109 protein-coding genes, 2 tRNA genes and 3 rRNA genes (1 of these 114 cut by a window edge) are annotated in these 115,343 nt (G+C 33.8%); 51 read left to right on the top strand and 63 right to left on the bottom strand.

All coding sequences use genetic code 11. The annotated features are described in order from the left end of the window. On the top strand, positions 1 to 61 hold the end of the coding sequence (locus ACJ6WR_RS15995) for a prolyl oligopeptidase family serine peptidase (RefSeq protein ID WP_409415783.1). It extends 2,600 nt beyond the left edge of the window; only the last 61 of its 2,661 coding nucleotides appear in the window; its start codon lies beyond the left edge, outside the window; it ends in the stop codon at positions 59 to 61. A 66-nt stretch (positions 62 to 127) separates the two neighbouring features. Here ACJ6WR_RS15995 and ACJ6WR_RS15990 read toward each other — a convergent pair whose 3' ends face one another. The 3 genes from ACJ6WR_RS15990 to ACJ6WR_RS15980 form a co-directional block, all read right to left on the bottom strand. Next, the gene (locus tag ACJ6WR_RS15990; protein ID WP_039114986.1) at positions 128 to 412 is read right to left on the bottom strand and encodes a DUF6520 family protein; all 285 of its coding nucleotides are present in this window, start codon (positions 410 to 412) and stop codon (positions 128 to 130) included. A gap of 93 nt (positions 413 to 505) precedes the next feature. After that, positions 506 to 2,035: a MauE/DoxX family redox-associated membrane protein gene (locus ACJ6WR_RS15985; protein WP_409415782.1), complete on the bottom strand. Its 1,530-nt coding sequence runs from the start codon at positions 2,033 to 2,035 to the stop codon at positions 506 to 508. A 184-nt stretch (positions 2,036 to 2,219) separates the two neighbouring features. After that, positions 2,220 to 2,513 carry a hypothetical protein gene (locus tag ACJ6WR_RS15980; protein ID WP_409415781.1) on the bottom strand — a complete coding sequence of 98 codons (294 nt, stop codon included), beginning with the start codon at positions 2,511 to 2,513 and terminating at the stop codon, positions 2,220 to 2,222. Positions 2,514 to 3,261: 748 nt separating this feature from the next. Between ACJ6WR_RS15980 and ACJ6WR_RS15975 the strand changes: the two genes are divergently transcribed. From ACJ6WR_RS15975 to ACJ6WR_RS15960, 4 genes are all read left to right on the top strand, one after another. Further along, on the top strand, positions 3,262 to 3,657 hold the full coding sequence (locus ACJ6WR_RS15975; RefSeq protein ID WP_409415780.1) for a plasmid mobilization protein: 396 nt from the start codon (positions 3,262 to 3,264) through the stop codon (positions 3,655 to 3,657). Beyond that, entirely contained in the window at positions 3,642 to 4,907 is a 1,266-nt protein-coding gene (locus ACJ6WR_RS15970; RefSeq protein WP_409415779.1) for a relaxase/mobilization nuclease domain-containing protein, read from the top strand. Before ACJ6WR_RS15975 ends, ACJ6WR_RS15970 begins: the two co-directional genes overlap by 16 nt. 304 nt (positions 4,908 to 5,211) lie before the next feature. Beyond that, positions 5,212 to 5,454: a hypothetical protein gene (locus tag ACJ6WR_RS15965; protein WP_409415778.1), complete on the top strand. Its 243-nt coding sequence runs from the start codon at positions 5,212 to 5,214 to the stop codon at positions 5,452 to 5,454. 90 nt (positions 5,455 to 5,544) lie between these two features. Beyond that, complete coding sequence (locus tag ACJ6WR_RS15960) at positions 5,545 to 6,693, top strand: hypothetical protein (protein ID WP_409415777.1); 1,149 nt, start codon at positions 5,545 to 5,547, stop codon at positions 6,691 to 6,693. Positions 6,694 to 7,187: 494 nt separating this feature from the next. Here the strand turns inward: ACJ6WR_RS15960 and ACJ6WR_RS15955 are convergent, their stop codons facing one another. From ACJ6WR_RS15955 to ACJ6WR_RS15920, 8 genes are all read right to left on the bottom strand, one after another. Beyond that, a complete protein-coding gene (locus ACJ6WR_RS15955) occupies positions 7,188 to 7,730 on the bottom strand; it encodes a hypothetical protein (protein ID WP_409415776.1) in 543 nt (180 codons plus the stop codon). Between the two features lie 351 nt (positions 7,731 to 8,081). Continuing rightward, the gene (locus ACJ6WR_RS15950; RefSeq protein WP_409415775.1) at positions 8,082 to 8,648 is read right to left on the bottom strand and encodes a hypothetical protein; all 567 of its coding nucleotides are present in this window, start codon (positions 8,646 to 8,648) and stop codon (positions 8,082 to 8,084) included. Positions 8,649 to 8,773: 125 nt separating this feature from the next. After that, a complete protein-coding gene (locus ACJ6WR_RS15945; RefSeq protein WP_409415774.1) occupies positions 8,774 to 9,445 on the bottom strand; it encodes a hypothetical protein in 672 nt (223 codons plus the stop codon). 403 nt (positions 9,446 to 9,848) lie between these two features. Further along, positions 9,849 to 10,502, bottom strand: a complete 654-nt coding sequence (locus ACJ6WR_RS15940; RefSeq protein ID WP_409415773.1) for a hypothetical protein — start codon at positions 10,500 to 10,502, stop codon at positions 9,849 to 9,851. Positions 10,503 to 10,558: 56 nt separating this feature from the next. Next, positions 10,559 to 11,269, bottom strand: a complete 711-nt coding sequence (locus tag ACJ6WR_RS15935; protein ID WP_409415772.1) for a hypothetical protein — start codon at positions 11,267 to 11,269, stop codon at positions 10,559 to 10,561. A 63-nt stretch (positions 11,270 to 11,332) separates the two neighbouring features. Beyond that, complete coding sequence (locus tag ACJ6WR_RS15930; RefSeq protein ID WP_409415771.1) at positions 11,333 to 11,902, bottom strand: hypothetical protein; 570 nt, start codon at positions 11,900 to 11,902, stop codon at positions 11,333 to 11,335. A gap of 160 nt (positions 11,903 to 12,062) precedes the next feature. Next, entirely contained in the window at positions 12,063 to 12,203 is a 141-nt protein-coding gene (locus ACJ6WR_RS15925) for a hypothetical protein (RefSeq protein WP_409415770.1), read from the bottom strand. A 110-nt stretch (positions 12,204 to 12,313) separates the two neighbouring features. After that, on the bottom strand, positions 12,314 to 12,886 hold the full coding sequence (locus ACJ6WR_RS15920; RefSeq protein WP_409415769.1) for a hypothetical protein: 573 nt from the start codon (positions 12,884 to 12,886) through the stop codon (positions 12,314 to 12,316). Positions 12,887 to 13,171: 285 nt separating this feature from the next. On the opposite strand from ACJ6WR_RS15920, the gene ACJ6WR_RS15915 reads away from it, so the two are divergent. Together ACJ6WR_RS15915 and ACJ6WR_RS15910 are read left to right on the top strand one after the other, a co-directional pair. Continuing rightward, entirely contained in the window at positions 13,172 to 13,519 is a 348-nt protein-coding gene (locus ACJ6WR_RS15915) for a hypothetical protein (RefSeq protein WP_409415768.1), read from the top strand. A gap of 491 nt (positions 13,520 to 14,010) precedes the next feature. Next, positions 14,011 to 14,970, top strand: coding sequence for a hypothetical protein (locus tag ACJ6WR_RS15910; protein WP_409415767.1), 960 nt, complete (start codon positions 14,011 to 14,013; stop codon positions 14,968 to 14,970). A gap of 923 nt (positions 14,971 to 15,893) precedes the next feature. On the opposite strand, the gene ACJ6WR_RS15905 is transcribed toward ACJ6WR_RS15910, so the two are convergent. The 4 genes from ACJ6WR_RS15905 to ACJ6WR_RS15890 all read right to left on the bottom strand — a co-directional run bounded on the left by ACJ6WR_RS15905 (position 15,894) and on the right by ACJ6WR_RS15890 (position 19,837). Next, complete coding sequence (locus ACJ6WR_RS15905) at positions 15,894 to 16,739, bottom strand: RteC domain-containing protein (RefSeq protein WP_409415766.1); 846 nt, start codon at positions 16,737 to 16,739, stop codon at positions 15,894 to 15,896. Between the two features lie 751 nt (positions 16,740 to 17,490). Further along, entirely contained in the window at positions 17,491 to 17,880 is a 390-nt protein-coding gene (locus ACJ6WR_RS15900) for a RidA family protein (protein ID WP_409415765.1), read from the bottom strand. A gap of 80 nt (positions 17,881 to 17,960) precedes the next feature. Beyond that, positions 17,961 to 18,539 (bottom strand): Crp/Fnr family transcriptional regulator, encoded by a 579-nt coding sequence (locus ACJ6WR_RS15895; protein WP_409415764.1) that lies wholly within the window; start codon positions 18,537 to 18,539, stop codon positions 17,961 to 17,963. Positions 18,540 to 18,967: 428 nt separating this feature from the next. Beyond that, positions 18,968 to 19,837 (bottom strand): LysR family transcriptional regulator, encoded by an 870-nt coding sequence (locus tag ACJ6WR_RS15890; RefSeq protein WP_409415763.1) that lies wholly within the window; start codon positions 19,835 to 19,837, stop codon positions 18,968 to 18,970. 198 nt (positions 19,838 to 20,035) lie between these two features. On the opposite strand from ACJ6WR_RS15890, the gene ACJ6WR_RS15885 reads away from it, so the two are divergent. Next, on the top strand, positions 20,036 to 20,905 hold the full coding sequence (locus tag ACJ6WR_RS15885) for an alpha/beta fold hydrolase (protein WP_409415762.1): 870 nt from the start codon (positions 20,036 to 20,038) through the stop codon (positions 20,903 to 20,905). A 24-nt stretch (positions 20,906 to 20,929) separates the two neighbouring features. Further along, the gene (locus ACJ6WR_RS15880) at positions 20,930 to 21,901 is read left to right on the top strand and encodes a zinc-dependent alcohol dehydrogenase family protein (protein WP_409415761.1); all 972 of its coding nucleotides are present in this window, start codon (positions 20,930 to 20,932) and stop codon (positions 21,899 to 21,901) included. A 245-nt stretch (positions 21,902 to 22,146) separates the two neighbouring features. On the opposite strand, the gene ACJ6WR_RS15875 is transcribed toward ACJ6WR_RS15880, so the two are convergent. From ACJ6WR_RS15875 to mobA, 5 genes are all read right to left on the bottom strand, one after another. Further along, positions 22,147 to 22,719: a YdeI/OmpD-associated family protein gene (locus tag ACJ6WR_RS15875; RefSeq protein ID WP_409415760.1), complete on the bottom strand. Its 573-nt coding sequence runs from the start codon at positions 22,717 to 22,719 to the stop codon at positions 22,147 to 22,149. Positions 22,720 to 22,721: 2 nt separating this feature from the next. Continuing rightward, a complete protein-coding gene (locus ACJ6WR_RS15870; protein ID WP_409415759.1) occupies positions 22,722 to 23,114 on the bottom strand; it encodes a RidA family protein in 393 nt (130 codons plus the stop codon). Positions 23,115 to 23,194: 80 nt separating this feature from the next. Further along, positions 23,195 to 23,884 (bottom strand): helix-turn-helix transcriptional regulator, encoded by a 690-nt coding sequence (locus ACJ6WR_RS15865; RefSeq protein WP_409415758.1) that lies wholly within the window; start codon positions 23,882 to 23,884, stop codon positions 23,195 to 23,197. A 109-nt stretch (positions 23,885 to 23,993) separates the two neighbouring features. Then, complete coding sequence (gene mobB, locus ACJ6WR_RS15860) at positions 23,994 to 25,256, bottom strand: conjugal transfer protein MobB (RefSeq protein ID WP_409415757.1); 1,263 nt, start codon at positions 25,254 to 25,256, stop codon at positions 23,994 to 23,996. A 4-nt stretch (positions 25,257 to 25,260) separates the two neighbouring features. Continuing rightward, positions 25,261 to 25,695, bottom strand: coding sequence for a conjugal transfer protein MobA (mobA, locus tag ACJ6WR_RS15855; protein ID WP_409415756.1), 435 nt, complete (start codon positions 25,693 to 25,695; stop codon positions 25,261 to 25,263). A gap of 548 nt (positions 25,696 to 26,243) precedes the next feature. On the opposite strand from mobA, the gene ACJ6WR_RS15850 reads away from it, so the two are divergent. The 4 genes from ACJ6WR_RS15850 (at position 26,244) to ACJ6WR_RS15835 (ending at position 28,306) form a co-directional block, all read left to right on the top strand. After that, entirely contained in the window at positions 26,244 to 26,744 is a 501-nt protein-coding gene (locus ACJ6WR_RS15850) for a DUF3408 domain-containing protein (protein ID WP_409415755.1), read from the top strand. A 506-nt stretch (positions 26,745 to 27,250) separates the two neighbouring features. Beyond that, the gene (locus ACJ6WR_RS15845; RefSeq protein WP_409415754.1) at positions 27,251 to 27,631 is read left to right on the top strand and encodes a hypothetical protein; all 381 of its coding nucleotides are present in this window, start codon (positions 27,251 to 27,253) and stop codon (positions 27,629 to 27,631) included. A 100-nt stretch (positions 27,632 to 27,731) separates the two neighbouring features. Next, a complete protein-coding gene (locus ACJ6WR_RS15840) occupies positions 27,732 to 28,028 on the top strand; it encodes a helix-turn-helix domain-containing protein (RefSeq protein WP_034737355.1) in 297 nt (98 codons plus the stop codon). After that, entirely contained in the window at positions 28,025 to 28,306 is a 282-nt protein-coding gene (locus ACJ6WR_RS15835) for a helix-turn-helix domain-containing protein (RefSeq protein WP_409415753.1), read from the top strand. Before ACJ6WR_RS15840 ends, ACJ6WR_RS15835 begins: the two co-directional genes overlap by 4 nt. Positions 28,307 to 28,383: 77 nt before the next feature. Here ACJ6WR_RS15835 and ACJ6WR_RS15830 read toward each other — a convergent pair whose 3' ends face one another. Together ACJ6WR_RS15830 and ACJ6WR_RS15825 are read right to left on the bottom strand one after the other, a co-directional pair. Further along, a complete protein-coding gene (locus ACJ6WR_RS15830; RefSeq protein ID WP_409415752.1) occupies positions 28,384 to 28,953 on the bottom strand; it encodes a hypothetical protein in 570 nt (189 codons plus the stop codon). Positions 28,954 to 29,038: 85 nt separating this feature from the next. Further along, positions 29,039 to 30,289: a site-specific integrase gene (locus ACJ6WR_RS15825; RefSeq protein ID WP_409415751.1), complete on the bottom strand. Its 1,251-nt coding sequence runs from the start codon at positions 30,287 to 30,289 to the stop codon at positions 29,039 to 29,041. Positions 30,290 to 30,576: 287 nt separating this feature from the next. Here ACJ6WR_RS15825 and ACJ6WR_RS15820 point away from each other — a divergent pair, with 287 nt between their 5' ends. The 3 genes from ACJ6WR_RS15820 (at position 30,577) to ACJ6WR_RS15810 (ending at position 33,005) form a co-directional block, all read left to right on the top strand. Next, a complete protein-coding gene (locus tag ACJ6WR_RS15820; protein WP_409415750.1) occupies positions 30,577 to 30,852 on the top strand; it encodes a transposase in 276 nt (91 codons plus the stop codon). Positions 30,853 to 30,978: 126 nt separating this feature from the next. Further along, positions 30,979 to 32,079, top strand: a complete 1,101-nt coding sequence (locus ACJ6WR_RS15815) for a LacI family DNA-binding transcriptional regulator (protein ID WP_409415749.1) — start codon at positions 30,979 to 30,981, stop codon at positions 32,077 to 32,079. A 461-nt stretch (positions 32,080 to 32,540) separates the two neighbouring features. Then, positions 32,541 to 33,005, top strand: a complete 465-nt coding sequence (locus ACJ6WR_RS15810) for a JAB domain-containing protein (protein WP_409415748.1) — start codon at positions 32,541 to 32,543, stop codon at positions 33,003 to 33,005. Positions 33,006 to 33,162: 157 nt separating this feature from the next. On the opposite strand, the gene ACJ6WR_RS15805 is transcribed toward ACJ6WR_RS15810, so the two are convergent. Next, positions 33,163 to 34,020 (bottom strand): hypothetical protein, encoded by an 858-nt coding sequence (locus ACJ6WR_RS15805; protein WP_409415747.1) that lies wholly within the window; start codon positions 34,018 to 34,020, stop codon positions 33,163 to 33,165. A gap of 545 nt (positions 34,021 to 34,565) precedes the next feature. After that, positions 34,566 to 34,871, bottom strand: coding sequence for a hypothetical protein (locus ACJ6WR_RS15800; protein WP_393047525.1), 306 nt, complete (start codon positions 34,869 to 34,871; stop codon positions 34,566 to 34,568). Between the two features lie 646 nt (positions 34,872 to 35,517). On the opposite strand from ACJ6WR_RS15800, the gene mobC reads away from it, so the two are divergent. Together mobC and ACJ6WR_RS15790 are read left to right on the top strand one after the other, a co-directional pair. After that, complete coding sequence (mobC, locus tag ACJ6WR_RS15795) at positions 35,518 to 37,509, top strand: conjugal transfer protein MobC (RefSeq protein WP_409415746.1); 1,992 nt, start codon at positions 35,518 to 35,520, stop codon at positions 37,507 to 37,509. 124 nt (positions 37,510 to 37,633) lie between these two features. Further along, on the top strand, positions 37,634 to 38,659 hold the full coding sequence (locus ACJ6WR_RS15790) for a YhcG family protein (RefSeq protein ID WP_409415745.1): 1,026 nt from the start codon (positions 37,634 to 37,636) through the stop codon (positions 38,657 to 38,659). Here the strand turns inward: ACJ6WR_RS15790 and ACJ6WR_RS15785 are convergent. After that, the gene (locus ACJ6WR_RS15785; protein ID WP_409415744.1) at positions 38,648 to 39,421 is read right to left on the bottom strand and encodes an XRE family transcriptional regulator; all 774 of its coding nucleotides are present in this window, start codon (positions 39,419 to 39,421) and stop codon (positions 38,648 to 38,650) included. The two genes, ACJ6WR_RS15790 and ACJ6WR_RS15785, sit on opposite strands and share 12 nt — an antisense overlap. 88 nt (positions 39,422 to 39,509) lie before the next feature. Between ACJ6WR_RS15785 and dinB the strand changes: the two genes are divergently transcribed. The 3 genes from dinB to ACJ6WR_RS15770 all read left to right on the top strand — a co-directional run bounded on the left by dinB (position 39,510) and on the right by ACJ6WR_RS15770 (position 45,300). Further along, entirely contained in the window at positions 39,510 to 40,691 is a 1,182-nt protein-coding gene (gene dinB, locus ACJ6WR_RS15780; RefSeq protein ID WP_409415743.1) for a DNA polymerase IV, read from the top strand. A gap of 49 nt (positions 40,692 to 40,740) precedes the next feature. Next, positions 40,741 to 43,797 (top strand): DNA polymerase III subunit alpha, encoded by a 3,057-nt coding sequence (locus tag ACJ6WR_RS15775; protein WP_409415742.1) that lies wholly within the window; start codon positions 40,741 to 40,743, stop codon positions 43,795 to 43,797. A 138-nt stretch (positions 43,798 to 43,935) separates the two neighbouring features. Beyond that, entirely contained in the window at positions 43,936 to 45,300 is a 1,365-nt protein-coding gene (locus ACJ6WR_RS15770; protein ID WP_409415741.1) for an exonuclease domain-containing protein, read from the top strand. A gap of 101 nt (positions 45,301 to 45,401) precedes the next feature. Here ACJ6WR_RS15770 and xseB read toward each other — a convergent pair whose 3' ends face one another. The 3 genes from xseB to ACJ6WR_RS15755 form a co-directional block, all read right to left on the bottom strand. Further along, complete coding sequence (xseB, locus tag ACJ6WR_RS15765) at positions 45,402 to 45,608, bottom strand: exodeoxyribonuclease VII small subunit (protein WP_409415740.1); 207 nt, start codon at positions 45,606 to 45,608, stop codon at positions 45,402 to 45,404. Next, on the bottom strand, positions 45,586 to 47,022 hold the full coding sequence (gene xseA, locus ACJ6WR_RS15760) for an exodeoxyribonuclease VII large subunit (protein WP_409415739.1): 1,437 nt from the start codon (positions 47,020 to 47,022) through the stop codon (positions 45,586 to 45,588). Before xseA ends, xseB begins: the two co-directional genes overlap by 23 nt. A 113-nt stretch (positions 47,023 to 47,135) precedes the next feature. Continuing rightward, positions 47,136 to 47,393: a hypothetical protein gene (locus ACJ6WR_RS15755; RefSeq protein WP_409415738.1), complete on the bottom strand. Its 258-nt coding sequence runs from the start codon at positions 47,391 to 47,393 to the stop codon at positions 47,136 to 47,138. A 473-nt stretch (positions 47,394 to 47,866) separates the two neighbouring features. Between ACJ6WR_RS15755 and ACJ6WR_RS15750 the strand changes: the two genes are divergently transcribed. From ACJ6WR_RS15750 to ACJ6WR_RS15735, 4 genes are read left to right on the top strand one after another with little or no spacing between them, the layout of a single operon-like run. Further along, entirely contained in the window at positions 47,867 to 48,256 is a 390-nt protein-coding gene (locus ACJ6WR_RS15750) for a single-stranded DNA-binding protein (protein ID WP_409415737.1), read from the top strand. 39 nt (positions 48,257 to 48,295) lie between these two features. Continuing rightward, positions 48,296 to 48,655, top strand: coding sequence for a hypothetical protein (locus ACJ6WR_RS15745; RefSeq protein ID WP_409415736.1), 360 nt, complete (start codon positions 48,296 to 48,298; stop codon positions 48,653 to 48,655). A 33-nt stretch (positions 48,656 to 48,688) separates the two neighbouring features. After that, entirely contained in the window at positions 48,689 to 49,069 is a 381-nt protein-coding gene (locus ACJ6WR_RS15740; RefSeq protein ID WP_409415735.1) for a PcfK-like family protein, read from the top strand. Next, positions 49,066 to 50,376, top strand: a complete 1,311-nt coding sequence (locus ACJ6WR_RS15735; protein ID WP_409415734.1) for a PcfJ domain-containing protein — start codon at positions 49,066 to 49,068, stop codon at positions 50,374 to 50,376. Before ACJ6WR_RS15740 ends, ACJ6WR_RS15735 begins: the two co-directional genes overlap by 4 nt. 167 nt (positions 50,377 to 50,543) lie before the next feature. On the opposite strand, the gene ACJ6WR_RS15730 is transcribed toward ACJ6WR_RS15735, so the two are convergent. The 11 genes from ACJ6WR_RS15730 to ACJ6WR_RS15680 form a co-directional block, all read right to left on the bottom strand. Continuing rightward, a complete protein-coding gene (locus ACJ6WR_RS15730; protein WP_409415733.1) occupies positions 50,544 to 51,143 on the bottom strand; it encodes a hypothetical protein in 600 nt (199 codons plus the stop codon). Between the two features lie 6 nt (positions 51,144 to 51,149). Then, positions 51,150 to 51,341, bottom strand: a complete 192-nt coding sequence (locus tag ACJ6WR_RS15725) for a hypothetical protein (RefSeq protein WP_409415732.1) — start codon at positions 51,339 to 51,341, stop codon at positions 51,150 to 51,152. Positions 51,342 to 51,491: 150 nt separating this feature from the next. Continuing rightward, on the bottom strand, positions 51,492 to 51,884 hold the full coding sequence (locus tag ACJ6WR_RS15720) for a hypothetical protein (RefSeq protein WP_409415731.1): 393 nt from the start codon (positions 51,882 to 51,884) through the stop codon (positions 51,492 to 51,494). A gap of 15 nt (positions 51,885 to 51,899) precedes the next feature. After that, positions 51,900 to 52,139: a hypothetical protein gene (locus ACJ6WR_RS15715; protein ID WP_409415730.1), complete on the bottom strand. Its 240-nt coding sequence runs from the start codon at positions 52,137 to 52,139 to the stop codon at positions 51,900 to 51,902. 65 nt (positions 52,140 to 52,204) lie between these two features. Then, on the bottom strand, positions 52,205 to 53,686 hold the full coding sequence (locus tag ACJ6WR_RS15710; RefSeq protein ID WP_409415729.1) for a caspase domain-containing protein: 1,482 nt from the start codon (positions 53,684 to 53,686) through the stop codon (positions 52,205 to 52,207). A gap of 180 nt (positions 53,687 to 53,866) precedes the next feature. After that, positions 53,867 to 54,421, bottom strand: coding sequence for a hypothetical protein (locus ACJ6WR_RS15705; RefSeq protein ID WP_409415728.1), 555 nt, complete (start codon positions 54,419 to 54,421; stop codon positions 53,867 to 53,869). Positions 54,422 to 54,556: 135 nt separating this feature from the next. Continuing rightward, positions 54,557 to 55,720 carry a hypothetical protein gene (locus tag ACJ6WR_RS15700; protein WP_409415727.1) on the bottom strand — a complete coding sequence of 388 codons (1,164 nt, stop codon included), beginning with the start codon at positions 55,718 to 55,720 and terminating at the stop codon, positions 54,557 to 54,559. A 671-nt stretch (positions 55,721 to 56,391) separates the two neighbouring features. Continuing rightward, positions 56,392 to 60,288, bottom strand: coding sequence for a hypothetical protein (locus ACJ6WR_RS15695; RefSeq protein WP_409415726.1), 3,897 nt, complete (start codon positions 60,286 to 60,288; stop codon positions 56,392 to 56,394). 701 nt (positions 60,289 to 60,989) lie between these two features. Then, positions 60,990 to 61,199, bottom strand: coding sequence for a hypothetical protein (locus ACJ6WR_RS15690; protein ID WP_409415725.1), 210 nt, complete (start codon positions 61,197 to 61,199; stop codon positions 60,990 to 60,992). A gap of 583 nt (positions 61,200 to 61,782) precedes the next feature. Next, complete coding sequence (locus ACJ6WR_RS15685; RefSeq protein WP_409415724.1) at positions 61,783 to 62,052, bottom strand: hypothetical protein; 270 nt, start codon at positions 62,050 to 62,052, stop codon at positions 61,783 to 61,785. A 105-nt stretch (positions 62,053 to 62,157) separates the two neighbouring features. Beyond that, the gene (locus tag ACJ6WR_RS15680) at positions 62,158 to 63,822 is read right to left on the bottom strand and encodes an arylsulfatase (protein ID WP_409415723.1); all 1,665 of its coding nucleotides are present in this window, start codon (positions 63,820 to 63,822) and stop codon (positions 62,158 to 62,160) included. Between the two features lie 938 nt (positions 63,823 to 64,760). On the opposite strand from ACJ6WR_RS15680, the gene ACJ6WR_RS15675 reads away from it, so the two are divergent. Continuing rightward, positions 64,761 to 64,967 carry a helix-turn-helix domain-containing protein gene (locus ACJ6WR_RS15675; RefSeq protein ID WP_409415722.1) on the top strand — a complete coding sequence of 69 codons (207 nt, stop codon included), beginning with the start codon at positions 64,761 to 64,763 and terminating at the stop codon, positions 64,965 to 64,967. A gap of 404 nt (positions 64,968 to 65,371) precedes the next feature. Here ACJ6WR_RS15675 and ACJ6WR_RS15670 read toward each other — a convergent pair whose 3' ends face one another. The 8 genes from ACJ6WR_RS15670 to ACJ6WR_RS15635 form a co-directional block, all read right to left on the bottom strand. Then, the gene (locus tag ACJ6WR_RS15670) at positions 65,372 to 66,031 is read right to left on the bottom strand and encodes a hypothetical protein (protein ID WP_409415721.1); all 660 of its coding nucleotides are present in this window, start codon (positions 66,029 to 66,031) and stop codon (positions 65,372 to 65,374) included. Positions 66,032 to 66,357: 326 nt separating this feature from the next. Next, a complete protein-coding gene (locus ACJ6WR_RS15665; RefSeq protein ID WP_409415720.1) occupies positions 66,358 to 66,951 on the bottom strand; it encodes a short chain dehydrogenase in 594 nt (197 codons plus the stop codon). Positions 66,952 to 66,977: 26 nt separating this feature from the next. Further along, entirely contained in the window at positions 66,978 to 68,027 is a 1,050-nt protein-coding gene (locus tag ACJ6WR_RS15660) for an FAD-dependent oxidoreductase (RefSeq protein WP_409415719.1), read from the bottom strand. A 316-nt stretch (positions 68,028 to 68,343) separates the two neighbouring features. Continuing rightward, the gene (locus tag ACJ6WR_RS15655; protein WP_409415718.1) at positions 68,344 to 69,192 is read right to left on the bottom strand and encodes an AraC family transcriptional regulator; all 849 of its coding nucleotides are present in this window, start codon (positions 69,190 to 69,192) and stop codon (positions 68,344 to 68,346) included. Between the two features lie 338 nt (positions 69,193 to 69,530). After that, positions 69,531 to 70,016, bottom strand: coding sequence for a hemerythrin domain-containing protein (locus tag ACJ6WR_RS15650; protein WP_409415717.1), 486 nt, complete (start codon positions 70,014 to 70,016; stop codon positions 69,531 to 69,533). A 127-nt stretch (positions 70,017 to 70,143) separates the two neighbouring features. After that, positions 70,144 to 71,328, bottom strand: a complete 1,185-nt coding sequence (locus tag ACJ6WR_RS15645; protein ID WP_082017809.1) for a porin — start codon at positions 71,326 to 71,328, stop codon at positions 70,144 to 70,146. 7 nt (positions 71,329 to 71,335) lie between these two features. Next, positions 71,336 to 72,676 carry an anaerobic C4-dicarboxylate transporter family protein gene (locus ACJ6WR_RS15640; RefSeq protein WP_409415716.1) on the bottom strand — a complete coding sequence of 447 codons (1,341 nt, stop codon included), beginning with the start codon at positions 72,674 to 72,676 and terminating at the stop codon, positions 71,336 to 71,338. 412 nt (positions 72,677 to 73,088) lie between these two features. After that, entirely contained in the window at positions 73,089 to 74,498 is a 1,410-nt protein-coding gene (locus tag ACJ6WR_RS15635) for an aspartate ammonia-lyase (RefSeq protein ID WP_409415715.1), read from the bottom strand. Between the two features lie 887 nt (positions 74,499 to 75,385). Here ACJ6WR_RS15635 and ACJ6WR_RS15630 point away from each other — a divergent pair. The 3 genes from ACJ6WR_RS15630 (at position 75,386) to ACJ6WR_RS15620 (ending at position 79,053) form a co-directional block, all read left to right on the top strand. After that, positions 75,386 to 76,861, top strand: coding sequence for a hypothetical protein (locus tag ACJ6WR_RS15630; RefSeq protein ID WP_409415714.1), 1,476 nt, complete (start codon positions 75,386 to 75,388; stop codon positions 76,859 to 76,861). 120 nt (positions 76,862 to 76,981) lie between these two features. Then, positions 76,982 to 77,269, top strand: a complete 288-nt coding sequence (locus tag ACJ6WR_RS15625; protein ID WP_409415713.1) for a hypothetical protein — start codon at positions 76,982 to 76,984, stop codon at positions 77,267 to 77,269. Next, the gene (locus ACJ6WR_RS15620; protein WP_409415712.1) at positions 77,266 to 79,053 is read left to right on the top strand and encodes a T9SS type A sorting domain-containing protein; all 1,788 of its coding nucleotides are present in this window, start codon (positions 77,266 to 77,268) and stop codon (positions 79,051 to 79,053) included. Before ACJ6WR_RS15625 ends, ACJ6WR_RS15620 begins: the two co-directional genes overlap by 4 nt. A gap of 339 nt (positions 79,054 to 79,392) precedes the next feature. On the opposite strand, the gene ACJ6WR_RS15615 is transcribed toward ACJ6WR_RS15620, so the two are convergent. Continuing rightward, positions 79,393 to 80,142 (bottom strand): YoaK family protein, encoded by a 750-nt coding sequence (locus ACJ6WR_RS15615; protein WP_409415711.1) that lies wholly within the window; start codon positions 80,140 to 80,142, stop codon positions 79,393 to 79,395. Positions 80,143 to 80,511: 369 nt separating this feature from the next. Between ACJ6WR_RS15615 and pckA the strand changes: the two genes are divergently transcribed. The 3 genes from pckA to ACJ6WR_RS15600 all read left to right on the top strand — a co-directional run bounded on the left by pckA (position 80,512) and on the right by ACJ6WR_RS15600 (position 83,780). Next, complete coding sequence (gene pckA / locus ACJ6WR_RS15610; RefSeq protein WP_409415710.1) at positions 80,512 to 82,098, top strand: phosphoenolpyruvate carboxykinase (ATP); 1,587 nt, start codon at positions 80,512 to 80,514, stop codon at positions 82,096 to 82,098. A 178-nt stretch (positions 82,099 to 82,276) separates the two neighbouring features. Beyond that, positions 82,277 to 82,492, top strand: coding sequence for a hypothetical protein (locus ACJ6WR_RS15605; RefSeq protein ID WP_409415709.1), 216 nt, complete (start codon positions 82,277 to 82,279; stop codon positions 82,490 to 82,492). 46 nt (positions 82,493 to 82,538) lie between these two features. Further along, positions 82,539 to 83,780 (top strand): aminotransferase class I/II-fold pyridoxal phosphate-dependent enzyme, encoded by a 1,242-nt coding sequence (locus ACJ6WR_RS15600; RefSeq protein ID WP_409417933.1) that lies wholly within the window; start codon positions 82,539 to 82,541, stop codon positions 83,778 to 83,780. A 263-nt stretch (positions 83,781 to 84,043) separates the two neighbouring features. Here ACJ6WR_RS15600 and ACJ6WR_RS15595 read toward each other — a convergent pair whose 3' ends face one another. Then, positions 84,044 to 84,442, bottom strand: coding sequence for a DUF983 domain-containing protein (locus ACJ6WR_RS15595; RefSeq protein ID WP_409415708.1), 399 nt, complete (start codon positions 84,440 to 84,442; stop codon positions 84,044 to 84,046). Between the two features lie 4 nt (positions 84,443 to 84,446). Next, positions 84,447 to 85,673 (bottom strand): NADP-dependent isocitrate dehydrogenase, encoded by a 1,227-nt coding sequence (icd, locus tag ACJ6WR_RS15590; RefSeq protein ID WP_039119060.1) that lies wholly within the window; start codon positions 85,671 to 85,673, stop codon positions 84,447 to 84,449. A gap of 165 nt (positions 85,674 to 85,838) precedes the next feature. Between icd and ACJ6WR_RS15585 the strand changes: the two genes are divergently transcribed. Further along, the gene (locus ACJ6WR_RS15585) at positions 85,839 to 86,534 is read left to right on the top strand and encodes a Crp/Fnr family transcriptional regulator (protein WP_409415707.1); all 696 of its coding nucleotides are present in this window, start codon (positions 85,839 to 85,841) and stop codon (positions 86,532 to 86,534) included. A 539-nt stretch (positions 86,535 to 87,073) separates the two neighbouring features. On the opposite strand, the gene rrf is transcribed toward ACJ6WR_RS15585, so the two are convergent. The 5 genes from rrf to ACJ6WR_RS15560 all read right to left on the bottom strand — a co-directional run bounded on the left by rrf (position 87,074) and on the right by ACJ6WR_RS15560 (position 92,368). Continuing rightward, positions 87,074 to 87,183: ribosomal RNA gene (rrf, locus tag ACJ6WR_RS15580) — 5S ribosomal RNA — on the bottom strand. Between the two features lie 186 nt (positions 87,184 to 87,369). Further along, positions 87,370 to 90,254, bottom strand: a 23S ribosomal RNA gene (locus tag ACJ6WR_RS15575). 174 nt (positions 90,255 to 90,428) lie between these two features. Next, positions 90,429 to 90,502, bottom strand: a tRNA-Ala gene (locus ACJ6WR_RS15570). Positions 90,503 to 90,660: 158 nt separating this feature from the next. Further along, positions 90,661 to 90,734: transfer RNA gene (locus ACJ6WR_RS15565), tRNA-Ile, on the bottom strand. A 120-nt stretch (positions 90,735 to 90,854) separates the two neighbouring features. After that, positions 90,855 to 92,368, bottom strand: a 16S ribosomal RNA gene (locus tag ACJ6WR_RS15560). Together the 16S, 23S and 5S rRNA genes with 2 tRNA genes alongside form the textbook arrangement of a ribosomal RNA operon. Before the next feature lie 982 nt (positions 92,369 to 93,350). On the opposite strand from ACJ6WR_RS15560, the gene thrS reads away from it, so the two are divergent. From thrS to rplT, 4 genes are all read left to right on the top strand, one after another. Further along, entirely contained in the window at positions 93,351 to 95,297 is a 1,947-nt protein-coding gene (thrS, locus tag ACJ6WR_RS15555; RefSeq protein WP_039116434.1) for a threonine--tRNA ligase, read from the top strand. Between the two features lie 16 nt (positions 95,298 to 95,313). Next, on the top strand, positions 95,314 to 95,868 hold the full coding sequence (infC, locus tag ACJ6WR_RS15550) for a translation initiation factor IF-3 (protein ID WP_369827407.1): 555 nt from the start codon (positions 95,314 to 95,316) through the stop codon (positions 95,866 to 95,868). A 133-nt stretch (positions 95,869 to 96,001) separates the two neighbouring features. Then, entirely contained in the window at positions 96,002 to 96,199 is a 198-nt protein-coding gene (gene rpmI / locus ACJ6WR_RS15545) for a 50S ribosomal protein L35 (protein WP_022827375.1), read from the top strand. Between the two features lie 100 nt (positions 96,200 to 96,299). Further along, entirely contained in the window at positions 96,300 to 96,644 is a 345-nt protein-coding gene (gene rplT, locus ACJ6WR_RS15540) for a 50S ribosomal protein L20 (RefSeq protein ID WP_035633036.1), read from the top strand. Between the two features lie 121 nt (positions 96,645 to 96,765). Here rplT and ACJ6WR_RS15535 read toward each other — a convergent pair whose 3' ends face one another. The 3 genes from ACJ6WR_RS15535 to ACJ6WR_RS15525 form a co-directional block, all read right to left on the bottom strand. Further along, entirely contained in the window at positions 96,766 to 97,791 is a 1,026-nt protein-coding gene (locus tag ACJ6WR_RS15535; protein ID WP_086895570.1) for a hypothetical protein, read from the bottom strand. Positions 97,792 to 97,854: 63 nt separating this feature from the next. Next, positions 97,855 to 99,387, bottom strand: coding sequence for a sulfatase-like hydrolase/transferase (locus ACJ6WR_RS15530; RefSeq protein WP_409415706.1), 1,533 nt, complete (start codon positions 99,385 to 99,387; stop codon positions 97,855 to 97,857). 337 nt (positions 99,388 to 99,724) lie between these two features. Further along, positions 99,725 to 100,630, bottom strand: coding sequence for a hypothetical protein (locus ACJ6WR_RS15525; RefSeq protein ID WP_409415705.1), 906 nt, complete (start codon positions 100,628 to 100,630; stop codon positions 99,725 to 99,727). Positions 100,631 to 100,983: 353 nt separating this feature from the next. Between ACJ6WR_RS15525 and ACJ6WR_RS15520 the strand changes: the two genes are divergently transcribed. The 3 genes from ACJ6WR_RS15520 (at position 100,984) to ACJ6WR_RS15510 (ending at position 103,599) form a co-directional block, all read left to right on the top strand. After that, complete coding sequence (locus ACJ6WR_RS15520) at positions 100,984 to 101,151, top strand: hypothetical protein (RefSeq protein WP_165572324.1); 168 nt, start codon at positions 100,984 to 100,986, stop codon at positions 101,149 to 101,151. Positions 101,152 to 101,307: 156 nt separating this feature from the next. After that, positions 101,308 to 102,921 carry a hypothetical protein gene (locus ACJ6WR_RS15515; protein ID WP_409415704.1) on the top strand — a complete coding sequence of 538 codons (1,614 nt, stop codon included), beginning with the start codon at positions 101,308 to 101,310 and terminating at the stop codon, positions 102,919 to 102,921. 9 nt (positions 102,922 to 102,930) lie between these two features. Continuing rightward, complete coding sequence (locus tag ACJ6WR_RS15510; protein ID WP_409415703.1) at positions 102,931 to 103,599, top strand: response regulator; 669 nt, start codon at positions 102,931 to 102,933, stop codon at positions 103,597 to 103,599. Positions 103,600 to 103,701: 102 nt separating this feature from the next. Here ACJ6WR_RS15510 and ACJ6WR_RS15505 read toward each other — a convergent pair whose 3' ends face one another. Beyond that, positions 103,702 to 103,899 (bottom strand): hypothetical protein, encoded by a 198-nt coding sequence (locus ACJ6WR_RS15505; protein ID WP_039120490.1) that lies wholly within the window; start codon positions 103,897 to 103,899, stop codon positions 103,702 to 103,704. 213 nt (positions 103,900 to 104,112) lie between these two features. On the opposite strand from ACJ6WR_RS15505, the gene ACJ6WR_RS15500 reads away from it, so the two are divergent. Genes ACJ6WR_RS15500 through ACJ6WR_RS15470 form a run of 7 tightly spaced genes read left to right on the top strand, consistent with a single transcriptional unit; the run spans position 104,113 to position 107,905 of the window. Next, positions 104,113 to 104,715: a PH domain-containing protein gene (locus ACJ6WR_RS15500; protein ID WP_086895575.1), complete on the top strand. Its 603-nt coding sequence runs from the start codon at positions 104,113 to 104,115 to the stop codon at positions 104,713 to 104,715. 3 nt (positions 104,716 to 104,718) lie between these two features. Then, complete coding sequence (locus ACJ6WR_RS15495) at positions 104,719 to 104,928, top strand: TM2 domain-containing protein (protein ID WP_086895576.1); 210 nt, start codon at positions 104,719 to 104,721, stop codon at positions 104,926 to 104,928. 13 nt (positions 104,929 to 104,941) lie between these two features. Further along, positions 104,942 to 106,000 carry a type I restriction endonuclease gene (locus ACJ6WR_RS15490; RefSeq protein ID WP_409415702.1) on the top strand — a complete coding sequence of 353 codons (1,059 nt, stop codon included), beginning with the start codon at positions 104,942 to 104,944 and terminating at the stop codon, positions 105,998 to 106,000. 12 nt (positions 106,001 to 106,012) lie between these two features. Beyond that, positions 106,013 to 106,405: a DUF4359 domain-containing protein gene (locus tag ACJ6WR_RS15485; protein WP_409415701.1), complete on the top strand. Its 393-nt coding sequence runs from the start codon at positions 106,013 to 106,015 to the stop codon at positions 106,403 to 106,405. After that, positions 106,392 to 106,820 carry a hypothetical protein gene (locus tag ACJ6WR_RS15480; RefSeq protein ID WP_409415700.1) on the top strand — a complete coding sequence of 143 codons (429 nt, stop codon included), beginning with the start codon at positions 106,392 to 106,394 and terminating at the stop codon, positions 106,818 to 106,820. The genes ACJ6WR_RS15485 and ACJ6WR_RS15480 overlap by 14 nt, the downstream gene beginning before the upstream one ends. A 27-nt stretch (positions 106,821 to 106,847) precedes the next feature. Further along, positions 106,848 to 107,057, top strand: a complete 210-nt coding sequence (locus tag ACJ6WR_RS15475) for a hypothetical protein (RefSeq protein ID WP_039116453.1) — start codon at positions 106,848 to 106,850, stop codon at positions 107,055 to 107,057. A gap of 44 nt (positions 107,058 to 107,101) precedes the next feature. Continuing rightward, entirely contained in the window at positions 107,102 to 107,905 is an 804-nt protein-coding gene (locus tag ACJ6WR_RS15470) for an endonuclease/exonuclease/phosphatase family protein (protein ID WP_409415699.1), read from the top strand. Between the two features lie 2 nt (positions 107,906 to 107,907). Here the strand turns inward: ACJ6WR_RS15470 and ACJ6WR_RS15465 are convergent, their stop codons facing one another. Beyond that, positions 107,908 to 109,167: an asparagine synthetase B gene (locus ACJ6WR_RS15465; RefSeq protein WP_409415698.1), complete on the bottom strand. Its 1,260-nt coding sequence runs from the start codon at positions 109,165 to 109,167 to the stop codon at positions 107,908 to 107,910. Positions 109,168 to 109,307: 140 nt separating this feature from the next. Here ACJ6WR_RS15465 and ACJ6WR_RS15460 point away from each other — a divergent pair, with 140 nt between their 5' ends. Beyond that, a complete protein-coding gene (locus ACJ6WR_RS15460; protein WP_165572134.1) occupies positions 109,308 to 109,460 on the top strand; it encodes a hypothetical protein in 153 nt (50 codons plus the stop codon). 5 nt (positions 109,461 to 109,465) lie between these two features. Here ACJ6WR_RS15460 and ACJ6WR_RS15455 read toward each other — a convergent pair whose 3' ends face one another. The 3 genes from ACJ6WR_RS15455 to ACJ6WR_RS15445 form a co-directional block, all read right to left on the bottom strand. Further along, positions 109,466 to 110,131: a response regulator transcription factor gene (locus ACJ6WR_RS15455; protein WP_039120432.1), complete on the bottom strand. Its 666-nt coding sequence runs from the start codon at positions 110,129 to 110,131 to the stop codon at positions 109,466 to 109,468. Between the two features lie 126 nt (positions 110,132 to 110,257). Continuing rightward, positions 110,258 to 111,049, bottom strand: coding sequence for a sensor histidine kinase (locus tag ACJ6WR_RS15450; protein WP_409415697.1), 792 nt, complete (start codon positions 111,047 to 111,049; stop codon positions 110,258 to 110,260). A gap of 870 nt (positions 111,050 to 111,919) precedes the next feature. After that, positions 111,920 to 112,312, bottom strand: a complete 393-nt coding sequence (locus ACJ6WR_RS15445) for a hypothetical protein (RefSeq protein WP_052259580.1) — start codon at positions 112,310 to 112,312, stop codon at positions 111,920 to 111,922. Between the two features lie 332 nt (positions 112,313 to 112,644). Here ACJ6WR_RS15445 and ACJ6WR_RS15440 point away from each other — a divergent pair, with 332 nt between their 5' ends. The 3 genes from ACJ6WR_RS15440 to ACJ6WR_RS15430 are packed head-to-tail and all read left to right on the top strand — an operon-like array spanning position 112,645 to position 115,343. Then, on the top strand, positions 112,645 to 113,202 hold the full coding sequence (locus ACJ6WR_RS15440; RefSeq protein ID WP_039116463.1) for a phage tail protein: 558 nt from the start codon (positions 112,645 to 112,647) through the stop codon (positions 113,200 to 113,202). Between the two features lie 56 nt (positions 113,203 to 113,258). Further along, on the top strand, positions 113,259 to 114,410 hold the full coding sequence (locus ACJ6WR_RS15435; RefSeq protein ID WP_409415696.1) for an ABC transporter substrate-binding protein: 1,152 nt from the start codon (positions 113,259 to 113,261) through the stop codon (positions 114,408 to 114,410). Positions 114,411 to 114,413: 3 nt separating this feature from the next. Then, positions 114,414 to 115,343 carry a methionyl-tRNA formyltransferase gene (locus ACJ6WR_RS15430; RefSeq protein ID WP_409415695.1) on the top strand — a complete coding sequence of 310 codons (930 nt, stop codon included), beginning with the start codon at positions 114,414 to 114,416 and terminating at the stop codon, positions 115,341 to 115,343.

Here is a 115,343-nt window from a genome sequence, read left to right as displayed (position 1 = left end):
TGATTATCATTTGAAAGATATTCCACCTGCGTTTTGGATAAAAAGTGGTCTTAAATACTAACTTACAATAAACAGCAATGCAGTTCCAAAAGAACTGCATTGCATTTTTTAATTAGTGTTTTAAAGATTATTCGGGACGGTAAACTTCTACTGGGCAAATTGTTGGACTAGCACCTCGTCCAAACGCCTGAGGTCCAGTCTCATCAAAACGGCGACAAACATCATCTCCTTCGTCACTACATACTACTTGAATACTACAGGCTTGAGGTGCTAATGGGTCAGTAACATATCCGAAAATAAAGTCGTCATCTACTTTAGCATCACTCTGCATTGATGTGGTTAAAAATGCACCTGAAATGGCCAATACAAAAACTGCAGCTGGCATCATTTTTTTTAAAATTATTGCTTTCATAATATTATAATTTAAGATTAATAGTGATCTACTTTTTTCTACAGGTGTTCGATCTAGATCCTGATACTTAGCGCTAGTATATCATTACGTGTATTAGAAACTTTTTCCTGCGACACGCTTCATTTCGTTTTTTAGTTTCTCATTCAATTGATAAACTACCAATTTAGTATCGATAAGCGCATACACATGGGTTGAGGTAACAAGAAAATTGCGAAGCTTTTTACCATCAATCCCATAAATATGAAAACTAAATAGATAAGCATTTTTGTTTAAATCATAAACATCAATCACAGAGGCTTGTTTCCAAACTTCTTCTTGTTCATAGCGTCCCGGAACGTTTGAATTTACAAAAAGTAGATGGCCGCAAACACTGCTGCTTGCATTAACCGTTAACGTTGGTTTTGCCATCGTTTGTTCCGTTTTTTCTTTGAGATAAGCTATTTTTATTTGAGCACGTGAGACTGTATCAATTGTATTGCCTCGATAGTCAAGTACTCCATTCTTATCTGCAACGATGTACTCATTTCGATAACTATAGAGATAGATCATTCTTTTCATTTCTGGGCTGTAATGCAACATCCCATCCGTATCAAAAACACCGTCGATTTGTTTTTCTAATAATTTTGGTGCCATCATTATTTTCGATTGAGTTCCAGCCTTGAAAACTCCAAGGATATTGTTATTATCCGTTTTACTAATTCCTCTAAAAGCAATTGTATTACTATCCATTGGTATTGCAGTACTAAAATAAGGAGGTTTTGGATTTTGTAATTGAGCATTCCAATTACTGATTCGACCACCAAAAACAGCAGGAGATTTTCCATCGATGATATAGAAAAAAGGAGGACGCACAACCATTCGAATTGATTTAAAAGAAAAACTATCAAGATTAAATGTCGCTCGTATCTTTTGTTGCTGTAGTTTACTGTCAATGGATAATAAATACATTGGAACAGTATAATTTCCAAGATATAATTTGCCATCACCAGCTCCCGCAAAATAATATGAATTATACTTCAAATCTAAAGTATGAGTGAGTGTAATCGGATGATGTGGGTAACGACGAATAAAAGGATTTTGATGGTGTATGATTTCTTCCGAAGAAAGAAATAAAATGATGACAACGATACAACTCAACAAGAAAGTTAAAACTAATTTAACTGGATAGGAAAAAAGTCTTTTTACTTTCCTTCCTGAAATATTTTGAGAATGATTCAGCCATAGTGCGAGTCCTGCCAATACGACAAAGACGATATTAAATACTAAATGTTCCTGCCAACTCATTTTCTCCAATATTCCTCCACAAGAACATGGTAGAAACGAACTGTAATTGAGCATGATAAAAATATAAGCCGTAAACATGGTCATCAAACAAAACCCTGCATAAAGTGACTTAATACGAGTGTTAGGAAAAAGAAGTAATATCGCAATCAAAAATTCAACAATAAGTACTGCCCATGAAATCCAACCTGCAAAAGCACTTAACAAAGGCGATTGTCCGAGTTCTACCTTGAAATTTTCAAAATCAAGTCCTTTATTCATAGCTGCATAAACCAATAAAAAAACATATAGTAGACATACTATTTCTAAAAAAACTTTTCTTGCGTTTTTATATAATCTCATAGTGGCACAATTTAGATTGATAAAAGAAATTAATATAACAGTTACAAATGTATATTCATCAAAATCAAAACAGCATATCAAAATCGAGCCAATAGTTTACAAAAACACGCCATTTTCATCAGATGAAAACAACGTGTTGAAATGGAATCACGAACAAAACAGAATTAAGTTACCTAAATCTCTCCTATTGTTTTGATTCACTAGTTAAGATAGAAAGCTTTTCTCTGAGTTCTATAAGCCCCGCTTTTTGCAAACATTCCTCTCCAAAGAATTTTAATTCCTCGAGATTTTCTTGTGCGATACTCGTCATTAAAACTGATTGTTTTAAATCCTCTTTAGGGGATAATCCGCGCTCAATTATATGATTTAAAAATAGTACACTTTTTCGTGAAATTTTCAAATCAAGCTTCACTACCTCATTCATACTAGGGATACTTAGTACAGTATCTACAACCTTAGCCAAATCATTTGTTGTCATAATCTTCACGTTTTAAATTAATAATTTATCTGCGTAAAGGTATAAAGCTACCCTTTAAGTATCATGGCTATAATATGTCCATGATAGGTAGAATCCAACTCACTTACCTAGTTTTGTATCTAAAATAAATAATAACCTCTAAAGGTATGATAGGCTTTTAAACTACACAGAATTCAAATAATAACTATTAGTTTTTCCAATTAGAATTCTTCATATAAAATTTAAGAAGTTTAAAAACGATAATGCAATGACACTTCTATCTTGAAAAGAACAACCAAAAACCTTCCTTTAAACAGTCAGGATTTTGTTGTTTTAAAATTGGTGCAATGCTTTGAAAGAGCACGGCTATTTATGATACATTGGAGAGCAAATTTGGTTTTTTAATTACCTATCTACAATGGTTTTAAATTTTAGGCAGTGTGCACTTTCCTTGATTACTAAAAATAAATGATTCTTAATAAACCTTGAAGATTTTATCGGGCTGTAAGGATTTATTTCATAGCTATCCGATAAGCTAAGATTGACATATCACAGATTATAAAAGAAGGTATAAAATAGAACAGTTTTTTGAAATTCTAAAAAGATTGGAATCTCTCAAAGACATTTAAAATAGCAAAAGATTGCCACGTTCCTGCAATCAGCAAGATGTATGGTTGTCGGACAACCAGATCTTGCTGCCTCACACTCGAAACTCGTGGGCAGATAAACTAAAAGGATAAAAAGAGTTTGATAACAATGAAATGGAAAGATGATGGAAAGAGAAAATTCAAACAGAACACGCAAGATTACTTTGCGACTGACAGCGGAAGAATATGTAAAAATTGAGCAGAAATGGAAGGCTAGTACTTGCCGTAAGCTTAGTGATTATTTACGCAAGCACCTATTTGATAAGAGTATAACAACCACATACAGAAATCAATCTTTGGATGATTTTATAGAAGAAACAACAGTACTTCGTAAGGAGTTAAATGCAATTGGAATTAACTTAAATCAGACAGTGAAAAAACTGCACACGTTACAACAAATTCCCGAATTTAAAGTCTGGATAATCAGTTTCGAAATTGATAAAAAAATAATAAATGATAAGATAGATTTGATTGAAAGACACACCTCTAAAATTACAGAGAAATGGTTGCAATCATAAAATCAACTCATTCAATCCGCGGTGTTTTTTATTACAATGAGAACAAAGTAAAAGCAGGTGTAGCTGAGTGTATCGCTGTTGGAAATTATCCTACTGACATCCATAAAATGACAGATATTATGAAGCTCAATCGTTTTATAAAACGAGCAGAATTAAATGAAAATGTAAAATGCAATACGTTGCATATATCATTAAATTTTGATCCATCAGAAAATCATTCCAAAGAAAAGTTAATAGCTATTGCAGACAGCTATATGAAGAAAATCGGTTTTGGTGAACAGCCTTATTTGGTATATCAACACAACGATACAAAACACCAACATTTACACGTGGTTTCGATAAATATTGAGAAAGATGGTAAGCGAATCGACCTGCACAATATAGGCATGAGAAAATCTGAACCTGCCAGAAAAGAAATTGAAGAATACTTTGGACTGGTTAAAGCAGAAGGACGAAAAAAGAATGAGGAATTTAGTTTAGATCCTATTTCAGTCGGAAGTATTCAATATGGAAAGATTGAATCAAAGAAAGCTATATTTAATGTTCTCAATATGGTTGTGAATAATTATAAATATGATAGTCTTGCAGAACTCAATGCAGTCCTTAAACAATACAATGTAATGGCTGACCGTGGTAGTGAAAATTCAAGAATGTTTTTAGCTGGAGGATTAGTGTATCATATATTAAACTCAGACGGCAAGCCTGTAGGTGTTCCAATCAAAGCGAGTAGTTTTTATACTAAACCAACTTTAAAATTCTTAGAAGAGAAATTTAAGAAGAATAAAGTTAGAAGTTTGTCCGATAAATCAAAGGTAAAAAATGCTATTGATATCGCATTATTAAGAAAACCTACAATGCCGTTGACCGAACTAGCAAAACGATTGGAAAAAGAAGGCATCAGTACCGTTTTTAGAAAAAGTTCAGAGGGTTTCCTTTATGGTATAACCTATATCGACCATACAACAAAAAATGTTTTTAACGGCAGTAGCTTGGGTAAAGAATACAGTGCAAAAGCAATCGAAGAACGATGCGGATTAAAGGTTGCTGGTGAAGAAAAAAGAAATCAGATTTTTGAAAAACTCCCTTCTAAAGAATTATTGGTTGAAGACCTTCAATATCAAAAAGACTCACTTACTATTCCTGATTTGGTTAAAGCATTGGATATTCTTATGAAGGCAGAATATTCTTCAGATTATGTACCAAACCAACTGAAAAAAAAGAAAAAAAGAAAAATTTACAGAGGGATTTAAAAGTTAAGCGTGTAATATAAATCCACCTTTAATTTTGTCTCCATTTTTTATTAGCACATCCAAAAATACCTATACTGGAAAAACCAGTCAATTTGACGACCTAATTCCGGAGTAAATTGACCGATTTTTACACACTAAGAATAACATACAGAAAATCAAAAAGCGATATATAAAGTATCTCTTTTTTTGTTAATTTTCCACATTCAAATTTTAGTTATGTTTAAGAAAAATATGGACTGATCCTGTTTGGTAAAAAGTTATATCTGCACTTATACTTAGTGGTTTAGGTTACATCGCAATTATTATGTATAGTTGGTATCAAAGCATTTCAATTATTGCTGCTTGGGATTATGTTAAACCTTATATTGTTCCAGTACTACTAATATTTGCAATCATCTATATTCCTATTCAAATTTATTTATATTATAAAAACAAAAAGCAAGCTGAAATCAATCGATTGGAAGCACATAAAAAAATTAAGAGAATATTTAAACAAAGTGATTATTGGTCAAGAAATAAAGATCGCGGTTATTGGGATAGATTTTAATTATAAAAAAAAGAACAATGCATATTTATTTACTAACCAATATATTCTTGTAAAGAATAATGATGATTTAAGAACCGTAAAAACTGATTGATGATAAACAAATACCTTATATTTTTATTACTTATAGCGGTGAGTTTTGGACAACCCAAAACAGAAATGAAACTGAATAATGTCCGTAGTAAAAAATATTGCCTCAAAACCAATCATAAGTATAACGCTACAAAATCTGTAAGTAAACCTGATACAGTCAAAGTAAAAAATCTATCTATTACACCTACCACTATTCCGATTGACAGAACAAAGGATACGCGCATAGTACTGGTAAAAGATGTAGCAAAGGAAGATTATTCAAAATATATTATATCAATCATTTCAATCTTAGTCGGGTTCTTCCTGAATAAGGTTTATGAATGGTGGAATGATACAAAGAAAGTTAAAAAATCGGGCAAGCGTTGGATTAATGAAATTAGAAGTTTAGAAGAATCTATTGAATCACAAATTACTGCATTAGAATTGCTTGATGCAAATTTGAAAGCAGATAGTAATGCAGTTCCTAATCTATCGATCTATCCGGTATTAAATGGTAATGTTTTTAAATCCTTAGATAAAAATGATTTGATGAATTACATTGAACAAAAGAACGCTAAGAAATGGTACCAAAAACCATTTATAAGAACTGAAGATGAAAAACTTAACGAATTCAAAGCGATTGTGAAAATTTCAAATAAAGTTCATGGTTACATTTCAAGATTAGAAACTTATTACGAGCAAATTGGTAAACGACATGAAAGTTTTTCGACTGGGAAATCTGCGCTCACTACTGCACTCGCTAGAAATTTGCAAGAGTGGTTAAAAGCATTTACAGTTTATGGTATCGAACTTGAAAAACAAGGTGTTGATTTAAACACTGACCCAAGATATAAACTTATTGCTGATTTATTTATAGCAGAAATAAAACCACATCTTCACAATGCTAATTTTAATCCTGAAAAATTAAAAGATAATTTCTTTATGCCGATTATAGGCATACTTAGCCATTTCCGATTAGATCCACTAATTAAAGATTTGGCAGAAGCAGGTACAGCTTGTTTACATAGCATTAAAGGTATTGAAATGGAAATGTATTATTTAGCGACGAATATTGAAACACTTGTTAGATATTACAAAGAATTACTAGAAGATTTGAATCCTCTTATAGATTCAATTAATAGTAAAAAATCGACTGGCAGATTACCTTAAACGCTTTGTTTGCTGAGTATTACAATTCAACATTGAAGTGATTGGTTTTTAGATTGGTTTTTATACCAAATAAATCTTTTCTCATTGCTAACGCCAAATCATTTATAAATTATAGTTGAACAATATTATTTCCATAGACATTCCCCGTCAATAACCAAATACGGGAAAGAATTTTCACTCCAATTTTTCCCAACACTGGATATTTTAGGCAAAGTGCATCCCTTTTTTCAGAGATATCATCACCATTTTTAAAGTTTGCTATCACGTGAAAAGCAATAGCACATCCGTCAATTAATTTTCTTCCACATTCATTTGAAATGTGCAAATATTTCACAGTTTAAGTAACCTTTTGATTGTTACTTATTAACCACTATTAATTCACTTTTGTTAAGTTTTGTAAATTCTTCTATTGTTCTTGTTTAGTTAAGTTTTGATACCACTATGTTAAATACCAGTTGATAATAGTCTTCAATAAATGAAATTTTTTTAATCTTCTATTTTTTCTTTCGTAGTAAAATAGTTACATTGAATAATGGAACAAACAATATTGAAATAAACAAAAAATTTAAAAGTAATATCCAACTTCTTAAGGGGACTATTAAATCATCTCTAAACCCTATAATAGAAGAACACCAAAAATCAAAATAATTGATCCCTATTTCAGGATTACTAATCTTTCTATATTTAAAATTTAAATTGTCATTAAATGATTTATAACTTTCAAATAGATTATCTTTCTTTTCTAATTGCGCTAAGAGTTTTCCATTATTTTCATCAAAAACCTTGATATATGTGGGAGGAGCATGAAGTCCAGCGCTTGCATGAATCGTACGAGGAGATAGAAATATATAATTTTTAAACAATATGATTGTGTCATCATCAGGCAAGCTTAACTTACTCACTTCTGAATTAATTAAAGTTTTAAATTGAGAATTTAAGTTGACAAAATTAGAATCAACTAGTGAAATATCGAGCTTATTAGAATTTTGTAAGGATTTTAAATACTCTTTTTTATAAGTAAATGAAAAAAGGATCATTTTTGTATGTTTTATAAAATATAATTGGCAATACGCAAAACCACGATACTAATGCAACAAGTAAACCCTTTTTAAGTTTATTACTAATTTTTAATAATATAACAAACTGTCCTATTAGAAAAAGTGAAGAAAGATTTATTATTATAGCAAAAACGAATTGTTTCCGAAAAAACTCATATTTATTATCTAAAATTATTAGCGGAAATACAGTAAATAATATCGCTATTATTATAAATATTTTATTTTTTATTATCAATCTTTATAATTTTACATATGAGTTATTTTACCAAATAGTTTTCACTATCTATGATAGATAGGTATCAGTCGTACCAATTTGAGTCGCTAAAAAAATCAGGCACGTGAGCCAACAATAATTTCAATTTGATGGGGCACTAGATCTGGCTTAACAACAATTCGACTTTTTATTTGATTTTTATTTAGCAATTCATTCAAAATTTTCCCTTTTGAATTTGGCTCTGAAGAACTTTCACGAATAGTAATACCGAAACCTATCCCACCAATTATTATGTCTTCCCACACTCCATCAACGTCCCAGCTAGCATCAATAAGTATTTCCTTGATTAAATTTGCAAATCTTACGGATTCTCTATCTCCTTGTATTCCCATCAAAACTATTTTAATTTTCTCTAGATTACGCAATTCTTTCGATAGGTTTTCTATTTCCTTTGTTGTAAGAACTCTTCCCTTTTGTTCGTCTGCTAAGAACTTTAGATTTCTTGATTGTGTTACATGTTCAATACTAGTAATTAGCAGACCAATAATAAGTATAGTTAAAGCAATAAAGTCTAGATGCTCATCATTAATCGAAGGATAATTCAACTTTATCCATATGCGAAAAAATCCTAGTCCTATTAGACCCCCTAAAAATGATATAAATAGTCCAATCCAAAATCTCATATAACTATTATTAAATTTAGTAGTTTGTCGATAAAACAAAAAATTTGAAACTATACTAGACTTTAATAAAAATCTCAATCTTTTTGACTTCAAACTTTGCTACTTCCAATTTCAAAGTAGATTTTCTAACTTGTTCTTTGTTTATTGATTCTTTCTATAACTTTTGTCATTACTGGATCTATAATCAATTGATCGGCAATTCCTTTTTCAACTAATCTTTTTTGTACTTCATTCGCAATTAAATCGAATTCGCTTTTTTCTGAATTTATTAGTTCTTGTTCTCGCATCCATTCTCCGTACGAGTCAAAATCAGGTTTTACTCTTTTAGAAATATCTTCTAATTCTTCATAATACCTTGCAACAATAAAAGCATTCATTAAATGAAGATGCTTGTAAATATCTTCTATTTCAGCATGAGTTCTTGGTAATTTTAAGTTTTTCATTGCAATCCACCAAGGTAAAAAATTTCTTTTTTTATCTCTATTAAAATGTGCAAGCATATAGTTTCTTGCTCTCTTAATACCTGTATATTGTCTTAAAGCTTTCATAACAGGAGAAATTATATACAATGTATCTCGTAAATATTCGTCATTTTTCGCTATGCCATTCAATATTTCAAATTCATCTAATATTGTACACAATTTTATATAACTATATCTAATTAAATCAGCGTAGATATTACTATTTATTGGGATTTTTAAATCTACCGACTCCTCTTGCGATAAATACATACTTCTACAAAGCATATCAATATTGAGGAGACATTCCTGTATTTTAATATTTCTTGTGGCGATCATTTGCTATACTATTAAGACTTGTTCTTACTATTCGAGAAATTTACTACTGACATTCCTTAAACTAAAGGTAGAATAAAATTAAGTTTTTTTTATTAATCTCTCATCCGTCTTACCTGACTTATCCCCAGTAGCAGGCATAAGGCAGAGCAACTTGTTATTCTGTATATGTCGCTCCACAGACTTCAGAATATGTAGTATTATTGCGTGATCTTTTCCATACAAGATCGCATACTTCCTCCCCTGTACATGTGATTGTATTCGTAAATAACTATCTTAATAATCCCTAAGGATAAAAAAGAAAGAAGAAAAAATAAATTAATGTTTAAAAAGTACCAGATACGCATTAAATTATAAAGACAATCTTTAGTATACAAAGCAACTATTGTATTTACTGTATTAATGCTTATTCAGGCATTTCATTTTCGAAATCTGCTGTTAAAAATTCCATTTCAATCCAATGTACGGTTAAATCAATAAGTTTTTTTAAATCCGACAGATCTTTATTTTCCCATCTTCTAACGTAATGTGTTTCGTCATTCCCCAACCAGACAGCTCTTTTAGACACTGACTCAATGCGCTTATCATCAATATAATCTTTAATACATTTTGCAAGAAGTTTTTGCTCGATTTGCTCAGCTTCATTCGGATTTTTAAACTTTGCATAATCTTTAATTAGATATTCCAATGCTTTTCTATATCCAACTCCACAAATTTCAAGTAATCCTTCTTGTTCTGCATAGAATGCTTGATTGTAAATAGTGACAAATTCTAATGACAATTCTATAATAGGTTGATTAAAATCTTTTTCTATAATTGTCCCCCTCGTTACTCTATTTTGAAATTCAAAACAATTTAAATTATAAGTTTCTTCATATTCACCAATGAAAGTTTTCAAGCATGTATTTTTTGGACAAGAAAAAAATACATCCATTTTATGGCTGTCTGAAATAAAACCATAATGTGTATTTGGAGATATTGAGCTATGACAAAATGGACATTCGTTTGGAAAGTTTACAATTATAGCAGGCTCTTTATTGGTTTGGATTCCTATTGACATCTTATATGTTTATTATTAATATACTTTTTTTATTTTTCTTCATCTTGATCATATTTTTATCGCTGTCCTCTACTGTAATTTTTAACGAGCCATTTTTTTAAATCAATTTTAAATTGATTAAAAGGTTCAATTAGATCCAGATTCTCGCTTTCCTCCCAATTGGAATCAAATTTATCAGCAATATCATAAAGCTCAAGATTTATTTTTCTTAGCTTTTTCAAAAATTTGAAACACTTTGGTTTATCTAAATCAACAACATTATTTTTTAATGCAAAAAAAATACCTAAAAATTGATCAATTCCTAACATATTTAATTTGCGTATTTTCATTAATATGTAAATTTTATAATGCCTTTTCAAACTGTAGTCAATTCTTTGCTGTACAAAGTCATATTCTGAAAATCCTAACTTTCTATAAAATGGAAACATTTTTTTATGACAAGCCAAATTATGAATCCAACCAAATAAGTTAATAAATAAAAAACTTCCAAAAAGAGAATCATCTCTATAACTATTATAAAATGATTCATATGTAGTCATACCTAAATCTTCAATATAGATGTGTAACAGCTCATGTGTAAACGATGAATAATTTACTTCAAGATTAGGGCAAATTATTTCAACATATGCTTCTTTATTTCTCACCAACCAAGAATTTTCTTTTTGATCATAGAAGAGTTTAATAACATGCTTGCTATTTAAATTTTCCCACAAATTACGATTTTTATCGATGATATAATTTTCAATATTCTGTGTAATATCTATCATTCTCAGCGCTCTATATTTTGTTAATTATGACGTTTATTTTTAAACTTAATTATAGCATTAGTTTTATTTGCTTATAAGATTATTGAATACCTCATCCAATTTTTCAAATTTCAAAAAACTAAATTGTTTGCTTGGAACCCATATTCCATTTTGATTTTCGTACAAAATAAAGAAGTTGTCAGTATCTAGATATTTCTTTAAAATTAATAAAGCTTTTTCTCTACTAACTTTTACAGTTTTTCTATAATTATCAAAATACTTTTTAGGATTATCATTTGAGTTAGGAACAGATGTAATCGTTAGTGAAGTAATTTCAGTCTGTGTAAATACTTGAAAAGTCACATATACAATATCTCGTTTAACCTGCTCTTCAATTATATTTTTCAAATCACCTTCAAAAATTGGTTTCGAGACTTGGACATGCAATTTACTTTCATCCAATGAAATGAATTTTAATGTTCCTATTTCTTCACTAAAATCGTACGAAGCTTCAAACATTTCTTTAATAGTTTTATATTTCGGTAGTGAATTGTCATTTTCATTATTCTCTTTTGATGTTTCAAAATTTTCGACAGAAATACTGTCAGTTGCAATATTATTCACTTGATTATCTTTATCGGATTTACAGCTCATAAATGCAAGTATAGACAGAATAAATATTATTGATTGCATTTTATTCATATATGTTTTTTTTTTAAAATATTAATAAAACCTCAATTCTGATTTTAACAGATTGAGGTTTTAAGTTCATCTAAATTGGTGACTAAAACTAAATAGCATTACAAATATTTACTTAATCTTTGGGTTTATGCTTGTGAGGTTTTAAATCAGGATGCTTATCCTTGTTTGGAGGATTGACACGAGGTTTTTTATCTGGTGTCCCATCTTCTTTTTTCGGTTTTGGACTAGGCTTAATTGCTTGAATTTCATTCATAATAATTTTCTTTTAATTAAATAACAGCTTTTTTTTCACTAACAAATAACATTAAAAAAATTATTACTGTATTACGTAAATCCGTAACAAGTAACAAGATAGCATCTTTACTACATAAATATTTTGTTCCAGAATTTTTCATTAAAATTTTCCAAACTCTCTCTTGCATTAATGATTAATTCCTGATCTGATTTAACATCTTCCTTCTCAAATCTCATATAATCATAAAATATTCCATTTCTTTTTGCTTTAGTTTTAACTTGTATGTATTTCTCATTTATTGTTGCACCATAATTTGCATGAGCATAAATATTTCGTATTGTACCAGCGTCTCGAAGTTTTTTCTCTAAAATTTCCATTTCAGCGATAAGTTCTTCAAAACGATAGTCATTGTAAATTAACATTCCATAATGTCTAATAATAAATGAGACTTTAGCACTGAAATTCATTTCACTAATTAACAAATGATTTATTTCACTTCTTCTTTCTTGCGGGTCTAATGCTTTGTCTACTGCAGAATTCACTGCTCCTTCTAACGCATTAAACAGCATAATTATCCAGCCAATATCATACAATCGTTGAATAAAAATATCAGTTGCCTCCTCATCGGAAATTACTGATTCTGTTTCTATTTCAAATATTTCTGTTAGTTGAAAATCTGATTCAAGTTTTCGATTTCTCATTTCATTTTATATTTTTAATAATAATATTTACAATGTAATCATCGTTGCCAATCAATTATACATCAAAGATAACGATCTTAGTACGCAGTGATTTTGCGCAGTTAAAACATATTTATTTGCAGTACGTAAAACCGTAATGATAAAGAATACAGAGTTTATAATTTCAAGAAAAAACAAGAAATGAAAAAGATATTAATATTTGTTTGCGTATTCGCGTTATCAATGAGTCAAGCTTAACAAGTAAAAAAAACAGATTATATTGTTAACTCTTTGACAGGATTGAGAATGGGTGTAACAACTACCAAAGAGAACGGCTCAATTTTGAAAAGAATATATTTTGCGTACGCAAATACATCTAATCAGTTTGATAGTGGAATGACTTTAGCACAATCTAGTAATGAAGACGATTTTCTAAAACAGTTGCAAGATTTGAAAGATTTAATATCAAAACTTGAAAAGGGAGATTTTATTGAAACAACATACAATAGAACTATTAAAAAAGATTCGTCTTTGGGAGTAAAAGTCCTTTGGATATCGGGCGATGGGCAAGCAGGAACAGCACAATTAAATGAAGGACAACTTGATAAACTTTTAGATAAATTTAAAAAGTGGAAAGATAAAGACATTAAGTAATCGGGTTTAAAATTTTCAAATCATCTGGAAAATGGTTCGAGAATTGTCCCGGTAGGGCAAGTAAGTCAAAAAGCTTCAGAGAAATCTGGAGCTTGTTTTATGGAATAAAGTGATGTTTTTACCATTCAAATGAACCCGCTATTCGGGGTGTTATCGCAAGCACTGTGCAAATGTGTCTGACTTTGTGCCATTTCTTAAAACAAATCTATTCTAAAAAACTAAAACGTCATAAAGTCTCTGACTCTACCTCAAATTTATTATAAATCATATTGCTTAAAAGATTTAGCATTCAAAAGATTCACAACTGATATTTTTAGAAAATGTACAATTTATAACAACATAAAAAAACAGGTAAAGTTAGAGATATTTACCTATGTCCATCCGTTTAACGATTTCTTAAACTACTTACAATTAGATAATCAGGTATAAATACGCATGTTTTATCGTTAAAACAATCCTTTATTTGTTATTGTAATTATAAAAACCCCCAAATGGAAGCAAAATCTGAAACCCGCATCGACCCGCATGATTTAGACATGGTCGCGTTTAATTCAAATAAAAAAATAAGAGCTAGAAATGCTGTATTGGCTGTAGATGCAGCCATGCAGGAAAACTATACGATCTTAAAATCAGAATTAATCGAACATTTAAGCCCAGTCATTGTAGTACAAAACGATGGACAGGGAGGAACTTTTACTTTGGTATATCAAGGCACGCAGGAAAGTGTTCAGCCAGTACCTCAGCTATTCCAACTCGTTAAATCAGTAAGCCACACACCTCTTGGTATTTATGTTATTATTGCACCTTATTTAAAGGAGCCTCATGTAAAAGATTGGATCAAACCTCTGGAAAAATTCAAAGAGACCCTTCAGGAAGCCCTGAAAAACTTACCCGATGCCGAATTGCCATTTCACGCACAGGAATCTTGTAAAAAAGTGCTGGAAGGCGGTATTCGTTTCATAGACGATTCTGTAAAAGCGGACCGTTTCAGCATTGATAGTTTCGAGGCATTTACAGCTAGTGTCCAGAGTGATATCCAAACCAATATGAGTTATGCTGCCAAAGCGCAGGTTGATGGTGTGGAAGAATTGCTAATACGTTGGCGCAACAAATTAGGGCCAGAAGAATGGAGAAAAACATATGGTATTGTTTTGGCCATTTGGACTACCGAATACTTAAACCAGAATTGGCTTATCCTAAACCATATGATGGACCCTACAACGGTCGATTCTCATTTGTTTACCATAGGAATTGCCAGTTTTGCCGAAAACACTGTGCCCGTAGCTTTAGACAACCTGGCTCGGATTGTACAAGACAACATCGCAGCCGCTATGGTTTTTTCTGAGGATTCTGAGCTGGCAGATTCTTTAAAAGGACCACAAGATTTGCTTTCTACAGCGATTGAGAAAATTATTGGCTGCCCGCATACTACAACTAAAAAAGCAAAATAAAGACCGAAACAGTTTTTTTAGGAGGTATAAATGATGAGGCATTGGTGGTTTGCTTTGTTTGTTTTTGAAACTAAATATATTCAGTAATTTTTTATTTTTCGAACTAAAAGAAAAGTATAGAAATAAGTAATAAAAGTATTTGTACGTAATCAGAGATTTATACTAATATCGTAGTAAAATTAAAACAACCTTTGGGTTGTTTTTTTATTTTAAAGTTTTCAGGAAAAAGCTGTATTCATTGAATACTAGGTCTCTATGAAGATTATCAAGATTGTAAGGTAACGATTTGGTAACGGTGCTTATTGCTTTACTTTTCAACGTGTTTCCGTTAGCTCATAGCAAATATACAAAAATTATTATTGCCTAATTCTATTTGCTGAAAACACGAAATCAAACGTTTGACTTATTGCCAAAATATTCCCGTGCTATTTTGGATATTCCTGTACTAAAACAGTTCTTGCTGTTACAAACTCCCTGAATTGCGATTTGTAGGTCTTTGGCATCGTACCGATAAGAAGATAACCGTTAACCCCAAAGTTTAAAAGTGAGGTTACAATTTGTTCGCTATCGTTATTACTACGGACAATTAGTTTTAAGGTTGGGTGATTTCAATTCGTGAAGTTGTGCCAATACATTGCTGTCCGAAAAATCAAGGTCGATTATACAGACTTGGGACAGTTCTGTCAATGCGGATAATTGAGATAATCTATTTTCAATATTCTCTGAACGGAACAGAATATTAGTACCTGATGCTTCAAGGTTATTACTGATTATATTTATAACCGGTCTCTTGTCATTGATAAAAGCAAGGTTGATTTGATCTGTGTAGTTTGCCATAACTATTTCTATTACTTCGTTATACAAACTTACACACATACTTCAAAGGCGGTTATTTTTTTATGGTTGGCTTGCGAAGTGATCTTCTATAAATCCTTATCCATATATTCTTCCAAAGAGGATTTCAGTTGGTCTAAAAATGCAGTTCGGGAACCAGAACGGTATTTCATTCGATGGAAAGAATTATGCAAATCTCCCAAGGTAATCTGAAACAGTTTTTCCAATACCAAACTGACTTTTCGTATTCCTATTTTACCGTAGGAAAGAGAACCATTCGTATAAAGAGCATATATCAGTTCTATAAGGGCATTTTTGGTATCAGTCCAAATGACATCATTTACCGAAAGGTCTCTTGAAGAAAGAGAACCTGTTACTTCATCATCGTTAATTTTTTGGAGTATATAATTGTAGAATAGCTCATTTGCTATTATACGTGCCACTTTGTTATCATAATAAGTTGAAAACAGAAGGTCAATTTCAAAAACAAAACTATTCAGACCTTCGTGAAAATTGATGTTGCCTAATCTAAAGTAAGTTTCATCACGATCTGTTCTTCCTGAACGATAGTATCTGTAAAAATCTGAATTGTAGATATGCTCCCTGTATTCCTGTTTTAATTCCCGTAAATGCTCTGAAAAATAATTGGTATACATTTTCCCCCTGTCAACAGGACAAGCTGTGTGTATACGAAATATCTTATTGTGGAAAATGAGTTTGGAGAGAATGTATGGCTTAATATTACGAAAAAAATTGATTTCTTCCCAATGGTTTTTAAAGCCTTGTTTTATAATATCTTCTCTTATCGAGAATAAGTATTCTTGCAGATATATAGTCATTTGATACGCTTCATCAATTACATTGGGAGCAGACAGCGAAATTGCTTTTTCTTTTCGCTGTACCTCTGAGACAATATGATTTAATAAAAATGCCATTTAGTTTATTTGTCTGTTTCAATCTCCAACCAATCGATTGCAGTTTTCTAAATTTTTCAGTATTTCATTGTAAAATTATTCATTTTATCGCCCAACTTAAATCATCAATTTATCTGTGCATATCCTGATCCAATAATGCCTATTGTGAAGAAAAATAATTTTATTCGCTTTTTTATTATTAAAACAATTACAATTCTACCAAAAATGCAACATTAAAAAATAAATTCGTTTACCTTTTAGTAAGATGTACTTCAGTATTTTTTTTATTTTACTCAACGATTGTTGAGTAATTCCCAAAGATGAAGAGATATTGTGATATAGGCATACGATCGGCAAATGTTGGTGATTTTTTGGATGATCTTATCTACTCTATTCCTATGTCAGAACTTCATTTCAATCCTGATTTAAAAACACAAGCAATTTACATATGTAGCAGTTTGAATAAATTCAGTAAAAGGTAAATTCTTGAAATTGAAAAGAATGATTTTCTTTAATGAAAATTCTGATAATTTCCTCGTCTTCGTTGCTGTAATAACAAAAACAAAGAATACCATCGATAATAAAATTCACCTTTTTAAGTACTGTACCTTTCCTATTTTAGCAAAATAGTCACCCTTGTTAAGCTTTACTTCTTTTGCTTTGTTTGCAATAAGATCAATTTCTGGTTTATTCAAATTGCTGAACAATAGAATGTATTCTATAAAATTATTACAATATACAAAGCATTTACCAAATGGGAAATTTCAGATCATTATTTCACTACGGTTGCCTCTAGTTCAATCTTTAAAGTCTCGAATAAACCTTTTACTTCCAGTACTGTAGAAGATTGTTTGATTTCATTTTTTGTTAACCAGTTTTGCAGGATTTCAAAATTTTCAAAAAGTTCAACTGTTGACGTTGTGTAAATATTTAACCGAACAATATTTTTTACTTTATAATCAGCCTCTTTAATGACTTTTTCTAAATTTTGAATAGTATGAATTAATTGTGATCGCATATCTTCAACGCTTGATACGCCTTCATCATTAATAGCGGTCTGACCAGACACATATAAGGTTCCTGTTATGTTTTTTACTTCAACTGCCTGAACATAATTTCTGACTTCTTGCCAATTCCAAGGATTGATAAGTTGTTTTTCCATTTTATAATTATTTAAATCTGTTATCGAATAATTGTTATACAAAATTCTTATTACTTTCTGGAATATTGCTGTGATTCAAATCACTTTTTGTTCCCATTCTTATATAATCTGCTAAGTGTCTCTCGTGAAACTCCAAGATATAAGGATAATATAGATTTTGGGATTCTTTGCACCAATTGTGGATAGGTATGTAAAAACTGTTCATACTTAAGCTTCGGAGATTGTCCAAGCAGGGATAAAATTCTTTTTTGATTGGCAATATGTCCATTTATAGATTTATTGAGAAAATAGTTAGCCAATTGAGGGTAAGTGTCCAACATCCAAAGATAATCGTTATAATGTAAACAATATACTGTAGTATCTTCAATACATTGAAGATTTAATATAGCTTTGGATTGATTGTAAAATGCGTAGAAGTCTGTTTCCCACCAGTTCTCAAAAGCAAATGATAATATAAATTCTTTTGCCAGTCTGTCAGAGTAAAATAATTTAACGAGTCCAGATACAATAAAATAGACATTCGTAACAAGCTCATCTTCTTTGATAATAAAATCCCCTTTCTTATATTTTTTATAATGAAAGAGTTTTTTTATATCCTCAAACTCGCTATTCGTTACATCTTTAAAGATATCAATGCTGTTTTTTGAAAAAATGTCCATAATACTGTGGAGTGTTTTGATTAAAGCAATATATATAATAAGGAATATGGATGCTGTTTTAAGTGAGGTGAAATTAATCTGTATAGGAGGAAATATTCTTCCATTGTTTTATTAGTTGAACGATTTTATCTTGCGCTCTTTCAAGTGCATCAGTTCCTAAAAATAGCAGACAGGGCGGATTCGTATGATTTACCAATGCACTGAATACATCGACGACCTTGTTGGGATCACTCAATTTCGTTTCTGTATTCATTTGGTTCTAAATTCTAAAAACATCAAATTGAACAGTGCTTTTTTGAATGTCACTATTTAGGTGCCCTCCATATTTGTTCTTATAAAACTATTCTATTTTTTCCATGATTCACTTTATACATAATCAACTAACATTTCCTTGAACCGGAATTGCTGTAGTTTAATATCATCAATATTCAATCGATGTCCTGTACGTACATATCGATAAAACATTGCAATGCTTTTGATGGAGCCTTATCTTTTCTATAAACAAGTAACGTAGTCATTGTTCCTAATTGTTTGTTAAGTGGATAAGTGCATATTTTTCTATTTTGATAGTACAGCGATATAATCTCTTCAGGTAGTAAACTAATACCTAAACCTGCCTCTACAAAGTTTATAATTCCCTCTATAGAATTAAGTTCAATACTCTTATAATTATGAACACCTTTGTGGCTGAACCATGACTCTAAACGTTCTCTGAAAATACAACCATTGTCAAATACAATACTCTTTAATGGTTCTTGTGTAACTAATTTATTTAAGCTTGGTTGTTTTGAAGAAGCTAAAATAACAAGCTGTTCCTCTTTAATTTTTATTTCCTTTAATCCATTTGTATTAAGGGGAGCAGAAACAAAAGCTGCATCAAGCTTATAGTTTAAAACATCTGAAATAAGTACATCTCTGTCTTCTGATTTAAACTCTAATTCAATATTGGGGTATTTCTGTCCAAAAGCCAGTAGTATCTCAGGAGCTTTTAACGCCATAGTGGTCTCCATACACCCAATGGCTAAATGCCCTGTTACAATATCACTGCTTTTTATCTCATTTTTAGCCTCTTCAACTAAGTGCTGAATTTGTTTGGCATAACGCATTAATATCTTTCCTTCTTCTGTTAAATCAACCTTTCGAGAAGTTCTTGAAAATAGTTTGGTATCAAACTCCTCTTCCAAGCTTTTAATTCTAGCTGTAACATTAGATTGAACAGTAAACATTAGATCAGCAGCTTTAGTAAAGCTACCACTCTCCGCTACTGCCTCGAATATTTTTAAATCATTTGTATTCATTTTAATATCACTTTTTATGATTTATTAAATCATAATTAATCGTTTTTAGTAATCAAATATCCGATATATTTTTGACAAAAAAATAACAAGATGAAAAAATCAATAACAAAACTACTAGTAGCTACTCTATTAACCTTTAGTCTGACTAGTATTTCAAGTGCTTATGCACAATCAAATTTAATTTCAAAAAATCAAGTCATGGAAAACCATTCAATTCATTATCGCAACATTAAAGTTGAGGGATTAAATATCTTCTATAGAGAAGCAGGAAACCCAAACAAACCTACCCTTCTACTCTTACATGGATACCCTACATCTTCACATATGTTTAGAAATTTAATTCCTATTCTAAGTAAACAGTATCACATTATAGCACCCGACTTACCTGGCTTTGGATTTTCTGATGCTCCAAATCACAAAGCGTTTAACTACACTTTTGATCACTTAGCTCAAATCATGCAATCTTTTATTGAGCAAGTACAACTAAAACAATTTGCTTTATATGTATTTGATTACGGAGCTCCAGTTGGATTTCGATTAGCTGTAAATAATCCAGAGAAAATAACTGCACTTATTTCTCAAAATGGAAATGCTTACGAAGAAGGGCTAAGTACAGAGTGGGATCCGATACAACGTTATTGGCGTGATTCTTCAGATGCAAATCGAAAAGCATTACATGGTTTTGTTGCCAAAGAAGCCATTTGGTTTCAGTATCACCAAGGAGTTAAAGATTCTTCTTTAATTGCACCTGAAGCCTACACTCTTGATCAAAAGTTTTTAGATAGACCTGGGAATATCGAAATTCAATTAGACCTTGTTAGAGACTATAGAGCAAACGTAGCACTGTATCCTAAATTCCAAGAGTACTTTAGAGCTTATCAACCAAAGACCTTACTTGTTTGGGGAAATAAAGATCCTTACTTCTTACCTGAGGGAGCTAAGGCTTATAAAAAAGATTTACCAAAGGCCACATTAAAATTCTATGACACAGGTCACTTTGCTTTAGAAACTCACGTAAATGAAATTGGATTAGAAATTCTTGAATTTTTAAACACCCTATCGAATTAATTTATAAACATATAACAATATATAATGAAAGCAGCCATATTAGAAGAATTTGGACCAGTTACAAACTTTATAATAAAAGAAGTACCTATTGTAAAACCTAAATTTAAAGAAGTACTAGTTAGAGTACTTGCTACATCTATTAATCCTTTAGATTATCAAATACGTCGTGGAGATTATAAAAATGAATTATCTCTACCTGTTATCACCGGGCATGATGTCTCTGGAGTGATCGTAGAGCTTGGGCAGGGAGTTGAAAATTTTAAAGTTGGTGATGAAGTATATTACTCTCCTGAGATTTTCAATGGTCAAGGAAGTTACGCACAATATCACTGTGCTCATGAATCTATTATTGCTTTAAAACCTAAAAGTATTAGTCATTTACAAGCAGCTACTCTTCCCTTAGCTGCAGGTACTGCATGGGAAATACTTGTAACTAGAGCCCAGCTTAAAATCAATCAAACAATCTTAATTCACGGAGGAGCTGGTGGAGTTGGAATACCAACTATTCAAATAGCTAAAGCTATAGGAGCGACAGTCTTTACAACAGCTAGAGAGGTACATCATGACTTTTTACATGAACTAGGGGCTGATTATGTTATAGACTACACTAAAGAAAATTACATTGATCGCATCAATGAGTTAACAAATAATAAAGGAGTAGATGTAATTATTGACACCATAGGGGGCACGACTCTTACGGATAGTGGTAAAATTCTGAGTCAGCTTGGTCAAGTAGTTACACTAGTTGATATTACCCAGCCTCAAAATCTTATTGAAGCTTGGGGGAAAAATGCAACCTATCACTTTGTCTTTACTAGACAAAACAGAAACAAACTGGATGAGTTAACCAAACTAGTAGAACAAGGTAAACTAAAACCAATTGTAACTAAAGTATTTTCTTTAGAAGATATGGGTAAAGCACATGATTTACTTGAAACAAAAGCTTCTGATATAGATTTTTATGGCAAAATAGGAATTGATATTAAAGGGGAATAGACTCGTAATTATTATGGTATGAGATTAATCTAAGAGGGGGCCCGAAAAAGTTGGGCACCCTCTAGTTCTTGGGGATTATTTTCGGGGAATGAAAGCAAAAGACAGAAACAAGTATGCTTTTATTGCTATCGCAAATAAATTGGCTATCATATATTAATATGTAATAAGATGGCGAGAACGGACGGGAGTTTAATCTCACACATTTTTTGCTGCGAAATGTAATACCGATCATAAGCTCCTCTTTATCAAAATTGCTTAGGCTTCATTTTTTGCCCTGCGAGTTCTGCTATTTCGTCAATACGTTTTTGGCGGGTTTCGGAACTTTTGGCAAGTACAAGCCATTGCAACATCATTTTTTTAATGGTCTTACTCAAATTTGAAAAATAGTCCTTTGAACCTTTATATTTTGTGAATGCCTTTTCTAAATCTTTGGGAATAATCAGTTCTTCAACTTCATCTAAAATTGCCCACGAGCCATTTTGCTTTGCAATTTCGATACTTTCGTAACCTGCTTGTGTCATTTGTCCGTTTTCAATAAGATTTTGGACTTTTTCTTTGTTGATTTTTGACCAGGTACTGTTAGGTTTTCTCTTACTGAAAAATTGATGTGATGTTTCGCTGTCTATTTTGATTTTCTTACTGTCTATCCAACCAAAACAAAGTGCAACGTCAACAGCTTCACTCCAGGTAATAGTTTTTTTTGCTGATGATTTGGTATGAAAAACAAGCCATACAGACTGTTTTGAACGATGATTTTTTGCTAACCACTTTCTCCACTCTGTAGGGCTTGTCGGATAAAACACTTCTGTTTCGTTCATACTTACTTTACTACCGTAGCTTCTAATTCTACGGTCAAAGTTGCAAAAAGTCCTTTCACTTCAAGCAAGGTTGTAGCTTGTTTAATGCCATACTTTTGAATAAACGGAACATGAATATCCATACAGGTCGTGAAAAAATCCTGTGTTGATGTTGTGTAAACATTCAGTCTTACGATATTCTTACATTCATAACCTGCTTCGCTTATCAGTTGTTCAAGATTTTGAATGGTTTGGATAAGCTGTGAACGCATCTCTGCACTACTTGGTATTCCGTTTTCGTCAATAGCTACCTGCCCCGAACAGTAAAGGGTTCCTGTTACGTTTGTCACTTCTACGGCTTGTGCTGAATTTGTTTGTTCGCCCCATTTCCAAGGGTCAATTACTCGTTTTTCCATTTTAAAATTGTTTTATTTTTTTAAACTTGGACAAAGTTAAAATGAAGTTGCGACAGCCCTATGTCAAGGGTATGAATGAATTAATGATATTTATCAAAATATTCTTGTAAGGTCATTTTGTGCGGTTCAAATTTGTCTGTGAGCACTTCCATTTTTTGTATTCTGTCTAAACGGAAAAAACGAAATTCCTTTCGCAAACGACAATAAGCAACCAACAACCAATTTTCTGTACTAAGTAACGCAAATGGCTCGATTAAGCGAGTTGTATTTTCATTTTGCTCGTTACTATATTCAATTTTTGTGAGACAAAAATTGGTTAATGCAAATTGTAAATCGGATAAATTATTACTGTTTCGTTCTCTATTGATGTTTTGGTCAAATCGGGTTCTTTCGGAAAGTAAATTGGCTTTGTCTTTTATGCTGTATCTCAAAACCGATTTTATTTTTTCAATGGCTTCTATATAATCTTTAATGAATGAGGTGTCTTTGTTTTTGAGAACCAATTGCTCTGCCATAATCAATGCATTGGCTTGTGCTTCGGTAAACATTACAGGTGGAACACTATACCCCTCCATTAGTGTATAACCTTTTCCGTCTTCGGTTAAAACCGGAACGCCTGCCTGCTCCAAAGCTCTAATATCACGATAAATTGTGCGTGTACTTACTGAAAATTTATCAGCAAGTTCAGAAGCCGTCAAAAGACGTTTAGTCTGCAATTGTATGAGGATTGCTGTTAATCGTGAAAGTCGTTTTGTTTCGTTGTCATTCATTCCTTATTGAAAACTAAAGTAAAGTAACAAAGGTAATCAATTATGTTTTTTGTACTGTTTATTTTGAATGTACTATCTCAAATTAAGGCAACTTCTGTCATATTACATTCTACAACCGTCTACCTTTCTTCTTTTTCTTCATCTTATTTGCAAACTGTTCTTCTTCATACTCCTCGCCCTGTGCATCAGGCAACAGGCTGAATAGCCCAATATCAGAATTAGACGAATGCACCTGTGCAAGAAATTCAAAAAGGTTTTTTGTTGGCAAATCGTCCAATGTATTTGTTTTGGAAACAGGGCTATCCTGTATCTTTAATTCGGGTTTATTTCCGTTGTTCCACCAATCGTTGAATACGTTTGCCGACAAGTTTCTGTCTAATTGTGAGCCGTTCCAAACGCTACGGCTTTGGTGTTCAATAAAGGTCATACCATAAATTCGTCCTTCACTATTACGTCTTACAACTGTATTAATACCCTGCTCGGTCAACTGCTTTTTAAAATCCGTTTCGTTGCTTGTGGTATGTATGGCAAGCTCCACCGTATTTTTCAGAACAGACCTTACAGGTGTGGTTTTCATTTTCTCTTTGGACTGCTCAAAATGCTTCTGTAGGTGTGCAACCCCTGCATCTTTCCCGAAAAGCGATGCTTTGAATGGATTGCTTACTTTGTTCCTGTTTTCGTCCAATGCAACATACACCAATCCGTTTACCCTCTGACCGTTCCGCTCGCCTTTGACTTCTTCCGCAGTGATGTTGAAAAGTGATAGTAAAGCATTGTAACTACCCATAGTAGAAAAGTTATAATACTTTGGTAGATGCCGTACTACCGAAGCAATCGGACTTTTTATGTCGCCATTTTTATGATTTACAGGCTTGAAAACTTTATTAGCTTGTTTATGCTCTTGTTTAGTTGCCTTTTTCATATTATATTTCTGTTCCAAGTCCCGACAGATTGCCATTGAGCGTGGATGGTCGTAATCATCGGGGATTTTCTTTCCGTCAATAGCTACACAAGTCGAAACAATGTGTATATGCATTCTGTCAATATCCGTATGTTTGAAAACAATATAGGGCTGATTGCCGTAGCCCATACGTTCCATATACTTCTGTGCCATTTCGGCAAACTGTTCATCGCTGACTATATCCGCAGGATCTGGATTCAGCGAAATATGTCGTACCGTCTTTTCCGTTTTGATGTTTGCCAACAGGTACGGCTCAAAGCATTTATTAAAATAGGCTACGGAATACCTGCCGTCCACCGTGTCGGGTATCTTGTTCAGCAACAAAACCACTCCATTTTCCGTGTCCACTTTCTGCTGATTGTACAGAATTGCTCCGTACATATTACTTCCTTTTCCAATTTTTGCAATCATAACTTTACTCTTTTTTCAGATACTTCCCTTCAAATTCCTGTGTCAAACGGATGACTTCTTTCGTGATTTTTACCAATTCTATGGTTTCTTTTTCCAATTTAAAAAGGTATGTTCCTGCTTTTTTCTCTGAAAAATTGCGGTACAATATCTTCACAATCTGATTGTAATTCGTTCCGATTGCTCTAAATTGGTTAAAAAATCGGGTCAACTTTTCGTGATATTCTATTGCATCCATATCAATTTTAACGGTCTTTACCGTCTTTTGAAAGATACAGGCTGTGATAAAATGAGCAATTACTTTTATTTCTGATTGGTCAAAAAGGGCAAGAAATTTAGCATTGTCCTCATCATTCAGGTTAATGGAATACCGATTGACGGCAGGGTCATTCTTTGGTTTTCTTCCTGTTTTCCTAATCTGTTTTCTGTTTTTCTCTTCCATAATAATCCATTTTTAATTTTTAAACAAACGGGCGACTTCGGAGCCGTTTCCAGCCCCCTGCAAGGGCAAGTGCTTTTGAGGTGCCGAAATTCATTTCGAGGACCTCAAGAGATAACTTGCTCTGAACAGGAGTTCAGAAAAATCCGTTTTGCAAACGGATTGGAGTTAGCCAAAAAAAGCAGTAGCTTCCATTACAAAGTTCGATAAGACTATTTGAATAACAACGACTTACAATCACGCCAAACAAAGCCACTAAACGCCAAAGACTGCCACCTTTATGGGGATTGAAATTGCTTTTATTTCCTTTGTAACTGGTTAACTGGCTGATTGGTTATAACCTTAACTATGCAGCCAATCGGCATAAATCCCGACAGCAAATCTGCGTGATTGAATGAAGACGAATTATACACTTTTCAGTTAACGAAACAGCTAATTAAGGGTATGCAGGTGCATAGGTAGATAGGTTGTTACATAGGTGTAATCGTACATACAACTGACTGCTTAGCTAGCCAAACAGCTAATTGGATATAATATTAAAATTGAGAGATATGATACACGAAGAAAACAAAAATCAGCAACCCGAAAAAGAGGATTTTTCTATTGGAAATTTCCTAACCGATGAAAAGAAACAACCTGTGATGAAACAACAAGGAATAACACATCGGGAAGACTTTGCAAAACCCGAAGTTGATGAGGAAGCTATTATGCGTGTAATGGCAGGAGAAGAACCCGAGGAAATAGCAACAGAAACAGAACATTCAAAGCCATCGGTCAACAATTCTAAAAAAGGCACCTCTAAAACCAAAAAACTGACCAAAGAGGATTACTGCGGACAGTTCTTTAAAATTCCGAACAGTACTGCAAGTAGGGGTAAATCGGTCTATGTACGGCAGGAACACCACGAAACATTTAACAGGCTTACCAACATTATGGGCATTGACAAACTGACGATTTATGCGTATCTGGACAACATTATCGAGTACCACTTTCAGGAGTTCGGGGAGTTAATTAGCGAAATCTATAATGAGAAGCACAAGCCGTTATTTTGATAACCGTCCGTTGGTCAGGATGCATAACTTCTTTTAAAATTGTTTCCAAAACAAAAAAACAGAAAAAAAAGAAAGCCATTTTAACAAGACGGACAGGTGCGAAAACCAAAAGGAAACGGAATAAGTCCCGAAGGGTGGCAGAGCAATCACACACAATAACTGGGCGAAGCCACCATATTTGCCTGCCATTATGCCGTAGTCTTTTGGTTGGGTGGTGCGGTGGCTGTCCGCCTTATCTTTGCTATCTTTTGTTCTTTTTTTAATCCATTCCAATCAAAGAAAGGATACAAAAAGCACGTATGGGATAAGTATTGGGTGTTTTTTGGATGCTTTCTCTTATCCGTACAAAACTTTTTAAATGTGAAGGGGCTTTGCGAGGAAAATTTAAAGTGTTTTGAGGATTGCTTTCCATTTATATTGTGCCAACACAAGCCAAATACTGCCACGTAATGCCAAATTAAAATAATACATTCCTTGTGTTCTAAATTAGGGGAAATTTTGAACCTATGGCACAAAAAACAATTACCGAAAAAGAGCGTAAAGAAAAAGAGCTATCCGAGAAGAAAAAGAAACCTCTTTTTATGCAGGTCGATAAGCATAGCGACCCAATTTCCAATTTCATTAACAACTCTAAACGTCAATTCAAAGAAACAAAGAGTTTAGGTCTGGGCAGGCTGTTCGGGGGCAAGCGTGTTGAACAACAAAAACAGACTACAGAACCTGAAAGCATAATAGGGGCAACAAAAACAGTTTTACTTTCGGATTTCAAAAACGATGAAAAAAGTCAGATTGTACAGAAAAACAATAAGCCTGCCTTGAAGACAGACAACGCAATCAAACCGCAACAAGCTCTCCAGAAAAATAATAAGCCAAAGTTGGGATTGTAGCCGAGTATTTTACATCTGAACGCCAAACGCTACCTCTGACGGCAACATTGGAATGACCTATGTAAATAGCTTTTATTTTCGAGGTTTAAATGATGTAGATATGGAAATAACAGTTTTAGACATTCAGATTTTAAAAGCATTGCATAGGGAAGTAAAGGAAGTTTCCAATCTAATTGCGGAAATGACCGCACCCTACAAAGCATTGCAACAGGCAACAAAATGGCTCGACCAACAGGAAGCCTGTCAACTACTGAACATTAGCAAAAGAACTTTGCAGACGTACAGGGCAAAGGGCATTCTTGGGGCAACGCAAATCAATCGGAAAACATATTTCAGATTATCCGAAGTGGAATTATTTATGCAGGGAGAGCGACCGTTAAAAAAGCAAAAGAAATGAAACAGATTGGAAATTCAAACGAGGATATACTTGCTTTGCTCGAAGCTGTGGTAGGCATCAAAAATGAACTGCTGTATATCAGGGAATATTTTCATCCACTCTTAAAAGGGGAAATCTACCTGTCAGGCGAACAGGTTTGCGAGATGTTGCATATCAGCAAACGGACGTTGCAACAGTACAGAGATGACGGACTGATACCTTTTATCAAGCTCGAACGGAAAATCTTGTTTCGTGAAAGTGATATTGTAAAAGTATTGGAAGATAACTATCAGCGTTAGCTGATTGTGTGAAACTGTAACTGTATCGGTCAATTAAAGAAACAGCCCACTGCTTAAAGCGGTGGGCTTTGGTATTATTACATTTCTATCATTCCATTATTTAATATACTACCAAAATAGCAAGTCAAATTTGATGAAATTTTTTCAAAGACATTAGGAATATAGTCTGATATATTTTCAACAGTCAATTCCTTTTCAATAGGATAATTATGATATGTATTAAGGTAGTTTTTTATATCATATTTCTCCGTATCATTGAGTTTTTCAAAGGGGTTTTGAGCTGTGTAGTTGTGGAAATCTGACAAATGAATGGAAGCACAACCAAATTTATATACATATTGAATATACCCATAAAATTCATTTGCCTTCTCAACCATATCTTTATCTGTGATTTGTTTCCATTTGTTATTTGATGTTAAAACTGTCCATTTCTCTCCTGATAAAGTCTGCTTCATCATTCTTTCTCGTTCATTGAAATCGGATATTCTACCTAAATACATTACTCTAATAAAAGAGTCCAACTCTTGTCTTAATATAGAAACGCAGTTGCCAAATAATCCTTGTGAAAATAAAAGTTTCAATGCTTTTTTATTTTCTTCACTTCTATTCTGAATTAGTGAAATATATTTTTGTCTTATATCCGCCATTATTTGAAGCATTTTTTCTAATAGCTAAAGTACAAAAAAAGCCAATGTAGATAACATTGACTTTTTTAAATTTCTTTACTGGGTTTTATAATTGAGCCACAAAAGACTGCTCCATCCCCTTAAATTTGTGTGATACTTTTTGCATATCCTTACCTACTTTCTCGTTGAGTATCTTGGCATAAATTTGCGTTGTGGCAATGTTTTTATGCCCTAACATTTTGCTCAAACTCTCTAACGGAACTCCCTCGCTCAAAAACAGCGTGGCAAACGTATGGCGTGCCAAGTGAAAGGTTACTTTCTTTTCTTTCAGGCAGTCAATCAGTTGTGATATTCTCTTTAGGCTATCATTACAGACTGTATTTGATGGTACAGGAAATACCTTTCCGTCTTTTGAAAATCCTGCATATTTTTCGACAATCATTTTGGGAATATCCAACAGCATCACGTTTGACGATGTGGCTGTTTTTTTCCTACGTATGATAATCCACTGGTTACCGTCAAAGAAATCCTGAATATTGCTGTTTCTAAGCCCTTTCATATCTGAATAGGAAAGACCAGTAAAGCAACTGAAAACAAACAGGTCTTTAACCAATTCGTCTTTCTTTTTCTCGCAGTTGAACATTACAAGCTGTTCCAACTCGTTCCGCAACAGATAACCTCTGTCTTTGTCCTTTTTGGTATTCTTGTACTCGCTGAACGGATTGAAAGCAAGATGCTTTCTGCTCATTGCCAATCGGCAAAGCGTGGTAAAGCCAATCATATACAGCCAAATCGTGTTATGTGTCAAGCTTTGGTCATCACGTAGGTAGTAATCAAAGTCCTGTATAAAATCAGGAGTAAGGTCGTTAAAAGACACATCGGAGTAACCGTATTTTGTAAGTACAAAATTGCGAAGATGTCTTAATAGTGTTTTATACTTACTTCGTGTTCCGTTTACCCGAAGTCCGCTATTGACCTTTTTCTCATAGTCGGATAAGAACTGTTCATAAAACTTGAAAAAGGTCATTTCTCCGCTTTCCATACCGAGGAAGGCATTTTTAAGTTTAGTACTGTTTACAGCCCCATCGTTCTTCAGAATTTTGGAATAGCATTCCTCAATACCTGAACGGATTTTGTCAAGTTTGCTGTTTGTTTCTTGGGCTTCTCGGCTTTTACCTAAAACCCTGCCGTACTTCAAATCCCAATTTGTTGCGGAAATATCCAACTTGGCACTGAATGCAGACTGATTACCGTTTACGGTAATTCTACACATAACCGTAACTTTCCCGTTCTTCTTCGGGGCATTCTTTTTAAGGTAGAAAAGAACCTTAAACGTTGATTTTTTTGTCGTTTCCATACTCACAATTCTTAATGATAAAATTAAACCTATGCGAGCTACGGAACAATATGAAAAACTATGCAGAAAGCTGAATTACAGTATTTTAAAGCGGTTGTTTATAATGCTTGAAAGTAACGTTTTAGTAACCTTACTTTTGCCAAACCTCGCTTTTTTCTGCTTTTTACCTCATTACCAAAAAATCAAAAAACGATTGTAAAGACTTTATTTACAATCGTTTTCCCTGTTATTAATCTTTGATGTATTTTTACTGAAAATTTATTTTATAATGTCTTAAATCGAAAAGAATGACTTCAAATCCGACTTGGTGTTGCAGATGTGTTGGTGAAATTAAAAACATGATAAAATATGGAAAAACAAAGTCTGGTAATCAAAGATATATTTGTAGACTTTATAGGAAAACAAGAGTTGCAAGTTATACTTATCAAGCTTACAAACCTGATATTGAAGAAAGTATCATTCAGTTCACAAAAGAAGGTTTAGGAATAAGAAGTACAGCAAGAATATTAAAATTTTCAACTACGACTTCTCTTCATAAGTTCTTCAAAATTTCGATTTTTTGATGAATTGATCTACAAGCCGGCTTTCTTCCAAGCTAATTTAAGAAATGTATTTACTAGAATTTATTAGCTTTTTTATTATCTCATAACTTTACATTTTTTTTCTATTTTTGATTAAACTTTAACAGTATGAAGCATATTACCCTCGAAGAACTTGCCAGGCATTTATATTTATCAAAATCAACTGTTTCAAGAGCACTTCGAAATGCTAAAAATGTAAACAACTTCACTAAAGAAAGAGTACTGTATGCGGCTGAACAATTAGGTTATAAAACTGTTTCGTCTGTTGTAGGTTTAAAACCAGAAATCAAAACTATAGGATTTATTGTTCCTAAAAAAATATCACCATTTTTTACAAAAGTACTTCAAGGAGTGCGTAATGTTCTATATCCACTGGGCTATAAACTTATAATACTAGAGTCAGATCATAATCAGGAACGTGAAAGAGAGAACCTTTTGCATCTTGAAGCTTTTAATGCTAACGGAATCATTATCAGTATCTATAGTGATTACAACCTATATACCTGTCAAGGAATCGTAAAAAGAGGTACTCCTGTTATTCTATTTGGAAAAAAGCAATCAAATAGATCCGAAAGTTCGTTTCCAATTGCCAATGATTATATCGCAGCTTCATTAACAATAGAAAATCTCATTAATAGTGGACGCAAGCGAATAGCATGTATTATGGGGCCTAATGAACTCAGAAAAACATCTGAACTTGCTCGCGGATATGACCGGATTTTGGAAAAACACCAAATAAATAACCCCGAACTCCTAATAGAAACAGAAGGAGAATCGTTAAGTGATGGAGAATTTGCAATAAATAAACTTTTGGAAGCAAATATTAAATTCGACAGTTTTTTTGTCCTTACAAGCTGGATGGCGCTTGGAGCTGCATCGTATCTGCAAAGTAAAAATATTGATATCGTTAAAGAAGTTAAGATTTTTAGTTATTCAGGAGAAAATTTCACAAGTTCAAATTTTATCAGACCAGAACATCGAGAACCACTTCAGGAACCATCAAAAATAGGAGAAACTGCAGCGGAAATAGTACTCGAAAAAATAAAAGATAATCTAGATCCAAATAATATAATATCATTTTATCCGGGTTTTATCGATATGCGTCCTTCCGAACATCAGGAATTATGCGCAGGAATTGAATATCTTCATTTCTCACAAAAGAAGAAAAAAAAGAAAACTGTTACCAGAACAAGCTTTCTTTTTGATTAATTATAGTTCAATAAGCTGATCTTAGCAGAGTCATTTTTCTCTTTTCTTTTAGTGCGTATTTGTCGCTTTCCAATTATGTAAAAAACTAAGTCTTATATATTTTCTAAACTATAACATTTTAAAGGTTAGTCTTTCAAAAAATATCAAAAGAGGAATAATGTGTTCGATTGTAGACCCTGATACTTCAGCATTTATTATTGATTTTCGTGGGCGATGAAGGGTTCAAACCATACTTTTTTGGCATAGTCGCTACATAGATCTTTTCAACCCCACCTTAAACAGTCCTTTATTCTTCTAATATCTTATTTAATTTCGTCACAAAGTTCGGGAATCGCTTGCGGGCGCTAGCAAAAAATTCCCCCATAAATGCAGGAAAAAATTCCTGCTTTATTGCGTTGCTTTTTGCGCTTGCTAGGCGATTCCCGGTGGATGTTCCATAATTAATTTAAAATATAGAAATTATGGAAACTTTAAATCAAAACTGGCAGACTGTATCTGAAATTGAACTGATTTATAAAACAAAAGTAAAAAACTCTGAAAGACCGCAAATCAAATCTTCCAAAGACGCATACAAACTGGCTCTTTCAGCTTGGGATTATAATAAAATTGAACTCTTTGAGCAGTTCAAAGTATTACTTATGAATCAAGCTCAAAAGGGACTTGGAATTTATGAAATCTCATCTGGAGGAATTACAGGAACTATAGTGGATCTCAGATTAATATTCTCAGCAGCTCTTAAAGCCAATGCAACATCTCTGATAATGATTCACAATCATCCTTCAGGAAACCTAACAGCCTCTGAAGCCGATAAACAGATAACTCGAAAAGTAAAAGAAGCCGGAAGACTTCTTGATATCACATTACTGGATTCATTAATTATAACTTCCGAATCCTATTATTCCTTTGCTGATGAAGGCGCTTTATAAGCCCCTTTATAACTTTGATTATCTATGAAAAATTTGAAATAAGTAAAGAATTTCCAATATGTTCTTTAAACTGTAATTTCAATAATACTCCCAAATACAAAACCAACTTTCCATTAAACTAAATGCCAAATTCATTATAGTAGCTATTGTAGGCAGTTTATCTAGGAGGTAAAATTGTAAATTGGATTGCTAAACAATCATCACAGTTATTAAGTTTGTGCCAGGATTTTTTCGAAACAACTTTGACTATTACACTGTAGAAATCAGCTACATCTGATTCATTAAACGTAATTTCAATATTTTTCTCATTTATAATTTCTCTTTTACCTATATTCCAAATAACATCATATTCAGCACTTGAAAATGATGGATCGATTTCAACTTCTAAACTTATTTTATCGTAACAATAAATGTCAAATTTTCTATTATTAAGAACTAAGCAATTTGTAGCCCAATTTATATGTTCTCTTAAAAAATGTTGTCCAAATGAATCTGAATATGATAGAAAAGTTGGAACATTAAATTTTTTATCCATATTCAACGTTTTATAATGTTCTTTAATTGATTCAATAATATCATTAGTGTAGCAAATAGACTTTTCCAATTGTCTGACAGAAATTGGATTTACGTGATTAACACGATTACGAATATCACTCAATTCAGTCAGATTATTCTTTAATTGAATTCTACCTAATTTAAAATTCTGCTCAAAAAAAGGTTTGAAAATTTCATTGTAAAGATTCTCTTTACAAATAATTTCAATCAAATGTTCTAATAATGTCGCATCAATTTTCCTTTGAAACCTCTCAGAATATTTATTAAATCTAGTTTCTACTTTTTCTCTAATTTCTTTTCTAATTAGAAATTGCCCTGCAGTTTCATAGTTAATATAATCGTTTCCAAATTTTTCAGTAAACTTCTGATCGATTATTCTTCTCAACCAATATTCTAAATTTTCTAGATATTTTTTTGCATACCCTTTTTTATCTTCTTCAGTCAATTTATATAATGGCATAGTTTTAAAACTGGTTAATTAAGATGGTGATTTAAATTGCCTACAACTTGTTTTATGTGTCAAAAAATCACATTAAGCAATCCGAATTTGGATAAATAATATGTGATTTTGTCACACATTATTTAGTTTCATATATATATCGCTATAAATTATCAAAAGACCATTTAATTTCATTGATGCTTTTTGGCATTATATGAGTAGCTATTCAAACAAAAGTAGAGAAAAAATCAAGATGCGCATTTTAAAATATCATAATAATCCCAGATAATCTGGTTAGATATTTGAATGCTTCCCGCTACTAAGATAAAGCTTCAGAGAAATCTGGAGCTTTTTTTTATTACAAAATCTAAGCTATCAGGCTCATATCCGCCGCGGCGGACACAGGTTCGAGTCCTGTTCCCGCTACTAAGGTAAAAAGCTTTAGATTTCTCTAAAGCTTTTTTTAATTTTAACTATTTATGGCTTTTTGGTGTGTTCCCAAGACCTTCTAATTAGCTAAGATTAAGAACATTTTACAAAACTCAAAAAAAGAACAACGTAGGTTTTTAATTTGCATTATTCCAATTTGTAATTATCCAATCTGCAATTTTCTTATGAGTTCTTATCTCAGGAGGGACTGCATAACGTATCATTCTTTCGATTTTATTGTATGTAGACGTATTAGCAGGGGCACTTGTCCAATGTTTTTTACCAATATGATTTATAAAATAAAGAACCTCATAACCTTCAGTTCTGTTTAATTGCGAATAATCAGTTCCTTTTGTGTAATAAGGATCGTCTTCATCCGCTTTTGCAGTCCATTTATAATGCTTCCCATCATCATAAAGCATTTGTGATTTTAAATAACTCATAGTTTAATTTAATTAAAATTAATAATAACTTTCCAACCAAGAAAAGTATTAAAAACAAATAACATTAATAAAAACAAAACTTTATTACGGAAAACCATAATGTTAAATAAAAACATTCAAAGCTATGAAGTATTGATACTCAAATTAAACTTTTCCTGCTAGAGCAAGCCTCTTTCTTATACATATACACGAAGAATCAATTAGTATAAGTTTCTAAAACAATTTTGCGTAAATATTTTAAACTTTTTAGAATAAGACATTTTTACGTTCACTAGTGTCTGAAGCTTTTTCTTAGTAGCGGGAACAGGACTCTAACCTAGTTCTCACTTTTCTATACTTTTAAGTTTAATAATTTTATAAGGATTAAGTCATACTATCTTGCTAAAATACAAGTAGTACCTATTATGATGGACATATTATGACCATTATAATAATCTAAATACATATTACCTTTGTAAAACACCTCCTAACCATCCATATACTACTTCAAGGTAGAGGTGTAAATTGAGAAATAAAAAAAAGCACCCAACAGAAACCCGAATCATAGTTCTATTTTTATATTGCTTCAGTATTGGAATTTAAAGAGATTTGGATTTGTAGTCTGCTTCTCTAAGTTAGACAAATAACGCACAGAAAAATTAGGACTATGCAGACAGGAGAAAACGAACAGGCACTGAGAAAAATCTTGGACATGACAAGACTAATCAGTATTACGATTTTAGGCATTCATTTTTATTATTACTGTTATGGGGCTTTTCGTCAGTGGCACTTCGTTAGTGGATTCAGTGATACCATTATGAGCAATATTCATAATACTGGATTGTTCAGTAATTTTTACAAATCCAAACTCTTTGCGCTTTGTTTTCTGATAATTTCTTTAGTTGGTGCTAAAGGGCGAAAAAATGAAAAACTAAATTACAAAACCGCTTTTATTTATATAATTACAGGAGTCCTAATTTACTTTATAAGTCATCTTTCCTTATACCTGAAAATAGAAATAGCCCTAGCAGCAATTGTCTATATGACCATTACCTCCAGCGGTTTTCTGCTGATGCTTTCTGGAGGTACACTATTATCTCGTATTATAAAAAACAGACTCAATGATAAGGATATTTTTAATACCGAAAATGAGACCTTTCCACAAGAAGAAAGACTCTTAGAAAATGAATATTCTATCAACCTGCCAGCCCGATATTATTTAAAGGATAAAATCAGAAACAGTTGGATAAACATTATCAATCCTTTTCGCGGATTAATAGTGGCTGGTACTCCAGGTTCAGGAAAATCCTATTTCATTATTCGCCATGTACTGACTCAGCACATCCGTAAAAGATTCACCATGTTTGTCTATGATTTTAAATTTGATGACCTAACCAAAATAGCTTATAACGCTTGGCTTACATACAAACATCTTTATCCCAAATCACCTCAGTTTTATGTTATTAATTTTGATGAGCTCACTCGTACCAATAGATGTAATCCCCTAGAGCCTTCTGCCATGCATGATATCACCGATGCTTCCGAATCGGCGCGTACTATCTTGCTAGGATTAAACAGGGAATGGATCAAGCGTCAGGGTGATTTTTTTGTGGAATCACCCATTAATTTTCTCTCAGCTATAATATGGTATTTAAAAAAATACAAAGACGGTGAATTTTGCACACTTCCCCACGTGATTGAACTCATGCAGGTAGACTACGATAGCCTCTTTACGTTGCTTAGAACTGAAAAAGAAATTGAGGTACTCATTAATCCTTTTGTGAATGCTTACCTAAATGATGTCATGGAGCAACTAGAAGGCCAAATTGCCTCTGCAAAAATAGCAATGGCTAAACTTTCTTCTCCTCAATTATATTATGTTTTATCAGGTAATGATTTCACTTTAGACATCAATAATCCTGAGGAACCTAAGATTGTCTGCATGGGAAACAATCCGCAGAAAATACAAATTTATGGAGCAGTATTATCCCTATATGTCAACCGATTGGTGAAACTCGTCAATCAAAAAGGAAAACAGAAAAGTAGTCTCATATTTGATGAATTCCCTACAATCTACCTCAACAATATAGATAGTTTAATCGCTACAGCCCGAAGTAATAAAGTAGCCACTTGTTTGGGAATCCAAGACTTTAGTCAACTACGGAAAGACTATGGACGAGAACAGGCAGATGTGATTATGAATATTACCGGGAATATCGTCAGCGGCCAAGTTACAGGAGATACTGCCAAACAATTATCAGAACGTTTCGGAAAGATTATGCAGGATAGAGAAAGCCTCTCCATCAATAGCAGTGATACTTCCATTAGCCGTTCCAAACAATTGGAATCAGCCATTCCCGTTTCCAAAATTTCATCTTTAAGTTCAGGTGAGTTTGTGGGCATGGTAGCCGACGACCCAGATTGCAAAATCAAGTTGAAAATATTCCATTCCGAAATTATAAATGATCATCTGGCACTCAAAAAAGAACAGGATAATTATAAAGATATCCCCATTATTCGCAAAGTCGATAATACAATGGTCAAACGCAATTACTTACAAATTAAACAGGATGTAGAGGATATAATCCACTCTGAAATGGACCGATTATTCCATGACCCAAAACTAGTGTGTTTCATAATAAAGAAAAGCAAAAAATAATTGAACAAGTTTAAAAATATAGAAATGATTCTGCAAGAACCCCAAAATCGTTCAACATTGTTGAGAGAAATTCATCCAGAAATAATAACTATTTTTACTTATAAAAAAACTATAAATCAAACTGATGACTAAGACAAAAGCAATACATACATCTACAGATGATACTGCACTTCTGCAAGAGCTATCACAACTTATTGAAAAAAATCAACAACTCTTAATAGTTCAGGCTAATAGTACACTCACCCTATTGTTCTGGAATATAGGAACTAGAATAAACAACAGTACCTTACAAAATAAAAGAGCTGATTATGGAAAACAAATTGTCGTTACATTGTCACGAGAATTGACCCAAAAGTATGGTCGGAATTTTGAAGAAAAAAATCTTAGAAGAATGTTACAGTTCGCAGAACAATTCACTGATAAGCAAATTGTCGTTACACTGTCACGACAATTGAGCTGGTCCCATTTCCTGATCTTATTGCCTCTGAAAACTACTGAAGCTAAATTATTCTATGCTCAAACAACTGCTAATAAGGCATTGGGTGTTAGAGAATTGCGCAAACAAATAGCCTCAAAGGAATTTGAACGAACCAGTATTGCAAATTTACAGATTACCAATGAGAATACGGCCATCCATAACAACTTCAAAGATCCCTACTTTTTAGATTTTTTAGGGCTCCAAAATACTTTTCTGGAAAAAGACCTGGAAGAGGCAATCTTAAGAGAATTGGAATCTTTTATATTGGAACTCGGAAAAGGATTTGCTTTTGTGGAACGTCAAAAAAGAATGATTATCGATGGAGAAGATTTTCATTTGGATTTATTATTTTATCATCGCAATCTCAAACGACTCGTAGCTATAGAATTAAAACTAGGTAAATTTGAAGCCAAACATAAAGGACAAATGGAACTCTATCTAAAATGGCTGGACAAATATGAAAAAGCTGAAGGAGAACTATCACCTGTAGGGCTGATTTTATGCGCTGAAAGCAGTCGCGAACAAATCGAATTATTGGAGATGCACAAAGATGGAATAGTAGTAGCAGAATACTGGACAGAACTACCTTCTAAAAAAGAATTGGAAAAGAAAATACATAGCATTTTAATAGAAGCCAAAGAAAGAATTGAAACTAAAAAGTTACGTGGATAAAGTCCTGTTTTTTAGCTCCGTAAGATCTCTTTTCACTTCCAAAAGTAGCTCTTTCATGCTTTGGGTTTCTGATAACTCCTGCTTTTTATCAGTACGTCCAATATTACACTCATATTCCCAGATTTCCAGAATATCCGAAGCCTTTACTTCGTAATTAGGATAGAAAGGATTATCAGATGCTAAAACCAGTGCATTTTTTTTGTTTTTATTCAGGCGTTTATACACCATGCCTTCGTTTTTAGTAATCAGAATATACGTTTTACCATCGAGCACCTCTCCCAGCCTTTCCACATAACGGCCAATGATAATTGAACCATCCTCATGCGGGGGCATTGAATCTCCTTCCACAGGAAAACCCCGGTGTTTCCCAGGTCCTAAAAAAGGCAACGAGACTTGTTGCAGACTCTCGATATATTCGGGATCGCCGTACCCATTCAAGTAGCCTGCTTTTGCTTTCTGAGTCACGATTTCAACAAAATCATTTCCTGCTGCATCAACGGTAATAGGCAACAGCAATCTGTTGTTTTCTAATTTCAGTAAATCATCCATAGGGATTTTTCGAACATCTACAGAAAGTAACAGATCAATACTGATTTGATAATAATGTGCTATTTTCTTTAGAATTTCATACGGCGCTTCAGAGGTACCATCTTCGTACTTGGCATACCTCCCCCGTGTAATTAAAAGACTTTCAGCCACTTTTTCCTGAGAAATCTTCCTTTTTGCCCTAAGGCTCCTGATGTTGTCGGAAAATAAAGACATGTTGATTTTGTTACAATTTGTATCAGCAAAGGTAATTAATTTTGTTATAATCTGTACTAATTTTGCTGCGTATAAAAGGAAGTAGATTATGGGAAGGTCAATTGTACATATCGATATGAATACGTTTTTTGTATCCTGCGAAAGGCTAACCAATTCAGCCTTACATGGAGTGCCTCTGATTATTGGAGGTGGAGACCGTGGTGTCGTTGCTTCTTGTTCCTATGAAGCACGCACTTTTGGAGTACGATCCGCCATGCCTATCAAGATGGCACTTCGGCTTTGCCCTCAGGCAAAAGTAATGAAAGGCGATATGGAATTATATTCCACTTTATCACATACCATTACAGAAATAATTCAGGAAAAAGCGCCTATAGTTGAAAAAGCGAGTATTGATGAATTTTATTTAGACATAACCGGTATGGATAAATTCTATGGTAGTTATAAATGGACCAATGAACTGGCTCAAGCCATTACCAAAGAAACAGGATTACCACTGACTTTTGCTTTATCAGTAAACAAAACAGTTTCTAAAATTGGCACTGGAGAGGGCAAACAAAAGCAGAACTTGGAGATTCCCGAGCATATGGTAAAACCCTTTTTAAATCCATTATCCATTCAGAAAATCCCGATGGTAGGCGATAAAACCTTTCAACTACTCTCTCGAATTGGGATTCGAACCATTCAGACACTCTCTGAAATGCCTTCAGAAGTCTTGCAGCAAATGATTGGAAAAAACGGCACGGAACTCTGGAAGAAAGCCAACGGTATAGATCATAATCCTGTGGAACCCTACACAGAGAGAAAATCCATATCAACCGAACATACGTTCTCCCAAGACACCATTGACATTATAAAACTCAAACGCATCTTAGTTGGTATGGTCGAAAAATTGGCCTTTCAACTACGCTCTGAACAATGGCTTACCTCAACTGTAGTGATCAAAATCCGCTACGCTAATTTTGATACTGAGACCAAACAGTGCCGTATCGCCTATACCTCAGCCGATCATACGCTGACCAAAAATGTAACTGATCTCTTTGATAAACTCTACCAGCGTCGTATGCGCCTGCGCCTGATTGGAATTCGCTTCAGTGGACTCGTTCGTGGTACCTATCAGATTAACCTCTTTGAAGATACAGAAGAAATGCTTTCCTTATATCAGGCTATGGACAAAATGAAAAGTCGTTACGGCTTTGATGCTGTCATGCGCTGCGCCGGAGCGAGTTTTAAACCCAATACCAAAAATGAAATTTTAAAACGTAAAATATAAAATTCTTAAGGTAACTTTTCTAAATACTCCTTTTTAAATACACTATCCGATGTACCTCAATTGTCATTCTTTTCATTCTCTGCGCTACGGAACCATACCACTCGAAGAGCTGGTACAACAGGCTGTGGCATGTGATGTAAAAGCTATGGCGCTCACTGATATCAATACCGTAACAGGAATTTATGATTTTATAAAAGCTTGTAGTGCCGTTAATATCAAACCAATTGTGGGTATGGAATTACGCTTTGAAAATCAGCTTCGGTATATTGCCTTAGCCCAGAACCGAAACGGTCTGGGGCAAATGAACCGTTTTCTTACAGACCATAATTTTGATGGAACGCCACTCCCCTTTTCTGCTCCACATTGGGAGGATGTAATAGTGCTTTATCCACTGGAGAATATACCTAATGTTTTAAAAGAAAATGAATACATTGGCATACGCTCCGAACAACTTCCTAAGCTTTTCCATGCGCAGTGGAAAACACTGCTGCATAAAATGGTGATCCTGCATCCCGTTACTTTCCGAACCAAAAGGGAGTTTAATTTGCACCGAATCCTCAGAGCGATTGATACCAATGCGCTCTTATCCAAACTAACAGAAGATGCTATTTGCAAGACCTCTGAAGTAATGATTGCTATGGAGGAATTACTTATTCCATTTACTGACTATCCACAGCTTATAGCCAATACCCAAAAGATAATCGAAGACTGTAATTTTGAGTTTGATTTCAAAACACCTAAAAATAAAAAGTTTTATACCCTAAATAGAGAAACCGATATCGCCTTACTGACTCAATTGGCCTTTGAGGGGCTAGAGTGGCGTTATGGAACCGATAATCTCGTGGCTAAGGCACGCGTGGAAAAAGAGCTAAAAGTCATCGATGAATTGCAGTTCAGTGGCTACTTTTTAATCACCTGGGATATTATTAAGTACAGTAACAGTTGTGGCTTTCTGCATATCGGCAGAGGTAGTGGTGCAAATAGTATCGTAAGTTATTGTCTGGGCATAACCGACATCTGCCCTATCGAACTTGATTTGTATTTCGAACGTTTTTTGAACCTCAACCGTAAAACGCCTCCTGATTTTGATATTGACTGGTCGTGGAAAGAACGCAATACCATCCTGGAGTATATTTTCAAACGCTATGGTGCAGACCACGTCGCTTTTTGTGGAACCAATGTAGAGTTCAAATACCGCTCGATATTTCGGGAAGTGGGTAAAGTATTCGGACTCCCTAAAGAAGAGCTCGATATGCTGGCCAAAAATCCCATGGCGTTACATGAAACCAATACCATTGTAAAGTATGTCCAGGAATATGGGATGTTACTCGAAAAATACCCCAACCAGCGCAGTATGCATTCCTGTGGGATTATCATTTCCGAAGAGCCTATCACCAATTATACTCCGCTGGAGATGCCGCCAAAAGGATTCCCAATTGTACTCTTTGATATGCACATTGCCGAGGATATTGGTTTTGAAAAATTTGATATACTCAGCCAGCGTGGTATTGGCCATATCGATGATAGTGTGAAACTCATCCAAAAGAACCTAGGGATTACGGTAGATATTCGCAATACAGCGCTTTCTAAAGACGAAGCCTTATGTAATACCTATTTGGCCACTGGTAAGACCATTGGCTGTTTTTATATTGAAAGCCCCGCCATGCGTGGACTACTTCGCCGTCTGAATTGTGATAATTATAAAATACTCGTTGCCGCCTCTTCCATTATCCGTCCCGGAGTGGCACAGTCTGGTATGATGAAAGAATACATTTTCCGTCACAACCATCCCGATAAATTCGAATATTTTCACGAGGTTTTTAAAGAGCAACTCGGGGAAACGTATGGCATTATGGTCTATCAGGAAGATGTGATTAAAATTGCCTTGCATTATGGAGGATTGCCTGCTGCCGATGGGGATATCCTGCGTCGTGCCATGAGCGGTAAAGGCCGTTCCAAGGCTGCCTTGCAAAAAGTAAAGGATAATTTCTTTGCTTCTTGTCTGCAAAAAGGGCATCCCGAAACACTGAGTCAGGAAATATACCGCCAGATTGAATCCTTTGCTGGCTATTCTTTTTGCAAGGCACATTCTGCTTCCTACGCTGTGGAGAGCTATCAAAGTTTGTACCTCAAAGTACACTATCCAGTGGAATTCATGGTAGCAGTGATTAACAATCAAGGAGGATTTTACAGAACTGAAGTGTATGTGCATGAAGCTAAAATGTCAGGCGCGACCCTGCATAATCCCTGTGTCAACAAAAGCGATTACGAAACCACACTATACGGCGCCGATGTCTATTTGGGCTTCATGCATCTCGAGGGTTTGGAAACCAAACTCGCACAACTAATTATTAGAGAACGTGAAACCCACGGTATCTTCCTGTCTTTGGAAAACTTCATCAATCGTATTCCCATTGGTATTGAAGGCATCCAAATCTTGATTTTCATCGGTGCCTTCCGATTTACAGGACAATCCAAAAATCAATTATTGGTAATCGCCCGACTCATACTGGTGAATTTCAAACCTGAAAACAGAAATCTGATGTTACTCCAAGAGCCTGTTAAAGCTTATAAATTGCCAGTACTGGAACGCTCCGCCTTTGAAGATGCTTTCGATGAAATTGAACTGCTGAGTTTCCCCGTATCCTGTACCCCATTTGATTTGTTACAGACCAAATACAGAGGTTCTGTACTGGTTAAGGATTTGATTAGCCATCATAAAAAAACAATAAAAATGCTCGCCTACCTCATCTCCAGAAAACACGTACCCACCAAAAGAGGCACCATGTATTTTGGAACCTGGATAGATACTAACGGGGATTATTTCGATACCGTGCATTTTCCCGATAGCCTGGGGCAATATCCGTTTCAGGGCGGTGGTTGTTACCTACTCTTAGGTACCGTGGAAGTAGATTATCATTTTCCAACGGTGACTATAACCAAAATGGCAAAGATGCCCTTTATTGCTGATCCTCGCTATTCTAATGCTCCAGAGAGACAGTATACCGCTCATCAGCAGTTACGCGAAGATGTGAGTATGACTCATCGGGCTCCTTATCCTCAGGAACATGAAATTAATATTCCAAGGCAGAAAATGACTCCATGAAAAATCAAAATAAACCCAACGAGGCTTCTGAAGAAAAAACATAGCGTTGTGATCACAACATCTGCTAAAAGATAGCACTATAAATAATAGGCTGTTACCTGTAAGAACAAGAATAGTTTTTACGTTATAAAACTTAAGATGAAAAAAGTACAATATGCCATAGTAGATATCGAGACCACAGGCGGGAATGCCAGTGGTAGTTGTATTACGGAGATTGCCATTATCATCCATGACGGTAAAAAGGTATTAGACCGATACGAAACCCTCGTCAACCCCCAAAAGGAAATTCCACTTCCCATTTTTGCACTAACTGGCATCAACAATGATATGGTACGCGATGCACCTCTATTTGATGATATAGCAGACAAGGTACTAGAGCTGCTTACAGATCGGATCTTTGTGGCCCACAATGTCAATTTTGATTACTCCTTCGTTCGTCATGAATTAGAAAAAGCAGGATTCAAGTGGACAGCCAGAAAGTTATGTACTGTTCGTGCCGCAAGAAAAATTAGACCAGGACTCGGGTCTTATAGTTTAGGCAAACTCTGCTCTTCTCTTGATATACCAATAGAGAACCGCCACCGCGCTGGTGGGGATGCCGATGCTACAGTCCTATTATTTTCACGCTTGCTGGAATGGGACCACGAAAGAGAAATAGAAAAAATGGTCAAAAATACAGCCCAGGACCAGCGTTTACCACCCAACCTGCCCCCAGCTGACTTTGAGCAATTACCAGAAAAGCCTGGGGTATATTATTTTTATAATGAGCAAAAAAAAGTGATTTATGTCGGAAAGGCTGTCAATCTCAAAAAGCGTGTCGCTTCTCATTTCACAGGACATAAGATTACTTCACAAAGACAAAATTTCTTACGTGATATTCACGGAATCTCTTTTGAAATTTGTGCCACGGAACTCATGGCATTGCTCTTGGAATGTACTGAAATACAAAAATTATGGCCGATGTACAACAGGGCTTTAAAACGGTTTGAACCAAAATACGGACTTTATTGCTATCAAGCACGTAACGACTATAGCTATCTGGCCATTGGAAAGGTGGGAAAATTCCAAGGAGGAATTGAACTCTTCAATAGTATTTATGATGGGATAAATTTGTTACGAAGTTTGGCCCAGCAATTTGAAATTGATTACCGGTTTTGCATATACAGCTCAACACAAGGAGAAGGTTTCCAAAAAAAAGATACTGCCAACTTACCAGATGTGTTACACCACAACAGTCAAATCGAAAAGGCTATTGCTTTTTTATCAAGTAACAGAAAAAGTTTTGCTATTATCGATAAAGGCCGCGTTGCAGAGGAGCGCAGTTGTATTTGGATAGAAAAGGGCCATTTTTATGGTATGGGCTATATCACAACGGATGTTGGATTTACAGAGACATCCGAGCTCAAAGAGCATGTCACTCCCTACAAAAGCAACCAATATCTTATGCAGTTGATAACTACTCATGCGGCAAAATACCCAAAGAAAGTTTTTTTCTCTAAATGACCCTCTCAATATTCTTTAGTATATATTGTAAACTTATTTAAAGACTAGCCATGTAATAATAACAAACAAAACAATTAAATCACTATCCTTGAAAGGGTGTCTTAGTTTGCAGGATTTTCCATTTGGGCAATAATCTTATTTACTTCGGTTTCGGTTGATTTGAGTTTGGTCTGGCAAAAAGTAATAAGCTCGGAAGCTCTCTTGACTTTTGTGGCCAATACATCCACCGAAATGGTTTCATTTTCTATTTCCTTTGCAATTGCTGCAAGTTCCGCATAAGCAGCTTCATAAGTCAGTGTCTCTTTCATTGTATGTTGTTTTTTCTTTGACCGTAGTTTTAAAAATCGAATCAGCCAGTATCACATCAATGGTATCCCCCACTGCTATAGTATCAGCATTACTGGTTATTTTATCATTGACCTTGACAATAGCATAACCCTTTTTGAGAATATTCTCAGGGGACATCATCCTGATACTCGAACTGTAATGTCCCAAATAGCCTTTCTGATTGCGAAGATACTGATTTGTGAATGTTTTTAAATTACTGATCGTATTGCTAATATCATTAATCCTATTGTAAAGGATAATCCGCGGTTTACCTGAAATTTGATGGGATAGATTCATCAAAAGACGATGTTCTTGGTACAGTATTGATTTGGAGCTATTAATCGTGTTTTGATTAATAGCCATTAAAGCATCTTTGTGTCCAGAAATAAGCTCCCTGGCACTATTGGAAAGGCTGCTCTTAAGTTGGGAAAGGTTCTGATAATGCAGTAGAAAGAGCTGCTGCGATTTAATGACAATATTTTTTTGTAGTAAAAGAATGCTTTGCTCAAAACTACGGTTGTGCGCAATAATAAACTCCGCGGCTTTGGTTGGGGTTTTGGTCTGGGTATGCGCCATGAGATCCACAATGGAAACATTTTTCTGATGTCCGATCCCTGTGATAACCGCAATGGGAAATTTAGCCACCGCACGCCCAATATTATAATTGTCAAAAATCAAAAAATCAGACTGAGCACCTCCTCCTCTTGTAATTACAACAGCGTCATACAATTTGCCACTGCTATACACTTCAATGAGTTTGTCTAAAAATAGCTTGGCATTATTGTCCCCCTGAACAATGGTAGGATAATCATCGATCTCAAAAACATAACCGAAATCATTATTTTCTAATGTATGTCTGAAATCCTCAAGACCTGCAGAATTACTCCCTGATATCACCGCTACTTTCTGGATAACTGCCCTGAGCTTTATCTGATTGTTTTTAGTTATATAGTGTTCTCCTTCTTTGGTGATAAAAGTATTCTCTTCCACCAGTCTTCTAAGCGTAGCATTGCGTTGCTGCTCCAGGATTCCAAGTGTAAAATTAGTATCAATATCCAGGACACTCAGTGACAGACCAAACAAAGGATGGTAATCGACACTGACCAAAACAAGTACATTGATATTATTGGTAAAGCGCTGCCCTGTATTTTTTTCAAAATCAGAAAGATGCATCGATCCTGTTCCCCAGGCTTTCCCTACAATTTTTGCAACAATACTGTTGGACGTGGTTCCTTTTTCTACCAGTTCAAAATAATGGATTTTCTTATCCGCCTTATAGGAATGATTGGTAATATCGGCAACAACCCAAAACGTCTGCCCCTTAAAACGGTCTGCCAGGGCATCGCTAATTTTATTGTTGAGCTCGGAGAGTTTGATATGTTTTTCTGATTCCATAAAAAATGAGGAACTCGGTGTTCCTTTTTAGTGCATCCTAAATGCAATAGCAGATATAAATTATTCAGCAAAAATAGGTTCGATTTCCTTTTAAAAAAGGGTTCACAGGGTAGTTATCGCACTGTTCCCAGCAGCGTAATAGTATCGGTAAGATCATGACTGGAAATATAATCCAGTACAAAATCCTCCGCCTCTTTCCTATGATCAGCGGCCGTTGAAAACGAATTGAGATAGAAATCTTCATCCTCATCGGCAATATGGATAATCTCAGTATATCCTTTGGTAATCAAGCTTCCTTTTAATTGTAATACCTTAAGCTCATTTCTATTGTCAATTTCCTTCTTCACTCTAAGCTTTATAGTTTTGTCCATGGTATGGGTATTTGGTGTTGTGTTATCTCGTAGCATAATATACTTAAAATCAAAAGATAAATCAAAAAGCTTTTTATTTTCTCTCTTGGTCTTGTTTCTTGCTTCCTGCTTACCCCAAGGTTTCAGGCAAGTAACGGCACTGTAACAGATTTTCGTCCCTCATTACTTTACATGCTTAAAAATACTAAAAATCAAAACAGCATAATCGGGTTCAATCATAAAAATATGAACAATTAAAAATTGGATTCCATTTCCAATCAAAACGGACTAAAAGGGCAGCCAAAATAGTGCCCGCCGTCTCCTGCATGCGCATAACGGCTTGACGCCGCCCTTCGGGACTTATAGCACTCCGGCTCCTTAATCGGACACTTGATTTGTGCTTTCTTTTTTCCCGTTTTTCTTTTGAAAAATTTCATTGGCGAAAAAAAGGGGAAACAAAACTTAAAAAAAGTATGCACTAAAAATCAAGTATCATGGAAATTACAGGACGAATTGTAAAAGATGCCTCCGTTTTTAAAGTAAAAGAAAACAGCGAGGTCGTAAACTTCTCCATAGCAGTCAATGACAGCTATAAACCCAAAAACAGCACGGAAGTAAAGGAAATCGTAACCTATATCGATTGCTCGTATTGGTTAAGTACAAAGACAGCCGAGTGGCTTAAAAAAGGGGCATTGGTGCAACTATTCGGGCGAATCGGCATAAATGTCTACATCGGTAGTGATGCGCAGGCACACGGCAGTCTGACCTTTCATACGAGTCACATTAAAATTCTGGTATTTGCTAAAGACCCCCAAGAATCCCCGCAAACAAATACAGTAGTAAAAAAGGATTCTGAAAAAGAACCTGATGATCTGCCTTTTTAATATCCCGATAAATAATGTACAAGCCTAAAAAAATGAGTTATGAAAGCCTTAGAAAAATCAATATACAAAGAATATGAAGTGTGCGAAGCATTTAATAAAATAATCCTGTCCGATTTGGATTCCTACAACGGAACTAAAAAGGAGCAGCTTAAATCCTATTTAGAAGATTTACAAAACGGCGGATGCATAAGTGGTATGATTTCCGAATTTATATACCACTCGGACTGTAAAGAATTTTATATAGCCCATCTCGATGATTTGGAAAACATCAAAGACGAAATCGAAGATTCTCTTGGAGAGCCTGTAAAAAACAGGCATCGCCTTCCCCATTACACCTTTATGTGTTGGCTCTGTTTCGAAGAATACTGCTATGACATCTACAGAAGCAGTTTTGAGTGACACTCTTTTTTTCAATCTTAAATCTTTTGAGTTATGAAAGCTTCTGACAAATTTAAAACTGTTATAGAAAATTATCTGAGTGAAACTGCGCTCAGCGATACTGCCTTTGCTCCACATCTCTGCAAAGCATCAAAGAACCTTGAAAACTGTATCAACTACATTTTTGGCGAAGTCAAAAAAACAGGATTATGCGCCTTTGACAATCAGGAAATCTTTGATATGGCTATCAAATACTATACAGATGATAGTATTGCAACACCTCCTCCAATCAACTGTAAAGCAGTGGTAAATCAGCCTGTAAAGGCTGATTTATTTACTCCCGTGCCTGATGTTCCGCAAAAAATAGAGCAGAAAACAGAGGTAATAAAAACTCCGAAATCGGTACAGACCACCTTAACACTATTTGACCTATGATACCCAAGACCATTATAGAAAAACAGATAGCTGACCTCAGCAGCACTCTCAAACCGATTAACGAGCAGATGCACGCTTGGGCAGAAAAAAGCATTTTCCTGAAATGGGGAGTGCTCTCACGTGGAAAATTCCACTGTTTGGAATGTGCGCACTGTTGGAAACCCGAATCGCAGAGTAAATCCTGTGATAAATTTATAAAATGTGCCGCTTGTGGGGGGAAACTCAAGATGCAGGGGTATAATCAGGTACATTTCAGAGAAATGGAATACTTTGCCGTTTTGGATATATGTCAAGGGTATCAGCTCGTACGTATCATTTGCTCGCACAAGCACATGAAAAAGAATGTTGTCCCGACCTACTCTCACAAAGAAGTCATGCAACATTGGATAAATCCAAAAGGCGAAGTACGTACCATGTCCCTTAGCACCAATGTTTTTTCGCCTGCTTATGATGCGTGGCAATACTATTCCTCCCTTGAAATACGACCAAAAGATTTTCAGAACTCACCAAAATACCGAATTAATCCGTACAAGGTGCATCCACATATGAAAGTGCTCCCTATCCTAAAAAGAAACGGATTTAAAACAAGCGTTTACGATATCGCTCCGCAAATTCTCTTTACTGCGCTGTTAAGAGATTCCTTTGCAGAGACGATTTTAAAAGCCAAACAGACTTCCCTGCTCGCCTATTATCTGCAATCCTCTCATCAAAAGATTATCCGTAACTGGCAAGCCGTAAAAGTTTGTTTAAAAAACAATTATAACATTACAGATTACAGTATTTGGGAGGATTATATTACCCTGCTGCAATGGTTTAAAAAAGACCTCAACTGTCCAGCTTTTGTCTGTCCTGAAAACCTTAATGAAGCGCATAATAAACTCGTTACTAAAAAAAGAGAATTGCAGCGAAAAAAATACCTCTTGAAAATGCGTGCTGAAATCCTGCAAGCGCAGGAATCATATGTAGAGGAAAAAAAACAGTTTTTCGGGCTATGTTTTACAAATGAAAATATTACTATTAAAGTGTTAGAAAACGTGCAGGATTTTTTGGAAGAAGGAGACACACTACACCACTGCATTTTTACAAATGAATATTTCAAGAAAAAAGATTCTCTGCTTTTTTCTGCTCAAATAGATAATAAACCTATGGAAACAATAGAAGTTTCTCTTTCTAAAATGAAAGTAGCCCAATGTCGTGGTATGAAAAATAGTAAATCAAAGCATCATAAAATTATTTTGAATCTAATGAAGAAAAACCTGTACCAAATTCGTACACGTATGAAGAAAGGAAAGCCTGCAAAATGCTAAAAGCGGAAAAACCGAAGCAACTTCGGTTTTTCCGCTTTTCATTGTCTAGACACTACATTGCTGGTTCGCTTTAATAATGTTCAGTTTGTTAATAAGCAATTTTAGGGAAAGCTTATAATTTACAGTATCAAATCTTCTTAATACTTCTTAGGTGGGGTCTGTCCAAGTTATCTTTCATTCTCCAAATCCTCAGGAGAAAAGCACCTGATTTTAATATTTCTCCTCGGATACTCTAATACTTTTACGCGGTTTTTAATTCTCTGGTAATCTGGATTTACAATAATAATTTCCTGTAAGTTATTGATTAAAGCTGCTCCTCCCAATACCTGGGAAAGTTCAGCATCCAATGGATCTAGTGACAAACCGTAGATAAGTATTTGATTGGCCTTTTCCAGAAATTGCATGGTCCTGAAATGATTGAACCCCATTTTTTTATTTTCAATATCGGAGCGATAGTTCTCCTGAGTGGTCTCAGAGGGTAGATATAAGTGTTCGGCAAACTCCACGCTGCCGTGAATATGAAGACATTTTAAAGTTTTTTTGCCGCCGTAAATTTGCTGGACAAAATCCTCTACATCCTGATTTATTACCGTATCCCAGTTAGTGGAAATCAAACAAACGCTATTTCCTGAATTATTAAAGGCAAATTTTTTCAGAATTTTTCGCATTTCATTTCGTGGTTTTAAAATTCCGCTGCTTTGGGCAATTTTTATTTCTTCGCAAATTATATTTTTTAAGGTCTCTGCATTTTCTATGGAAATTTTCAAATGGTTTTACGCAGCAGTAACCGGAATCTTCGAGTAAAATCTAAGCAGATAAATTAATCTGGCAAAAAAACCATTCGCCCCATCCGCATCTACGGTCAGGTCAGTAAAGGTTTTAATGGCATTTATAACTGGATTCCATGCATTTTCAACAGCGCCTGCACCAACTATTATTACGATGTTGTTCCTTTTTAATTCCATACTCAGTCAAATTTGAACAGATTTTCACACAACGCACTGGATTACAGTAAATTTAAAACTAAATTAACGCCTATTTTCGAAATAATCAAATTTTCCCAAGAACCAAATTAAATTGCCTTAAGTGAATTGCCCAAATTCGTTGTAAAGCTGCTATGACCGATATAAATAAGTTAAGACAGCCAAAAAAGCTCCAACACCTGCTAATATTGCCATTACTAACCATTTAATATTTTCAGTCTGCTGAATCCATGTCGTTTTAAATTGCCAGCGCAATATAAATTTTTGAAACCACGTTAAGTTGCAATAAACATCTGCTGGTGAATCGATATAAATATTTACATCCATAGTAAAATTATTATCGGTATTCATTCTTATTTTAGCAAAAAAAGGCTCTCCATCTCCATAAAATGGATGATTAAAAACTTCTGTTTGATTAAAATAAATTTTTCTTTTTTTTATTTTTCCAGAGCAATAATGAGTAAGTATTGACCTAAATCCGATACTTCCAGTTCTTCTGTAAAATTTTGTTTTAACTTCAAACATACTGACTATTAAAAATTATATATTCCTAAACCTTTTTATTTCCATAATGCTGAGTATTTTTTCACCATTGCGAGTTATAACTTTTAAACTTGCTGGCAAAAATGGCGGATTTACTGCTAACGTACAATTTACGATTTCTCCTTCAATTGTTTCGGTAATCACCTCGGAATTATATTTACCAATTTCAATTGATAAAGGAATATTCATTATTTCTTCAATATTCTCCTTTGTGTATTCTGATGGATTTCTAAACATAATTTTTAAATTTAATTTATTGATGATTGGCGGATTAATTATAGCTTCATTTGCTATTAAGTCCTTTATTCTAACATCTTTAATTTAGGGTTTTGTAATATGGCTTTATGAGTTTCTCTGAAGGCATTAATTAGTTTTTCAGGACTTGTCTCATAAGTAGTTGTTATGCTTATAGAATTGCTTTCTACGAAAATTTCATAATCTAAACCTTCAATGAATATTTTACATGAGTTTAAATTAGAAGGATTATAATCTACAGTTATAGGAGAATTTTCTTCTAAGGCCTCAACTTTGTCAATTAGGTTTTCAATTTTAATTGATTTACTAAGGTCAAACGTGAGTTTATTGAAATGTCTTGAAAAAACTTTATTAAAACCTGAATTTTTAACAATATCTGAATTTTTAAAATTTTCAAGACTCCGAATAACAACATATTCACTTGGGTTTGATTCTGACTGTGTAATGGTAATGGTATAATCAAAATCAGGTGTTTCTATTGATCCGCTACCTTTATCTGTGCTTGGTCTAATTTCTACTCTTTTATATCCTAATTCCTTTTTTAGAGATTCACTTAAATAACTGATTTCATCTTCAATTATTTTATTTGCAAGTTCTTGAATAAAACCGTTGGGAGTAGCACCAACATAAGTTGGCACTTTATGGTAACTCTTTTGAAAACCCGGAAGACTTTTCACTGAATCAGATTCTTCACTTAACAATGATATATTTGTAAATGTTATATCAGAAATTTTTCGATTTCTTTTGTTTTCTTCAAAAATTGGATTCAGATCCGCTATAATAAATTTATCAGTTTCACTTCCAAATTTTATGGGTGTTTGGTCTTTTTTAGCTACAGTATTTAACTTAACATATTCAGCAGTTTCTTTATTAAGATATGCTTGTAATTTGTCACTGAATAAAAGTCCTTTCTTGTAAACACCTTCCGCATCTCCTGACAAGGCTTTAATTAAAAAATGAGACCATACTCCATTTTTTAAATTTGGATGCGAGAATGATGTTTGATTTGTTTTGCAACTTCCAAAGCCAATAAAATATTCTTCTTGTCTAAATTGATAGACCAATTCATCAGCTTCAAAGCTATCCAATCCATCACGAATATACTCCCCTGCTTCGAAACCGCTGTGACAACAATCGAGAAATAAAATTTTATGTTTTGAAAGTGACCTTTTTAAATATCCTAAAATCGTATTTATTGGTACACAGGTATCTGGTTTTGCTGTTTTGATAGCATCTACAGAACCCAATAGGTTTTCTCCATTTTCATAAAAGCCATGGCCAGCGAAGTAGAATATAATTCTATCATTCTCTAACGCTCTTTCGCTAATCTTTTTTACTTTTTGAATAATCGCTGTTCTTGTTGCTTTTTCATTAATTAAGACTACAAAATCTTCATCCTCATAACCTAATTTTTTAAATGCGTCAATCAAGTCCTCAGCATCTTTTTTTGCATAAGCGACTTTTGGAAAATCTGAACTTTCAAAATAGTCTTCCACCGCAATTATTAAAACATATGTTACTCCTGTCATTCGTATATTTATTTGATAATGTTATCCTTTAACATTGATGATAACGTTCTAGCACTATATCAGGAATTGAACTAAATTAAGCCCTTTATTGGGATTTGCCAAATCAGCACAAATACAAAACCAACTTTAAAGTAATCCAATTACCTAAATTTGTTGTCTTACCTGTTCGTCAATTTCTATTTAAGTATTTTCTAAGTCGCCTGGAAATAATTTTTCAATTGAATCACCGGGATACATTCTCAACCATAATTTTACAATGTCTTCTTCTTTTTCTGGATTGTTATTAATCAATTTTAGTAATTCCAATTTTGATTCAGAACTTGGTCCGGGATTATGATAGTTTTTTGGGTCAAACGAAGAAATGAAATTTTCAGGTAATCTATCCTTGAAAATTGCTAGTAGAACCTCGGCTTTACTTTTTATTCCATGAGCATTTTTAGCTGACATAACAATTTCGGCTGCTTTCAAAGCAAACAAGTTTTCAGATTCAATTTTTTTTAATTCTCTTGCGCTTTTTATTTGAGAACGAACTGTATAAATGCCCAATAACAATGGTATCAATAATGAAAACCCTGTTATCAAAGCCTTAATAAGCTCATATTCTGCCTTTCGTTTTTCGTTTAATTTTTCAAATTCAAATTTTTGCTTTTCTAACTTGTCACTTTGAGAACTTGCGTAAGTTGTAAATGATATAAAAAGAATGAAGAATAAGCAATATAATTTTCTTCTTATCATAGAATATTTTGGTTTAGATGTGTTTCGAATTGTTGGCTAACGTTCTGATATTGCAACGGATTTGGAACTGGAATATGGCCTTATTTTGCATTTGCCGAATCCAAAACCGACTTTCCGTTAAACAAATTATTGGCTTTAATCCGTCGTAGCAGTTGGTGGTAATTGTTTTAATTCACTAATTCGTTTCAAAATTTCATTTGTATCTAAATGCTGATTTATTTCAATTACTTTTTCGTAAAAAGGCAATGGTAGTTTTTTTATACTTTCTTTTTTAAAATTATTTGTTTCATTTTTCCACTTATCATATTTTTCATTACCATACTTTACAAGTAAATCTATTATTCGGATCATTTCTCTTTCGAATCTTCGTTCAGTTATTTTATCAACTAAGTTGTTAAACTCTGCATTACTTGTTTTAATATCTTGCTTTGATTCATATCTTCTAAGTGCTTCATCAATCTCGATAGTCTCCTGTTGCGGAAAACTAAAATTTATGTTTGTAGCAGTCCAGAATCCATACGCCTCATCAAATAGAATACTTGCATCATACCATTCTCCATAAAAATTAGATGTTTTTTTAATGGTAATACCTTTTAATCCCTTTTCTGTACCGTGAACTACAACATCTTTTAGATCTGGAAAATGTCCTTTAATACTTTTTTCTTCAGAATACACTTCAAATGCTTTTACATATTCAGTTCTAAACTTATCAAAAAAGACAATTACATTCTCAATTAATGGGATGAGAAATTTTTGAATTGATACTCGATAATGAATTGTGCCATCGATAATAATTGGTTCAGAGTCAAATAAAACATAATCATCTCCGCTTATACCATATGCTGAATGGAAAAATGTATTTCTAATCTGCTCGTAATGTACATTTTCGAAAAAATCTATTAGTTTATCATAATTGCAATCGCTTAATTTTTCTTTAATAGCTCTTATTTTTTCTCCAGTTCCCAAAAGGCGTTCTTGTTTTTTTGTTTTCCAAAATAAACGTGATGAACCTCCAAAATCAAGAGCGTTTAAGCAAAGACTACCTATTATATTGTAAAAATCACTGTTTTCGAAAAAAGTGGAATAGATAAGTAGACCAATGCGGACTTTTTCGTTACCTTCCTTTTCGCTATATAAATTTTTGTAGAATTCTAATGCGCTAAACCATTCTTTCAGATTAGAGGCTTCATCAGGACTTCCAATGTGTTTATAATTTAGAATTGTTAAAAGAAATTGAAACTCATTTTTTGATTTTGCACTATTAAATAATTCTTCAATTTGATTTAGTGTATCTTCCATAGTACAATCGTTATAATAATTACCAGCAACTTACATTTCCGTATGATAAGATCACATAAAGCCTCCCACTTTTGGATAGATATATACGACAAAAGTCGTACAATATTTAAACCAAATATATAGATAATTCTTTACAATTATCAAAAGAAGTTTAAACCTATTGGTTGCAGTTATGCCATAATAATCCCGTAGAATTAAAGTTTAAAAGCATGCATAAAATTTGTCCTGCCCCGCAATGAAAAAATTTAAGATAAATGAAATCTTAGCAGACAATTGGATCGTTTCCCACAACGAATTTCCCAGATTTACCTGCGAATTTGAAACCAAAAAATTCCATGTCAGTAAAACTATAAATGAACTGGAGGATCCAACGGGAAATCCCAAAGAAGGTACCTTGCTTCTTAGAATGGAACAATTGCTACTAAAATATCACAAGAGTAAAAATGGCCTAATAGCTTCTTAATCTTTCAACAATCTTTTCCCATCATACGCTATATCAATTTCTGATGAATTCTGTATGTAAATTTAAAATGACTTGTTCCTACCAATTCCATCATTCAGGAACCACTTAATAAATGAATTATAAAAAAAGCGTCTTTATGATTTGGTTTATAATTAATTACTCCAATATATTTAAGAATTTAACGACCTGTACGTCCATCATTCAATACCTACAAATTAAAATGCATATCATCTCTCCCAAGGTATTCATTAAAAATATTCTTGATAACTAACTCCATTTCTTTTTTTTGCTCATTGCATTTTGCTGATAAATACTGCCATGAGAAGCCTATTGTTTGTCTCTGTTCGTCATTTAATAAAGACGCATTTTTCCCAAACCAATTGTTAATTACCTGCATTGTTGCAGCCAATCTAATCTTCTTATTTTTTATTGCAAATGCAGCAAATGTCCCGAAAGCTTTATTAATTTCAACATCAGTGTCATCAGACAAGCCCGCGTCCATTAGCTTAAATATTGTTATATCACTAGCTAAATATTCACTTTCAAAGTCTCTAGATATATAATCCTTAGCTACGTTCCAGTTTGAAGCGTTTGATATACTCTCAATGTTCTCGCAAATTGTTACCCTTGTAAATTCGCGTATTTCTTCGTTAACAGCTTCGTATAATATCTTTAAGTATTTTCCAATCTCAATATATCTATCATCCATAAGATATAAAATAAGGACCGAAGCTGTATATTTCGATAATATTTGATTACAATTAGATATTATGTTACTGAATAGATCTTCCGAATTATCCCAAAGCCCATTTCTTGTCCTGCGAAAATAAAAAATGTCCTCAATGAATATTTTTAATGCTAAAACAAAAGCTTTCTCTTCTGGATGAAGTAAACAATATTTTAGAACAGCATTCCATAACTCTTCGTTTTTAGAAGAGATTTGTTGAACTGAGAGGTCAACGTAATTTGCGTATATAATTTCTTCCAATAGGCAATCTCGCAGTAGTCCAACAACTGTTTCTACATCTTTTCCAGCAATTGAAAATCCTTTTGCTGCTATCTGTAATTCCTCGCAAGATTCCTTGTTGCAAAAAACTATAATTTTTGCATTATTGGAAAGATTTGGAATTTTTTCGATAAGCATATTTTGTTCTTCTTTGTTCAATATTTTCCATTTTAACACCAATAGGTTTATTAGATTCAACTGGAAGTAATCATCATTAAATCCCAGCATTTGTTTTACTAACTCTAGACGTCTTGCTTTATTAATTTTAGAAAATGTTTCATTTAAAAAAGGAAAAAATACTTCAACCATCATGAAAGATCTTTTAGGATCTTGGTAGTAACGCTGCAACCATCCTGTGTATGCACAAAGTATTGCTACTTTGCTTTTGTCTGTAATTAAAGCCTCCTCAAGAGTACCCTGAAAACGACCTTCATTAATTCTGGCATCAGTAGGAAGGTGTTTAAAAAGTATTATCATAAGCTCACCCCATAAGTACCACATTGGTTTATAAGCTGCCTCCGCAATTTCATACCACCAGTCAAACGTTGCAGTACTATAACCCGCTGAAAATTGAGTAAATAGAGGAATTGCCCCAAAAACGACAAAAGGATCGTCAAAAATTGAAAGCATAAAATCAAAAACTTCTTTCTGTTTACTTTTATTATTAAAATAAGGATATGAGCGAAATAGTCCCTTTATAAGTTGCAACTTTACAAAAGCATCATTTTCAAAATAGATCTCCTTAAGTTGGTCAAAGGTGTCCTCCGAAATACTAGCCGCAAGCAGGTATGCTGCATCCTCTCGAATGAATGCCTCATCATAGCGGAGAAAAGATTTCAAAGCTGTCACATCATAATGGAGTTGACTTATTGTAACCCTGCTGATACGAATCATTGATTCTAAAAGCTCGCCTGCATTTTCAGAAGGCAATAAAGCATCTTGCTTTAGATAGTCAGACCATGCTTGCTCGATTTCTGTTTTGCTTAAGTAATTTTTTGACCATTCTCGTTCAATATCTTCCACATCCGGGACAAAAGCTATATCATCCTGCCAAAAATACGTCGATCTTCCTGATTCAACCCGCCTCTCAAATAGTGTCCAAAGATTCCCTTTTTGCTCACTATTTAAAATTTCAAAATAAGAAATAAGAAAAAGAGCAGCTTCTTCTCGTACAACAACAAATGTAGACTTTGTCGCTAATTCCCCAAGTTTGATAATTTGCTGTTGCTGATCAGTGGTTGTAGCATTCTTAAATAATAAATGAAGATTTTTAACTGCATGCAATACAATCTTAGAATTCAGACAACCAATAAGTTTTCTTAAATTTTGCAAAGCACAGTTAAATCTAATGGGGTTATCGCCTGACCAAAGTTTTCGAGCTGCTTCTTGATAAATGGGATGCGCAAAGACATATTGGTTTGCAAAAACACTCAGGTATCCCAGGTCAATTAGGTTTGAAACAGAGTTTATGAGATCATTTTGACCGTATTCAAATTCTTTATATGTACAAATTGTATAGTCTTTTATATTTCGTCCAATCAAACCACTACCGGCAGAGAATGGATCAAACTTGTTAATACCCGGTAGGTATTCCTTGTCCTTTTCACTCATATATTCCAGCTCCGTATGGGACAATCCAAAGTGCGTTGTTGCCCCCATTGCCATAATTTCCATTGCTAGAATTAGACTTTTCTCCTTCAGGATCAAATTTGTTATATCCTGAGCTCTAAACTGCGCAAGATGTCTTATTTCTGCAACACTAGAGGGAATAGCATTGAAATCGTACTTTGATAGAAATGCCAGCTGTCCTGGCTGCAGAAGATCCTTACCATCTGAAACCGAAATAGCTTCTTTGATCAATTTATTGACTGTCTGATTTATCTTTACCGAGGACGCAGTCATTGCAGACCAAATCTCAAAAGCTTTTGATTCGTCTGTTAGCGTTAAGTCATGCCATTTAAACGAGGAAAGATATCCTCTATTACTAAGTGAGTTGGTCACCTGTGTTGTCGATGTGCAAATCAGGTAGCGATCTTTTTCTTTAGGAAGGTTATTGATCAAATTTTCAAGTTGTTTGCATCTTGCGTTATCACTATCTCCCGGATATTGACCAAGAGGGTCCTCGAGATAACAAATACGTCCTTCATCTTCGCTGTTACTTAATATAAATTTTTCAGCAGTTTGAATGTCATTTGTCACCAAATATTTAAATATAGGAAATTCCATAGATAACAAATTGACTATATAATAGCATCGTTGCGTTTTTCCACAGAGCGAAGCACCCGAAAGTAATAAAAGTTTATTCTCTTTTAACTCCTTTAGTAATATATCCTCATCTCCTATCTTAATGTAAGATTTAAGAAGTTGTGGTAAAAAGGGAAGTGCTTCACTAATTAAAGAATTTAAGACCTCAAGAATGTTTCCCCCTGATTCTCTCCCGTCCTTAATAATCTGCAATAATTTAGGTACTAAATTCTCCTGCACAGATATTGCGATCTTGCGATCGCCAAGTAATCTGGTTATTCTTTCATTAAGTACTTTTTTATCAACTTGGTCGACAATTGTTATCTTTTCTAATATCGAACCCACTTGAGGTACATCGAGTCCCTTCAGATGATCAGAAATGAAGATATTACGTGTAGCGGTTTCAGTACGCTTATTTATTATAGAGTTTCTAAATTCATTAAGAAGTCTTTTAGCTACCTTTTTTGTATGTTTTTCTAAACTTGCGTTATTTACAATAATCGAAAAGTCAGAGCTAAACTGCTCCGCTCGGGATGAGGTAAATATATAAAAATGTTCAGTCGTTCCATCATGCAGTTTTGAAAGCACATACTTATTATTACTTCTGGGATCAAACCTAGACAAACATTTTATGAAATAATCTATATCCAGACCAGGTTTTCTCTCTTTGCATTCAAATTCATAAGCCTGCTCAGTTCCATCTGTATCTTCCACAGTCAGACATAAATCACCTTTTCCTCCTCGGTCGATATAAACTCCGGTAACATTTTTAACATTTCTAAAATGTAAATATAAATAAAGGCTCGCTAAGTATTGATATTCATAACCTGCAGGTCCGTTCTGTGTAACACTCATATCTTAATAGTATTCTACCCACTCGAAATTATCATGGGAAATAGTTTCTAAAAATACATAAATTCTGCAACTTTTTCCTAGAAAAATTACCTATCCTATATATTCTTAGCACTCTACTTAAATAGACAAAAGTCCATTTTACAAAATGGTTTTGAATGTCATAAAAGTACATAATGCTAATTTCACTTCCAGAAAGTAACTTTACAATAACAACAAGATGTAAATAAAGTTGAGATACTATTAAGCTACAAAAAATAAAAATTCCAACTTTTAGCTTTCTGTGGTGAAATGGTGATGCATTAGGTTTTAAATATCTAAAAAAATCAGTATTGACAAGGACTGTAGAGCTTAGCTTTAAATCTGCCCCCCTATTGTACCTAAAATCTCTAACACCTAATAAACTGTAGCTTGCTAACTTCTGGCTCCAAAGTCAATAATGCTAATTTCAACTCCAGAAATTAACTGTACAGTATTGAGTAGAATAAAATGTATTTGAGGTACAAGTAAGATACAATTTAAAGAAGTACTATTAGAAACAAAATCAAAACAATTTTATAACACAGGCCTAAAATTTTAGTATTTAAAAGTTTTGTGGCATAATCATGGCGCAATGTAATTTATAAAACTAAAATTCCAGCAAAACAAAGGTTTGACAAGCTTAGGTTCGAAACTTTTAGGGCGTCCAAACTTAATTTTTAAAGTTATTCGATTGGCCTATAATTATAAGCGATTAATGAAAGCTTATATAAACTTTCAACTATTTCTTCTCCTTCTAAATCTGAAACATCTACAAATCCTTCGCACTTTCTTAATTCATCTAGGGTTAATTTACAATTGTTCTCACTAATTCCAACTTTAGGGTAAACTGATTTTTGCAATTTTGACTTGTCTTTTTTCTCATTAGATTTCATATCTTATCTAAATTAAATTCTTATATCATTTACCGTTTGTTTAGAACGGTAAATAATCACAACTAACCGCCTAAAAAAAACACTGACATACAAATGGTTATAAACAAAATTACAATTTTTATTTACACACGAGCATCTTAAACTCTATGATTTTATAGTCTGAATCAAAAAGAAATGTCCAAGATTAATGTTTCGGGTTCTGTCGCATCTGTCGGAATCAAATATAAGTATTTAAGTAATTTAAAACTTGAAGTTTCGTGGCAGAATCGTGGCACACCAATATTGTAAAAATAGAAAACGAGTTATAATAGTGGATCGAACAGTTAAGTTCGAATCTGCAGATCTCCGCTTAATTCAATCAGCTAAAAAATACCAAACTAAAGCAAATACAAATATTTGCTTTATTAATTAAAAAGGAAGTTAGTAAATAATCAACAAAAAAGAGCAGATGAAATATCTGCTCTTCAAAAATATTTCTTTAAATATTCCTATTTATATTTTTTGCACAGGCCTATAAGATTGTGATAATTGGAATTTCTATTTTAATTATGCAAAAAAAGTTTGTCGCAGATATTAAAGAAAGTTAATTAGCTGCTTTAAACCTTATCTTAATGGAACTTTCATCAGTAAACGGGTTTAAAAATATCAGGTCAGTATCTGCCAAAAATATTAAAGCGTCCAAAACCTTTGCTTGCTTTTCTCTTTCCAAAGATAAATCCTCACTATAACTATTCGCTAAATCAAAATGAGAGCTTACAATTTTAGTCAATTCTTCCAAAGTGAAGCTTTTGTTATAATTTTGGGCAAGAGTGCAAAATATCTTATTGTTCAATTTTAATGATATATCTGGCATGTAGCAGTTTTAACTAAAATTACAAAAAATATCAAGATTAAGAAAATAGATTATAAACTGCGTTCCTAATTATTATAGACATTATCTGTTTTTGCAATTAGAAAATTATTTTCTAATTGCATTTTGCTGAGCATGAATCATTTTTATTTGGTCTTTTACTCTTCCGCTTATAGCATCAATTGAGAAACTGGCAGGATCCTGACTTGGGGGATAGCTAACAAATGATTCCAAAAATGCTGCTCCTCTCTGAATACCTTCGGCTACAATATACATTTTTGTTGCCCACCACTTTTCATATACGAAAGAAGTAATATCGGCTCTTTCATAAGGATCCTGACGCAGATTGAATAATTTTGGAACACGGAGCGGAGTAAATGGATTAGCCCAAATACCAAATCCTCCCTGAGTTCTTTGTTCCTGAAAAACAATCTTCCAATCGTTCATTCTCATCGATACAAGTTCTGCATCGTCGTTAAAATAATAGAATTCAGTCCTTGCCGATTTTGGCTGTTTTCCGGTAAGATAAGGCAGTTGGTTGAAACCATCCAAATGGACTTTAAAATTCGTACCCTGTGATTTATAACTGGTTAAAAGTTTTTCCTTTATGGTAGGTTCGCCTGCTGCAGCAAGTACTGTCGGAAACCAATCCAATCCGGATATTATCTCATTAGAAACTTTCCCGGCTGGGATATTGCCAGGCCAGCGTATAAAAGCAGGAACTCGAAAAGCACCCTCCCAATTAGAGTCTTTTTCGCTTCTGAATGGTGACATTGCAGCATCTGGCCAGCTAAACATATTTGGTCCATTATCTGTTGTATAAATAACAATTGTATTTTCTGTTATACCTAAATCATCTAATGCTTTTAACATTAACCCAATATCTGTGTCATGCTCAAGCATACCATCCGCGTACTCATTGTCTGGCATGCCGCTTTTTCCACGCAAAGATTCACGAACATGAGTAAAAGCATGCATACGCGTTGCATTCATCCAGCAAAAAAAAGGTTTTCCATCAGCATTTTGTCTTTTGATGAAATCAATCGCGGCTGCAAAGGTTTCATCATCGATTGTTTCCATTCGCTTTTTGGTCAAAGGACCGGAATCCTGAATGGTTTGTTTACCTACCTTTCCAAAACGTGGGTCAACGGTCGGATCATCTTTATCTGTAGCTTTACATTTCAAAACTCCTCTTACCATATATGATTTTACAAATGCTGAGTCCTGATAGGGATAACTCGGATCTTCAGGTTCTTCTTCGGCATTTAAATGATAAAGGTTTCCGAAGAACTCATCAAAACCATGTACAGTTGGCAGGTATTTATTCAAATCTCCCAAATGGTTTTTTCCAAATTGCCCTGTAGCATATCCCAAAGGCTTGAGGGCTTGAGCTATGGTAATATCACGAGCCTGCAGACCTATGTTAACACCTGGCATACCTACTTTAGAAAGTCCGGTACGATAGCAGCTCTGTCCCGTAATAAGTGTCGAACGACCGGCTGTACAGCTGTTCTCTGCATAATAATCCGTAAACATGGTTCCTTCTTTAGCCAGACGATCTATATTTGGGGTTTGATAACCTACTAATCCATGGGTATAGGCGCTAATATTCGATTGTCCGATATCATCACCAAAAATTATCAAAATATTCGGTTTTTTGGTTGTTTGTGCTTTGGCATTCTGAAAAGGAATAAATGCTGTAGTAACCATTATAATTAATAGAACAGTACTTTTGGCAAATTTATTTAATGGTTGTTGCAGAATAGTTCTCATAATTTAAGCTTTTATAGTTATTTTTTTAAATATTAATTGCAGTTTATTATTACATAGAAAGCGATCTAAATTACGATTAACTATTGTCAAAAATTTCAGAAATTTGTTGCAAATTATAATTTGAAACCGATTTAATTTCAATTAAATAATGCTACAAAAGAATTAAAATGTCATTACCTATCTTTTAATAATCATCATTTTAATTCTTGTGGCAGAATCGTGGTACAGTGTTATTTCGAAAAATTAAAAACCAGCAAAACGATTGCTTAAGAAGTTTAGATTCGAATCTGCAGCTGGCCATATATCTCCGCTAACTTAATTAAGCAATACAGACTAAAAAAAGATAGAATAATATTATTATAAATAATTTTAATAAATTTGCCTCAACCACTGGGCTAATGTGTTCTTAAAAAAGATGTTATTACAATTTAATAACTCCACATTCTAATTTGAAAATTAAGGTTTGTTTGTTGATTTTTTGCAATGTTTTGTTCAGATTTTGTACCTCCATTGTACCTCGAGATCTGTCAATCCCAGTAAATACTGGTTGCTAACTTCTGTATCGGGAAGTAATTTCTTGCAAAAATAACATTTAATTAAGCCTCAATATCATGTATTGAGGCTTAACTATTTTTGATACATCCCCTTAACCTGTATCCAATGAAAGTAAATCATTTAAGTAAGAGAGGCAAAAAGTACAAAATTTCGATAAGTCTAAAAAAGAACAACAAAGCAAAATAAATCACAACATCGAATAATACAATTAGCTTAAGCTCTAATTAGGTTTTATAATCTTAGTGATACGTTTAATCCCCTTACATAGCCACCTAAACATTACCTAATTAAAAAAATAAGTAATTACTATAGGTGTATAGTACTACATTTATCTATTTCTAAATCTATCTATAGCTTTTTGTTTTATACTACTCCAAAAACATATGAGTAATATGTGCTCACTAATTACTGTTTTGCTAATTTATAATGTATATACCCTAGAAGAGTACATGATTCTAATTTGTCAGAAACTTGAAAAGCTTCGCCAGAATATGGATTACGTACAAAGTGACATCACAGATAAAGCTGGAATAAGCCGAAAAACTGTTAGTTCTATTGAGAACGGAAATAATTTTTCAGTTGAAATTTAGTAAAATTATTAATTACTTATAACCGAATAGAACCGTTTTTTAAACATGCTTACTTTACCTTATTTTACCATTTGATTTTGATATAAAACAGTATAAAAAGAGTTGAAGGAATTTAATAAAAAATACAAAAATCGCTTACAGCTGGCCAATCAAAATCAATGGGAAAATTAAAATTTGCACATTTGCACTTGTAGAATTTTAAAAACTAAAAATCTAAATATTTATATCAACTCTAAAATGAATAAAGAGATTAAAAAGAGTACTAGATTTTTAGCATCAAAAGAGAATTTTGCAAATACAAAGATTGAAATGATTAAATGGTTAGTTGGGTTATTTTTTGCTTTAGCATTGATGATAATTGGACTATATTTTAAATAATTAAAAAAAACTCTAACTTATAAAGTTTATAGAATAGTGTCTTTTCTTAGATTTAACTCTATCTTACCAACGATTATTTTTTCATCAGGTTCGTATAAAGTGCATTTAAATCCAAATGATTCGTAAAAAGGAATAAGCCAATTAAAACTTTTTGAATCGACATCTGACAGTTTACCAGTAATACTTTTAAAATTCTTTTCTAATGCCTTTTTAATTGTAAAATTCATGAGTACTCTACCATATCCTTTTCCTTTTCCTTCTATTTTTGATTGGAAACCTTCTATATGAATTTCTTCTCCACGTTTTGTGAATTCTATTTTACAATCCCCATATTTATCATTTCCATTTTCACCAAACAGTCTTATGGTATCAAATAAATTTTGATTAGAATATGAAATAATTACAAGTTCCTTTTTTTTGGTTGTAGTAAGTTCAAAAGTATTATTTGGGCTGTCCTCTAAGATTTCTTTGAACCTACTCAATCTTGCTGTTAAGGAATTATTTTCTGTAGAGAGATTTTCTTTTTCCTTTTTTAATGTATTAAGCTCTTTATATAAACCAGAAAATTTTTCTTCATTTTTTTTACTTTCTTTGTTTCTCTCATTTTTTAAAATGAATCTTGATATTGCTTTTAATATGAGAAGCAATAATTGAAATGGAAACAATATGATGTCTTTGATTTTCATAATCCAAATATAGTTATTCATAATTTAGTTCCATGTTTATAATTATTGAGATACTACCTAGAAAAAAGGTTCAACTTTAATTAAAAAGTCAAACCCTATAATTTTTGAAACCTTAAACACTTTTAATAGTCTTACAAATCTAATTACTTAAAAGGATTGGTATTATTAAGAATACTTTGTTTATCAGCTCTTAAAGAAAATTCAAATGCAGATTTCAAACTATCAAGATAATATTAAAATGAGAATAAGGTTTTCGATTGTCCCATCAACTCCTCTAAAACAGTTTAAAGCAACATAACAAAAGTTGCTTTAAACGATACTGAAGGTTATGGTTGTATAACCTTACCTGTAACATGGCCAAACAGGCTTTTTCGGAATGCATATTCAAGCTGTTTCATAGTGGTAGGAATCTCTCCGGGGAAGTACTGAAAATACTGAGGGGAGTTCTCAATAACAGTGGGGCTTACCGCGTTGATTCTGATACCATTTTCCAATTCAATGGCTGCCCCGCGCACGAAACCTTCCACGGCTCCATTGGCTGCCGATGCATTAGCAAAGTTCATTTGGGGCTCATGCGTCAAAGCGCCGGTTATAAGAGTAAATGATCCCTTTGGGTTGATGTGCTTCTGGCCGATGAGCACCAGGTTGATCTGTCCCATCATTTTCCCTTCCACTCCCAGGCGAAAAGTCTCGTTATTCAGTTTTTTCCAAGGCCCCATAAAGGTAGGACCTGCTGTAGAGATGAGTGCATCAAAAGGACCTGCCATAAGAAACATTTTTTCTATTGATGTTGCCGAAGTGATATCCGTATCAATATCGCTGTCTTTAGAGGCTACCCTAATGATTTCATGATCTTTTTCAAGGGCAGCGGCAAGATATGTACCCATGGTGCCTGTAGCACCGACTAAAATGATTTTCATTGTTTAAATTTTAAAAGTGAATATTCTTAGTATTTCATTGAAGCAGTATACTGGAACTGATCGAGGATTATTTTTTTACTGACAGACATGCCAGCTGCAGTGCCCATTGCTACTGCATTGGCAACCGTACGCATGTGGGTGCTGTTATCCCCACAGGCGTAAATACCAGGTACAGAAGTTTCCTGTAAAGCGTTGGTCTTAATATATCCCTTTTCTGTAAGCTCACAGTCCAAAGTTTCCGGTATACTGCTTTGAAGCTCAAAGGGTCTTGGAGCATATAAAGCCGATAAAGTAAATTTGGTACCATCTTTAAAAAAAATGGTATTGATATACCCGTTATTATGTTCTAGTTTTTGAATTTCTTTTTCGATTATAGTAATCTGATGCTCCTGCAACGCAAGGGACTGCTCATCGGTTAGACTTGTTTTTCCGTTTGTAAAAACGGTAAGGTCTTTGGTCCAATTGGAAATAAGCCTTGCAACATCAAACGCCTGTTCACCATTGGCTAAAATACCGGTTCTCAACCCCCTTACTTCATAGCCATGGCAGTATGGGCAATGTATCACAGAAATACCCCAGCACTCAGCAAAACCTTCAATTGCAGGCATGAGATCCCTGATTCCTGTGGCGAAGATTAATTTCCCTGCCCTAAATACCTCATCTGTGGCAAGGCATATTTCAAATCCATCATCAGTCTTTTTCCCTGTTGTTACAAGCCCGTTATAAAATTTCACATTCTCATATCGTTCTACCTGTGAACGTGCCACCGCTGCAATGCCTGCTGGGGTATTTCCATCTTGGGTAAGAAAGTTGTGCGAGTGTGGCGTCTGCGCATTGCAGGGCTTTCCACTATCGATAATAAGAACCTGTTTCAGTGCGCGCCCAAGAGCCATCGCGGCGGCAAGGCCGGAATAGCTGCCACCGACAATGATGGCGTCATATAGTATTTTGTCTTTCATAATAGGTCGTTTTATAAAGCCTAAGCCTTGAATTGGCACAGCTAGTGTTGTTAAAGCCAGACTGACCTGTGCAATGAATTTGCGCCGTGATAGTCCAGAATTATCTTCGGGTGTCATGCTTCATTTTTTATCGTGTGAAGAAATCCAGCGACCTAACAAAAGATCGACCAACGGAACACCCGCAAAGACAATCCACGGTACAAGTGCCAGTGTAAGGATTAAGGTTCTCACATAGAGTGGCAGCCCGGAGAGTGTCTCCCCGAAAAGAAACAGGAACAAAGTGATGGAGGGATAGATCGCAAGCCAGATCTTAAAGGATGCGATAAGTTTCATTTTTGTCTTCATATAGAGTACTTATGGGATTATTATATATCCACAAAGTTATAGAGGACTTTAGCCCTAAGGATAGGACAAAAACGGGATTGAATAGGACTTATTTTGAAATAATCCTGAAAGACTCCGGCGAGTGGCCTGTGTGCTTTTTAAAGAATCTGATAAAATAAGAGGGATCATCATAGCCAAGGTAATAGGCAATCTGGTTTACCTGATCTGAAGTGGCCAGGAGCTGTCGCTTTGCCTCAAGGATGATATGCTCGCTGATTATATCTGAAGGAGTCTTATTGAGCAACGATCTGGTAATAGCACCAAGCTGATAGGTCGAAAGATTAAGCATATCCGCATAATGGGTAACTTGTTTGAATTGTGCGATGCCTGTGTCGAGCATTTCAAAAAATTCATCTAGTTTTTCCTGAGGATACTGTCTGGCAGCTATCGCCTTACTTTCGTTATTGTGGCGGAGCCTTAATAGTTCAATAAAAAAGACACTAAGGTTTGCTTTTATTACTTCCCGATATCCTTCGCGCTCTTCCAAAAATTCCCTTACTATATCGTCGAGAAGTATAATTAGCCTATTCTCATTGCCATCGGCAAGTGTGCATATACTTTTATGACTCAGTTTTCGCAGCAGCTCTTGTGAGATAGAAAATCCATTTTTAAATTGAAGAAGATATCCTGTACTGCCCGCCTTCAACGTCAACCGGTGTACTTGGCCTGGCTTCATAAAGAATATGGAATTATTCGTCACCTGATACGGAATAAAGTCAATTTCATGACTTCCTGCACCGTTCTTGATTACCAACACATAGAAAAAGTCATGCCTGTGCAGGCTTTCAACCATATCTTTCCCTTCTGATAATGATTCAATAGTGCGTATAGCGAAGTTGCCCAATAAATGGGGTTCTTTTGTAGCATCCTTAATAGATCGTACCGGAATGACTTCCATCACTTTATTAGTTTAAACACTTTATACAGCCACATAAAAACAATATATCGTTCTTTAATACTTTACAAAGCTATACAATTTACTAAAAATCATAAGGGTTAATATAAGCGTAACTACAATTAAATTGATGGTATCTCTGAAAACTATTATTTCAGTTGCTACTTTCCCTTTACGTGATGGCCTTTTCAACATTTAAGGTGGTGATGAATACCTACGTAGATATGAATAGTCTTGCTCGCTTCTGGCTCTATTTTAAGTATCGTTGTCTGATATTAATCATCTGTTTCTCTCTTAACATCTATTAGATTAGAAAATGAATTTCGTAATTCACTAGTTCATCATTGCCAAAATATGTCATCCCATTCTTTATTATTAAATTCATGAGAAAGCACTTCTTCATTTAATAAAATTTGATAGGACGGAAAATTATTTCTAATTGCATTAAATATATTTTTCTCCTCGAAGCGTATTAATGTTTCAAGGTCATCTTCAATTCTACTTAATGATTTTTCGACTTCATTTTTTTTAATAAAATGCTTTGCCAATCTGCGATGTTGTATTAAAACTTTGTGTACAAATACATTTTCCATTCCTAAATTTGGAAAAATATGCTCTTTTTCTATTTGAAAATGAGGTACTAATTGATTGATATAATACCAATCTGCATAATTTTTAATTCTTTTTGGATCAATTTTTCGTCTAATCCCCATACGAATTATCGAACATAACTCTAATGACTGTACGTGGTCACGATGCAAAAAACTAAGTGTTTTTTCTACATTTATTTCATTTTCTTTATTAATTATGGTGGTAGTTGAATTCATTTTTTATTTAGTATTAGGGTATCAGATGCGAAAAAATCAGAAAAATATAGATCTTATAAACCCATTTGATACAGAATATATAAAAACCACTCAAATTGAGTGGTTACTTAGAAAAATCTAAATTTGATTACAAAACCAGTATTGGGGCAATAATTCCAAAACTTAGTCTTCCTGTATTAGCGTCTTTCAATCCAAACGTTTTTTCAACATAAGAGGAGTAATCATATCTTCTGGCTATATAACCTAAATAAAATTTCAGATTTAAATCTTTAAAAGGATAGTATTCAACAGTCGGAATCAGACCATAGCTAATAAACAATTTGTTGGATGCATTAACATCAGGATTGCCGTTCCAATACGAATTGTGGGTCATGAGGGTTAATACTAAATTCACTTTGGGTTTAACTCTATACTCTGCTCTTAACCAATTTTCGACATATACTACATCTTTTGATGCATCATCTCCTTTAACTAATTTTTGAACAATACCTCTACGGTCTAAATCTTCTGCACTATACTTAAAATCGTAATACAACAATAATTTATTGCTTTTAAACTTATTCCCAAGTGCGATATAATTCATGCTTGTATTTTTGGCTTCATTAAAAAAACCATAGCTATAAGACGTTTCAAATTTTCCTCCAAAAAAGCTTCCTTGCCAATTACTTACAAATGCCAAAGCCGTTTTCGATTCTACTGTCCCATCTGGTATATTATTATCGTATTGTTCTTTTAAAATGTTTGTTCTTGAATCTAATATTTGAAACTTTAATGTGTTCTTGCCATCTCTTAACTTATGGGATATACCCGCTCCTGTTAAATTGTGATCAGAGTTTTCTAAAATATCATTATACTCTAAAATATAAATTGCATTCATATCAAATTCATACCCTCCCAAATCAGCCAATAGTTTTCCCATAGAAAATTTGGTTCTAGGTGTAAAATCAATAAATAAAGCGGCAATATCTGTCGTTCTGTTTATGTTATCCTGACTACCTATTTTAGGCGTTCTGGTGTATCTGTCACGAAATCTAAAACTCACTTTTTCATGAATCTTTCCTTTTATTTCGAGTCTGAATTGACTAACTGAAAACACTGATTTTGAATAATCCCCATTTTTAAATTCAGAATTAAATCCAAAACGAGTATTAAAAATAACATCTATATCTCTTAATAAAGATTGCTTGGACGTAGGAATTATAGACTGATACATCTCAAGGTTCTCGCTTTGTTCTTGCGCAAGAATACTAATTGGGATCAATAAAACAATGAAACAAAACAACCCTCTTTTTATATTACTTATAGTTTTCATAATTCTTTTATAAAATAATTGAACCGATCAAAAAACCAACCGCAACCGCAACAACAGTAGCAACAATACCAGGTAGATTAAAACTATGATTGATAACATATTTACCGATTTTTGTACTTCCGGTTCTGTCAAAACTGATAGCTGCTAATAATGTCGGATAACCCGGTAATACGAAGAAACTATTTACCGTAGGAAAGGAAGCTATCAGAACTAAAGGGGAAAGCCCCAAAGCAATACCCAATGGTATCATCGTCTTAACAGCTGCTGCCTGACTAAACATTATGATTCCTAAAAGAAATAAGGCTATAGCAAATGTCCAAGGATAAGCAGTAACAACGCTACCTAAAGACTCTTTGATGACAACCGAATTATTTTCCATAAAAGTAGAAGCCATCCAGACTACTCCAAAAACAGATATAACTGCCGAAGCCATAGAACTGAATAAACTAACTTGGGTAACAGCAACTGCGCTCGTTTTTGTAATTAACATCATCGCAGCAGAGGCAGATAAAGTGATTAAACAAATAACCGCTACCATTGAAACTGTTCCATCGTCTTTAAGAACTAAATTTTTTGTTCCTGGTCCAAAATTGGGTAATAAACCTGGAAAGGCTCCAGCAATTACAATTAGTAAAATTGCAACACTAAAGATCATAACCGCAGTTTTAGCTCCGGTTCTTACTTTTGTTTCATTGCCTTCTGTATTGGAATCAATACTTTTAGCAAACTGTGGATCTTTCATTTTCTCAATAAATATAGGATCTTGATTTAACTCAACTCCTTTTTTTCTAATCACAAAACAAGCAACTAATGTCCCAACAAGACCAGCAGGAATAGCAATCATCATGACATCAAAAAGAGCTCCCGGGTAACCTAATAACACTACAAGAGCTGCTGTACATGCACTAATAGGACTTCCTGTTAAAGCTAAATGTGAGGCAATTACCGATATACTAAGAGGGCGCTCTGGGCGTATTCTTTTCTTTGTAGCAACTTCAGAAATGATGGGTAATATAGAATACACTATGTGGGAAGTTCCAGCAAATAAGCACAAAAAATAAGTTGCAAAAGGAGCAATAAAAGTAACATTTGAAGGATTATTTCGAATTACTTTTTCGGCTAAACTTACCAAGTAATCTAGTCCTCCTGACGCTTGAAGGGTTGCTGCTGTGGTTACAATAGCAATAATAATTAACATAACATCCATAGGCGGCTCCGTTGGTTTCATATGAAATCCTAGTACGAAAATCACTAATCCGAAAATCCCCATTACACCGAGACCTATACCTTTCATTCGTGATCCGATAAGAATCGCGATTAAAAGGATTGAAAATTCTATCCAGAACATAATAATTGTTTTAAATTGATTTGATTTAGTCCACAATTATACCAGGAGGTACCTAAAAGCAGGACTCCTTCCAATTATAATTGAATACTATTTCTAAAAATATTTTTGAATCTTTGTTCTATCAGCTATTTTCAAAAAAGGAAATAGTAATAAAACGCTATCATTTGAGGATTAAGATTATCCCCAACAATAAAAAAAGGGCAGTGTTATCTTCATTAAGTAAAGTAAACCACTTGAATCTGTTGTATTTGAGTTTTATACAACAATATCTTTTCTGGATGTGTTCCAAGTGAATTACTTACAGAAGCATTAATACAACAGACTATCAAACCATTACAAACTATTCTTTTATCATTTTCGTTTGCTACTACCTTAACGATAAAATGGCTGGAGTCTGAACATTCATAGCTATTTATGAATTTATGAATTTTGGGTTTATCAAATTTTCTAATGAATAAATCTCATCCCATTTGTCTTGAGTAATTTCCTTACGTTCTATTACTACAATTTGATGTATACTTTTGTTTGTTTTAAGTGCTTCTCCAGCTATACCAGCGCATACTTCATATCCAAGAATTGGATTCAGTTGTGTAACAATTCCAATACTATTCATAACCATATTAAAACAATGATCCGTATTAGCTGTAATTCCAACAATACATTTATCAACTAAGGTTTCAATTGCATTACCCAAATAATCTAATGAAGTAAACATCGCAAAAGCAATTACTGGTTCCATAACATTTAATTGTAACTGACCTGCTGATGCTGCCAACGTCACTGTTAAATCTTGACCAACAACATAAAAACAAGTCTGATTTACTACTTCTGGAATTACAGGATTTACTTTTCCTGGCATAATTGAAGATCCCGGTTGACATGCTGGCAAATTAATTTCATTAAATCCTGTTCTTGGACCTGAACTTAACAAACGTAAATCGTTACAGATTTTAGTGATTTTAACCGCAGTTCTTTTTAGAGTGCCCATAATTTGAACATATGCACCTGTATCAACTGTTGCTTCAATTAAATCTGGAGACAATGTTAGGGGAATACCTACTTCTTTCACTAAATAATCCACACAAATCTCAGGATAACCTTCTGGAGCATTTACTTTAGTTCCAATAGCAGTTGCTCCCATATTAATTTCTAACAATAAACTTTGTGCCTCTTTTAATCTCTTAATATCTTCTCCAATTGTAGTTGCATAGGCATGAAACTCTTGCCCCAAAGTCATAGGAACTGCATCTTGTAATTGTGTACGTCCCATTTTTAATACCCTTTTAAACTCCACTCCTTTTTCAGAAAAAGCAACTTCTAAACTGCTTAAAATAGCAATAAAGCGATCCATTTTTAGATAAAGTGCAATTCTAAATGCTGACGGATATGCATCATTCGTAGACTGAGAACAGTTTACATGATTGTTAGGATGCAGGAAATTATATTCTCCTTTTTTATGACCTAAATATTCCAGCCCAATATTTGCGATTACTTCATTTGCATTCATGTTTACTGACGTTCCAGCACCACCCTGAATCAAATCACTAACAAACTCCTGATCAAATTTACCTGCAATAAGCTGGTCACTTCCATAACAAATAGCTTCGGTAATTTTTGCATCTAAAACACCACAATCTTTATTTGCTAATGCAGCAGCTTTTTTTACATATCCTAAGGCTTTAATAAACAAAGGCTCTTTTGAAATTGAGATACCTGTAATATTAAAATTTTCTACGGCTCTAAAAGTCTGTATACCGTAATATAAATGATTCGGGATTTCTAATTCACCTAAAAAATCATGCTCTTTTCTTGTAGTTTTCATAATAAAATTAATTTCTAATTATTTAATAAATTGTTATAAGTATTTCTAAATACTTTATTGAAAGGATTATTACTAAATTCTGCAAAGCTTGCAAGCATATTTACTGAGGAGTAATCATTATTCTGATGTAAATGTGCGCTTGCTATGATGGTAAAAGGATGATAATTATCATAACGATTCAGTTATTTTAAAAAAAATTAGTTGCAAATTTTATTTGGACATATTAGCAACCTGTTTACTTTTGTAATTGTAGTTACTGTCATTGGGTTTATACCATTTTTGGCATAACCTGAGATGCCTGAGACAACTCAACATTACAATTGCAAGAAGTAGATGTTTGCCAAAATAATACTGAGTGAGCGTAAGATTTTTGTTATAATTTATTTTACAGGGCTCAAATGCAGATTCAGAAAACCTGAAAATACTGTAGTACTTTAGCAATGCAAAAAAACCTTTAGATTATAGGTATGATTTAAGATAAGGGTTCGGTCACATCTGTTTTATTAAAACAGATTAAAATGGCAGCCTAATAAAAACACATAAACCATGTAATTATTTAGGACTCATTCATTATAAAAAAATCATCTGAAATTTTCCTAAGATATACACTACAATTAATTTTTATTTATTTCGATTCTATTTATAACTAAGAAAGACCATTTTATATTCAATTTTCTGAAGTTCAAATAGTTGCCAGCTGTGATTCCCACTGTTGAAACTAACAAATAAATTCATGGAGGTTTTTGTTTATTTTGTTGAATTATTTCTAATAAAAAGCAATAAATAATATATAATTTTCAAATATTATTATTTAATTCTAGTAATTCCTTAATTAAAGGTTACGTTTACTAAAGACCCCAAGTCTATATTTTAAACTAAACCTACTTATGAAAAAAATCTACTTGTTTTTCTTTTTTGTCACGCAACTGACAAGTGCTCAAATTGGAATTGGAACAGTCACTCCTCATGCTTCTTCGATACTACATATCGAATCTACTACTCAGGGACTGATTACCCCACGAATGACTTCGGTGCAAAGAATTGCAATTACAACTCCTGCCAATGGCTTATTGGTTTTTGACACAACTGTTGGAAATTTTTATTATTATGATACGCCTACCTTAGTATGGATTCAGTTAAGTGGGGACAAACAGGGACGTTTAAAATATAAATTAATAAAATCAACTGACGTATTAGCTACGGTTTTGGCTACTGAAAAAACTGCTGGTGGAGGTACAAAATATCTTATGGATTCCACTACACTTTATGAAATTAATGGCGCTATCAATGTTGATTTGCCCATTGAACTAAATGGTTGTTATATAATTGGACAAGATTCTACAGAGGATAAACTTATTAAAGCTTCTGGTGATCTTTTTTCGGGTACCACTGGTGGGTCTATAAGAGTGCTGACATTAACAGCTACTGGAGGAAATGTTTTTAATATTACTGGTTCAGGTACTTTAACACAGAGTATTATTATTAGAGACTGTATTGTTGCAAGTTCAGCGACTGTAGGTAAACTACAAAATTTTGCCTTCGTTTTTGTTAGTATTGTTCAATATATCGGGAATGGAGCGGGAATAGTATATCAGGATATTAGTAAGTTACTACTTAGTAATGCGGGATGGTTTGGTAACAATGCAGGTACCTATGAAAAATTACAAGGTACTTTCGGCTTAGTAGCCAAACAAGGAGGATTTAGTGAAGTTATTGGAGCCAGTGTAGGATTTGATGTTTCGGCTAATCCCGTAATTCAGGGTGATGCAGTAGTAGAAACGGTTATATTTACAGGTGCACTAACCACTGGGAAATATGTAAACGGATATAGCCCAGCTACCTACACAGGATTTAATTTTAATAATAATTGGTCAGCAAAGTGTACAGGAATCCCTACCGAAGGTGATTCAGGAGCAACAGGATCAGTATATTTAAATCGTGCTGGTACAACCCAAACTGCAACTCCTATTGGTACAACTGGTACTGGTACAAAATTGGCTATTACAGCAGGATTAACTGCTAATCTTTATAGGGCTACGGCAACTACAAACAATAATATCACCTATATGGGCAAAAAGCCCAGGATATTTCAAGTGAATTGTGCTTTGTCTTTTGTGAGTACGTTAGGGGTTGGGAATACAGAGTATATATTTTATTTTGTACGAATACCTGCTGCAGGAGGAACAGATCCTCAACTATCTTCTGAGACTTTTATTGACACTAATGCGGGTTATGTTCAATCATTTCCCATACAAGGTTCTGTTATGCTCAATACAGGAGACTCTATAGAGTTATGGATAAAACGTAATAATGCCAATACACAAAGTGTTACGGTTCGTTCATTTAACATGACCATAAAATAGTATAAGTTTTTTTACCAAAACCATTTTGCAGCTCAGAATTTACTTTTTGTAATTTCTGAATGTGCTGGTGTATTTAATCCCAAGATGAACATATAACTGTTCATAAAATAAATAAAACTTATGGAACCTATAAATATTAGATTACTCTTTATAATTGCTACATTACTTTTAGTACATGCCGTTGTTTCTGCGCAAGCACCTCCAGCACCTGGTGATCCGCAGCCAGAATTACCTATTGATAATGGTATACCATTATTAATGATTTCGGGGCTTTTATTGGCTATTTATGTTATTAGAAAGAAAAAAAAGATACCGATACCATCCCAAACATCATTATTAATTCTAGAAGATAAACAGGAAAAAGTTGTTGAGAAAGTTTGTATAAATAACACAAAAACAAGATTATGAAAAAAATAATACTACTAGTAATCTTGTTGTTTTCCTTAAACTCCTTTTCTCAAATTTATTTCGGAACTAATACAGCTATGTATGTAAAGAATGAATTGCTTTATGTTAAGCAGGATATTAATTTGCAGTCAAATTCTATTCTCTATTTAAGGAACCGTTCGCAATTAGTTCAGGGAACGACTAGTACATCTCTAAATAGTGGAATAGGAATAGTATCTGTATATCAAGAAGGAACTTCGGATAATTTTGATTATAATTATTGGTGTTCTCCTATTGGGAATACTGCTGCTACAGGAAATGGAAATTTTGGCATTACAATGCTAAATAGACCTTTATCGGCTACGACAGCTGAAGTAGCTATAGTATTGCCACTAGCCACTAAGGATGGAATTTCGAATCCGCTTTCGATAGCGGCACGATGGATTTATAAATTAATTAATGCTAATAGTTATTCTCAATGGATTTACATCGGCGGTGCCAGTACTATTGCTTCGGGGGAAGGATTTACAATGAAAGGTACTGGCGGAACCGATAATTTAGATGCCGAAAGCAATGGTGTTCAGAACAATCCTGGAGGAATTGGTGCACAACGATATGATTTTAGAGGCAGACCAAATGATGGTAATATTACGGTAAGTTTAGGGCTTAATAATGCAACCTTGTCAGGAAATCCATATCCATCAGCTTTACATCTTAATGCTTTTCTTTTGGACACTGACAATACTGCCGGAACAGGAATTGCTTACTTTTGGGAACAAAACAAAGCTGTAAATTCTCATTTCATTGCCAATTATAGAGCAGGATACGGGAGTTACTCACCCATAAGTTTGGGGAGTAATGGAGTGTATGTACCAGCTACTTTTAATTCGTATAATGATGATGGTTCTTTAAATACAACAGGTACCTCTTCAGGATTGGTAATTGCACGAAAATATTCACCCATTGGTCAAGGATTTATTTTAAATGGTAGAATAACAGGAACAGTTACTTTAAAAAATTCGCATAGAGCGTATTATAAAGAAGGGAATCCGTTGACTCAATTTGAGCGTCCTGCTAAAAATAAAGCTTCAAAAATTAGTGAGTCTATACCTAATACCCCCTATTTTAAGTTAAATGCAATACTTAATAATCAATTTACCAGACAGCTGGCATTGGCTTTCTTACCCGAAGCAACAGATGGGGTTGATTATGGAATTGATGCACTAAATATGGATGCATCACTTCCCAATGATGTCAGTTTTTTACTGGAAGATAAGAATTATGTAATTCAAGGAGTCAATTTTGAAGAAACTAAAAAAATACCTTTAGCAGTAAAAGCCACAAATAATACCACCATAAAATTCTATGTTCCTGAGGTAATAAACTTTGATCTTTCTCAGGCTATTTATATCCATGACGCCTTGGATGATTCTTATCATGATATAAAAAATAGTGTGTACGAAGTAACAGTTCCGAAAGGAATATATAGCGACAGGTTTAAAATTACTTTTATAGACGAAAAAAAATTAAATACAAAAGATTTAACAAAGCCAACATTTACCATTAATCAAAATAATACAGATCAGAAGTTAATGATTTCCAATACAACCCAAGTTGACATTAAGTCGGTAATAGTATATGATATGTTAGGAAGAATAATTTTGTCAAAGGAAATACTCGGAAATAACCAGCATTATTATTTTTCGACTAGTGGGTTAAGTTCTGGGATATACATAGTTGAATTATTGACTGTAGACACTTTAAAAACTATACAAAAAGTTATTATTTCTAATTCCGGAAAATAAAGAAAAATATATTTATTAATGTACTTATTATATAATTTCCTCTAATTTGTTTCTAGTCATCTTATATTATTTTGTTCCTATTTTGTACTTCAAAATAGGAACAAAATAAAGACTGGCTTGTTAATTTTTGGAGCACTAATACAATTTTATATACTTAAAGTTAAATCTTTACAAGGTCAATTTGAACTCCACATATTTTTATTATCTCATCGACATCTCAATGGCTTAAAATAAACCTTAACTTAAAATATGTTGCTTAAAGAATAATAACATCGATAAAAATAACCTTTTGAGTCTAAATACAATTCTTAGATACGATAAGATCCTCCAAGCAGGTTTTTACATATTATCTGATGAAATATTCACTACTCGCCTATACTTTCTCTTCAATAACACCAGATTAAACCTGACCCTGTCATATATCAATCCTACTAACAAAGCTGCTACTCCGATAAACAAGACATGTAATTCAATATTAGAATAAAAAAACCCACCAACAATCCCACCAACAAAAAAGAAGCTGATAATAGTGCCACGCAATTTTATGGAAATAAATAACTTTTCTCTAAAGCTTGATTCCTTATAAAAAAATAATTGGGACAATTCAATTCCAAGATCAGTAAAAAGTCCTGTTAAATGGGTTGTCCGAACTGTTGCATTAGAAATTTTTGTTACCAGTGAATTCTGTAAACCCATTGCAAAAAGTAAAGTATAGGCTATAAAATCAGGACTTCCACTAATTAAATACTTTCCAAAAATAGCAACACAAAATAAAATAATACTTTCAATTGCTGTTGGAACTATGTAACTGTATTTTTCGTTTTTTCGTAAAAGATATTCTACAACTAGGCTGGAAAAAAAAGATCCCATAAAAAAAAAGAATATATATAAAAAATAAATAAATCCTTGTTTGAAATTAAGCTTAAAGACTTCGTCTACAAAAAAAGCAAAATGGCCCGTTACGTTTGTAGTTAACTTTTGAACGGCCAAAAAACCTGCTACGTTTACTAGCCCAGCTACAAACGATAATAGAGAAGCAATTTTAAGATTATGTCTTAGATTCCTTTTAGAGCCCTGATGTTTGAACATGATAATGATTTAAGTTCAGATAATCAAATTTTAGAAATCAATGCTTATCTAGAATTGAATTTTTTGTAATTAGCACTTTAGTGTTTTACCGTTTGGGGAAGCTTTATTTTAAAATTAAAAATTAAAAATTGGCTATTTCAACTAACTCTTTCGAGCATTTCCTTATCCTCCTTAGGAAGTTCATTTAAAAGATATTGATTATTGAAGATAAATTTAGAAATCATAATCAATTCCAAAGCTACACTATTTTTCCTCTTCACTTTCCGTTATTGATTTAAATCAAATTCCAACATATTCTTAGTCATTTAAATCTCCTCTTAGCCAACGTATTTTTGCATGAGCAATTAACCTTTCTTGCAATAATAAATTATGAAAAATACAGAACAGCTAAAGAATATTGGTATCAAATCAAATAAAGAAATCTTCTGGAATTTGCCTGAACTTAAATTAGTAACACATACAGTAAAGAAAAAACAAGGAATTATAACTAGTTCAGGTGCATTAGCCTGTGATACAGGCGAATTTACAGGTCGCTCTCCCAAAGATAAATATATTGTAAGAGACGAAAAAACCAAAGATTCTGTTTGGTGGGGAGAAGTAAATCATCCGTTCTTACCAGAGGATTTTGATAAACTATACGATCGTGTTACTGTTCATCTTTCTAATAGAGCTATTTATATTAAAGACGTTTATGCATGTGCAAAAAAAGAATACCAATTAAATGTAAGAGTGATTACCGATAATCCTTGGCAAAGCCTCTTTGTTAACAATCTTTTTTTAAGACCTACAGAAAAAGAACTCGAAACTTTCCAACACGAATGGTTGATACTTGTTGCACCCGAATTTAAGGCAGAACCTAAAATTGATAAAACCCGACAACATAATTTTACAATTATAAACTTTACCAAAAAAATAATACTTATTGGGGGTAGTGCGTATACAGGTGAAATTAAAAAAGGAATTTTTACGGTTCTAAATTATATTCTTCCTCACGAAAAAGACATACTATCAATGCATTGCTCTGCTAATATTGGCAAAGATGGTGATACTTCTGTATTTTTTGGTTTATCAGGTACTGGTAAAACAACCCTATCTGCAGATCCTTTAAGAAAATTAATCGGTGACGACGAACATGGATGGGATAATGATAGTGTTTTTAATTTTGAAGGAGGCTGTTATGCTAAATGTGTGAATCTAAGTAAAGAAAAAGAACCTCAAATTTTTTCAGCAGTGCGTTTCGGGACTTTACTTGAGAATGTTCGATTCTTTGAAGGAACTAATATAGTTGATTATGATAATATTTCAGTAACTGAAAATACTAGGGCAGCCTATCCAATCCATTTTATTGATAACGCCATAAATCCATCTATTGGTAGTGTCCCAAAAAATATTTTCTTTCTTACTTGTGATGCTTTTGGAGTACTACCTCCTATTTCAAAACTAACTATCGGGCAAGCTATGTACCATTTTATTTCAGGATACACCGCTAAGGTAGCAGGAACCGAAGCCGGAATTACAGAACCACAAACTACGTTTTCGGCTTGTTTTGGAAAACCTTTTTTACCCCTACATCCAACTAAATATGCTGAACTATTGGGAAAAAAACTCAAAGAAAATAATGTTAACGTTTGGCTCATCAACACAGGATGGTCAGGTGGTGCTTATGGCGTTGGAGAACGAATTAAACTTTCCTACACCAGAACTATGATAACAGCTGTTCTTGAAGATAAACTTAATAAAGTAGACTATATACAACATTCTGTATTTGGATTACAAATGCCTGCGCAATGCGAAGGTGTACCATCGGAAATATTAAATCCTAAGAATACTTGGAATGATAAATCCGCATACGATAAAAAGGCTCAAAGTCTTGCTGCACAATTTGTAGAGAACTTTAAAACCTTTGAATCCTTTGCTAACCAAGAGATAATTGGTGGTGGTCCAACTATTATATAGTATAAAAGTTTGTATTTCCTAATATCCTAATTATAGGAGAACCCTCCTCGAGAAAGTCCCCTTAGGTATGAGACTTGTTACTTACTATAGCTTATGGGATGAAATTCCAGAAAGTTTCAACTTACAATATACTGCCTTAGGGGAATACTTAACTTTTGGGTAAAAAAATTTAACCATCGTGAAAGATAAACTTACCATGCAAAAAAATAAAGAAGCATTGCTGCTAAAAGGAGTTCTCAAATTAAAGATAATTGGGTTAAGGAAAGTTACCACTGAAAATATTCTCTCTAATGAATTGTACCGATTGTACTTTATTAGATTTCTTGACGACAAAACAATTTTTAGAAATGATTCTGAAATTCAGACTATAAATGAATTTAAAAAAAGCCTATAAATGGGCCGAAAATATACAGAAAACATAACATCTCAATATGAAACATATGAATATAATGGATAAAATAAATACACGTCTTGGTCCGTTAGGCGATCATGCTTATTATGCACATGGATATTATGCTTACCCAAAACTCGAAGGAGATATTAGTAATACAATGCTTTTTAATGGCAAGAAGAAATTAGTTTGGAGTTTGAATAATTATCTGGGACTGGCAAATCACCCAGAAGTTAGAGATGCCGATAATGAAGGTACTCGCCGCTACGGACTTGCATATCCTATGGGAGCGCGCATGATGAGTGGAAATACCAGGCTACATGAAGAGTTTGAAGAAAAAATTGCAGATTATGTTCAAAAAGAAGATGCTTTTTTATTGAATTATGGATATCAAGGAATGCTTTCTATCATTGATAATTTGGTGGACCGAAAAGATGTTATCGTTTACGACGCAGAGGCACATGCCTGTATTATTGACGGAATGAGATTACACCAGGGAAAGCGTTTTGTTTTTAAACACAATAACATTGAAGACTGTGAAAAACAGCTCGAACGTGCCAAAAAGATAGTGAAAGAAACTAAAGGAGCAATCTTAGTAATTACTGAAGGTGTTTTTGGTATGCGTGGCGATCAGGGTAAATTAAAAGAAATTGTAGCACTCAAGAAAAAATATAATTTTTCACTACTGGTAGATGATGCCCATGGTATTGGCTGTATGGGAAATACTCGTGCAGGAACTGGCGAAGAACAAGGCGTTCAAGATGGCATTGATTTTTATTTTGGCACATTTGCTAAATCATTTGCAGGAATTGGTGCTTTTGTGGCCAGTACCAAAGAGGCAATACTATTCCTAAAATACAATATGCGCTCCCAAATATTTGCCAAAGCACTACCAATGCCAATGGTTTTTGGCGCTTTAAAACGATTGGACTTAATGCGAACTAAACCAGAACTTAGAGAAAAACTTTGGAAAATAACAAATAGTTTACAAATTGGCCTAACTAATTCAGGTTTTGATATAGGAAGTACCAATTCCCCTGTTACACCTGTCTACCTTAACGGAACAATAGGTGAAGCCACTGCTTTGGTTAGAGACTTACGAGAAAATCATCAAATATTCTGCTCTATGGTAGTATATCCAGTTGTACCTAAAGGAATGATTATTTTACGATTGATACCAACTGCGATACATACTCTGGAGGATGTTGAAAGAACTATAACAGTATTTAAAGAGATTAGAACTAACCTCAATACAGGACAATACAAACTCTTGGAAGAAGCAACAGTTTAAACATTAAATCACTCATAAATAAACCATTAGCCCTAACAGGGTAGTATTCTCTATTGAGAGAGTACTTTAAAAATATAGATTAAAATAATCTATTTAACTAGGTAAGAATTCTAACTATCTATTTAAAAAACGGAGAAACTTTAAAGATAACCATAAAGTCCTCCGTTTTATTTTTAGTTTAACTTCTAAATATTTGCGAAGCATGATATTTTGTTATTTTTAATTAGTACATCCCAGAAAATACCTCATTTTTAATTTGATACTTAAATAGTACCACCTCTTTTACCTCCCTGAACATAATTAATAGTTAAATGAATTAAAATAGCTCTGGATATTCGCATTATTGGGATTTGCAATAAAAAGCATAAAATCACCAAAACTGGTAGTAATATTTTAAATGAAATTTCATAGTTCTCGTTTAAATACAATCCCAGGAATAATAGAGGTATAAAAACAATCAATACTATTGGATAACTAATCCACAAAGCAGCAGAGTAAAAGCCTGGCTCAATTTTAAAATCCTGATTGCAGTGCAAACAGTTTTGTGGCATGTCAAAAATTTTATTAAATACGAAAAGCCCTCGATTGGTAAATAAATTCCCTTTATAGCATCTGGGACACTTTAGTTTAAAGATATTATATAGTTTTATTCTTGTGTCCATCGACTTACTCCATATTATCCACAACAGCTTGACCAAATTCCGAACACTTAAGTAAGGTAGCACCTTGCATCAAACGCTCAAAATCATAAGTAACTGTTTTTTTATTTATAGCTCCTTTAATACCTTTAAGTATGAGATCTGCCGCTTCCTGCCAACCAAGATATTCCAACATCATTACTCCAGAAAGAATTTCAGAGGAAGGATTTACTTTGTCCAGATCTTTATATTTAGGAGCAGTTCCATGTGTGGCTTCAAATATCGAAACCCCAGTTGTGTAATTAATGTTTGCTCCTGGGGCAATTCCAATCCCGCCTACTATTGCTGCCAAAGCATCCGAAATATAATCTCCATTAAGGTTTAGTGTGGCAATAATATCATATTGTTCAGGTCTTAATATGATTTGTTGCAAAAAAGCATCCGCTATTACATCTTTTACAATAACTTTATTACCATATTTTTCAATAACTTGCCAAGGTCCTCCTTCATAATCTTTGGCTCCAAATTCATCTTTTGCTAATTGATATCCCCACTCTTTAAATTTACCTTCAGTAAATTTCATGATATTTCCTTTGTGTACTATTGTTACTGATTTTTTTTTATTTTCTACAGCGTATTTAAGAGCAGCTCTAATAAGTCGTTCAGATCCTTCTTTTGAAACTGGTTTTATTCCTATTGAAACTGTGTTTGGAAATCGAATAACCTTAACTGCCATCTCGTTAATCAAAAAATCTTTAACCCTCTCTAATTCTGGCGTACCAGCCATCCATTCAATACCAGCATAAATATCTTCGGTATTTTCTCTAAAAATGATCATATCTACTTTTTCAGGTGCTTTTACTGGGGAAGGAACACCAGCATACCATTTTACAGGTCTCACACACGCATATAAGTCAAGTTTTTGTCGTAACGCAACATTAAGAGATCGCATGCCTCCACCGACTGGTGTTGTTAGCGGTCCTTTTATGGCTACCAAAAACTCCTTAATATCCTCAATTGTTGCATCAGGTAACCAATTTCCGGTTTTTCCAAAAGCTTTTTCCCCTGCATAAACTTCTTTCCACTGAATCTTTCTCTTACCACCATAAGCTCTCTGTACCGCTCCATCAAAAACTAATTTTGATGCTCTCCAAATATCCGGTCCTATACCATCTCCCTCAATAAAAGGAATTATGGGGTGAGAAGGAACAATGAGCCTTCCGTTTTGAATACTTATTTTATTCTCATTTATCATTTTATATTTTTTTAAATTCAATGCAGACTTTCGTTGATTCAACTTTATTTCCGTTATTTAACCCTCACTATTTTCTCTCTGTCTTCTTATGAAGACGAAATCAAATAGCTGTACAAATATATAACAAATGTTATATATTTTATTAATTAATGTTATATTTGTTTTATGAAAGATTTCTTTACCAAATTTGATTTCCAAAGTAACCAGCTTTTTGAAAACCTGACTGAATCAGAAAAGCAAGCAGTTGAAAGTGTTATGGAACCCCTTAACATAAAAAAAGGAAGTATGCTTTTTTACGAAGGTGGTATTCCTACAGGTATTTATCAAATAAAAAAAGGTAAGTCCAAAAAATTTAAGCGCGGTTTTACCGGTGACGAACAAATATTTTATATTTACACATCAGATGATGTACTTGGATATCACGCCCTACTTGGGCAAGAAAGATATCAAGACTCCTGTGAGGCACTCGAAGATTTAAAAGTGAATTTTATAGCTAAGGATGATTTTTTGAAGCTACTCCAAGAAATCCCTGCTTTACAGCAAAAAGTCATTAAAAATATTAGTCATGAATTTGGAGTTCTCGCAAACATCATTACAGTATTGGCACAAAAGAATCAAAATGCGCGATTGGCACTATTTTTACTATTGTTGGAAAATAGATTCAATCGAAATTCACTAACTGTCAAAGGTATTGACTTAACACGTGATGACTTAGCCAATCTTATTGGGACATCACAAGAAAGTCTAGGTAGAAGCCTTAAACAATTTAAAGAACAGGGCGCTATTATTATAGATAAAAGAAATATCTATATAAAAGACAGAGAGCAATTAGAACAATTACTACAAGTAAAAATTGAGTAATTCAGATAACCATTAAAACTTTTTTATTCAAAATTATAATGGTCATCATTTTTTATATTACACTTCAACGTATATTGCAAACTGATAAATTATTTCCAAACTAATCACTTATACACTGTTAAAGAATTAAGAACAAGTTCTTAGCAAAAATACAGTCCAAATTTCTATTAAAAAATCTTAAAACCAAACTTAAGATATATATCCTACAACACTAAAACATTTCCAAACACTACCATTCTAGCGTAATAAAGACGTTAATAATCGCAAACTAGTGAAACCACCTCTATATCTGTAAACACAAATTTTAGATATGTTTTACGTTAGTTTCTTATGGAGTCCCCCTTCGTTCCTCAGAGTGACAATATTGCATAAGAGAAAATATACACAAACACGATAGTGGGCTTTTGAAAACTTTCAAAAATTCTTCGTGGAACTTCGTGTTTTCTTTTTGCGGAACTTTGCGAAACAACTTTTCACAAAATCCCAAAAAAGTAAAGCCAAAAAAAAATCCTCATCAATTACTTGATGAGGATTCTAAAGAAAGGCGACGACATACTCTCCCACATAACTGCAGTACCATCTGCGCAGGCGGGCTTAACTACTCTGTTCGGGATGGGAAGAGGTGAGCCCCGCCGCAATAACCACCTTAAGGTTGTTAGTTGTTGGTTTTTGGTTGTCAGTTGATGGATTTCTCCAGCAACTATCAACTATTAACCATCAACTGCTCTGCGTCGAGCAAATATCTTAACACACTGAGATAAAGAAAAAAGTTTTTTTTAGAAAGTTTCTCCCAGCCCCTTTGTTCCCCCTTCGGGGGTTAGGGGGCTGGAAAAGCGTACATAAGCTTACGGATTATTAGTACTACTCGACTATGACATTACTGCCTTTACATCTATAGCCTATCAACGTGGTCATCTCCCACGATCCTTAAAAGAAATCTCATCTTGTGGTGGGTTTCGCGCTTATATGCTTTCAGCGCTTATCCCTTCCAAACGTAGCTACTCTGCGGTGCTCCTGGCGGAACAACAGATACACTAGAGGTTTGTCCAATTCGGTCCTCTCGTACTAGAATCAGATCCACTCAAATTTCTTGCGCCCACAGTAGATAGAGACCGAACTGTCTCACGACGTTCTGAACCCAGCTCGCGTGCCACTTTAATGGGCGAACAGCCCAACCCTTGGGACCTTCTCCAGCCCCAGGATGTGACGAGCCGACATCGAGGTGCCAAACCCCCCCGTCGATATGAGCTCTTGGGGGAGATCAGCCTGTTATCCCCGGCGTACCTTTTATCCTTTGAGCGATGGCCCTTCCATGCGGAACCACCGGATCACTATGCTCTACTTTCGTACCTGATCGACCTGTATGTCTCTCAGTCAAGCTCCCTTATGCCATTGCACTCTACGCACGGTTACCAAGCGTACTGAGGGAACCTTTAGAAGCCTCCGTTACTCTTTTGGAGGCGACCACCCCAGTCAAACTACCCACCAAGCAATGTCCCCCGCAATCGCGGGGTTAGGCCTCAGATAAACAAAGGGTTGTATTTCAACAATGACTCCACAACGCCTAGCGACGCCACTTCACAGTCTCCAACCTATCCTACACATCATTTATCCAAGGTCAATACTAAGCTATAGTAAAGGTGCACAGGGTCTTTTCGTCCCACTGCGGGTAAGCGGCATCTTCACCGCTACTACAATTTCACCGAGCTCATGGCTGAGACAGTGTCCAGATCGTTACACCATTCGTGCAGGTCGGAACTTACCCGACAAGGAATTTCGCTACCTTAGGACCGTTATAGTTACGGCCGCCGTTTACTGGGGCTTCAATTCAATGCTTCTCCGAAGATAACATCTCCTCTTAACCTTCCAGCACCGGGCAGGTGTCAGGCCCTATACTTCATCTTACGATTTTGCAGAGCCCTGTGTTTTTGATAAACAGTCGCCTGGACCTCTTCACTGCGGCCAGCATTGCTGCTGGCGACCTTTCTCCCGAAGTTACAGGTCTATTTTGCCTAATTCCTTAGCCATGAATCTCTCGAGCACCTTAGGATTCTCTCCTCGACTACCTGTGTCGGTTTGCGGTACGGGTACTTATTACCTGAAGTTTAGAGGTTTTTCTTGGAAGCCCTTAGGCGCACTATCTCTTTGACCGAAGTCTCCGAGTACTATCGTATTTCCCCAAGCCGCGTGGATTTGCCTGCGCAGCTTATAGGTAGGTACTTCAACGAACTATTCCGTCAGTTCGCGGCGCTTTCATCACTCCGTCACCCCATCACAGTAATAAGTAGTACGGGAATATTAACCCGTGGTCCATCGACTGTCCCTTTCGGGTTCGCCTTAGGTCCCGACTAACCCACAGCTGATTAGCATAGCTGTGGAAACCTTAGTCTTTCGGTGTGCGGGTTTCTCGCCCGCATTATCGTTACTTATGCCTACATTTTCTTTTCTAACCAGTCCAGCATGCCTTACGACACACCTTCAACCCTGTTAGAATGCTCCCCTACCACTTTGACCTAAGTCAAAATCCATAGCTTCGGTAATATGTTTATGCCCGATTATTATCCATGCTCGTCCGCTCGACTAGTGAGCTGTTACGCACTCTTTAAATGAATGGCTGCTTCCAAGCCAACATCCTAGCTGTCTGGGCAGACAAACCTCGTTCTTTCAACTTAACATATATTTGGGGACCTTAGCTGATGGTCTGGGTTCTTTCCCTCTCGGACTTGGACCTTAGCACCCAAGCCCTCACTGTTGTGAAACATTATATAGCATTCGGAGTTTGTCAGGAATTGGTAGGCGGTGAAGCCCCCGCATCCAATCAGTAGCTCTACCTCTATATAACTTTATGCACAACGCTGCACCTAAATGCATTTCGGGGAGTACGAGCTATTTCCGAGTTTGATTGGCCTTTCACCCCTACCCACAGGTCATCCGAAGACTTTTCAACGTCAACCGGTTCGGTCCTCCACTGTGTGTTACCACAGCTTCAACCTGCCCATGGGTAGATCACACGGTTTCGCGTCTAACACTACTGACTAAAGCGCCCTATTCAGACTCGCTTTCGCTACGGATCCGTGGCTTAACCACTTATCCTTGCCAGCAACGTTAACTCGTAGGCTCATTATGCAAAAGGCACGCCGTCACCCCACGAAAGGGCTCCGACCGCTTGTAAGCGTATGGTTTCAGGATCTATTTCACTCCGTTATTCACGGTTCTTTTCACCTTTCCCTCACGGTACTGGTTCACTATCGGTCTCTCAGGAGTATTTAGCCTTAGCGGATGGTCCCGCCAAATTCAGACAGGGTTTCACGTGCCCCGCCCTACTCAGGATACCACTATCCTTTACACTCATTACCTATACGGGACTATCACCCTCTATGGTTCTACTTTCCAGTAGATTCTAATTCTTTGTGCAAGAAATGTCGTGGTCCTACAACCCCAACATTGCCGTAACAACATTGGTTTGGGCTAATCCGCGTTCGCTCGCCACTACTTACGGAATCACTTTTGTTTTCTTCTCCTCCGCCTACTTAGATGTTTCAGTTCAGCGGGTTTGCCCACCTATCGGTGTACTATGTCTTCAACATAGTGGGTTGCCCCATTCAGGTATTTACGGATCAAGTCGTGTGTGCCGATCCCCGTAACTTTTCGCAGCTTATCACGCCTTTCATCGCCTCTGAGAGCCAAGGCATCCCCCATACGCCCTTATTTTGCTTATTGTACCAGTCTTGATAAATCAAGACCGTTTTCTTTATATCCAGTATTACTACTGTCAATAAAAAATGCTTTCTACTTTTTATTATTTTCTTATCTCAATATGTCAATGAACTTTATTATGCTTTAGGCTTTACGCTTTAGGCATTAAGCTTATAGCCTACGGCTTATAGCTTTTTGTGGAGAATAACGGAGTCGAACCGTTGACCTCCTGCGTGCAAGGCAGGCGCTCTAGCCAGCTGAGCTAATCCCCCATTTTTCAATCTTAGATTGTAGAATTCAGATTTTAGACTTCTTAATTCTTATCTAATTTCTTTTGGTGAATTCCAACTTCTAGAATTTCCTTTTTTAAGCTTACAGTCTTTCTAATTAGAAATTATCAATTATTAATTGTCAATTACTTTTTAAAAAGTAGTCCCGGGCAGACTCGAACTGCCGACCCCTACATTATCAGTGTAGTACTCTAACCAGCTGAGCTACGAGACTCTGTTTTACTTAATTGTATTATTTGAACTAACAGCAGAGTAATATAATCTTCAATTTAACCTATAGGTCAATTCGTCTTCTTTCCCTAACGTGCATAAATGCTAACATATAGGGCTCTAGAAAGGAGGTGTTCCAGCCGCACCTTCCGGTACGGCTACCTTGTTACGACTTAGCCCTAGTTACCAGTTTTACCCTAGGCAGCTCCTTGCGGTCACCGACTTCAGGCACCCCCAGCTTCCATGGCTTGACGGGCGGTGTGTACAAGGCCCGGGAACGTATTCACCGGATCATGGCTGATATCCGATTACTAGCGATTCCAGCTTCACGGAGTCGAGTTGCAGACTCCGATCCGAACTGTGACCGGTTTTATAGATTCGCTCCTGGTCGCCCAGTGGCTGCTCTCTGTACCGGCCATTGTAGCACGTGTGTAGCCCAAGGCGTAAGGGCCGTGATGATTTGACGTCATCCCCACCTTCCTCACAGTTTGCACTGGCAGTCTTGTTAGAGTTCCCGACATGACTCGCTGGCAACTAACAACAGGGGTTGCGCTCGTTATAGGACTTAACCTGACACCTCACGGCACGAGCTGACGACAACCATGCAGCACCTTGTAAATTGTCTTGCGAAAGATCTGTTTCCAAACCGGTCAATCTACATTTAAGCCTTGGTAAGGTTCCTCGCGTATCATCGAATTAAACCACATGCTCCACCGCTTGTGCGGGCCCCCGTCAATTCCTTTGAGTTTCATTCTTGCGAACGTACTCCCCAGGTGGGATACTTATCACTTTCGCTTAGCCACTGAAATTGCTCCCAACAGCTAGTATCCATCGTTTACGGCGTGGACTACCAGGGTATCTAATCCTGTTCGCTACCCACGCTTTCGTCCATCAGCGTCAATCAATTAGTAGTAACCTGCCTTCGCAATTGGTATTCCATGTAATCTCTAAGCATTTCACCGCTACACTACATATTCTAGTTACTTCCTAATAATTCAAGTTTAACAGTATCAATGGCCGTTCCACCGTTGAGCGATGGGCTTTCACCACTGACTTATTAAACCGCCTACGGACCCTTTAAACCCAATGATTCCGGATAACGCTTGGATCCTCCGTATTACCGCGGCTGCTGGCACGGAGTTAGCCGATCCTTATTCTTACAGTACCGTCAAGGTTCTACACGTAGAACTGTTTCTTCCTGTACAAAAGCAGTTTACAATCCATAGGACCGTCATCCTGCACGCGGCATGGCTGGATCAGGCTTGCGCCCATTGTCCAATATTCCTCACTGCTGCCTCCCGTAGGAGTCTGGTCCGTGTCTCAGTACCAGTGTGGGGGATCTCCCTCTCAGGACCCCTACCCATCGTAGCCTTGGTAAGCCGTTACCTTACCAACTAGCTAATGGGACGCATGCTCATCTTTTACCGTTGTGACTTTAATAATTGCTCGATGCCGAGCTATTATACTATGAGGTATTAATCCAAATTTCTCTGGGCTATCCCTCTGTAAAAGGTAGATTGCATACGCGTTACGCACCCGTGCGCCGGTCTCTACTTCCGAAGAAGTATACCCCTCGACTTGCATGTGTTAAGCCTGCCGCTAGCGTTCATCCTGAGCCAGGATCAAACTCTTCATCGTATATTTTAATATTATATTCGACTAATGATTCTATCGGTTTTATTCAAATCTATCGATTCTATTACTCTTATTTTGTTGTTCTAAGATCTCTCTTAAAACGGCTGTCAATTCAATATGTCTAGGAACGTGTTCTTCTTTTTTAATATCGCTTGTTTCTCAAAGCGGGTGCAAAAGTAGAAAAGTCTTTTCTAACTGGCAAGAAATTTGTGAAGTTTTTTTTTGGAAAATTTTCGTTTCCGTTTTCTTCTTTCTTATCAATCTTTCAAGGAACTTTCCGTTGTTTTGCGGGGTGCAAATGTAACATCCGTTTTCCATTCTCACAAGCTTTTCTAAATCTTTTTTTTAGAATTTTATTTCTAATTTGATTCGTCTTGCTTGTCAGTATTTAAAGGAACGTTTGTCGTTGTTGCGGGTGCAAAACTACCACCTTTATATAGATAATCAATACTTTTTATGGAGTATTTTTGGTTTATTTCCAGACTTATCCCTTAACACTCTGACAATATTAAGTTTACATTTTAACAAAATTTACTATTTTTAAGTATTTTCTGATACAATTTATCATTTCGACAAAAATAACTATTCAAAAAGTATCAATTTTGCAAGGTTTACATTAAAACGGGGTATTTTTTAATAACTCACCTGCATAAGATCTTCTTTATATCTATCCTAAAAGAAGAAATCAAGACATTATCTTCCTAAATACAACTAACAAACCTACTTTCCTTAACCTAATATAATAGCCATCACAAAAACCAGGGTTTTCTTTCCCTATAAAACACCTCTTATCTTGCAAACCTGCTCTCCTAGCCCTGATAGAAGCGGAAATCCTTTTATGCCGTGGTTCGGCATAAAAGATTGGAGTAAATAGCAGGATTAAGCTCCTTATAAAAATCTACTCCTATATATAGTATAAACTTATACATATATATTGTATGTATTTTTGTAATCCACTATATTTGCATTCATAAAATTATAAACAATGATTAAGATTACTTTGCCCGATGGGTCAATTAGAGAGTTTGCTGCTGGCGTAACTCCTATGGAGGTTGCGAAAAGCATTAGTGAAGGATTCGCCCGAAACGTGATTTCGGCATCTTTTAATGGTACAACTATTGAAACCGAAACTCCTCTGACGACGGATGGTAGTCTTATTTTATATACATGGAATGATGCTGAGGGTAAAAAAGCTTTTTGGCATTCGACTTCGCACGTAATGGCTCAAGCTCTTGAGGAACTTTTCCCTGGGATTAAACTAACTCTAGGACCTGCTATCTCTAATGGTTTTTATTACGATGTTGATTTTGGTGACCAAAAGATATCTGATGCTGACTTTAAAAAGATTGAAGATCGTGTTCTTGAAATTTCAAGAGGTAAACATGAATTTAAAATGCGCCCTGTAAGCAAAGCTGAAGCTTTGGAATTATACAAGGATAACGTATACAAGACTGAGTTAATCTCTAATCTTGAAGACGGAACAATAACGTTTTGTGATCATGCTACTTTTACTGACTTATGCCGTGGTGGTCATATTCCGAATACTGGAATCATCAAGGCTATGAAGGTTATGAGTGTTGCAGGTGCTTACTGGAGAGGTGATGAGAAAAACAAACAATTAACTCGTGTTTATGGAACGTCTTTCCCTAAACAAAAAGATTTAACTGAATATTTAGAACTTCTTGAGGAGGCGAAACGTCGTGATCACCGTAAATTAGGTAAGGAGCTTGAATTATTTGCTTTCTCTCAGAAAGTTGGCCAAGGTTTACCTTTGTGGCTACCTAAGGGTGCTGCTTTACGCGACAGACTTGAGCAGTTTTTAAAGAAGGCTCAGAAAAAAGCAGGTTACGAACAAGTAGTTACTCCGCATATTGGACAAAAAGAGCTATATGTTACTTCTGGTCATTATGCTAAATATGGTGCTGATAGTTTCCAGCCTATTCATACTCCTGCTGAAGGGGAAGAGTTTTTGCTAAAACCAATGAACTGCCCTCATCACTGTGAGATTTACAATGTAAGACCTTGGTCATATAAAGATTTACCTAAGCGTTATGCTGAATTTGGTACTGTATATAGATACGAGCAATCTGGGGAATTACATGGATTAACTCGTGTACGTGGGTTTACTCAGGATGATGCTCATATTTTTTGTACTCCGGAACAATTGGACGAAGAGTTTAAGAAAGTAATTGACTTGGTTCTTTACGTATTTGGTTCTTTAGGTTTTGAAAACTTTACGGCTCAGATTTCTTTACGTGATAAAGAAAATAGAGATAAATATATTGGTAGTGACGAAAATTGGGAAAAAGCTGAGAATGCGATTATCAATGCTGCTGCCGATAAAGGCTTAAACACTGTGGTTGAATATGGTGAAGCTGCTTTTTATGGTCCTAAACTAGATTTTATGGTTAAAGATGCTTTGGGAAGACAATGGCAACTAGGAACTATCCAGGTTGACTATAACTTACCTGAGCGTTTTGAATTGACTTACAAAGGAGCTGACAATGAATTACATAGACCTGTAATGATTCACAGAGCACCTTTTGGTTCTATGGAACGTTTTATTGCAATTTTGCTAGAACACACGGCAGGAAATTTCCCACTTTGGCTGATGCCTGAACAGGCTATAATCTTGTCTTTGAGCGAGAAATATGAAATATATGCTAAAAAAGTTTTAGATTTGCTAGAAAATCACGAAATTCGCGCCCTAATTGACAACAGAAGTGAGACAATAGGTAAGAAAATTAGAGATGCAGAAATGCAAAAACTACCGTTTATGCTAATCGTAGGTGAGGAAGAGGAGAAAAATGGAACTATTTCTATCCGTCGTCACGGTCAAGAAGGTAAAGGAAATATTACAGTTACAATTGATGAATTTGTCGCAATTGTAGACGAAGAAATAAAAAAGACATTAAAAGTATTTACAGTTTAACTTAAATTATAAAGTCATAGCAATAAGAAGCAACAGAGGTTACCAACCTCGCGTAGAAAAAAAAGATGCACACAGAATAAACAATCTTATTCGTGTTCCTGAAGTACGCCTTGTAGGCGAAAACATAGAGCCTGGGGTTTTTAAAATAGCCGAAGCTCTAAGATTAGCTGATCAATTTGAATTAGATCTAGTTGAGATTTCGCCAAATGCAGAGCCGCCAGTTTGTAAAATCATGGATTACAAGAAATTTGTTTACGAACAAAAGAAACGTGATAAGGCACTGAAAGCAAAATCAACACAAGTTGTGGTGAAAGAAATTCGCTTTGGTCCTCAAACTGATGAGCATGATTATGAGTTTAAGAGAAAGAACGCTGAAAAATTCCTGAAAGAGGGTGCTAAATTAAAAGCATTTGTATTCTTTAAAGGACGTTCTATTATCTATAAAGATCAAGGTCAGATTTTACTATTAAGATTGGCTACCGATCTTGAAGAGTACGGTAAAGTAGAAGCTATGCCAGTTCTGGAAGGAAAGAGAATGATTATGTTCATTGCTCCGAAGAAGAAAAAATAATTATTTGCTATAAGCAATAAGTCTTAAGCTTTAAGCAAACTGTTATTGTAAACTTTTGCCTAAAGCTTAAAGCCTAAAGCCTAAAGCTCTTGAAAATATAAGTAAGTAAGAATAAATTAAAACACTAGGAAAAATGCCTAAAATGAAAACAAAATCTAGCGCCAAGAAACGTTTTAAAGTTACTGGTTCTGGAAAGATTAAAAGAAAGCATGCTTTTAAAAGTCACATCTTGACTAAAAAATCTAAAAAACGTAAATTAGCTTTGACACATTCAGCGTTAGTTCACAAAACAGATATGAAAAGCATCAAACAACAATTAAGAATTATCTAATAATTCTTTAGGTTAAAAAATTTAAAAATAACCTTGGAGTATGGCCGATAAGTTCCCTTGATTAAATTCGGGACGCCATCTACAAAAACACATAAAAATTATGCCAAGATCAGTAAATTCAGTTGCTAAAAGAGCAAGAAGAAAAAAGATAATGAAGCAAGCCAAAGGTTTCTTTGGTAGACGTAAAAACGTTTGGACAGTTGCTAAAAATGCGGTAGAGAAAGCAATGTGCTACGCTTACCGTGACAGAAAAGTGAATAAGAGAAATTTCCGTGCTTTATGGATTCAACGTATCAACGCTGGAGCTAGATTGGAAGGAATGTCTTACTCTCAATTCATGGGGAAAGTAAAAGCTAACGGAATCGAATTGAACCGTAAAGTTCTTGCAGATTTAGCAATGAATCACCCAGAAGCTTTCAAAGCAGTACTTAACAAAGTAAAATAAACGTTTTATAAACTCAATTTATATTACTTACTTATATAAAAGCCCAATCTTACGATTGGGCTTTTTGTTTTTAATATCATGCTATAAAAAACTTAGTTCTATTATTTATTAGCTATTTATCCTATTCAATTTTTGCTGTATAGGAAGAAATAGTTGTTGTACCTGAATCATTCTTGACTACATAAATACCTAATATATTATTTTTATATACGGTATTAGCACTTGTGATATTTGAATCTGGAAATTCAATATCTATCCAATTCGCTTCTCCAAATGTTCCATCAGAATTTCGATTTACGTAAACAAATGATGCTCCACTACCCTCTCCGTTTATAGTTACCCAATCGGCAGCCAAATTATAGCCTTTATTGGAAGAAGCTGTAATACCTTCAAAATGTGTAATTATCGACATGGTTGTTTCGTTTTTATAACTAAACGATTTTAAATTACTTATTTGTTTTGTTTTAGAATCATAATCGACCAGAAATGCCTGACTCAGTTTTCCAAATTTAGGGCTAGTATAACCACCTGTTATTGTATAACTATTACCTCCGTTATGCCAAATACCATACAATGTATTGGTTAATGAATCTGGTAATTTAAATTCTGTATATTCTTTTGTATTAATATCATATAGAAATGCATATCCATTCTTATCATTTTCTACATCATAATTCCCAACTGCAATTCCTTCCATTATACTATGAACGAATACATTATTTGTATTCCCTCCGTTTGGGGTTACTGGTGTCCATATTCCTGAACCATCAAGTGGTCCTTCATAATAAAATCCAAGATTTCCGCTTGGGAATCCTCCACTTGATGTTGTTATCTTATAAGATCCAACAATTTGTATATTTCCGTTAGTTCCATTATTAGGCCCATAACAAGAGGTATTGGTAACTATCTCTGAAGCTGTACTTGGAAAATTAATGACATGCCATTTTCCTGCATTACCATTACCTAATAGCTTCCCTTCATAAATCAGCCCCTGAACAATGCTATTTTGTCCTAACAAACTTGCTGTTATGTAAACATTTTCAGATTCTGAAACTCCTCTTATTCCTTGTATTGTTGTTTGTCCATTTGGATTATTAAAATCCATATAACTAACTGTGTTTACTTCTTGTTTTAAATTTTGTGACATAATGTGTGTTTTTAGATTATTTATCTGTTTGCCCTTTTACATTACTATGTCGCTAAATTATTTTTAGTTGAATTTTACAGTATTAAAGACATCTGTAGGTGCATTTACCCAAAGTTTGTCTACTTCGAGCTGATGTAATTGCTCTTCTAATTCCATTCTTATTTCGCTATATCCTGGATCATAAGCAAGATTGGTAATTTCTAATGGATCATTTACTAAATCGTATAGTTCGTATTGTTTGAAATAAGCGCTTGAGGCATCGAAGTAATAATCGAATTTCCACTTTTCTGTTCTTATGCATCGAATGCGATTAGCTGCTTTTACTATTGCCCAATTACTATTTGACCCTGCCTTAATATCATCGTATGTAAATAAAATGCTTTCCTGAACTGGTGTTCCATCCTCTATTATTGGCAATAAGCTTGTACCTGCAAGTCCTGTAGGTGGATTTGATACATTGGCGATTTCTAGCAATGTAGGCATGATATCTGCCAAGGTTGCCAATGCCATAGATTTTTTAGTTTCTTTATCCTTAAATAAAATAGGATTAGATATTACAAGTGGGACTCTTAATGCTTCTTCGTAAGCTACAAAGGTTTTCTGACGTAAACCTCCATGTGCTAATCCCATTTCTCCATGATCTGATGTTAATGTTACAATTGCTCTGTCTGCTAATTTATTTCCGTTTTCATCTTCTTTGTATAATTCTTTGATTAGGTAGCCAATTTCTTTGTCAACATGACTTAGCAAATATCCATAAAAGTTAATATAATTTAATTTTTCTTCTGGTGTTGCTATTGCTCCTAAGCTAAGTGCCATGTTAATTAAAATTTGTTCTTGTGCCATCGGTTTCTTATTCTCCAGCAAATTTTCATTTACTGTTACTGGTAGTTCAATTTCTCTACCTGTCCAACTATCTGGATGGTATCCTGAAGTGCCAGCAGATTTTGGATAAGCCAAAACATCATGTGGATTAACTAATGAAAGGATCAGGCAATATGGTTTATGATCTCCTGCTGCTCTTCTTGTTTTTACTTCTTTCAAATATTGTATTGCTTCTGCAGTATATCTTGCATCATGATTTGCATATCCTCCACCAAAATTCAACGGATTTACATCTTCACCTGCATCTGGAGCTATCCAGCCCATTGCCCCAAATAATGAAATATCAGCTGGTGTTAAATCATCATAATTGGTCTTTGTGCCATTGGGCGCAACTCCTTTACTCATATGCCATTTCCCTCTGTATTGAACATCATATCCATCTGCCCAAAGTACATTCATAATATTTGGTAAAGTGTTATCGAGTGTTGGTTCTTGTGGCGATAAAAGTCCTCCTTCTGTTAATGTCTGACTAACGCCATGCTTGGCAGGATACATTCCTGTAAATAATGTAGCCCGACTTGGGGAACACATACAGGTATTGCAAAAAGCTCTATCGAAACTAAATCCGTTTTCTTTAAGAAATGTAAGTGTTGGAAGATTTTTCTCTTCCCAACCTGGTGGAAAATGTTGTGTCGCTCTTTGCTCATCTGTAATGATAAGAATCATGTCTGGCTGTTGACCAATTTGTTCTAGTTGCATTTTAAAGTCCATTGAATATCGTTTTAAATTATTAAATAAAAAATGTAATTACGTATGTACTGTTTTAATATAATCGCTAATCAATTTGAAAATCAGCTCTTTGGACAACTTATTTTTAGTTAGGTATTTACTTTCTAATTGTATGATTGAGTTTATATACTCTCAATGATATTTGCTTATTCATGAATCTTTTTCATGATATCCAATTAGGTCAGAATAAAAGAACAATAATAAAAGAACTTATTTAAACGTATAAACACCTGTTTTTCAGAAAGTAAAACAAACAAAAAAACCAATCTAAAGATTGGCTTTTTTGCTTTAGGCTGATATTGTGACTTTATGTCAAAACTTATTTCTCATCCTTTTCTAGAATATGTTTATCTATCATATACTGTGTAATTGGTCTTAATGTCTTTCCTGTTTCTGGATGTAATCCTGGGGCTGTAAAATACTCATAATTACCATCGAATGACTTCCCGTACCAAATACATGGCTTTCCCATTTTGAAAAAACTTGTTGTATCGCAAGCCTTAATTTTTTTAAAATTAGAAATTAACCCTTCTTCATTCTTCATTACTATAGGACTTAGTAATGTCATTGTATTTGAAACCTCTTCACAAGGCATTTCTTCATAATGATCCTTATTCCAAACTATACAATCTCTATCATTATTAAAATTCCATACTAATAATCCCAATAACAAACCAATAAAACTAAAAGCCGAAACCAGATAAACTATTTTCACCCAAGGCATTCCTTTAATTGTAGTATTTGTAGAATTGCTAACAAAAGATTGGGCGTGGACATTGGTATCAATAAACAGCAGTGGTCCATCTTTTGGTATGGTTAGATTAGAATCTTCTAAAATAGATTTTGGCTTCTTTATGACCAACTCTTCTTTTAAAAATTTGCTATACGGTCTCGTTTCCAAGTCAACCAAAATTGCTGCCAATTCAATCCTTGCTGGATTATCCGATTCTTTCTCTCCAGTTAAGAAAGAAATAACAGGTCGGAATCTTGCAATTTCAAATCGCTCAATAGCTCTCCTTAAATCCTCTCCTTCTTTCGTGTTTAGAAATACTCTGAATGTATTTTCATCATTTACTGATAGTGATTTATCAAAAATAATTAAACATAAGTTTCGCAATTGCGCAGGTGAAAGATTCAGCAAAATACCCGTAGGTTCTTCCAATTTATAAGTTTGGTATTTTGCTTTTATAGCATTTTTATATTCTTCAAAAGTAATTTTACTCATAAGCATTTATCGGAATTGTTAAACATTTTGCAGCAATCAGCAGTATTATCAGCATTACTGGAATTTCATCTCAATGCCCCGCCAAAGCTGTCATTTCTTTGCCTCAGAATTAGTTACCGGTTTAATCTGCAGGTTAAAACAAATGTACAAAACTGATTCTTTAAAAAAGTGCGTAAAACCGTAAGACCGAGTTTATCCGGGAAGTATAAATAAAAATCATACTGTTTCTACACGCTTTACTTCCCTCAAAAATCAAAAGAACATTCCGCCAGAAGCGGTTTGAAAATCAGTTCAAAATTTCGATTTCAGAAATCGGATGGGGCGACTTATGTCAAATTTTAAAAATAATTAAGATGAAAAGAATTATAGCAATATCGTGTTTTGTATTAACTAGTATCGTATTTGTATCATGTACTAATGATGATGATGAAACAACAAGCAAAAGCAAATTAAATGTTTCTGCAGATGCTCCGGGTGACGGACAAAATGGCCAAACTCCGATTTCTCCGCCGAAACCATAGTCATCTGGTTAATTAAATAACATCCTCAATTTAATTAAATTTCAGTATTTTCGGGAAATGAAACTTAAACAAGTCCATTTCCCGATTTTTATTTTAGCTTTAATTCTATCTATATTGTCCTGTGAAAGAAAAGCGAATCCTATTACAGAAAAAAAAGTGAATACAGCCTATAATAATTATTTAGAATTAGCTGAAAAACATTTTAATAAACATGTCTATGATAGTGCTTTTTATTATTACAATAAAGCAAGATTAGAATGTGAAACAAATGAAAGAGAAAAAATAATCTATGCTTACTTGAAGATGGCAATTACTCAGCAAATTCAAGGAGATTATTCTGGTAGTGAAACTAGTGCCACTGAAGCAATCCCATTTTTTGAAGAAAAAACAAGTGCCACTTACAAATGCGCTGTTTACAACAATATAGGGATAAATTATGAACGATTAAATGAATATAATGATGCCATTTATAATTACAATCAAGCTGTTAAATTTGCAGAAATTGGACTTCAAAAAGATATTTTAAATAATAATATTGCCGTCGTATATATAGGAAAAGCAAATTATAAAAAAGCAATAAACATTCTTTATCCTTTAACTCTAAAAAAAGATATTACAGAAAATTCAGAAAACTATGCCCGAATACTCGATAATTTAGGATATGCATATTATAAATCAGGTAATATAAAAGCACTCGAATATATAAACCAATCGAAGTTGATAAGGCAGAAGATAAATGATGACTTTGGCATAACAACAAGTTATCTTCATCTATCTGAACTATATTTCAAAAACAATCCTAAACTTGCTAATGAATATGCAGATTTAGCCTACCAAAAAGCAACTAAAGTAAGTAATGCGAATGATCAACTAATAGCATTGAAGTTATTAATTGAAAACTCTAATGGCGAGAAGTTAAAGAAAACAACATTACTCTTCTTAAAAATTAACGACAGCATTACCAAAGCAAGGCAAAAAGCAAAGAATCAATTTGCAAAGATAAAATATGATTCTAAAAAAGATCGCGAAGAAAATCTCCATTTAAAAGCCCAAAAAGCAGAAAATGCTTTACAATTAGAAAAAGCAAAAAATAGAAATTTAACCTTATATATTGTAGTTGGATTTGTTTTGGGTTCACTTTTGTTTCTTTATTACTATTTAACTACAAAAGGAAAACGAGAAAAGACTGCTGCTATTTACGAATCTGAAACTAGAATTTCGAAAAAACTACATGATGAACTTGCTAATGAAGTGTATCATACCATAGTTTTGGCAGAGACAAAAGACTTATCTACAGATGAAAATAAGGAAATCCTCCTTTCAAATTTAGACACTATTTATTCTGGAACTCGAAATATATCCAGGCAAAACAGTACTATAGATACGGGAGAAAACTTTGAAAGTGAATTAAAAGACATGTTATCTAGCTATAACGGAAGTAATGTAAACGTAATTATTAAGGATAATAATGATATTAATTGGTCTAAAATTGAATCTGAAAAGAAAATCGCAACTTACAGAGTATTGCAAGAATTGCTTGTTAATATGAAAAAACATAGTCAATGTAGTTTTGTTGTTATTGGTTTTGAAGAAAATGATAAACAAATACAAATAAGTTACTCTGATAATGGAGTTGGTTTTGGTGAAAAAATGAATTTAAGAAATGGTCTTAAAAATGCGGAAAACCGTATCCAAAGCATAAAAGGAACTCTTACTTTTGAATCTGAGCCTAACAAAGGGTTAAAAGCCAAAATTTCATTTCCAAAATAATATAAGCATATGTTTACAAAAGTTTTAATAGCCGAAGATATAGATTTTAATGATATTGCAGTTGTACAAGTTCTCCAAGAACTAAATGTTCCCGAAATAGAATATGCTAAATATTGCGATGATGCTTTACTTAAAATAAAAAAAGGCCTTCTTGATAATCAACCTTATCAATTATTAATAACTGATTTATCTTTTAAACCTGATCATAGAGAAACTAATCTAAATTCGGGCGAAGAACTTATTACTGCTGTAAAACTATTATTCCCTGAAATTAAAATAATCGCATTTTCTATTGAAGATAAAGCCTATCGTATAAAGTCTCTATTCGATAAATATAATATCAATGGCTTTGTAATGAAAGGCCGTAATAGTATCCCTGAATTAAAGAAAGCGATACAAAATACTTTCGATACGGATAAGAAATATCTTCCTCAAGAATTAAACTATATTCTTCAGGATAAAACGACTAATGAGATAGACAATTATGATATTCAACTTATTAAATATCTCTCGATAGGTGTTTCTCAGGATAGTATGGAAGCTAAATTTAAAGAAGTTGGTATTACTCCAAATAGTAAAAGTACAATTGAAAAACGCATTAATAAACTTAAAGTCTACTTTAAAGCCAATAATCCAACACATCTTGTGGCAATTGCCAAAGATTTGGGCTTAATATAAACTCTCCTTTTGTTTCATTTACTTTCTTTACGGATTTCCGTAAGGATACTCTATTGCCGATTTATAAGTTTGGCTTTCCAAAACTTATTTTATGAAGAGCAATTATTTTATACTTCTGTCAAAAAAATGTTTGACAAGAAGTATCTCTCCCAAAAACAAAATTATACTTAAAACAACTCTTCTTTGTTTCTTACTATCTTTTGGTATAGCACTTTTAGGTGCTATATCGGGATATATTGATATAGATTGGAAGTTACTTTTCATTCCAGCAATACTTACTTTTCTAATCGTACTACTCATACTTGCAATTATAAATAGATACAAAAAAGTATAACCCTATTTTGAGCGCTTTCCTTAATCCTCTTCTGATTATTGTAACTCTCCTTTAAAACTAAACAATTTTATTTCATTTATTATTTTACTGAATGTGGAAAGCCGTAATAAACTGTTTTACAATGAGCTTAAGTTTGTTAAAGAAAAACAACCATACACTCATTCCTAATAATAAATGATATGATAAACGATTTGAAGAAATTTTTAAATGAAGAACAAGATCCTAAAGCAGTTGAGAAACTACTGTCAAAAGTTAGTGGTCTACTCACCTCTGGGGAGCAAATAGAATATGTTGCTGTACAAAAAAAGCCTGCACTAAACCTATCTCCAGATTGTATTGCATTAACAAATAAAAGAATAATATTCTGCAGACCACGAAATTTAGGCCTTTCAATGGATTTTCAAGATTATGCTTGGAAAGACATTCTCGATTGTCACATGAAAGAAGGTATCATGGGAGCAACTTTCTCAATGAAAACAATCAAAGGTAACGTTAATATGCTCGATTATCTTCCTAAAGCTCAAGCAAGAAAATTATATCAGTTTGCTCAGGAAAAAGAAGAAAACATGATTGAATACAGACGTCAACATGATCTTGAAACTAAAAGAGCCATTGCCGGAGGCGGTATTATCGTCAATGCAGGAACTGCAATGCCGCAAAATGTAGAAACAAAAGAAGATCCATTAGAAATATTGCAAAAATTAAAAAAGTTATTAGATGGTGAAATCATTACACAAGAAGAATTTGATATCAAAAAAACTGAAATAATATCTAAAATGTAAATTATGAAAAGTAAACTAACAGCAACAATATTGACTTTCTTTTTGGGAGGAATTGGAATTCATAAATTTTATCTAGGAAAATCTACACAGGGCATATTATACATACTCTTTTGTTGGACATTAATCCCTTCCATATTAGCCTTTTTTGAATTTTTCGGATTGTTATTCATGTCTGACAATTCATTTAATATGAAATATAATAATGTTTTTTAAAAGAACTTAAGATATGGAAATCAATACACAACTAAAATCCTTAGGTGATAAAATTAATTTATTAAAAAACAAAATCGAAACCGAGGAGTCGACTAAACATGCATTTGTTTTGCCTTTTATAAATATATTAGGCTATGACGCATTTAATCCTCTAGAAGTAGTCCCTGAATTTACTGCTGATATAGGAATGAAAAAAGGCGAAAAAGTAGATTATGCAATTTATCAAAATGATGAACCTATATTAATTGTAGAGTGCAAAAGTTGGAAACAGGACTTAACGACTCATAGTTCTCAACTATTTAGATATTTTCATGTTACCAAAACACGTTTTGCTCTTTTAACAAATGGAATTCAATATCAATTTTTTACTGATCTTGATGAAAAAAATAAAATGGATCAAAAACCATTTTTTGAATTTGACATTACTAATCTTAAAGAAAATACAATTTTAGAAATTTCAAAATTTCATAAATCAAATTTCAATGTCGAAAATATTGTAATTAACGCTAGTGGATTAAAATATACAAAAGAGATTAAAAGACAAATAAATGATGAGCTAGGAAATCCTTCAAATGAATTCGTGAAACTTTTTGCAAATAAAGTATATACTGGCAGACTTACTGAGAAAGTTATGGAGGAGTTTAAAGATTTGGTCCAAAAAGCTTTTAGTCAATTCGTAAGTGAAAAGATTAATGACAGATTAAATGCTGCTCTTAACAAAGAAACAATCAAACAAAAAGAAGAACAAAACGAAATCATTGAAGATAGTAAAATTGTTACTAGTGAAGAAGAATTAGAAGGTCACAAAATTGTAGTCGCCATCTTAAGGCGCATACTACCTACAAATAGAATTGTTTTTCGAGATACTCAATCTTACTTTGGGATTTTATTAGACGATAATAATAGAAAACCTTTATGCAGGCTCCATTTAAATAATGGAAAAAAATACATCGGACTTTTTAATGAGAATAAGAATGAAATAAAACAACCTATAGAGTCCATTGATGACATTTATCTATTTGAAAAAGAATTATTGGAAACTGTTCGATTGTACGAGAAAGAAAATAACTAATCTGAAAAAATTATGAAGACGAAACATTTTATATTAATAGGAATCTCAATCCTTTTATTAGTTGCTATTATTACAAATCCTGACACAAATCATCATAAAGAAGAAGTTAAATTAAAAATACATGAGTATTTGCAAAAATCATTAGCTGATAATATTAATGAAACGGATGATCAATGGTCTAAAGCAGGAAAACTATTTGGTAACTTATTTGGTGAGGCTATGATTAACAATATGGTAAATACAATGATTACCTCTAATAATTATATCCTTTTTTCTACTACTAGCGCTACATTTGAAGGCAAGTCAAAAATAATTGGACTGGGTATTTTCGGGAATATCTATTTATCAGACAAAGTAAATGAAGCATTTAAAAATTCATCCAAACAAGACAATGCAGCTATTTAAAATTATAATTTGCAGTCTTTCTTTAGCATTTTTGGGATGTAAAAATGGACATTCTAATGGGCAACCTAAGGTAGAAAAAAACAAACCTCAAACGTTTTACAAAGAAGTAATTACTCCTGACGATGTAAAATCCATCACTCCCGAAGAGGCCAAAACGTACCATAAAGATATTAATTACCAGTACGAATATCGTACTGGTATATCTGGCAATTATGAATATACTTATGACGTAAATGGTTATGACCAAGATGGTAATTTAGTCACTGGAATTATAAATATTGAAAATAAATATGGGGCTGGGATAATCATAAATAATAATGACGAAGAAATTGATATAAAAGCAGAATGGATTGGTTATGGAAGATTAAAAGCTACTGACGAAAACGGAAATGAATACAATCTGGTTGCAGATTAATTTGAGATAATACTAAACAAAAAAAATATGAAGGTCATTATATTAGTTTTATTTACAACACTTACCTCATTTAGTATGGTAGAAACCAATGTATATGTATGTGGTGCAAGTGGTGCAAAAAAATACCATTACAAGGAATCTTGCCGTGGTTTAAGTTCTTGTAAACAGGAAGTAACCAAAATTTCTTTGAAGCAAGCCCAAGGATACGGACTAACACTTTGTGGGTGGGAAGACTAAATAACTCTAGGATAATCTTTATATTTGAAAATTAATCCTTACGAATGAGAATCCCGTTTACTGCCCTATTTTTTATATTTACTTCATTACTTTTTTCCCAAACCAAAATCCTTTCCTGGAATATCGAAAACTTTGGCAAATCAAAATCTGATCAAGAAATTAGTTTTATTGCTAATACGATTAAAAATCACGACATTATTGCAATTCAAGAAGTTGTTGCAGGCTATGGAGGTTCACAAGCTGTTGCGAGATTAGCCGATGAACTTAATCGAAAAGGTGCTAAATGGGATTACTCTATTAGTGATCCAACAAGTAGTAGTGCATACAAAACAGAACGGTATGCTTTTATTTGGAAAACAAGTAAAGTAAAATTAAAAGGTAAACCTTGGCTTGAAAAACAATACGAGCGACAAATAGACCGTGAACCTTATTATGCTACTTTTGAAAAAGATGGCAAAAGTTTTACTCTAGTTAGCTTTCACGCTATTACAAAAAGCAAACAACCTGAAACGGAAATTAAATATTTCAAGTTTTTACCTCAACAATATCCAAATCTAAACTTGATTTTTGTGGGTGATTTTAATTGTCCACAATCACATACTGTTTTTAATCCTTTGAAAAAAATGGATTATCAACCAATTTTAGAAAACCAAAAAACATCCTTGAAACAAAAATGTTTTAATACCCAATGTTTAGCTTCTGAGTTTGATAATATATTCTATCAAACATCAAAGATTATAGTAAAAAGCAAAGGAATAATTCATTTTTACAAAGATTTTAATTCCATGAAAGAAGCTCGAAAAATATCCGATCATATCCCAATATGGATGGAATTTTCTTTAAATTAGAATTATGTTTTTAACTTTTTCTTTTTGGCAGCTGGAAATAATACGTTGTTAAGAATTAAACGGTACCCTGGGGAGTTTGGATGTAAATCTAAAACAGTTGGTGGATCACCTACTTTATGTTGGAAATCTTCTGGGTCATGTCCCCCAAAAAAAGTAAACATTCCTTTTCCTTTTTCGCCATGTAAATATCGTACTTCACCGTTAATCTCGCATGTACCCATAACTAAAGCACTTGATTTTACAAATTCTGCATCAAATGAAGTTGTTTGTCCCATAAATCCTTTTACTAATTGTGTATGATTTTGACATAACATACTTGGTATTGGATCCCATTTTGCCGAAAACTCCATTAAAGTAAAATAATCCTTCTCCATTGGCACTCTTCTTTTTGGTGTCATATCAATATCCGAGAACTCATATATCTCTGGTTTACGTTCTAAAGCAAAGTCTCTAAAAGCAAATGAATTAGCATAATTTAACTTAGATTGATAATTTGGTTCGCTCGCATCTCCATCAAACATTGCTTCACAAATATCTACTCCATCTGCAGCCAAAGCAATATCAAAACTATCTGTTGCCGAACACATTGCAAACATAAACCCTCCGCCTATTACAAAATCTCTAATTTTTTTTGCTACTGCTCCTTTTTCTTTAGATACTTTATCATATCCTAATTTAGTTGCTAATGCTTCGGCATCTTTCTTTTGTTCTATATACCAAGGCGCATTTTTATAGGCTGAATAAAACTTTCCATATTGTCCTGTAAAATCCTCATGATGCAAATGCAACCAATCAAACAATAATAATTGATCGCTTAGAACCTCTTCATCATATATTGGGGTAAAAGGAATTTCAGCATATGTTAATACTAAGGTAACTGCATCATCCCAAGGCTGTTTTCCTTTGGGTGTATAAACTGCTATTTTTGGAGCTTTCTCAAGAATTACTGTTTCCATATTCTGAGAAGGGCTTGAAATTTCATTTAAAATAGAATTCTCTTCGCTATCTGAAAGTACTTCAAAACTAACTCCTCTAATTTTACATTCTTTACGAATTTCTTCTGTATCGGGTAGTAAGAAGGAACCTCCACGATAATTAAGCAACCAGCTCGCTTTGTAATTTTTGTTTAAACACCAATACGTTATTCCATACGCTTTTAGGTGATTTTGCTGTGTTGTTTCGTCCATAGGAAGTAAAATAAACGAAGCTCTTCCATTAAATGATAATAAAAAGAAGAGAACATAAGCAATATAATATTTCATTTTAAATCTATTTTTATTTTAGTCTATTCTAATACAAGACTAAACAATTATTGGTTTTCTATAAAAACACGTATAAACACGCATAAATGTAAGGATAACTCTAGCTAAATTTGTTTTTATTAAATTATTAACAATTGACCATGAAAACCCATACAATGAAACTTAATGAAGCAAATAACAAACCTAGGCTTACAAATTTAATTCGAAAAATAGGAGCTTGTTTATTGATACTAACCATTATTTTATATTATGTTTTATCTATCCAGTTCTTAGCTAGTAGCGGAAGTAATTAAAAAAGTTAATTTGTAAGTACTGCAATGTCATTTTGAATAGCATAAACTACTAATCCAGCTGTATTTCTAGATTCTGTTTTAAGCAATAAATTATTTCGATGCCCTTCTACCGTTCTGGGACTAATAAAAAGTTCTTCTGCAATTTCGGCTGTACTTTTTTGCAAACAGATTAATCGTAGCACTTCTATTTCGCGAGAAGAAAGAAAATTTGTATCTAAATTGCATCTGGTGCTTTTAGCAGCTTTTCCTATTTCATGTATAATTTTAAGTACTTTATCATTATAATAGTACCCTATTTTACTCACCTCATTAATTGTAAAAATTAAATCCTTTGGAGTAGCATTCTTTATTAAATAAGATACTGCTCCAACTTGTATCATATTTGCAACAAAAGATTTGGTATCATAACTCGTTAAAGCAATGACTTTAATTTCCGGAAATTTTCTATGAATAATTTTAGTAGACTCAACTCCGTTTAAAATAGGCATTTTTAAGTCTATAATGACAATGTCGGGTTGGTCACTAGATCTTTCCAAAAATGAAATTAGTTCGGTTCCATCTGAAGCCTCAAAGATGACTTCTAAATTTTCTTCTCTCTCCAATAAAAATACTATTCCTTTGCGAAATAAAATTTCGTCATCAACTAATATTATTTTTACTGTAGTTTTCATTTTGTTTATCAGGAATATCAATAATTAACTTACTACTTTAATGAATTAAAAACAGACAATTGCAAAACAAGTAATTTATCTTACGAAAATACAAAAAATGTAAACTTAAATAGCCATTAATCTGGTTTAAAAAGTAAAAACTACTGAAATTCCTCTATTAATAGCTGATTCTACATTCAAATTTCCATTTAGAAAAGAAACTCTACTTTCGATATTCTTCATTCCAAGTCCTTTTTGATTTTCTGAGTTTTTAGAATCAAATCCAATTCCATTATCAGAATATATTCCCTTTTTAACTCCATTTTCTTCTTCAAAAGCAATCGAAATCTTGGTAGCCTTACCGTGTCGTAAAGAATTATTCATGAGTTCTTGCAAAATTCTAAAAATATGCAAGTGCCTATCTTTATCATTTTCATCAAACTCAATATCATTTTGATAATCTATTGATATGGTCTTGCTACTTTCAAACTCCAGACATAATTCTTCTATACCAGCATGCAATCCAAATTTTTCTAATACGGGTGGAAATAATCCATGGGCAATTTTTCTGGAACTATCTAAAGCTTTAGCAGTTAGATTAATAATATTTCCTGTAATTTCGGCTATCTCGCTTTCTGTTAAATTTGGTGTATTTAATAAATGGCTATTTAATGAAACAACATTCAGTTTCGAACTAATATCATCATGTAAGTCTTGTGCTATTCGCTTGCGCTCTTCTTCTTGAATAATAATTACTGCCTGTACTTGCTCTTTTTGGTACTGAATTTCTAAATCTTTTTTTTCTAATTTCTCTTTTATTATTTTTTTTCTCGAAAAATAAAAAAACATAACAAGAACAACTCCCATTAGTACAAAAGCCAAACAACTAAATATAATTGTAGCAACAATTTCACTTTCAGAAATCGGATTAGAATTCATAGGTATTTTTGGGGTTTTTGCTTATTAAATATATACAAATTTAACAATTCAAATATATCTTATTTTATCTGGATAATTTTAAAGAGTAATTAAATATGTTGCAAAATAAAAAATCTTCATCAAAACTTAAGTCCTGACGAAGATCATTTATTTATAATGGCTATCCCTTATAATAAGAATCACACTTATCTGAATGTAAAATCTTGTATAATTTACAAAGTTAGTTTACAAGATTATTTTTTTTAGAAAAACTCTTCTTCCATTCAATTAAAATAAATAATTGAAAGATAATGTACAATATATAATTTATACGCGAAGGTAATTTATAATATTTTGAACTTAGCGTTATTGATAAATTGCCCACTAAAAATAAAATAGTACTCCCTAACAAATAAAACAAAATCCCTACGTTGATATAATAAAATACTCTTTTATCATTCAACATATTATATAAATGAAATGTTGCATAAATTATTAATAAAAAAGAAGTAATAAATATTTCATATAAATTGAATTTAAAAAACAAATCGGGTCTTACGCTATATTGTATAGCCAAACTTAATAGTGTCAAAACACAAGTAATTCTGATTATTCTTTTTTGAAAACTGTCTTTTATTAGATTATAATAAAAAAGAGCCAGCATTAGAAATTGTCCGATAAAATAAAAATGTGACAAAAACAGATTATTCATACCTAATTTACTTAAAACTAACGTACTAATCTGAACGCATACAATAAAGAAAAGATAAGATGTAAATATCACATACGTTTTTTGTTGCTTAGAAAGACCTATTGCGAATACAATAAAATTAATCAGCAAAAGAAGATATCCAAAGTTAACAAGAAATGAATACATAAATCATATTAAGATTAAAGAGGACTAGATGGATCTCCTCCTGGAGGACAAGGCTGACTAAAATCGTATATTGCTGGTGCTATAGCATTTACATGATTTTCAGTATCTCCCTCTTTATGGTTGCTTTCAGGTAGCATATCTACATAAATACCCGTTTTTTCGTCATATCTGGTTCCTACAATCAGTAAAGTTTGCTCTCCATCATCGTTGATTCCCATATAAGCTCTTACAGCATCTATTTCTTGCTTTAGAACTAACTCTAAATTTATTTTTGGAATTAAAAAGGCACGAACTTTATTTTTAAGGTCGATTTCAGTTTTTGGATCGCTCCATTTTTTTGTCCATTTTTCAGCAGTTGCCAATGGAATTTCCGTGTCTTTTTCTCTTAATCTGTAGTTTTCTTTCATAATTCAGGTTTATAATTAATTTAAAATTTAACTCAGGTCTGTTAATAGTTGTGCTAAACTACTGTTTTTTATTTTCTTAACAAAAAAAATAAAATCAGTAAAAGACTAGTAAAAAAATAAAAAGCTTCATTTTTTATTTAGTAAGTTTTTAACAATAATAATCCTAAAACAATAATTATAATTAAAAAATAACAATCCAAAAACCTCACATAACCCCTATTTATTAAGTAAAAACCTATTCAAATTCAAAATGTAAAAACAGGTATAAATACGCTTATCCAGAATTCCTTTATGATTTAATTTTGATTGTAAACTATTTAAACCTAAAAACTATGTCTACAGAACCATTTATTGGAGAAATTAAAATCCTAGCATTCAATTTTGCTCCTAGAGGATACATGACCTGCCAAGGTCAAACTTTAAGCATCGCACAAAATACCGCATTATTCTCTCTTATAGGTACTTATTATGGAGGAAATGGGCAAACAACATTTCAGCTTCCTAATTTACAAGGTCGTATGCCAATAGGACAAGGGCAAAGCTCCTTAGGAGCAAGCTTTGTGATGGGACAAGCTGGAGGAGTAACAGCTGTTTCAATATTGACATCAAATATGCCTGCACACGTTCACTCTCTGAATAGTGTATCGGTAAAAATTAAGGCATCGACTGCAAATGCAGACGAAACATCTCCAAATGGTAATTTCCCTGCTGTTTCTCAATCACCGAGCTATTCAGGAAATGGAGCAACAAATAACGTTTTTAGTGGTGGAACTGCAATTTCTGGTAATACTGATATAGCTGGTTCAAGTATACCAATTGACATAACAAATCCATACTTAACAATAAATTATTCCATTGCTACTGAAGGGATATTTCCAAGTAGAAATTAATTAAAATCAAAGGAGAGCTTCATATATAAAGCTCTCCTTTTTATTACATAAAATATATGCAAGTAATCGGAATTCTATTGTCGCGCTCTACATATTATCAAACAATTGGTTTTGATTTATATGAAGGTCTCCGTTCGGGGTTAAAACAACTAGGGAGAAGCGATATCAAAATAGTCACAGAAAATATAGGTTTTGGTACCGATAAGCAACAATGTTATCGCAGCGCCGAAAAACTTCTGCTCGAAGAAAATGCATCTATCGTAATTGCCTACATAGGACATCGTACTGCTCAATTACTTCGACCACTTTTTCTGGCGGCAAATAAAATACTGATTGTTTTAGATGCAGGTGCAAATATGCCTCATGAATGGCCAACCTGTCCAAATATTTTTTATCATTCTCTTCATAACTCTTTAGGCGCTTCACTCGCCGCTAAAGAAGCAACAAACGATGGATATAAGAATGCTGGCATGGTAACAGGTTATTATGATGCTGGCTACCTACATACATATAGTATATCTAAAACATTTCAAGATAATGGAGGGACGATAGCTTTTAATCATGCTACTGGTTATAAAACAGATGATTTTACGATGGAACCTTTAAAAGAACACTTAACAAATTTTCCTGAGAGTGCTCTATTAAGCATTTTTAGTGGTGATTATGTTGAATGGTATTTTGAACAAATTAAAAACACATTCGAAGGAAAAAATTTACCGATTTATCTACCTCCATTTGGCTTAGAAGAAACAATGTTGGGTAATTCAATTTATCCAGGTAAAAATATAAAAGGGATTGCAGCTTGGTCTAAAAAAATCAAATCAACAGAGAATCAAATTTTTATTGAAACAATAACCGAATTAGGCAAAATACCTAATCTTTTTTCTTTACTAAGCTGGGAAAGCGCAACTATTGCGTTAAGAGCATTAGAACTTTCTGATGAGCATAAAAATAATGTGTCAAATATTGCCCAAGATCTCCAATCGCTTTCATTCATAAGCCCTAGAGGTGAGATTTATTTTGATCCAAAAACGAATACATCAATTTCCCCATTATATAAAGTAGCCGTCATTTCTGATAATGAAGGTAAATGTGAATTACAATTAGAAGGTAAGGCAACAGAAGTAAACGAACAGTACAAAAAACTAACTAACCAAGATTTAGATCAAACGACATCAGCTTGGTTTAATAGTTATGTATGCATCTAATTTATGGAAGAACAGAAAAAAATAATGATCCTATGTGGCGGAAAGTTCGCCTTTAAAACATTGCAATTATTAGCATATGAAAAATTCATGTGTGCAATTGGTATCGGGAAAAGTAATGATACAATAATAGATGCTTTAGAAAGAGAAGCTGAAGACAATAACTTAGGATTCAAATCATTCCCTTCTAAAAAAAGTATGGAAGAAATGAGAGGCTGGATTGATACTATTAAACCCGATTATATATTTAGTATCTCATTTCCATTTCTCCTTCCTGAATCTGTTCTGTCTTATGGAAATAATAAATTCATCAATTTCCATCCAGGACCATTACCACAATATCGTGGCGTAATGCCAATTTTTGAAGTGCTCAAAAATCAAGAGAAAGAGACTGCTATTTGCGCGCATTTTATGAATGAAAAATTTGACCAGGGGAATATTATTTTCAATGACCCTATAAGAATACAAGAAAATGACACTTACGGAAAATTAACTGTGAGGTTAAGCAACCGTATATCACAAGTTGCTTTAAATATGGCAAATATGCTACAATATGCTAGTAACATTCCTAATCAATCTCAAGATGAATCATTAGCGTATTATTATGAAAAACCGGAACTAACGGATACTTACATTAATTGGAAACGTATGAGTGCCGATGAAATCATTGCACTAATAAACGCCTGTAATCCTTGGAATTCTGGTGCCGATGCAACTTTAATGGGGGAACAGGTTAAGATAATAGTAGCAACACTATTAGATGAACCTCATGAAGACAAACCAGGAACAATTATTTCTATAAACAATACGGTAAATGTAGCTTGTGAGGACAACAAACAAATTGCAATCGAAATACTTAGTACAGACGAAGGTATAATGACGGCTAAGAAATACGCCTTATTAAAGCCATTAATGGCAAACCCCATATCTAACTAA

The organism is Flavobacterium sp. PS2 (assembly GCF_046250155.1).
Taxonomy (GTDB): domain Bacteria; phylum Bacteroidota; class Bacteroidia; order Flavobacteriales; family Flavobacteriaceae; genus Flavobacterium.
The sequence above is the reverse complement of the archived record's forward strand: the minus strand, read 5'-3'. Positions and strand labels throughout refer to the sequence as shown.

Excerpts from the sequence above, each read along its gene's own strand:
- rpmI (WP_022827375.1), top strand. The coding sequence starts at position 96,002 with ATGCCTAAAATGAAAACAAAATCTAGCGCCAAGAAACGTTTTAAAGTT.
- ACJ6WR_RS15990 (WP_039114986.1), bottom strand. The coding sequence starts at position 412 with ATGAAAGCAATAATTTTAAAAAAAATGATGCCAGCTGCAGTTTTTGTA.
- ACJ6WR_RS15670 (WP_409415721.1), bottom strand. The coding sequence starts at position 66,031 with ATGAAAATCAAAGACATCATATTGTTTCCATTTCAATTATTGCTTCTC.
- ACJ6WR_RS15505 (WP_039120490.1), bottom strand. The coding sequence starts at position 103,899 with ATGAGTAGTACGATTAGAAAAGTAAGTATTGCTGGAATGAAAAGTAAC.
- ACJ6WR_RS15920 (WP_409415769.1), bottom strand. The coding sequence starts at position 12,886 with ATGAGAAATCGAAAACTTGAATCAGATTTTCAACTAACAGAAATATTT.
- ACJ6WR_RS15880 (WP_409415761.1), top strand. The coding sequence starts at position 20,930 with ATGAAAGCAGCCATATTAGAAGAATTTGGACCAGTTACAAACTTTATA.
- ACJ6WR_RS15815 (WP_409415749.1), top strand. The coding sequence starts at position 30,979 with ATGAAGCATATTACCCTCGAAGAACTTGCCAGGCATTTATATTTATCA.
- ACJ6WR_RS15925 (WP_409415770.1), bottom strand. The coding sequence starts at position 12,203 with ATGAATGAAATTCAAGCAATTAAGCCTAGTCCAAAACCGAAAAAAGAA.
- ACJ6WR_RS15905 (WP_409415766.1), bottom strand. The coding sequence starts at position 16,739 with ATGGCATTTTTATTAAATCATATTGTCTCAGAGGTACAGCGAAAAGAA.
- ACJ6WR_RS15695 (WP_409415726.1), bottom strand. The coding sequence starts at position 60,288 with ATGAGTGTTACACAGAACGGACCTGCAGGTTATGAATATCAATACTTA.
- ACJ6WR_RS15510 (WP_409415703.1), top strand. The coding sequence starts at position 102,931 with ATGTTTACAAAAGTTTTAATAGCCGAAGATATAGATTTTAATGATATT.
- ACJ6WR_RS15485 (WP_409415701.1), top strand. The coding sequence starts at position 106,013 with ATGAAGACGAAACATTTTATATTAATAGGAATCTCAATCCTTTTATTA.
- ACJ6WR_RS15630 (WP_409415714.1), top strand. The coding sequence starts at position 75,386 with ATGAAAAAAATCTACTTGTTTTTCTTTTTTGTCACGCAACTGACAAGT.
- ACJ6WR_RS15655 (WP_409415718.1), bottom strand. The coding sequence starts at position 69,192 with ATGGAAGTCATTCCGGTACGATCTATTAAGGATGCTACAAAAGAACCC.
- ACJ6WR_RS15810 (WP_409415748.1), top strand. The coding sequence starts at position 32,541 with ATGGAAACTTTAAATCAAAACTGGCAGACTGTATCTGAAATTGAACTG.
- ACJ6WR_RS15615 (WP_409415711.1), bottom strand. The coding sequence starts at position 80,142 with ATGTTCAAACATCAGGGCTCTAAAAGGAATCTAAGACATAATCTTAAA.
- ACJ6WR_RS15875 (WP_409415760.1), bottom strand. The coding sequence starts at position 22,719 with ATGAACGAAACAGAAGTGTTTTATCCGACAAGCCCTACAGAGTGGAGA.
- ACJ6WR_RS15840 (WP_034737355.1), top strand. The coding sequence starts at position 27,732 with ATGGAAATAACAGTTTTAGACATTCAGATTTTAAAAGCATTGCATAGG.
- ACJ6WR_RS15735 (WP_409415734.1), top strand. The coding sequence starts at position 49,066 with ATGATACCCAAGACCATTATAGAAAAACAGATAGCTGACCTCAGCAGC.
- ACJ6WR_RS15845 (WP_409415754.1), top strand. The coding sequence starts at position 27,251 with ATGGCACAAAAAACAATTACCGAAAAAGAGCGTAAAGAAAAAGAGCTA.
- ACJ6WR_RS15525 (WP_409415705.1), bottom strand. The coding sequence starts at position 100,630 with ATGAGTAAAATTACTTTTGAAGAATATAAAAATGCTATAAAAGCAAAA.
- ACJ6WR_RS15600 (WP_409417933.1), top strand. The coding sequence starts at position 82,539 with ATGAATATAATGGATAAAATAAATACACGTCTTGGTCCGTTAGGCGAT.
- ACJ6WR_RS15785 (WP_409415744.1), bottom strand. The coding sequence starts at position 39,421 with ATGTCTTTATTTTCCGACAACATCAGGAGCCTTAGGGCAAAAAGGAAG.
- ACJ6WR_RS15725 (WP_409415732.1), bottom strand. The coding sequence starts at position 51,341 with ATGGAATTAAAAAGGAACAACATCGTAATAATAGTTGGTGCAGGCGCT.
- ACJ6WR_RS15985 (WP_409415782.1), bottom strand. The coding sequence starts at position 2,035 with ATGAGATTATATAAAAACGCAAGAAAAGTTTTTTTAGAAATAGTATGT.
- ACJ6WR_RS15530 (WP_409415706.1), bottom strand. The coding sequence starts at position 99,387 with ATGGACTTTAAAATGCAACTAGAACAAATTGGTCAACAGCCAGACATG.
- ACJ6WR_RS15980 (WP_409415781.1), bottom strand. The coding sequence starts at position 2,513 with ATGACAACAAATGATTTGGCTAAGGTTGTAGATACTGTACTAAGTATC.
- icd (WP_039119060.1), bottom strand. The coding sequence starts at position 85,673 with ATGATAAATGAGAATAAAATAAGTATTCAAAACGGAAGGCTCATTGTT.
- ACJ6WR_RS15850 (WP_409415755.1), top strand. The coding sequence starts at position 26,244 with ATGATACACGAAGAAAACAAAAATCAGCAACCCGAAAAAGAGGATTTT.
- pckA (WP_409415710.1), top strand. The coding sequence starts at position 80,512 with ATGAAAAATACAGAACAGCTAAAGAATATTGGTATCAAATCAAATAAA.
- ACJ6WR_RS15745 (WP_409415736.1), top strand. The coding sequence starts at position 48,296 with ATGAAAGCCTTAGAAAAATCAATATACAAAGAATATGAAGTGTGCGAA.
- ACJ6WR_RS15900 (WP_409415765.1), bottom strand. The coding sequence starts at position 17,880 with ATGGAAAAACAACTTATCAATCCTTGGAATTGGCAAGAAGTCAGAAAT.
- ACJ6WR_RS15755 (WP_409415738.1), bottom strand. The coding sequence starts at position 47,393 with ATGGACAAAACTATAAAGCTTAGAGTGAAGAAGGAAATTGACAATAGA.
- ACJ6WR_RS15750 (WP_409415737.1), top strand. The coding sequence starts at position 47,867 with ATGGAAATTACAGGACGAATTGTAAAAGATGCCTCCGTTTTTAAAGTA.
- ACJ6WR_RS15470 (WP_409415699.1), top strand. The coding sequence starts at position 107,102 with ATGAGAATCCCGTTTACTGCCCTATTTTTTATATTTACTTCATTACTT.
- ACJ6WR_RS15930 (WP_409415771.1), bottom strand. The coding sequence starts at position 11,902 with ATGAGCTGTAAATCCGATAAAGATAATCAAGTGAATAATATTGCAACT.
- ACJ6WR_RS15625 (WP_409415713.1), top strand. The coding sequence starts at position 76,982 with ATGGAACCTATAAATATTAGATTACTCTTTATAATTGCTACATTACTT.
- rplT (WP_035633036.1), top strand. The coding sequence starts at position 96,300 with ATGCCAAGATCAGTAAATTCAGTTGCTAAAAGAGCAAGAAGAAAAAAG.
- ACJ6WR_RS15650 (WP_409415717.1), bottom strand. The coding sequence starts at position 70,016 with ATGAATTCAACTACCACCATAATTAATAAAGAAAATGAAATAAATGTA.
- ACJ6WR_RS15520 (WP_165572324.1), top strand. The coding sequence starts at position 100,984 with ATGAAAAGAATTATAGCAATATCGTGTTTTGTATTAACTAGTATCGTA.
- ACJ6WR_RS15950 (WP_409415775.1), bottom strand. The coding sequence starts at position 8,648 with ATGAGATTTTGGATTGGACTATTTATATCATTTTTAGGGGGTCTAATA.
- ACJ6WR_RS15895 (WP_409415764.1), bottom strand. The coding sequence starts at position 18,539 with ATGGACATTTTTTCAAAAAACAGCATTGATATCTTTAAAGATGTAACG.
- ACJ6WR_RS15910 (WP_409415767.1), top strand. The coding sequence starts at position 14,011 with ATGGAAGCAAAATCTGAAACCCGCATCGACCCGCATGATTTAGACATG.
- ACJ6WR_RS15445 (WP_052259580.1), bottom strand. The coding sequence starts at position 112,312 with ATGAAAGAAAACTACAGATTAAGAGAAAAAGACACGGAAATTCCATTG.
- ACJ6WR_RS15705 (WP_409415728.1), bottom strand. The coding sequence starts at position 54,421 with ATGATAAGAAGAAAATTATATTGCTTATTCTTCATTCTTTTTATATCA.
- ACJ6WR_RS15775 (WP_409415742.1), top strand. The coding sequence starts at position 40,741 with ATGTACCTCAATTGTCATTCTTTTCATTCTCTGCGCTACGGAACCATA.
- ACJ6WR_RS15740 (WP_409415735.1), top strand. The coding sequence starts at position 48,689 with ATGAAAGCTTCTGACAAATTTAAAACTGTTATAGAAAATTATCTGAGT.
- ACJ6WR_RS15665 (WP_409415720.1), bottom strand. The coding sequence starts at position 66,951 with ATGAAAATCATTTTAGTCGGTGCTACAGGCACCATGGGTACATATCTT.
- xseB (WP_409415740.1), bottom strand. The coding sequence starts at position 45,608 with ATGAAAGAGACACTGACTTATGAAGCTGCTTATGCGGAACTTGCAGCA.
- ACJ6WR_RS15890 (WP_409415763.1), bottom strand. The coding sequence starts at position 19,837 with ATGAATACAAATGATTTAAAAATATTCGAGGCAGTAGCGGAGAGTGGT.
- ACJ6WR_RS15585 (WP_409415707.1), top strand. The coding sequence starts at position 85,839 with ATGAAAGATTTCTTTACCAAATTTGATTTCCAAAGTAACCAGCTTTTT.
- ACJ6WR_RS15635 (WP_409415715.1), bottom strand. The coding sequence starts at position 74,498 with ATGAAAACTACAAGAAAAGAGCATGATTTTTTAGGTGAATTAGAAATC.
- ACJ6WR_RS15595 (WP_409415708.1), bottom strand. The coding sequence starts at position 84,442 with ATGGACACAAGAATAAAACTATATAATATCTTTAAACTAAAGTGTCCC.
- ACJ6WR_RS15450 (WP_409415697.1), bottom strand. The coding sequence starts at position 111,049 with ATGAATTCTAATCCGATTTCTGAAAGTGAAATTGTTGCTACAATTATA.
- ACJ6WR_RS15915 (WP_409415768.1), top strand. The coding sequence starts at position 13,172 with ATGGGTGTAACAACTACCAAAGAGAACGGCTCAATTTTGAAAAGAATA.
- ACJ6WR_RS15820 (WP_409415750.1), top strand. The coding sequence starts at position 30,577 with ATGACTTCAAATCCGACTTGGTGTTGCAGATGTGTTGGTGAAATTAAA.
- ACJ6WR_RS15645 (WP_082017809.1), bottom strand. The coding sequence starts at position 71,328 with ATGAAAACTATAAGTAATATAAAAAGAGGGTTGTTTTGTTTCATTGTT.
- ACJ6WR_RS15770 (WP_409415741.1), top strand. The coding sequence starts at position 43,936 with ATGAAAAAAGTACAATATGCCATAGTAGATATCGAGACCACAGGCGGG.
- ACJ6WR_RS15535 (WP_086895570.1), bottom strand. The coding sequence starts at position 97,791 with ATGTCACAAAATTTAAAACAAGAAGTAAACACAGTTAGTTATATGGAT.
- ACJ6WR_RS15430 (WP_409415695.1), top strand. The coding sequence starts at position 114,414 with ATGGAAGAACAGAAAAAAATAATGATCCTATGTGGCGGAAAGTTCGCC.
- ACJ6WR_RS15480 (WP_409415700.1), top strand. The coding sequence starts at position 106,392 with ATGCAGCTATTTAAAATTATAATTTGCAGTCTTTCTTTAGCATTTTTG.
- ACJ6WR_RS15715 (WP_409415730.1), bottom strand. The coding sequence starts at position 52,139 with ATGTTTAGAAATCCATCAGAATACACAAAGGAGAATATTGAAGAAATA.
- ACJ6WR_RS15870 (WP_409415759.1), bottom strand. The coding sequence starts at position 23,114 with ATGGAAAAACGAGTAATTGACCCTTGGAAATGGGGCGAACAAACAAAT.
- ACJ6WR_RS15965 (WP_409415778.1), top strand. The coding sequence starts at position 5,212 with ATGTATAGTTGGTATCAAAGCATTTCAATTATTGCTGCTTGGGATTAT.
- ACJ6WR_RS15435 (WP_409415696.1), top strand. The coding sequence starts at position 113,259 with ATGCAAGTAATCGGAATTCTATTGTCGCGCTCTACATATTATCAAACA.
- mobC (WP_409415746.1), top strand. The coding sequence starts at position 35,518 with ATGCAGACAGGAGAAAACGAACAGGCACTGAGAAAAATCTTGGACATG.
- thrS (WP_039116434.1), top strand. The coding sequence starts at position 93,351 with ATGATTAAGATTACTTTGCCCGATGGGTCAATTAGAGAGTTTGCTGCT.
- ACJ6WR_RS15975 (WP_409415780.1), top strand. The coding sequence starts at position 3,262 with ATGATGGAAAGAGAAAATTCAAACAGAACACGCAAGATTACTTTGCGA.
- ACJ6WR_RS15960 (WP_409415777.1), top strand. The coding sequence starts at position 5,545 with ATGATAAACAAATACCTTATATTTTTATTACTTATAGCGGTGAGTTTT.
- ACJ6WR_RS15690 (WP_409415725.1), bottom strand. The coding sequence starts at position 61,199 with ATGAAATCTAATGAGAAAAAAGACAAGTCAAAATTGCAAAAATCAGTT.
- ACJ6WR_RS15495 (WP_086895576.1), top strand. The coding sequence starts at position 104,719 with ATGAAAAGTAAACTAACAGCAACAATATTGACTTTCTTTTTGGGAGGA.
- ACJ6WR_RS15935 (WP_409415772.1), bottom strand. The coding sequence starts at position 11,269 with ATGATAGATATTACACAGAATATTGAAAATTATATCATCGATAAAAAT.
- ACJ6WR_RS15440 (WP_039116463.1), top strand. The coding sequence starts at position 112,645 with ATGTCTACAGAACCATTTATTGGAGAAATTAAAATCCTAGCATTCAAT.
- ACJ6WR_RS15490 (WP_409415702.1), top strand. The coding sequence starts at position 104,942 with ATGGAAATCAATACACAACTAAAATCCTTAGGTGATAAAATTAATTTA.
- ACJ6WR_RS15835 (WP_409415753.1), top strand. The coding sequence starts at position 28,025 with ATGAAACAGATTGGAAATTCAAACGAGGATATACTTGCTTTGCTCGAA.
- ACJ6WR_RS15800 (WP_393047525.1), bottom strand. The coding sequence starts at position 34,871 with ATGAGTTATTTAAAATCACAAATGCTTTATGATGATGGGAAGCATTAT.
- ACJ6WR_RS15940 (WP_409415773.1), bottom strand. The coding sequence starts at position 10,502 with ATGTCAATAGGAATCCAAACCAATAAAGAGCCTGCTATAATTGTAAAC.
- ACJ6WR_RS15955 (WP_409415776.1), bottom strand. The coding sequence starts at position 7,730 with ATGATCCTTTTTTCATTTACTTATAAAAAAGAGTATTTAAAATCCTTA.
- xseA (WP_409415739.1), bottom strand. The coding sequence starts at position 47,022 with ATGGAATCAGAAAAACATATCAAACTCTCCGAGCTCAACAATAAAATT.
- ACJ6WR_RS15805 (WP_409415747.1), bottom strand. The coding sequence starts at position 34,020 with ATGCCATTATATAAATTGACTGAAGAAGATAAAAAAGGGTATGCAAAA.
- dinB (WP_409415743.1), top strand. The coding sequence starts at position 39,510 with ATGGGAAGGTCAATTGTACATATCGATATGAATACGTTTTTTGTATCC.
- ACJ6WR_RS15675 (WP_409415722.1), top strand. The coding sequence starts at position 64,761 with ATGAGTAATATGTGCTCACTAATTACTGTTTTGCTAATTTATAATGTA.
- ACJ6WR_RS15700 (WP_409415727.1), bottom strand. The coding sequence starts at position 55,720 with ATGGAAGATACACTAAATCAAATTGAAGAATTATTTAATAGTGCAAAA.
- ACJ6WR_RS15620 (WP_409415712.1), top strand. The coding sequence starts at position 77,266 with ATGAAAAAAATAATACTACTAGTAATCTTGTTGTTTTCCTTAAACTCC.
- ACJ6WR_RS15660 (WP_409415719.1), bottom strand. The coding sequence starts at position 68,027 with ATGACACCCGAAGATAATTCTGGACTATCACGGCGCAAATTCATTGCA.
- ACJ6WR_RS15710 (WP_409415729.1), bottom strand. The coding sequence starts at position 53,686 with ATGACAGGAGTAACATATGTTTTAATAATTGCGGTGGAAGACTATTTT.
- ACJ6WR_RS15720 (WP_409415731.1), bottom strand. The coding sequence starts at position 51,884 with ATGTTTGAAGTTAAAACAAAATTTTACAGAAGAACTGGAAGTATCGGA.
- ACJ6WR_RS15825 (WP_409415751.1), bottom strand. The coding sequence starts at position 30,289 with ATGGAAACGACAAAAAAATCAACGTTTAAGGTTCTTTTCTACCTTAAA.
- ACJ6WR_RS15500 (WP_086895575.1), top strand. The coding sequence starts at position 104,113 with ATGATAAACGATTTGAAGAAATTTTTAAATGAAGAACAAGATCCTAAA.
- mobA (WP_409415756.1), bottom strand. The coding sequence starts at position 25,695 with ATGGAAGAGAAAAACAGAAAACAGATTAGGAAAACAGGAAGAAAACCA.
- mobB (WP_409415757.1), bottom strand. The coding sequence starts at position 25,256 with ATGATTGCAAAAATTGGAAAAGGAAGTAATATGTACGGAGCAATTCTG.
- ACJ6WR_RS15970 (WP_409415779.1), top strand. The coding sequence starts at position 3,642 with ATGGTTGCAATCATAAAATCAACTCATTCAATCCGCGGTGTTTTTTAT.
- ACJ6WR_RS15455 (WP_039120432.1), bottom strand. The coding sequence starts at position 110,131 with ATGAAAACTACAGTAAAAATAATATTAGTTGATGACGAAATTTTATTT.
- ACJ6WR_RS15475 (WP_039116453.1), top strand. The coding sequence starts at position 106,848 with ATGAAGGTCATTATATTAGTTTTATTTACAACACTTACCTCATTTAGT.
- ACJ6WR_RS15830 (WP_409415752.1), bottom strand. The coding sequence starts at position 28,953 with ATGGCGGATATAAGACAAAAATATATTTCACTAATTCAGAATAGAAGT.
- ACJ6WR_RS15885 (WP_409415762.1), top strand. The coding sequence starts at position 20,036 with ATGGAAAACCATTCAATTCATTATCGCAACATTAAAGTTGAGGGATTA.
- ACJ6WR_RS15790 (WP_409415745.1), top strand. The coding sequence starts at position 37,634 with ATGACTAAGACAAAAGCAATACATACATCTACAGATGATACTGCACTT.
- ACJ6WR_RS15640 (WP_409415716.1), bottom strand. The coding sequence starts at position 72,676 with ATGTTCTGGATAGAATTTTCAATCCTTTTAATCGCGATTCTTATCGGA.
- ACJ6WR_RS15680 (WP_409415723.1), bottom strand. The coding sequence starts at position 63,822 with ATGAGAACTATTCTGCAACAACCATTAAATAAATTTGCCAAAAGTACT.
- ACJ6WR_RS15865 (WP_409415758.1), bottom strand. The coding sequence starts at position 23,884 with ATGAATGACAACGAAACAAAACGACTTTCACGATTAACAGCAATCCTC.
- ACJ6WR_RS15685 (WP_409415724.1), bottom strand. The coding sequence starts at position 62,052 with ATGCCAGATATATCATTAAAATTGAACAATAAGATATTTTGCACTCTT.
- ACJ6WR_RS15460 (WP_165572134.1), top strand. The coding sequence starts at position 109,308 with ATGAAAACCCATACAATGAAACTTAATGAAGCAAATAACAAACCTAGG.
- ACJ6WR_RS15945 (WP_409415774.1), bottom strand. The coding sequence starts at position 9,445 with ATGATCGCCACAAGAAATATTAAAATACAGGAATGTCTCCTCAATATT.
- ACJ6WR_RS15465 (WP_409415698.1), bottom strand. The coding sequence starts at position 109,167 with ATGAAATATTATATTGCTTATGTTCTCTTCTTTTTATTATCATTTAAT.